The organism is Streptomyces sp. NPDC007863, assembly GCF_040633895.1.
Classification (GTDB): domain Bacteria; phylum Actinomycetota; class Actinomycetes; order Streptomycetales; family Streptomycetaceae; genus Streptomyces.
In genome coordinates this window covers 1-113,859 of sequence record NZ_JBEYEI010000001.1, presented here as the reverse complement: position 1 = coordinate 113,859, position 113,859 = coordinate 1, and the positions used below count along the sequence as shown (strand labels likewise).

Below are 113,859 nucleotides of genomic sequence, written 5' to 3'. Positions count from 1 at the left end.
AGGCCGTAGTAGTCGTCGGTGACCGTGATCAGCCGGACGAGGACGCCGCCGGGCCGCAGGTCCACGTCGGGCCCCGCCCCCTCCGGCAGCGCCCCGGCGAGCGCGTTCACGAACGCGGCACCGGCGGCGAACGACTCCGTCCGGAAGTACGCGCAGGCGCCCTCCCCGACGACCCGCCAGTCCTGCAGGCCGGGGGTCCCGTGGAACCGCAGCGGCCTGATGGGCTCCGTCTTCTCTGTCTCCGGCATGAGGAGAACCTAGAGGATCCCGGGGGTAGAGTCGGCGGCTCGGTCGGAGCGACCGGAGCGTTCCGGAGCGTCCGGAACGTGCGGAGAGGGCGGTGGGACCGGTCATGGCGGCGCGGCGGTCACTGGGGCGGCGGTTCGGGCGCCTGTGGGCCGCGTACGCGGTGAGCACGTACGGCACATGGCTCGGCTTCGGCGCCTTTCCGCTGCTCGCGGTGGTCGTGCTCGACTCGGGCCCGGCCCAGGTGGCCGCGCTGGCGGCGATGGGGCGGGCGGTCGGGGCGGTGCTCGCGGTGCCGCTCGGGCCGTGGGTGGAGTTCCGGCGGAAGCGGCCCGTCATGGTGGCGATGGACCTGGTCCGGTTCGCGGCCCTGGCCAGCGTCCCCGTGGCGTACCTCCTCGGGTGGCTGGGATTCGTCCAGCTGCTGGTGGTCTCGGTGGTCGTCGCGACGGCGGACATCGGGTTCCGGGCCGCGAGCGGCGCCTTCCTGAAGGGGCTCCTGCCGCCGGAGGACCTCCTCGTCGCCAACAGCCGCTTCGAGGCGACGAACTGGACGGCGTCCATGGCCGGTCCCCCGCTCGGCGGGGCCGCGATCGGGCTCCTCGGGCCCGTGACGACGATCCTCGCCGACGCCTGCAGCCACCTCCTCTCCGCCCTGGGCATCCGCTCCATCGGCGGCTCGGAACCGGAGCCCGCGCGGCGCCCTGAGGGGCGGCCGCGCGCGGGAGAGCTGCTGGAGGGATGGCGCTACATCCTGCGCCACCCCGTGCTGCGCCCGCTCTTCCTCAACGCGATCGCGGTCAACGGCCTGATCATGGCCTCGGAGCCGCTCCTCGCCGTCCTGCTCCTGCGCGACCTCGGCCTCTCCCCCTGGCAGTACGGTCTCGTCTTCGCCGCCCCGTGCGTCGGCGGGCTCGTCGCCTCGCGCCTCGCGCCCCGGCTGGTGGCCCGGTACGGCGACGCCCGCGTGCTCCGTACCGCCGGGGTGCTGCGCTGCTGCTGGTCGCTGGGGCTCGCGTTCGTACCGTCCGGCGCCGCCGGCATGGTGGTGGTGATGGGCGTGCAGCTCGGGCTCGTGGCGTCCTGCGGCGTCTTCAACCCCCTGCTCGCCACGCACCGCCTCCGCCACACGGACCCCACGCGCCTCGCCCGCACCCTCGCCGCATGGTCGGTCAGCGCGAGCCTCTCCATCGCGGCCATCACGGCCCTCTGGGGCCTGCTCGCCGCCGTCACCGACCCGCGTACCGCCCTCGCCGCCGCGGGCGTCCTTCTGCTCGCCACCCCTCTCCTGCTCCGGGGCGCCACCGGCGACCGGGTGACGGCGGCCGTCTAGACCGGCGCGGGCCGCTCGGTCACCACCTGTTCCTCCCGTTGCTCCCGCCACGCTGGTGGACGACGTTCCCGTTGGGGTTGCGCAACCGCCCGACGTACGCCGCGAAGTCGGCGTCCGGATGGTCGATCGCATGGACGATCTGCCCGGCGATCACCCGCAGCTCGTCCATGTTCGGCAGGGTCACGACCTTCAGGGAGCCGGCGGCCGTCTCCACGACCAGCACCGGCCGCGGCGGTCTGAACAGATCACCGAGGCCGAGGACGACGAGACCGATCACGGCGGCAAGCAGGAACGGGCCGCCCTCCGCCCCTCTCCACGCCCTTCCGCCGTCCACGACGCCGAGCAGGAGATAGGCGAGGACGGCGAACGCCAGCCACTTCAGGAACCCGACGAACGGCGTGTCCCGGTTGGGCTTGGTCCACAATGCCTCGACCCGCGTGATGTTCCGCAGCGGGAACGCCGCCGACCCCACCCAGAGCATCCGACGCCGCACCGCGATCTCCAGCCGCTCCTTCGGACGCGGCGGCGCGGGGAAGCTCGGCGGCACCACGACAGCCGGAGGCACCAACAAGGGCCACGCCGACCCGGGCGGGGGCGTGGGAGGGGGCGTGGGAGGGGGTGTGGGAGGAGATCCGACCGGGGGTGTGCCCAGCGGCGTGGGTAACGGCATGGGCAGCGGTACGGGTGGCTGCCCGGCCGGCGGTACGGGCGGTTGGGCCGGCGGGCCCGCGGGCGGCGGTCCAGGACTCCCGGTGGTGGCCATGTGCTCCCCCGTGCACTCGTCGCTCACCCCGCGCCTCGCGGGAGCCCCATTAAGCGCCTGCGCCACCGCACACGGCAGACGAGAACTGGCCAATCCCCGGCGGCCGAGTACCGCGAGCGCCCCGCGACGCGACGAGCTCGCGGTCCGCTACGACGCGGCCGTCCTCGTCGCCGCCGTCAACGAGTGGCTGTGACGATCGCACGTGGTGCGCGCCGGCAAGGGGGCCGCACGCATGGAACCGCGGTCACTCCCCAGCGGTGTCGAGAAGGATCTGCGCCAGTTCGCGCGGCTGGGAGAACATCGGCCAGTGGCCGGTGTCCATCTCGATCAGCCGCCAGTGCTCGCCGGCCAGCAGCTCGGCCACATCGTCGCTCGGATCGGGGTCACCGAGCGTGCACTTGAGGTACGTCACCGGAAGGTCATCGAGCGGCCGTTCCAGCACGGCGGGTTCGGTCAGCGTGGCACCCGGGTGCGGCGTCGCACCGTCCACGATCCGTGCGATCTGCTCATCGGAGAGGCCGTGGCCCTCGAAGTGGGCCGCGGGCGCGACCGGCCAGAATCCACCGTTCTCGGCGATCGACGCCCTCACCGTCGCCCCGCCGTCCGGCCAGGCGGAGACGAAAGATTCGCCATGGGCCGGAACACTGGAGTCGACGAACACCACGCCTGTCAGCCGGTCGCCCACCCGCCCGGCGGCCTGACCGACCGGGATGCCCGAGTAACTGTGACCCACCAGGACGACGTCGCGCAGGTCCTGGCGCTCCACCTCGTCGACGATGTCCCGGACGTGGGTCTGCTGCCCGGCCGGCACACCTCGCTTCTCGGCGAGACCGGACAGCGTCAGCGGGTGAACGCCGTGGCCGGCCGCTCGCAGATGCGGCACCACCTCGTCCCACGCCCACGATCCGAGCCGAGCACCTGCGACCAGCACGTAGTTCACCATGGCCGCACCCTAGCGAAGCGACCCGGCAACCGCTCCGGGAATGTTTTCGCTACACGCCCGAGTACCTCAACGGTCTTTGCCGGGTGCGTGGGGGGGCACCCGCCCGGAGACGGAGGCCCTGTCGAGGGTCAGAAGGCGCCGTTCAGGTCCCGCCAGTGGCCGCCGCCGAGCCAGTCGCCGGCTCCGAGGCCGCCGCGGCCCGTACCCGCGTACCGGTACAGCATGCCGTCGCCGGTCTTCGTCGCGATGAGGTCCGGTCGGCCGTCGCCCGACCAGTCGCCGTTGGCGATGATCGTCGGCATGCCGTTCCAGCCGCCGGTGCCGAGCAGCTTGCGTGCGCCCAGGGTGCCCGTGGAGGTGCCCGGGTACAGCCACAGCCTGCCGGTGGACGCCTCGCGGACGATCGCGTCCTCGCGGCCGTCCCGGCTGAAGTCGCCGTGCCGGGCCATGGCGTTGAAGGCGTTCCAGCCGCCCGTGCCGACCAGTCGGCCACTGCCGTCACCGGGCAGGAACCACAGGCGCCCGACCCGGTCGCGGACGAGGACGTCCGCCCTCCGGTCGCTGTTCATGTCGCCGAAGCCGGCGGCCTTGGGCGAGGTCTCCGTGAGCCAGTAGGGGTACGCGGGTCCCTCGCACTCCCGGATCGTGCGGACGATCTTCACCGAACTGACGGACCTGCTGGCGATGCTGGTGGCATGGCCGTCGTTCTCGTACCGCCCGGCACCGTCCTCGTAGTTGGGCTCGTCGAAGGTGCAGGCGAAACCCGGCGTGCGGTTGATGATCAGGCGGAACTTGGTGTCCCACGTGCCCAGAGTCGCCTTGCTCGACTGCGTCTTGAACATCGAGCCCGTGCTGTCGGCGTTCGCCCACGCACAGAAGTTACCCCGTGGGGCAGTCGCTCACCGCGGCCTGTGCGGGCCCGGCGCCCGCGCCGAGCAGGCCGAGCGAAGTGAGTCCCAGCGCGGCGGCCGTGACGGCCAGACGCCGGACCAGGGGTGTACGTATGAATTCCCTCCCGGATGTGACGCGTGCATGATTCAACGCGCCACAGCCAGGACCGTATCCGCAGGCCTCAGCCCGCTGCCACGTGGTTCCATCGCCCCCCAACCCGTCCACCCCGGCCTCGACGACCACTCCCGCTCCCGCGGGTCAACACACCTAGTGCTGTGACCGGGAAGGTTTGCCGGGTTGCTCGTTGTGCTGGTTGGAAGTGACGACGCTTCCAACCAGCTTGGGGAGACGGGATGGCACCACTGGTCAGGGTCCGCAGGCTGACTGAGCAGGAGGGACAGAAACTTCAGCAGATCGTGCGGCGGGGCAGTACCAGCTCTGTGCGGTTCCGGCGGGCGATGATGGTGCCGGCCTCGGCCGGCGGCAGCACGGTCCCGGTGATCGCCCGCCTTGTCCAGGCGGACGAGGACACCGTCCGCGACCTGATCCACAAGTTCAACGAGATTGGGCTCGCATGCCTCAACCCTCACTGGGCGGGAGGCCGTCCCCGCCTGCTCAGTCGTGACGACGAGGACTTCGTCATCCAGACGGCCACCACCCGCCCGACCAAGCTGGGCAAGCCCTTCACCCGATGGTCGATCCGCAAACTCGCCGACCACCTGCGACGCAACATCGCCCGGCCCGTCTGGATCGGCCGCGAGGCCCTGCGGTGCTTACTGGTCCGGCGCGGGATCTCCTTCCGGCGAACGAAGACCTGGAAGGAGTCGCCGGACCCGAATTTCGACGCCAAGCTGGACCGGATCGAGTACGCGCTCAACGAGCGGCCGGACCGCACGTTCGCCTTCGACGAGTTCGGCCCGCTCGGCATCCGCCCGACCGCCGGCTCCTGCTGGGCTGAACAGGGCCGCCCCGACCGGCTGCAGCACGAGCTGTCGCCACTGGCCAAGGCAACCCGGTGAACCTGTGCGGTCACAGCACTAGGGCGCGCCGAGGCCGACGGCCGCGGCCGTGTGGAGGGCGGTGAGCACGGGGGCGATGAGGGGGTGATCCTCGGAGCCCCGGCGTACGGCGGCGAAGACGCGGCGGGTGGGGGCGACGCCGTCGACGGGGCGGACCGCGACGTCCCCGAGGTCCATGCCGCGCAGGGCCGAGCGGGGCACGAGGGCCGCACCGGCGCCCGCGGCGGCGAGGGCGACGACGGCCCGGAAGTCGTCCGAGACGTGTTCGAAGCGGGGCGCGAAACCCGCGTACTCGCAGGCCAGGACGGTGACGTCGTGGCAGGGGTTGCCCGTGGACTGGCCGATCCAGGCGTCCTTCGCGAGATCGGCGAGCGCGACGCGTTCGGTGCCGCCGAGGGCGTGGCCGGGCGGGAGCACCACGTCGAAGGGCTCCGCGTAGAGCGGGACCCGGGTGAGCCGGTCGTCGTCCTCGCCGGGCGCTCCCCGGTACTCGACGGCCACCGCCACGTCCACCTGCCGGTCCAGCACCATCAGCAGGCTCGCGTCGCCCTCGGCGTCCCGCACCCTGACCCGGATGCCGGGTGCCGTGGTGGCGAGGTCCACGATGGCGGGGGCGACGACGAGGCCGATGCCGGTGGCGAACGCCGCGACCGTGACGGTCCCCGCCTCCCCCGAGCCGTACGCGGCGAGCTCCGCCTCCGCTCGCTCCAACTGCGCCAGCACCGCGTTGGCGTGGCTCAGGAGGATCTCGCCGGCCGGCGTGAGCCTCGCCCCCCGGGCACTGCGGTCGACGAGCCGGTGGCCGGTCTCCTGCTCCAGGGCGGCGAGCTGCTGGGAGACCGCGGAGGGGGTGAGGTAGAGCGCGGCGGCCGCCGCGGTGACCGTGCGGTGGTCGGCCACCGCACGGAGGATGTGCAACCGCCGTGCTTCGATCATGCGCCTAGTCTCCCAGGCCGGGGGCGGGGCTTGCGCCTGTGGCCTGGGATTTTGGATCCAACCTTACGGATCCAAAATGTCGGATCCGAAAGGTTAGATCCTGCAGATCGGATCCAGAGGGCCTGAATCCCGGAGATTGGATCCCGGATCCAGAAGGTTGGATCCGGGATTTGGGATCCAGGAGGTTGGATCCGGGATCCGGGATCCAGACTCAGGCGCCCAGTTCCGCCCGGGCCGCCACGAACGCGTCCACCGCGCGGTTCACGTCCTCCGTGGAGTGCGCGGCCGAGAGCTGGACGCGGATGCGGGCCTGGCCCTGGGGGACGACCGGGTAGGAGAAGCCGATCACGTAGACGCCGCGCTCCAGGAGGAGCTCGGCCATCTTCCCGGCCACGGACGCGTCGCCGATCATGACGGGGGCGATGGCGTGGTCGCCGGGGAGGATGTCGAAGCCCTCCTCGGTCATGCGGCTGCGGAAGAGCGCGGTGTTGGCGTTGAGCTTGTCGCGCAGGTCGCCGGCGGACTCCAGGAGGTCGAGGACCTTGAGGGAGGCGGCGGCGATGACCGGGGCGAGGGTGTTGGAGAAGAGGTACGGGCGGGAGCGCTGGCGCAGCAGGGCGACGATCTCGGCGCGGGCGGCGACGTAGCCGCCGGAGGCGCCGCCGAGGGCCTTGCCGAGGGTGCCGGTGATGATGTCGACGCGGTCCATGACGCCGTGGAGCTCGGGGGTGCCGCGGCCGCCGGCGCCGACGAAGCCGACGGCGTGCGAGTCGTCGACCATGACCATGGCGTCGTAGCGCTCGGCCAGGTCGCAGATGTCGGCGAGCGGGGCGACGTAGCCGTCCATGGAGAAGACGCCGTCGGTGACGATCAGCTTGCGCCGGGCGCCGCCCTCGGTGGCCTCCTTGAGCTGCCGCTCCAGGTCGGCCATGTCGCGGTTGGCGTAGCGGAAGCGGCGGGCCTTGGAGAGGCGGATGCCGTCGATGATGGAGGCGTGGTTGAGGGCGTCGGAGATGACCGCGTCCTCGGCGCCGAGGAGGGTCTCGAAGACGCCGCCGTTGGCGTCGAAGCAGGAGGAGTAGAGGATGGTGTCCTCCTGACCGAGGAAGGCCGAGAGGCGGGCCTCCAGCTCCTTGTGCACCTCCTGGGTGCCGCAGATGAAGCGGACCGAGGCCATGCCGTAGCCCCAGCGGTCGAGCGCCTCGTGGGCGGCGGCGACGACGTCGGGGTGGTCGGCGAGGCCGAGGTAGTTGTTGGCGCAGAAGTTGAGGACCTCGCCGGGGCGGCCGCCGGCCGTGACCTCGACGGTCGCGGACTGGGGGGTGCCGATGACCCGCTCGGGCTTGTGGAGGCCGGCCGCCCGGATCTCGTCGAGGGTGGCGCGGATGTCGTCGCGTACGGAATCGAACATGGGTCAGGCTCCCGCAGTCCAGTCGAGGATGATCTTGCCGCTCTTGCCGGAGGCCGCGTCGTCGAAGGCGGCCTCGAAGTCGGTGTAGTCGTACCGGCCCGTGATGACCGGGGACAGGTCGAGCCCGCCCTCCAGGAGGACCGACATGGCGTACCAGGTCTCGAACATCTCGCGGCCGTAGATGCCCTTGATGGTGATCATCGAGGTGACGATCTTCGCCCAGTCGACGGCGAAGTCCTCGCTCGGCAGGCCGAGCATCGCGATCTTTCCGCCGTGGGTCATGTTGGCGATCATGTCGCGCATGGCGTGCGGGTTGCCGGACATCTCCAGGCCGACGTCGAAGCCCTCCTTCAGCCCGAGGGTGCGCTGGCCGTCGGCGATGGTCTTCTCCGCCACGTTGAGGGCGAGCGAGACGCCGGTCTTGCGGGCCAGGTCGAGGCGCTCCTCGCTGACGTCGGTGATGACGACGTTGCGGGCGCCGGCGTGCTTGGCGACGGCGGCTGCCATGATGCCGATCGGGCCCGCGCCGGTGACGAGGACGTCCTCGCCGACCAGGGGGAAGGAGAGGGCGGTGTGGACGGCGTTGCCGAACGGGTCGAAGATCGCGGCGACGTCGAGGTCGACCGGGACGCGGTGCACCCACACGTTGGAGGCGGGCAGCGCCACGTACTCGGCGAAGGCGCCGTCGCGGCCGACGCCGAGGCCGACGGTGGCGCGGCAGAGGTGGCGGCGGCCGGCGAGACAGTTGCGGCACTTGCCGCAGACGAGGTGGCCCTCGCCGCTGACCAGGTCGCCGACGGCGATGTCCGTGACGTCACGGCCGACGGAGACGACCTCGCCGACGAACTCGTGGCCGATGGTCATCGGGGTCGCGATGGTCTTCTGCGCCCAGCCGTCCCAGGAACGGATGTGCAGGTCGGTACCGCAGATCCCGGTCCGCTTGACCTTGATCAGTACGTCCCCGGGACCGGTCTCCGGCTCGGGCACGTCCGTGAGCCAGAGTCCCGGCTCCGCCTTCAGCTTGACCAACGCCTTCAATGCCACGGCTCCCGACGTGCGTGTCCTGTGATGTACGGGTCAAGGCACGCGCGCGTGCCCAAGATCCTCGGAGACGAATCTTCCGTACCGGGGGCCCGCGGTCCATCGAGGTTTTCTTAAGCGCGCTCGCAGTTCAGCTTCACGCCGGGGCGTCGTCGCTGCTCAGGGGCGTCCGCCCGGGGCTTCGACGGTGGCGGAGGCGGTCACGAAGGAGGACGGAAGCCAACTCGAACGGACGATTCCCAGGGTTCCCTCGACCGCGACGGCCGCCGCGTGTCCGCCGGCGGTGTGCACGTCCTGGACGGCCCAGCCCTCGGGGCGGGCGGAGGGGTCGTCCTCGCCGAGGTAGTCCAGGTCGAGGGGGCGGACCACGCCGATGCCGAGGCCCTTGAGGTAGGCCTCCTTGCGGCACCAGACGCGGGCGAACGCCTCGGGCGCGTGCCCGGCCCGGGCGATCTCGGCCCGTTCCCGGGAATGGAGGGCCAAGGCGACCTCGTGGACGGTGGGGGGCTCGGGGAAGGTCTCGACGTCGACGCCGACGGGCCGGGCGGCGATGCCGATGAGGACGACGTCGCCACTGTGCGAGAGGGAGAAGTGCGGGGCGCCGGGCGGGGCTTCGACGGCCGGGCGGCCGTGCAGGGCGCCGCAGCCGGGGCACGGCTCGCGGCGGTACGCGACCGCGGCGGGGGCGAGGCCCAGGCGGGGGGCCAGGAGGCGGCGCAGGGCGATGTGGCCGACGCCGTACCGGAGCCGGTCCGCCGCCCGGAGGAGTACGGCGAGCCGGGCGCGTTCCTCGGCGTCCAGCTCGGCGGGGTCGAGGTCCTCCTCGGCGAGGTGGTCCACCCGGAGCTGCCACAGGTCGACGTCGACCCGCGCGGGGGCGGTGCCCGGGTCGAGGGCGGGCGGGCGGGGTTCGGGGGCGGGCTCGTCGCGGCGGTCGGTGATCACATGGTCATTCAAGCAGGACGGCTGCCGACTCAGGGCGTTCCGGCGGCGGTTGGGCCGCCGGAGCCGCGCCCGCCCGCCCCGGGGCCGCCGGTTCCGTGGCCGTCGGGGGTCGGTGTGCCGCCCCGGCGGACGGCGTCCGCCTCGGTGTGGCGGCCGAGGCGGTCGAGACAGTGGGTGAGGTCGGCGAGGGCGGAGAGGGTGTCCGGGTGCAGGGGGCCGAGGGTCCGGGACCGGGCCTCGGCGAGGGAACGGAGCGGGGCGAGGGCCTCGTCCCAGCGGCCGAGGCGGCCGAGGACGACGGCGGCCTCGCGGCGGCTGCGCAGGGTGTCGGGGTGGTCGGGGCCGAGGACGCGCCGGCGGGCCGCGTGGACGGCCTGGGCGGTGTCGAGCGACTCCTGCCAGCGGCCGAGGCGGGCGAGGTGGACGGCGAGGGCGTGCCGGACGCGGAGGGTCTCGGGGGCGTCGGCGCCCTGGGTGCGGGTGCGGACGGCGACCAGGTCGCGGCAGACGGCGAGCGCGTCGGCGGCCCGGCCGAGCCGGCCGAGACAGGCGCTGGTCTCGTAGCGGGCGGCGAGGGTGTCCGGGTGGTCGGGGCCGAGCGAGGAGGCCCGTCCCTCGGCGACCGCGCGGTACTGGTCGAGGGCCTCCTCGGCGCGGCCGAGGCGGCCCAGGGTGTGGGCGAGTTCATGGCGGGTGACGAGGGTGTCGGGGTGGTCGGCGCCCAGCAGCCGGGTGCGGGTGTCGGCGACCGCCAGGGCCGTACGGTACGACTCCTCCAGGCGGCCGAGCCGGGCGAGGGTGTACGCGAGGTTGTGGCGGCAGCGCAGGGTGTCGGGGTGGTCGGCGCCCGCGGTGCGCTCGCGGACGGCGAGGACGTCGGCGTACAGGGCGTACGCCTCCGCGTGGCGGCCGAGCCGGCCGAGGGTGAAGGCGCGCTCCTGGCGGGCGGCCAGGGTGTCGGGGTGGTCGGGGCCCAGGACGCGGGCGCGGGCGTCGGCGACCCTCTCGAAGGCTTCCAGGGCCTCGTTGGTGCGGCCGAGCCGGCCGAGCGCGAAGGCGACCTCGTAGGCGCTGGCGAGGGTGTCGGGGTGGTCGGGGCCGAGGACCCGGGTGCGGTCGCCGGCGACGGAGCGGTGCAGGTCCTCGGCCTCCGCCCAGCGGCCGAGCCGGCCGAGCCCGAGGCCGGCCCGGTGACGGGCGGCGAGCACGGCGAGGAGTTCGGGCGTGGCGTCCGTCGCGGGGCGGGCGGGGCCGTCGGCGCCGGCTGCGGCGGTCGTCCACTCGGTGGTGAGGACGGCGGCGGCGGGGTCGTGGCCGGCGACGCGGGGCGCCCGGGGGGCGGCGGGGCTCGGCCCTCCGGTGAGGGCCCGGGCCCACGCGGGCGTGGCGCCGGATTCCGCCACGGGGACGGCGACGGCTCCATCGGCGAGGCGGGGCGGCTCGTACGGGAGGGGCGGCATGAGGCGGGTGTCGCCGCCGATGGTGCGGCCGCTGACGATCCGGCGGCGCAGGTCGGAGGCGTCGCGCGGGCGCTGGTCGGGCACCTTGGCGAGGAGGTCGACGACGAGCCGGTCGAAGTAGTCGGGCAGCTCGGAGCGGAGGGCGCGCGGCGGGCTGGGCACGGTGTCCCGGTGGCCGACGAGCACGGCCCAGGAGTCGTCGAGGTCGAACGGCGGCGCTCCGGTGGCGAGTTCGTACAGGACGCAGCCGAGCGAGTACAGGTCGCTGCGGTGGTCGATGTCGCCGCCGCCGATCTGCTCCGGGGACATGTAGTGGGGGGTGCCCATGGCGATGCCCGTGCCGGTGAGGCGGGAGGTGAAGCCCATGTCGGCGCCGAGGCGCGCTATGCCGAAGTCGCAGATCTTCACCGTGCCGTCGCGCAGCCGCATGATGTTGGCGGGCTTGAGGTCGCGGTGCACGATGCCCATGCGGTGGGTGTATTCGAGGGCGTCGGCGACCTGGTCGGCGATGTCGACGACCTCGTGGACGGGCAGTGGGTTCCGGGCGTTGGCGGCGAGGAGCTGGCTGAGGTTCTGCCCTTCGAGGAGTTCCATGACGAGGAAGAGCACGCCTTCGTACTCACCGAAGTCGTGGACGACGGTGATGCCGCGGTGCTGGAGCGCGGCGGCGACCCGGGCCTCGCGGCGGAACCGCTCGCGGACCACGGTCTGCACGCCCGCGTCCTGGTGCGGGCCGAGCGGTTTGAGGCACTTGACCGCGACCCCGCGGCCCAGCGCCTCGTCCGTGGAACGCCACACCTCGCCCATGCCGCCACGGCCGATGACCTCGTGCAGGCGGTAGCGCCCCTGGATCAGTCTGATGTCCCCCATCGTGTGCCGTCGCCCCCGTCGTCTTCGTGCACGCTCTCCGGCCCGTCCAGTATGGCCGCAGGCACGGACAGTGTGTACGGGTCGGGTCGGGTGTCCGGCCCGAGGCGGTCCATGGCGCGCGGGATGTGGCCGGGCGGGAGCCGCCAGCGGAGGGCGGCGGGGACGCCGCGCAGCAGGCGTGCGGTGGTGACGAGGCGCCGGGTGACGTCGGCCTCGGGCGGTACCGGCCGGCCGTAGAGGGCATGGGCCCAGTCCGGCAGGGTGTCGTACGCCAGTGAGCTGATCCGCCGCCACACCAGCGCCCGTCCGGCGCGCAGCGCGGGAGGTACGGGCGGCTTGCGCAGGAAGTCGAGGACGGCCAGCGCGTCCTCCCCCGCCGCGAGTTCGCCGCGTACGGAGTCGAAGTAGGCGGCGAGGGCGGCCCGGGTGGCGGGGACGGTGGCCGGATCGAGGCCGACGAGCCGCGCGGAGGTGCGCTGCTCGTCCACGTAGCGGTCGGCGGGCGCCCCGGTGAGCGGCAGTCCGGAGCGGTGGGCGACGGAGACGTACGAGTCGATCTCGGCGCAGTGCACCCAGAGCAGCAGCGCGGGGTCGTCCACCTTGAGGAGCCGGTGGATCCGGCGGACGCGCGCACCGGCGGCCTCGGCGGAGTCCCGCGTGCCGTAACTGAGCGTGCCGACGAAACTCGCCGTCCGCATCAGCCGCCCCCAGGGGTCCTCCCGGAAGCTGCTGTTGATCATGACTCCGCGTACGGCTACGGGGTGGAGGGCCTGGAGGTAGAGGGCTCGCACGCCGGCGATCCACATGACCGGGTCGGCGTGCAGCTGCCAGGTGACGGAGCGGGGTCCGAAGAGACCGGGGTCGGCGTCCTGCCTCATGGGGTTCAGGCTACGCGGCTGGATCCAACATGGTGGATGTCGGATCCAGCCACCTCGTTGGATCCAGGAGGTTGGATCCAACCGCCTGGAGGGATCATCCGATCTCCACCACCCGCGCCCACGCCGGCGGCCGGAGCAGCAGGTCGTCCACCTCCTCGTCCTCCGGCTCCCAGGCCGGTGGGCGGGGGAAGAGGCCGACGATCGTGCGGCAGGGAGGGGCGGTTCGGGGCCATGGGGTCTGGCCGTCGGTGAAGACGACGAGGACGTCGGGGCGGGGGCTGAGGCGCAGGGCGCGGGCGAAGCCGGCGCGGAGGTCGGTGCCGCCACCGCCGACGAGGGGGATGTCGGCGCCGGCGCAGAGGCGTTGGGCGGTGTGGGCGGCGGCGTCGCAGGCGACGACGGTGACGAGGTCGCGGCGGCCGTCGACGGCACGGGTGAGGGCGGCGACCTCCAGGAGGGCGCTGCCGAGTTCGGTGTCGGAGACCGAGCCCGAGGTGTCGATGACGACGCCGATGTGCGGAGGGACGCGGCGGAGGCTGGGCAGGACGATGCCGGGGAGGGCGGCGGAGCGGCGGGAGGGGCGGCGGTAGGTGTAGTCCTCGCCGGCGCCGGCCGCGGAGACGGCGGCGGCGAGGGCCGCGCCGAGGAGTTCCCGCCAGGGCTGGGGCGGGTGGCTGACCTGTTCGGCCCAGCGCTGCCAGGCCTCGGGGGCGGTGCCGGGGCGGCCCTTGATGCCCTGGGCGACGCGGTACACGACGGCGGCGCGCTCCTGTGGGGTGAGGCCGTCGGCTCCGTCGGCGCCGAGTTCCCAGGAGCGGGCGTGGCCGTCGGCGCCGCTGCCGCAGTCGAGCCAGGCCAGTGCGGAGGTGCGCGGGGTGATGCGTACGGCGCGGACGTACTCCTCCATGAGCAGGCCGGGCGTGAGGTCGAGCATCTCGGGCCGGAGGGCGTCGGCGGGGCGCGGGAGGCCGTCGTCGGAGTCGTCGTAGATGTCGTCGTTGATCTCGAAGTCGCCGGCGATGTTGAGGCGGAGCCGTTCGGCCGGGCCGTCGAGGCCGAGGTCGCGGGCGAGGCGGTCGCCCCGGCCGTGGTGGTCGCGGAGCAGGTGCGCCACCTCGTGGACCCAGATGCCGGCGAGGTCCTTCATCGGCGTCCGGTCGACGAAGGCCGGGGACACGTACATCCGCCAGTGCCGGTCGACGGCCATGGTGGGGACGGCCCGGGTGGGCACGACGTGGAGGGCGAAGAGGGCGGTGGCGAGGTACGGGCGGACGCGGACGGCATAAAGCCGGGCGGCGTACAGCTTGTCCTGGTCCAGCGCTTCCTCGGCCGGGACCACGGCGTCGGCGGAGGCGCCCGTGGCGGTGCCCGAGGCGTTCGGGGCGGTCATCGGCGGCCCTGGGCGGTCGCGGCGCGCCGGGAGAGGTCGACGGCTCCCGCGAGGCGCTCGATGGCGGCGGGGACGTCCCAGTCGTCGCGGCGGAGGGCGGCGAGCGTGGTGGCGGGCACCACGACGAGGTCCGGCGGGCCGGTCTCGGCGGCCCGGGCGAGCAGGGCCCAGGCGGCGTCCCAGCGGTCCCGGGCGGGCCGTTCGCGGACGGCGGCCACGACGGCTTCGAGGGCGGCCTGGCGGCGGTCGCCGCGTTCGGGGAGCACGGAGCCGGCCGGGTCGGCGAGCAGGTCCTCGGGGTCGGGGAGGTCCATCCGGTCGAGCCAGGCGAGGAGTTCGAAGCCCGGGCCGTCGCCGACGGTGCCCCGGACGAGCAGGGAGAGGACGTCGCGGGAGGAGCCGGCGACGGTGGCGAACGCGAGCAGACGCAGCGTCATGTCCCAGCTGCGGGGCGAGGGCCAGGGCCCGCCCCGGCGGGTCTCCTCCGTCGGCAGCCGGTGGACGAGCGTCGGCCTGCTGCCGAGGAGTCCGCAGACGGCCCGGCGGGCGTGGTCGACGGCTTCGGTGAGCCGGCCGGGGTCGAGGCGGGGCAGGGTGGCGCGGGGCCAGGTGCCGCCGAGTCCGCGTACGACGACCTCGTGTTCGTGCGTCCACCGGAGGTGGACGAAGCGGTTGGCGAGCGGGGCGCTCAGCTCCCAGCCGTCGGCCGCCGACGCGCGCGGGTTGGCGGCGGCCACGATCCGCACCCCGGGCGGCAGGGTGAGGGCGCCGACCCTGCGCTCCAGGACGAGCCGGAGGAGGGCGGCCTGGACGGCGGGCGGGGCGGTGGACAGCTCGTCGAGGAAGAGCAGGCCCCGGCCCTCGCGGACGAGTCGGACGGCCCAGTCGGGCGGGGCCATCGCCACGCCGCGTACGGCCGGGTCGTCGCCGAGGACGGGCAGGCCGGAGAAGTCGGAGGGTTCGTGGACGCTCGCGATGACGGTGGTCAGCGGCAGGTCGAGCTCCTCGGCGAGCTGGGTGAGCGCCGCGGTCTTGCCGATGCCGGGCTCGCCCCACAGGAGGACGGGCAGATCGGCGGCGACCGCGAGCGTCAGCGCCTCCAGCTGGTCGTCGGCGCGGGGTTCGGTGCGGGTGGTGCCGAGGAGGGTGAGGAGCTCGGTGGCGACGTCGAGGCGGCGTGCGTGGCTCGGGACGGGCTCGGCGGGCGCGGCGGGCGTGCCCGGTTTGGTGGTCGCGGCCGGCTTGGCGGGCGTGCCCGGCGCCGCGGCTGCGGTGGTCGTGCCGGGCGCCGCGGCTGCGGCGGTCGTGGCGGTCGCGGTCGGCTGGGTGGGCGTAGGGGTGCGCATGGGTGACATCACCTGGTGTGGGTGCGGCGTGCCGGGGCACGGCGGCGGGCAGGAAAGTGCGGGCGGGGCGTCGGGCCGTCGGTCGACGGCCCGGCCACGAGGGGTGGGCGCGCGGGTCAGCGGGCCAGTGCGTGGCGGGGGTGGTCGCGGTGGTCGAGGGCCCGGCGGGCCTCGCGGGCGCCGAACCAGGTGCCGCGGGGGCGGTGGTCCGGGCCGCGGCCGGGGTCGGGGGCGGGGGCGGGCGGGGGTTCGGGGACGCCCTCGGGGCCGGTGGCGCGCAGCCCCGAGCGGTAGAGCCCGTGCAGGACCTTGCGTTCGGCGGCGCGTTCGAGGGCGTCGCGCAGCGGGCCGTCGCGCAGGACGGCGCCGGATCCGAGGAGTCCTTCGACGACGGCGAACGCGCCGGCCGTGTCGCCGTGGGCGAGGCGCTCGCGCACGTCCGTCAGGCTGTCGGGTCTGCGGTGGGCCGCGTCGATCACCCGCAGGCAGGGCAGGGGCGTCCCGGAGAGGGCGACGAGGAGTTCCTCGCGGCGGAGTTCGGCCGGGTCGTGGTCGAGCGGCACGAGGACGCCGTCGACGAGGCCGATGCGGTGCCGGCTCCCTCGGCAGTCCACGTACCTCGCCCCGTCCCCCGGGCCTCCGGGGTGGCCCCCCGCGCCGTCCCGGCCGCCGGGGGCCAGCGCCTCGGCGACGAGCGGGTGCAGGTCGCCGGGGGTGACGAGGCCGGCGCGGAGCAGTGCGAGGTCGGGCGGGGTCCAGGTCGCCGCGTCGGGGAGCACGGCCGGCCGCGGGCGTCCGGTCGGGTCGTCCGGGGGCCCGTACCGTCCCCGCCCCGCCGGTACGGGTTCGGTCCTGGCCCGCCCGTCCGGTTCCGGGGTGAGGAGGAGCCGCTGCCCGGATCCGAGGCGTACGAGGACGGGACCGGCGTTCCGGCCTTCGGCGGCGAGCAGGAGGCGGGCCTCGGCGGCCCAGCGGTCCACGGCCCAGCCGGGGCCCGGCGGCTCGTCGGGCGAGGCCGGGAGGGCGGGCAGCAGGTCGGCGCCGGACCGGGTGCGGAGCTCCCCGGCGCGGGTGGCGTCCCACAGATGGCGGTGGAGGTCGAGCCGGAAGCGCCGGCTGGGGTGCGGGTGGGGGTGCGCGGCGGCAGCGGGGGCGTCCGCGCTCCACCGGCGCGGTGGCGGGTCGGCGGGCGGCCCGTCCCAGAGGGCGAGGGAGATCCGCTGTCCGGCGTCGGCCCAGGCGGGCGCGGTGCGGGCCACGAGGTGGACGGGGCGGACCGGGCGCTGTGCCCGCCCGCCGGGTGCCTCGTGGTCCGCGTAGACGGCCAGCGTGACGGTCGTTCCGGGGCGGAGCAGGCCGTCGGGGGCGCTCCTGGGAAGGTGCCAGCGGAGCAGGTCGGGGGCGAGGCGCCGGAGGTCGGCACGCACGCGTGCGGCGAGTTCCGTGCCGTGGGTCCGGGCCAGGGTCCGGGGGGTCAGGTCGAGGTCGACGCGCGCGGCGGCGCAGGCACCGGCCCAGTCGCCGGCGAGGCGGCGGGCGGTGGCGGTCTCGATCATGGCGGGCGGCACGGCGTAGGCACGCACGCGCCGCCAGAGGGAAAGGCGGGTGTCCTCCCGCACGGGCGTGCCCATCAGGACGCTCCGTGCGCGGTGAGGACCCCCCATCGGTACGAGGAGTGAGTGATCATCGCGAGCACGCTAACGCGCCCGGCCCCGAGGGCGCCAGGGGTTTTCCGGGCCCCGTTCCGGAGGACTTCCGAACGCCCCCGCCGGAGGCCCGCGGGGCTCCGCACCGCGGCCTTCAGGGCTCCGCGTCATAGCCCTTCAGGGCTCCACTCCTGCGACCTTCCGGCTCCCCGCCGGAGGCCTTCTCGCCTCCTCGGCGACCCCACGGACGTTTCGCGCGATTTGACGGGCTTTTCCTGTGATGTCGGAATGGGAGGCGTCGTCCTTCGTCCCCGCCACCGCACGACGGGAGCAGTCATGACCGCTGGACCGGAGCCCATCAGCGAGGCCGCCCGCGCGGCGCTGAGCCGCGAACTGTCCGAGCTGCGCGCCGAGCGGGCGAAGGTCGCCGCCACGCTCGGCGACGCCGGCGAGCCCGGCGACCGGGCCGATCAGGCCGACGAGTTGCAGCGGGCCACGGAGGCGGACCGGCTGGACTCGCGGATCGAGGAGATCGAGGGGCGGCTGCGGGAGGCCTCGGCCGCCGGCGCGCCGTCGTCCGACACGATCGGCGTGGGCAGCACGGTGGGCTTGCGGTTCGGCGACGGCACGGAGTCGACGCTGCACATCGGCGAGCTGGCCGACGCGGACGACCCGGCCCTGGTGACCGCCGACAGTCCGCTCGGCCGGGCGCTGCTCGGGCACGCCGCCGGTGACAGCATCGCGTACGCCACCCCGATGGGCCGTACGACCGCCGTCGTCCTCTCGGTCGGCGCGCCGGGCGGCGGCTCCTGACCGGCTCGGCCGACACCCGCGCCGCCCCGGACCTGGCGGAGGAGCGCCGGACCGACCGCAAGGGCGGCCCGGGGCACACCGTGCTCCTCGCCCTGGCGCTCGCCGTGCCCGTGGCCAAGGTCGCGTACACGGTGGGCGGCGGGGACGCGGTGCGGGACGTGTTCGTCGGCATGGAGCCGAGGAACTGGCCGGACGTGCTGCTCGGCATGGTGATCACGGACCCGCTGCTCGGCTCGGTCCTCGCGGTCGTCGTCTCCCGGGTCGTCTTCGCCGTCTTCGCGGCGCGCGGCGCCGTGCCGACCGGCCGCGGCCGGCTCGCCCACCTGCGCCGGGTCGGGGTCACCGTCCTCAACCCGCTGGCGGTGGGCGTCATCGACGCCTGTCTCTTCGGCCCGTGGTGGGGCCTGGGCACGGCCCTCGCCGCGTACGCGCTCCGCAAGGGCGTGGTGGTGGAGTACCGCACGGGACGGCGGCGTACGCACCACGGACACGGCACCGCGCACGGGCCCTCGCACGACCCGGACTACCGGCCGCCCGCCTGGCTGAGCCGGGCCGCGGCGGCGGAGCAGGGCGTGTCCCTGCTCCTCACCGCCGCCGTTCTGCCGTTCCTGTTCCTGGTGTCCGCGCTCGACGGCCAGGCCTGGACCTCGATCGTCGCCTGCCGGGTGACCGACGGGACCCGCACCACCGACGCCCGCCTCATCGAGCTGAGCCGCAAGGGCAACGGCGTGGTGGGCTGGAACCTGGAGTCCGAGGAGATCTCCAACGGCCTCGGTTGTACCAGTACAGAGAGCCGTTACGTACGGGAGCCCTGGTGGCGTTCGTGACCGCGCACGCGGGCGGGGGCCGTTCCGGCTCCCCCGCCCGCGTGTCCCTCGTCGAAGCGCCTCTCAGCGCGCCGCCGCCGGGACGAACTCGGGCTGGTCGAGCACGCGCAGCCAGCTGCCGTCGGGCTGGCGCCTGACGACCTGGGCCCGGGCGCCGGTGCCGTCCTTCGGCGGGGTGGAGGTGAGGGCGACGTCGCCGTTCACCAGGGTGGGCAGCGGCTCCTCCGGCTCGAAGCGCGGACGGCGGGCCAGCACCTTCTCCCACAGGACGCGGATCGCCTCCCGCCCCACCGTCACCTCGCCCGGCGGGTAGGCCAGCACGGCGTCCTCGGCGTAGAGCGCGGCGACGCCCGCCGCGTCGCCCGCGTTGGACCGCTCGACGAAGAGACGGGTGATGTCCTCGGGGCGCATGGCCTTCTCGTACTCCGGCATGGGGTTCCTCCTGGCTGGGACCGCGTCCTCGGTTTCCGTGTCTCCAGCCTCGCGGGCCACACATCAGAAGTCCAACAGATGGTTCTGCTGCCTACTAGAATCCACAGTCATGGATCTCAGGCAGTTGGAGTACTTCGTCGCGGTCGCCGAGGAGCGGAACTTCACCCGGGCCGCCGAGCGGGTGCACATCAGCCAGTCCGGTGTCAGCGCGCAGATCCGGCGGCTCGAACAGGAGCTGGGCGCCGAGCTGTTCGACCGCTCGGCCCGCGCGGTCACCCTGACCGTCGCCGGGGAGGCCGCCCTCGCACACGCGCGTGCGGCGCTCGCGTCGGCCGAGGCGGTCGGCCGGGCGGTCGACGAGGTGACGGGACTGGTGCGCGGCCGGCTGACCCTCGGCATGGTCGTCGGCTGCACGGTCACCCCGCTCTTCGACGCCCTCGCCGCCTTCCGCACGGCGCATCCCGGGGTGGACGTCCTGCTGCGGGAGGACGACTCGGACCGGCTCGTCGAGGCCGTGCGCAACGGCTCCGTCGACCTGGCGCTCATCGGCGCCGCCGGCGCGCTCCCCGACGGCCTGGACGCCCTGACGATCATCAGCGAACGGCTCGTCGCGGCCGTCCCGCCCACGCACGCCCTGGCCCGCCGGGACCGCCTCGCCCTCCGCGACCTGACGGCCCACCCGGTCATCTGCATGCCGCGCGGCACCGGCCTGCGGGCGGTACTGGACCAGGCGTCCGCCGCGCAGGACCTCCGGCCGTCGATCGCCCTGGAGGCCGGGGCCGCCGACTCGATCGCCGACCTCGCCGCGCGGGGCCTCGGGGTCGCCGTGCTGAGCGCCTCGATGGCCGGCGCCTACGCCGACCGTCTCACCACGCTCCCCCTGGACGACGTGGACGTCCCGGCCCTCCTCGCCCTGGTCTGGAAGCCCGCGCACCACCCGGCCGTCCGCGCCTTCCTCACCCACGCGCGCCCGGCGTTCGGCCTGACCGGCACTCCCTGACGGAACACGGTGAAACGGTGGCCGCCGCGCCGCTGCGGGAGGGCCCCTGCCGGGCCGGGACGGGGCCGTGCGCGTCCGCCCACAGGCCGTCCACCCCAGGACCCCGGCACCGGACCACAGGGCCGGGAGGCGTCCGCGCAGACCTCCCACACCTCTGCCCTGACCTGGCCTTTTCCGGTAAATCCCCTAGCGTGGGCGGCAGTTGTCCGACGACCTGGGGAGGGCTTCGCCATGGGCGGGGAATTGCCGTACGACGCCGCACGGATCACCGTGTTCGAGGGGCTCGAAGCCGTGCGGAGGCGGCCCGGGATGTACACGGATCGACGGGTGTCCGGGGGCTTCATCGGATGGTCCTCGGCGTCGTCGAGCACGCCGTGAACGAGACCGTCGCCCGGCGGAGCCGCACCGTCGAGGTCACGTTCCTCGCCGGCGGAGGCGTACGGATCGCCGACGACGGGCCCGGGGTCCCGCTCGACGCGCCGGCCGATGACGGGGGGCCTTCCCTGGAGCAGCGGCTCTGCCATCTGTACGCCGGGAAGCGGGCCGTGGACCGGTCGAGGCTCTGGGCCTGGTCCGGCGGCACGGAACTCGCCGTCGTCAACGCCCTGTCGACGCGCACGACGGCCGAGGTGTGCCGGGACGGCGTCCGCCGGGTGCAGGAGTTCGCGCGCGGCACCGCCCTCGGGCCTCCGGTCGTCGCCGGGTCGGCGGACCGCACCGGTACCGCGCTCACCTTCCACCCCGACCCCGGGATCTTCGAGACGGTGGACGCCTCGGCCGCCGCCCTCGGCGAGCAGCTCCGGGAGCTGGCCTTCCTGTACCCCGGCCTCGACCTCACCCTGACCGACGAGAGACCGGCCGACGGTCCGGGCCTACAGCGGTACAGGCACCCCGGCGGTGTACGGGACCACGTCACCGCCCTGTGCGCCGCCCGGAACGGCACCCCGCCGGAGCACCTCCTCGCCTTCTCCCTGGAGGATCCGCGCATGGCCGGCGTCCTGGACGTCGCGCTCGCCTGGCGGCAGGAGGACCGGGGCCAGGTCATCGGGTACGCCAACGGCCTGGCCACCCCGCACGGCGGGACGCACCTGGAGGGCTTCCTCGACGGTCTGGCCGGCGCGGTGACCTCGTACACGCGCGCGTGCGCGCTGCTCTCCGGCGAGGCCCCGGCGATCGGGCCCGAGGCGATGGGGTCCGAGGCAGTCGGGTACGCGGTCACGGCCGTGGTGTCGGTGCGCCTCGACGAGCCCGAGTTCACGGGCTCCACCCTCACGACGCTGGGCGGCGCCCGTGTCCGCGCCTGCGTGGAGGAGGCGGTACGGGAGCACGTGCGCGGCTGGCTGGAGGCCGATCCGGAGCGGGCCGCGCGGGTCGTCGGGCCGTGGACGGGGTGACGGCCCACCGCCACGACGGTACGACGTGACGGCCTACCGCCAGGGCGGTCGGATGCCGAGGTGGCGGAGGGCGGCCGTGGCGGCGCCGGCGCCGGACATGCCGTGGGCGCCGGGGCCGGGCGGGGTGGCGGCGGAGCAGAGGTAGACGCCGGGGAGGCCGGTGGCGTAGGGGTCGAGGGCGGGGCGGGCGCCGAGGACCAGTTGGGGGACGGTCTTGGCGCCGGTGAGGATGTCACCGCCGGCGAAGTTGGGGTTGGCGGCGGCGAAGTCGGCGGGGCGGGTGACGCGCAGGCCGACGACGCGGTCGCGGACGCCGGGGGCGAACTGTTCCAGGCGGGCGAGGATCGCGTCGGTCGCGTCGCCGTCGTAGCCGTGCGGCACGTGCGCGTACGTCCACACCGGGTGGACGTCGCCGACGGAGCGGGAGGGGTCGGCGAGGTACTGCTGGCCGACGAGGACGAAGGGGCGCTCCGGCATCCGGCCGTCCGTGACGTCCCGCTCGGCGCGGACGACCTCGGCGAGCGGGCCGCCGAGGTGGACCGTCCCGGCCCGGCGGGCGGCCTCCGCCCGCCACGGCACCCCGCCCTCCACCGCCAGGTCGACCTTGAAGGCGCCGGGACCGCGCCGGAAGCGGCGGTACGCGGCTGCCGTACGGGACGGCAGGAGGTCGCCGTACACGGCCGCGGCCTGGGCCGGGTCGAGGTCGAGGAGCGTGAGGTCGGCGGGCGGCAGCTGGGAGCGGTGGGTGATCCTGACGCCCGTCTCGATCCGGCCGCCGTGGGCGCGGAGGGCGGCCGCGAGGGCGTCGGTGATGGAGCGGGACCCGCCCTCGGCGACGGCCCAGCCGGCCGCGTGCCCGGCGGTCAGGATGCCGAGGCCGATCGCGGAGCTGAGGGGGTCGGTGAGCGGGCGGTAGGCGTGGGCGGCGACGCCCGCCCACAGCGCGCGGGCGCCCGGGGTGCGGAAGAGGCGGGCGAGGGCGGCGGCGGGCAGGACGGTCGGCAGGCCGAAGCGTGCCAGGAGGAGGGGGTGGTCGGGGACGCGCAGGAGCGGGCCCATGACGTCCGCGGAGAGCGCCTCCCAGCGGCGGACCGAGGGGGCCAGCAGGGCCCGGTAGCGGGCCGCGTCGGCTCCGAGCCCGGCGGCGGTCTCGGTGACCGAGCGGTACAGGACGGCGGCGGTGCCGTCGTCGAGGGGGTGGACGCAGTCGACCTCGGGGAGCCGCCAGTTCAGCCCGTACCGGTCGAGGCGGAGGTGCCGGAGGGCGGGCGAGGCGACGGCGAGGGGGTGGACTGCCGAGCAGTGGTCGTGGAGCAGACCGGGCAGGATCGCCTCGTCGGTGCGGGTGCCGCCGCCGATCGTCGGCGCGGCCTCCAGGACCGTGACCTCGACGCCGGCCTCGGCGAGCAGGGCGCCGGCCGCGAGCCCGTTGGGGCCGGCACCGACGACGACGGCGGTCGGGGTGGAACCGGCGGGGCGGACGGGGCGGGCGGGGCGGGCGGGGCGCGGACGCGTGCTGCTCATGGGGCGAGTCTGCCGGGGCGCAGGGGGCCCGTGCACACCGGGTCGGCCCGCGCACACCGGGGCGGCCGGGGCCGGTCGCCCGGGCCCGGGGCCGGCGCGCGCCGGGTCAGCCGGCGACGATGCCGGCGACGAGGTTGATCGCGGTGGCGAGGATGCTGGCGCCGAAGACGTACGAGAGGAGGCAGTGGCGCAGGACGACCGCCCGGATCCCGGAGTCCGAGACGTTGGTGTCCGAGACCTGGTACGTCATGCCGAGGTTGTAGGAGAAGTACAGGAAGTCGGTGTAGCGGGGCCGCTCGTCGGAGTTGAAGTCGATGCCGCCTTCGGGCGGCCCGTAGTACAGGTACGCGTAGCGGGTCGCGTACATGAGGTGGAGGGCGGCCCAGGCCATGAAGACGCCCCAGAGGGCGGTCGCGGCGGCGGCCCGGTCGTCGCCGGAGTCGACGAGGAGCAGCGCGACGATGGCGACGAGCCCGCAGAGGGCCGCCGTGACGACCGCCAGCTCCTCGACGACCGGCCGGAACTCCTCGCGCCGCAGGTTGCGGCGGGTGACGGCGGCGTCCATCGGCCACAGCACGATCCAGCCGGTGACGACGAAGACGGTCTCGGCGGCGGCGATCCCGGCGAGGATGCCGAGCGCCGTCTCGGCGAGCGCGCCGGTGACCGCCCCGACGGCGGCGCCGACGACGCCCGCGCCGGCCAGCCGGGGGACCGCGTACCGCCACGACCAGGCGTGTGTTCCGGTCACGCGCCGCCGAGGACGACGACGGCCTCGTCCGTGTACGTGAAGTAGGTGAGCGTCTCGTGGAGGTACAGCTCCACGGTGTCGGCGTCGTGCCGGGTGTAGCCGATGCAGACGTCCTGGCCGAGGCGGAGCTCGAAGTCGCCGCCACGCGTGGAGAGCACGAACCCGCCGGTGACGGCGGGGGCCCAGATCGGCGGCCCGTCGAGCATCCGGCCGAGGTGGGCGGCGACCGGATAGCCGTGGTCGGAGGTCTCGCTGACGGCCCGGTACTCGTCGGCGCCGAGGAGCAGCGCGTACGGGCCGTCCACGCCGGCGAGCCGCAGGGCGGTGAGGGCGCGGCTGACGGCGTCGGGGTAGTCGCGGGGTTCGGTGGGGAGCGCGACGGCCGGGTTGGAGGAGGCGGCGCGCAGGCCGCGCACGCCGGCGGCCTCGTACCCGTCGAAGACGACGCTGTCCTCGGCGAGGGCGAGGGCGAGGGCGGCGTCCTTGACGGGCTGCCAGTCGGAGTCCTTGGCGCCGCGTTCGACGTCGTCGACGGCGGAGCGGTCGACGGTGAAGGGGACGCGGAGCTCGACCAGCGGGCGGGCCTCGCGCAGCCGGGCGCGGACGCCTTCGGCGGGCGCGGCGAGGTCGGTGAGGTGGCCGGTGCCGACGGCGGCGAGGGTGGCGCCGCCGGGGTCGGGGACGTCCACGACGCGGCGGCCCGCGACGGTGCGGCGGAAGGTGCGGCGGGCCTCCTCCTCGATCTCGGCCCAGGCGGCGGGGGTGATGGGGGCGAGTTCGCGGTGCAGGTTGCTGGTGGGGGTGGGGTTGCCGGGGAGGCTGGTCATGACGCCGGTACTCCTTTCAGGCTGCCGATGCCCAGGCCCACGGCCGCGGCGGCAACTGGGGCTACGGCTTCGGGATCAGGCTCGGGCTCGGCCACGGTCACGGCCACGGCTTCCGCTGCGGATTCCCGAGCCGCGCCCAAGGCCGTTTCCGGGGCCGGGAGGTCGTCGAGCAGGTCGGCGCTCGGGACGAAGAAGAGGCCGCCGGTGACGGCGGTGGAGAAGTCGAGGATGCGGTCGGTGTTGCCGGGCGGGTCGCCGAGGAACATGTTGCGGAGCATCTGTTCCGTGACGGCGGGAGTGCGGGCGTACCCGATGAAGTACGTGCCGAACTCGCCCGCGCCGAGCCGTCCGAACGGCATGTTCTGGCGGACGATCTGACGCTCCTCGCCGTCCTCGTCCTCGACGGTGTTGAGGGCGACGTGCGAGTCGGACGGCTTGACGTCGTCGGGGAGTTCGACGTTGTCGGCCTTGGAACGGCCGATGACCCGCTCCTGCTCCTCGGTGGAGAGCGCGTTCCAGGCGGTGAGGTCGTGGAGGTACTTCTGCACGATGACGTAGCTGCCGCCGCGGAAGCCGGGGTCCTCGTCGGCGACGAGGACGGCACCGGCGGCGGACGGTCCCGTCGGGTTCTCGCTGCCGTCGACGAAGCCGAGGAGGTCGCGGTCGTCGAAGTAGGTGAAGCCGTGGACCTCGTCGACGACGGTGACGGCGTCGCCGAAGCCGTCCAGGACGACCCGGGCCAGTTCGAAGCAGAGGTCGGCGCGGCGGGCCCGCAGGTGGAGCAGCAGGTCGCCGGGGGTGGCGGGGGCACGGTGCCGGGGGCCCTGGAGGGGGGTGAAGGGGTGCAGTTCGCGGGGGCGGGGCCCGCCGACGAGCCGGTCCCAGGCGCCGGAGGAGAGGCCGGCGACGCAGGCGAGGGCGTCGTCGCGGGCGCGGAAGGCGACGGAGCGGGCGAGCCCGGACAGGCCGCCGAGCGCTTCGCGTACGTCGGTCTCCCGGCCGGGCGCGACGGTGAGGGTGAGGAAGAGGGCGGCCTTGGTGGGCGGGCCGAGGACGAGTTGGGGGACGGGCTGGGGGGCGGCCATGCGACTCCCGTCGGGTCGGAAGGGATACGGAGGTGGCGGTAACGGAGGCTCGCAACCGAGAGACGGGGTGGATGAGGCTCGTCGTGGAGAGGTCGGGAGCGGTCTCGTCGTGGAGAGTTCGAGAGCGGACTCGTCGTGGAGAGGTCGGGAGCGGACTGTCGTCGAAAGGGCGGGAGCAGACTCGCAAAGAGGGGCAAATCGGCGTCAGCGTATCCAGGGTCGGGCGACCCCGCAGCCCGTCGCCGGCCCGTCGCCGCTCCCCCGCACGGCCGAATGGCGACGGGGTGCGGCCCGGCATAGCCTGCCGGGAGGGGGTCCTACGCGTTCCCTCGCGCCCGTGTGCGCCGGAAAGGTGGCAGGCCATGAGCCTCGACCGAAAGCAGCAGGACGGCCTGGAACCCCGGGTGGGCCCCGTCCCCGACGGGGAGCTGGAGGTCCGGCCGTACCACCATCCCGCCGCCGGCTGGGGCGCCGCCAAGAGCGTGACCCGGTTCATGGTCCGGGAGGGCGCCCTCCCCGTGGACGGGCCCCGGGCGATCATGAAGATGAACCACGAACGCACCGGGTTCGACTGTCCGGGCTGTGCCTGGCCCGACGACACCAAGGGCCTCCACCTGGACATCTGCGAGAACGGCATCAAGCACGTCACCTGGGAGATGACCCGGAAGCGGGTCGGGCGGGACTTCTTCGCCGCGCACTCGGTGACCGAGCTGGCCGGATGGACGGACTACGCGCTGGAGAACGAGGGCCGGCTCACCGAGCCGATGGTGTACGACCCCGGCACCGACCACTACGTGCCGATCGACTGGAAGGACGCCTTCGAGCTGGTCGGCAGCGCCCTGCGGGGCCTCGACGACCCGAACCAGGCGTCGTTCTACACCTCGGGCCGGCTCGGCAACGAGGCGACCTTCCTCTACCAGCTGCTCGCCCGCGAGCTCGGCACCAACAACCTCCCCGACTGCTCCAACATGTGCCACGAGGCGAGCGGCCGGGCCCTGACGGCGTCGCTCGGCACCGGCAAGGGCACGGTGGACCTCGCGGACTGGGAGACCGCCGACGCGCTGTTCATCCTCGGCGTCAACGCGGCGTCCAACGCGCCCCGGATGCTCACCGCACTCGCCGAGGCGTACCACCGGGGCGCGCGGATCGTGCACGTCAACCCGCTGGTGGAGGCCGCGGCCACGCGGACGATCATCCCGCACGACTTCAAGGACATGGCGACCTTCCACGCCACCCGGACGTCGACGCTCAACCTCCAGCCGCGGATCGGCGGCGACATGGCCTTCCTGCGGGGCATGGCGAAGGCTGTCCTCGAACAGTCGGTGTCCGATCCGAAGGCGCTCGACCGGGAGTTCATCGAGCGGCACACGGCCGGCTTCGAGGAGTACCGGGCCGTGTGCGAGGCCACGCCCTGGGAGGAGATCGAGCACCAGTCCGGGCTGCCCCGCGAGGAGATCCTGGAGGCGGCCCGGGTGTACCGGGAGGCGGACCGCTCGATCGTCAGCTGGTGCCTCGGCGTCACCCAGCACGAACACGGCGTCGACACGGTCCGCGAGATCGTCGACCTGCTGCTGCTGCGCGGCAACCTGGGCCGCGAGGGCGCCGGCCCGTCCCCCGTGCGCGGCCACAGCAACGTCCAGGGCAACCGCACCTGCGGCATCGACCACCGCCCCGCCGAGGCCTTCCTCGACCGGCTCGGCGAGGTCTGCGGGATCGATCCGCCGCGCGCCCACGGCCTCGACACCGTGCGCACCATCGAGGCGATGGGACGCGGCGACGTCAAGGTCTTCGTCGGCATGGGCGGCAACTTCGCGCTGGCCGCGCCCGACACGCCCGTCACGTACGAGGCGCTGCGGAACTGCGAGCTGACCGTCCAGGTGAGCACCAAGCTCAACCGCAGCCATGTGGTGCACGGCCGGCGGGCGCTGATCCTGCCGTGCCTGGGCCGCACCGAGAAGGACCACCAGCGCAAGGGCGAACAGGCCACCTCGGTCGAGGACTCGATGAGCATGGTCCACCTGTCGCGCGGGATGAAGAAGCCCGCGTCGCCGCACCTGCTCTCCGAGCCGGCGATCGTCGCGGGCATGGCGCGGGCCGCGCTCCCGGACAGCGCCACGCCGTGGGCCTGGTACGTGGAGGACTACGACCGGATCCGGGACACCATGGCCCGCGTCCTGGACGGCTTCGAGGACTTCAACCGGCGGGTGCGGCTGCCGCTCGGCTTCCGCATCAAGCAGCCCGCGCGCGAGCTGGTCTTCCTCACCCCCTCGGGGAAGGCGGAGTTCTCCGCCGCGCCGCTGCCGGACGTCGTCCCCGAGCCGGGCACGCTCGCGCTCGGCACGATGCGCTCGCACGACCAGTGGAACACCACGATCTACTCCGACGACGACCGCTACCGGGGCGTGAGCGGGCTGCGCACGCTGGTCTTCATGAACCGCGCCGACATGCGCGAGCGGGGCATCACGGAACTCGCCCCGGTGGACATCACCGCGACCGCCCGCGACGGCAGCCGGCGCTCGCTGCACGGCTATCTGGCCGTGCCGTACGACATCCCGCGCGGCTGCGCGGCGGGGTACATGCCGGAGATGAACGTGCTGTGCGCCCTGGGCGACTACAGCACCCAGAGCGACCAGCCGATCATGAAGCACCTCAAGGTCGTGATCGAGCCGACGGGCTGACCGGCGAACGGCGTACGGCGAACGGCTCCCGCCTCCTCGTTTGAGGCGGGGGCCGTTCCGCGCGCGGTCGGCGGCGTGCGTCAGGCCGCTACGGCGGCCGTCTCCGTGGCGGCGGGTTCGCCCTTGCGGATCGTGCAGTGGAGGGAGTCGTCGACGACGTCGGCGACGATCGTGTCGCCGGGCTCCGCCTCGCCGCCGAGGAGGAGCGAGGCGACGCGGTTGTCGAGCTCGGTCTGGATGGTGCGGCGCAGCGGCCGGGCGCCGAACTCCGGCTGGTAGCCGTGGGCGACGAGGAGTTTCGTCGCGGCCTCGGTGACCTCCAGGGTCATGCCCTGGGCGTGGACGCGGTGCTTGCTGCGGTCGAGGAGGTGTTCGACGATCTCGGTGAGGTCCTTCTGGGTGAGGCTGTGGAAGACGATGATGTCGTCGATGCGGTTGAGGAACTCGGGCAGGAAGCGGCCCCGCAGGTCCTCCATCAGCTCGTCCTTCAGCTCGGCCGCGTCGCCCTCGTGGGCGAGGATCCGGTGGGCGCCGATGTTGGACGTCATGATGACGACGCAGTGGCGGAAGTCGACGGTGCGGCCCTGGCCGTCCGTCAGGCGCCCGTCGTCGAGGACCTGGAGCAGGGTGCTGAAGACGTCCTGGTGGGCCTTCTCCACCTCGTCGAAGAGGACGACGCTGTACGGCTGGCGGCGGACCTTCTCGGTGAGCTGCCCGGCCTCCTCGTAGCCGACGTAACCGGGAGGCGCTCCGACGAGCCGGGCGACGGTGTGCTTCTCCTGGAACTCGCTCATGTCGAAGCGGATCATGCGGTCCTCGTCGCCGAAGAGCAGCTCGGCGAGGGTCTTGGCCAGTTCCGTCTTGCCGACGCCGGTGGGGCCGAGGAAGAGGAAGGAGCCGACGGGCCGGTCGGGGTCGCCCATGCCGGCGCGGTTGCGGCGGACGGCCTCGGAGACGGCGGTGACGGCCTCGTCCTGTCCGACGATCCGGTCGTGCATCTCCTGCTCCAGCCTGAGCAGGCGGTCCTTCTCGGTGGTGGTGAGCTGGCTGACGGGGATGCCGGTGCGGCGGGCGACGATGTCGGCGATGTCGGAGGCGGTGACGGAGACGACGCCCTCGCGGCGCTCCTCGATGCCGGCGAGTTCGCCCTCGACCTCGGCGATCTCCTCCTTGAGCTGCTTGGCCTTCTCGAACTCCTCGGCGGCGACGGCCTGGTCCTTCTCGCGGCGCAGCTTGGCGAGCCTGTCCTCGCGGCTGATGACCTCGGTGGAGCGGCCCGCGCTGCGGAGCCGTACGCGGGCGCCGGCCTGGTCCATGAGGTCGATGGCCTTGTCGGGGAGGAAGCGGTCGCTGATGTACCGGTCGGAGAGTTCGGCGGCCGCCGCGAGGGCTCCGTCGGCGAACCGGACCTGGTGGTGGGCCTCGTACGCGTCGCGGAGGCCTTCGAGGATCTGGACGGTCTCCTCGACGGTCGGCTCGGGGATGAGGACGGGCTGGAAGCGGCGTTCCAGGGCGGCGTCCTTCTCGATGTACTTGCGGTACTCGTCGATGGTGGTGGCGCCGACGACGTGCAGCTCGCCGCGGGCGAGGGCGGGCTTCAGCATGTTCCCGGCGTCCATGGAGCCCTCTCCGGTGGCGCCGGCGCCGACGACGGTGTGCAGTTCGTCGATGAAGAGGACGATCTCGCCCTCGGACTTCTGGACGTCCTCGATGACCTTCTTGAGGCGTTCCTCGAACTGGCCGCGGTACTGGGCGCCGGCGACCATGCCCGAGAGGTCGAGGGAGACGACCCGCTTGTCCTTGAGGGTGTCGGGGACCTCCCCGGCCACGATCCGCTGGGCGAGGCCCTCGACGATGGCGGTCTTGCCGACGCCGGGCTCGCCGATGAGGACGGGGTTGTTCTTGGAGCGGCGGGAGAGGATCTCGATGGTCTGCTCGATCTCCTCGGCGCGGCCGACGACCGGGTCGAGCCTGCCCGCCTTCGCCTCCTCGGTGAGGTCGCGGCCGAACTCGTCGAGGGTGGTGGCGGGCTGTTTGGGCGCGGCGGGCGCGGTGGCCTCGCCGCCGCGGGCGGCCTGGTCGGTCATCCCGCGCAGCTTGGTGACGTCGAGGTCCTCGGCGCGCAGGAAGCGGGAGGCACCCGAGTCGGCGTCGCCGAGGAGGGCGCCGAGGATGTGCTCGGGGCCGATGTACGAGACGCCGGCGGCCTGTGAGGTGGCGTGGGCGAGCGCGAGGGTCCGCTTGGCGGCGGGGGTGAGGCCCGGCTCGGCGGAGGGCTCCGCGGCCTCGCGCGGCAGCACCTTGGCGATCCTGTCGGCGAGTTCGTCGGGGTCGACGCCGGAGCGGGCGAGCAGACGGCGGGTGGGTTCGACCTGGGTGGTGGCCCACAGGAGGTGCTCGGTGTCGAGGTCGGTGGTGCCGTCGGCGACCGCCTTGGCGGTGGCCGTGTTGAGGAGTTCGTGGGACGACTCGGTGAGGAGACGGCCGATGGGGACCCGCTGCACGGCCGGTGGCGAGGACGCCGGGGACATTCCGAAGAAGCGGTTCAGCAGGTCGCCGAACGGATCGGAGGGGCCGAAGGAGGAACCGAACGCCATCGACATGTCTGTGCTCCTGAAAGGGCGTGGGGGGTCATCCACACTCAAACCCGGCTCCTCCGGCTCCGCAAACGGAAGGAGCGCGCGGGGGGAGGGCCCCGTTCAGCCACGCGTCATGAGCGCGCGCAGCCGGGCGAGGTCCGGCTCGGTGACGCCCTCGGGGCGCAGGACGGCGTTCCAGCCGTCGACGTACTCCGCGCGATAGGTGTGGCCGTGCCCGTCGGGCACCCCGGTGGCGAACGGGAGGTCGGCCGTGACCTGCCAGAACGTCACGAACGGCACCCAGATCATCGACTCCAGCACGTCGTCGCCGGGGGCCTCGCCGATCCAGTCCGGCTCGTCGTAGATGAGCTGCGGGCCCCACCAGACGATCGGGTCCGAGGCGTGCAGGAGGTACAGCACGCGGGACCCCTCCCACGGCGTGTCCTGCGGCGGGATGCCGGCGCCGGCGTCGTTGGCGAAGCGTACGGTGCGCCCGCCGCGGTAGACCGGCTGGATCTCGGGGCTGCCGGGCTCCCGGTGGTCGCTGAAGCGCCGGAAGAGCGCGTTGAAGTTGGGCGGGCCCGCGAAGAGGGTCCCGGCCGTGCGGTTGCGCAGGTCGTACTCGCCGCTGAAGGCGGTCTCCCCGCCGAACGAACCGAGGCTCTCCCCCGCCACGTACAGCCGGGGGCGCGCGTCCGGCGGCAGCTGCGACCAGGCGTCGTAGACGGCGTCGAACAGCTCGCGGCCCGCCTCGCGCGCCTTCGACTGGTCGACGAGGTACGACAGCCAGGAGGGCAGGTACGAGTACTGGAGGGCGACCGTCGCGGCGTCGCCGCCGGTGAGGTACTCGAAGCTGTCCACCGCGGCGGGGTCCACCCAGCCGCTGCCCGTCGTCGTCACGACGAGGAGGTTGCCGCGTCCGAGTCCGCCGGCCCGGCGCAGATCGGCCACCGCGCGGGCGGCGCGCGCCTCCGTGTCCTGCGCGGTGTCGAGCCCCGCGTACGCCCGGACGGGCTCCCGCGCGGCACGGCCGGTGAAGTCCTCGATCTCGGCGGCCGACGGCCCGCCGGCCACGAAGGTGCGCCCCGTCCTGCCGAGCGAGTCCCAGGGCACGTACGACTCGGGGCCGCCCGAGCGCAGGGTGCTGGTGGGCCGCTCGACGCCTTCCTCGGTCTCGGTGTCCCGCAGGGAGAACGCCTGGTTCGCCGCCTCGACCAGGCCGTCGACGAGCAGACCGCTGAGGAGCAGCACCCCGGTGACGGCCACGAGGATGCCGCCGACGGCCTTCGCGGCCCGCGCGCCGATCCAGCGCCGCAGCCACGCGGCGACCCGGCGGTGGACCCACCGGACCCCTCGGGCGCCCGCGAGGACCAGCGCGAACAGCAGGAACGCGACGAGCGGCGACAGGATCCAGTGGAGGAGGTCGTACTCCGTCACCTCAAGGAGCGCGCGGATCCGGTGCTGGCCGTACTGCCCGAGCCCGAACGCGAACGCGAAGAGCACCACGGCGGTGACGAGCAGGACGTGCCAGGCCCGGCGGCTCGCGGGCCGGGCCTCGCGGTCGGCGAAGGCCCGCCAGATCCAGGCGCCGACCGTGCCGAGCCCGTAGCCGATCGCGGCGAGGATCCCCGTGATGACGCCCTGCAGGATCCCGCCGCGCGGCAGCAGGGAGGGCGTGAAGGAAAGGCAGGCGAGCACGAGCGCGCCCCAGGCGCCCGGGAGGCCGACGTACGGCAGCCGGTGGCGGCGCGCGGCGGGGCGGGTGGCCGGGCCGGTGGCTCCGTCGTCGGCCGGGACGGCGGGGCCGTCGGCTCCCTGCCCGGCGGCTGCCTGCCCGCCGGGGCCGTCCCCGTCCCGGTCCCCGGCGTCGGGTGCGGTCACCGGGTCGGGGGGTGCTCGCTGCGGCCGAGGGCGAGGTCGCGGATGCGGCGCCAGTCGAGGGCGGGCGGGGGCGGGACGACGCCCGGGCGGTCGCGGGGGACCTGGACGCGGAGGGCGCCGGGGCGGAGGGTGCAGACGACGGGGGTGGGCATGCGGAGGGCCTCGCCGTCGACCGCCACGGGGAGCTCCGCCGCGTCGGCGGCGGTCACCTCCACGCGGTGGGCGCTCAGGACGGTGAGGCCGGTGGACTGGGAGCCGCGTACGGCCAGGTCGGCGGCCTGGGCGGCGTCCTCCACCCGGATCCCGAGCACGCCCAGCTCGCCGTCGTCGAGCCGGGGGCGGCGGCCGGCGCCGCTGACCTCGTCGGGCGAGAAGTACGGGTTGTTGCTGACGAGCAGCGCCTGCTGGTCGTCGAGCCGGTCGCCGTCGACGAGGGAGTCGAGCCGGCGTACGCCGTCGCCGACCAGCAGGTCCGGCATGAGGCTGAGCGCCGTACCGGCCTTGTCGTCGCGGTACTCGGGCCGCTGCACGACGTCGGCGTAGACGCCGAACGAGACGGTGTTGACGAAGGCCCGCCCCGAGACGTCGCCGAGGTCGATCCGGAGCTCCTCGCCTTCGGTGAGGGCGTCGAGGCAGCGCGCGGGGTCGTTCCGGTCGAGCCCGAGGTCCATGGCGAAGTGGTTGCGGGTCCCGGCGGAGATCACCAGGAACGGCAGGTCGTGCTCGGCGGCGACCGCCGCGACCAGCGCCTGGGTGCCGTCGCCGCCCGCGACGCCGAGGAGGTCGGCGCCGTCGGCGACGGCCTGCCGGGCCAGCGCGGCGACGTCGGCCGGGGCGGACGGGTCGAGGAGGATCACCCGCGCGCCCAGCTCCTCCGCCCGTTCGACGAGCCCGAAGCGTCCGACCTTTCCGCCGCCCGACTTCGGGTTCATGATCAGCACGGCGCTGCGCGGCCGGGCCGCCGGGGTCGCCCGTTGCGGCTCCTCCGGCCGGGAGCGGCGCAGCGCGGCCCGCGCGCAGAACACGGCGAGCCCCCAGCACAGGCACAGGACGAGCGCGGTCAGCCACAGCCCGTCCCAGGCGAAGAGCGCCACCACCCCGACCGGGGCGAGGACGACGAGGAGCGCGCCGAGCAGCCGCAGCGGGCCCCGGTGGGCGACGAACCACCAGATGCCGACGGCGCAGAGGATCAGCCCGAGGAGCCCGGCCCCGACCACGAGGAGACCGCCCTCGCCGAGGGCGAGCACGAGCACGACGAGCGAGCCGACCGCCGCGAGCAGGGCGAGGCGTGCGAAGAACCGCGCGACCCCGAGGTCCGTCCCGCCGGCCCTCGCGCCGCCGGCCTTGCCGCCGCTGTGCGCACCACCCATGGCTTCCTCACCCGACCCTCTCGCCCGCGAGCCACGCCGAAGCACCAGCCTGCCCGCGCCGTCGCCGGCGGGCATCCCGGGCGGGGCCGGTCGGGGCGGGGCTCAGCGGCGGACGCGGGGCATGCCGAGGCCGATCCAGGAGATGATCTCGCGCTGGATCTCGTTGTTGCCGCCGCCGAAGGTGAAGATGACGGCCGAGCGGTAGCCGCGTTCGAGTTCGCCGTGGAGGACGGCGCCCGGGGAGCCCTCCTTGAGGGCACCGGCCGCGCCGACGACCTCCATGAGGGCGGCGTACGCGTCGCGGCGGGCCTCGGAGCCGTACACCTTCACGGCGGAGGCGTCCTGGGGGGTGAGGGTGCCGTGGTGGACGGCGTTGACCATCTGCCAGTTGAGCAGGCGCATGGCGTCGAGGCGGGTGTGGGTGCGGGCGAGGGCGCGGCGGACCCAGGGCAGGTCGAGGACGCGGCGGCCGTCGGACAGGAGGGTGTCGGCGGCCCAGCGGCGGACGTCGTGGAGGGCGCGCAGGGCCATGGTGCCGTGGGCGGCGAGGGTGACGCGTTCGTGGTTGAGCTGGTTGGTGATGAGCCGCCAGCCCTTGTTCTCCTCGCCGACCCGGCGCGAGACGGGGACGCGGACGCCGTCGTAGTAGCTGGCGGTGGTGTCGTGCGAGGCGAGGGTGTTGATGACGGTGCACGAGTAGCCGGGGTCGGTGGTGGGGACGAGGAGCATGGTGATGCCCTTGTGGGGGGCGGCGTCCGGGTCGGTGCGGACGGCGAGCCAGACCCAGTCGGCGGTGTCGCCGTTGGTCGTCCAGATCTTCTGTCCGTCGACGACGTACGTGTCCCCCTCGCGCACCGCGCGGGTCTTCAGGGCGGCGAGGTCGGTGCCGGCGTCGGGTTCGCTGTAGCCGATGGCGAAGTCGAGTTCGCCGGAGAGGATCCGGGGCAGGAAGTACGCCTTCTGCTCCTCCGTGCCGAACCGCATGAGCGTCGGGCCGACGGTGTTCAGGGCCATGAGCGGCAGCGGTACGCCCGCCTGGGCGGCCTCGTCGAAGAAGATGAACTGCTCCATCGGGGTGAGGCCGCGGCCGCCGTACTCGACGGGCCAGCCGACGCCGAGCCAGCCGTCCGCACCGAGGCGGCGGATCGTCTCGCGGTAGAAGCGCTTCTGGGCGGCCGGGTCCCCGTACCGACCGTGCACGTCCTCGGGGACGAGCTCCGCGAAGTAGGCGCGCAGTTCGGCGCGCAGGCGGTTCTGTTCCGGCGTGTACTGCAGGTGCATCCCGGCCTCCCGTGACGGCTGTCGGCCGCCGGTGTCGGAGTCCGGCGCGACGGCGGTCACGGTAGAACGTGTTCCACAAATGCGGAAGGCCCGGGGCCCGGTGCGTACCGGCCCGGGCCCCGGGTGTGCGTCCTCGTGCGGCTAGGGAAGGAGTTCGTCCAGGGAGGCGCGGCCCTTCTCCGCCATCCGGCGTTCGGCCCACGCCAGGGTCTCCGGCGTCACGTCGCGGCCGGAGGCGAGCACCAGGTCCTCCGCCGTGAACTCGCCCTCCGAACCGGAGTGCAGCAGCCGGTCGGGCGTCGGTACGTCCCCCCGGGACATCTCGTCGGGCTCAGCGTTCATGCCGTCTCCTCCATGCTTCTGCGGGTGGGTCCCGGCACTGGCCATTCTGGTGCCCCCTCCCCCGCCCCGCATCCGGGCGCCACGCCGTGTCACAGCCATGGCGTCGGCGGGGCGCGGGTTCGACAATGGGGGGGATGACCGAAGACGATCCGCGGGCGCACGAGGGCGGGATCGGTCCCGCCGAGTGGCTCGCCATGAACCGGACCGGCAGTTTCGACTGGGATCTCGACACGGGCACCATCGATGTCGACGCGTCCGGGCTGCTGGTCTTCGGCGTGTCCCCGGACGGCTTCGACGGCCTGCCCACGACCCTGGTGGCGCGGCTCGAACCGGCGGAGCGGATGCGCCTCGACCACGTCGTGCGGGCGGCGGTGACCGGCGGGGAGTCCTCGTACAGCACCCACTTCCCGATCCCGCAGGACGACGGGACACCCCATTGGACGCACGTGCTCGCGCGGATCCTGCGGGACGGGGACGGGCGGGCGCACCGGATCGTCGGGGCGGTGCGGGACACCACGGCCGAGGTGTCGCACGCGGCCTTCGTACAGCAGCTGGAGAAGCGCCGCGAGATGCAGACGAGCATCGTCGAGCGGACCACGCACGCGCTGTCGCGGGCGGTGACCGTGGACGACGTGACGGCCGCGTTGACCGGCCCCGGCGGGCTCGCGCGGCTCGGCGCGGACGGGCTCGCGCTCGGTCTCGTCGAGAACGGCTCGCTGAACGTGATCGCGCTGAGCGGCGACTCCCTGGAGGTCCTCGACGGGCTGCGGATGCGGCGGCTCGACCCGGGGCTGCCGCTGGCCGAGGCCGTGCTGAGCGGCCGGCCGCGGTTCGCGTCCTCGTTCGCCGCGCTCGGCCGGGACTTCCCGGAGCTGGCGCCGTACCTGGACCGGCTGCCGTTCCGCGCGGCCTGCTATCTGCCGCTGGTGGCGCAGGCGCGTTCGCTGGGCGGGATGGCGCTCTTCTACCGCGGCCGGACGGCCTTCACGGCGGACGAGCGGAACCTGGCGCTCGGCCTGGCGGCGATCGTCGCCCAGTCGCTCCAGCGGGCCACCCTCTTCGACGAGGAGCGGGAGCTGGCCACCGGGCTGCAGGAGACGATGCTGCCCCGCCGGATCCCGGAGATCACCGGCGGGGAGATCGCGGTCCGGTACCACGCCGCCTGGAGCGGCCGGCAGGTCGGCGGGGACTGGTACGACGTGATCGCGCTGCCGCGCGGCCGGGTCGGGATCGTCGTCGGCGACGTCCAGGGCCACGACACCCACGCGGCGGCGATCATGGGGCAGCTGCGGATCGCGCTGCGGGCGTACGCGGGCGAGGGCCACGCCCCGTCGACGGTGCTGGCCCGGGCCTCCCGCTTCCTCGCCGAGCTCGACACCAACCGCTTCGCGACCTGCACCTACGCACAGGTGGACCTGGCGAGCGGCACGGTGCGGGCGGTGCGCGCCGGGCACCTGGGGCCGCTCATCCGGCACACCGACGGGCGGGTGGGGCAGCCGAAGCTGCGCGGCGGGCTGCCGCTGGGCCTCGCCACCGTGTTCGGCGAGGAGGAGTTCCCGGAGACCCGGCTCGACCTGGTGCCGGGCGAGACGCTGGTGCTGTGCACGGACGGGCTGGTCGAGCAGCCGGGCACCGACATCGAGGCGGGACTGGCCGCCCTGTCGGAGGCGGTGAGCAGCGGGCCGCCGCAGGCGGAGGCGCTGGCCGACCACCTGTCGGAGCGGCTGTGGGAGCGGTGGGGCTCGGGCGACGACGTGGCCCTGCTCGTGCTGCGGCGGAGCCCCGACCCCGGTACGCAGCGGGCGCCGCGCATCCACCAGTACATCCACCAGGCCGATCCGCAGGGCCTCTCCGACGCGCGGGCGGCGGTGGGGCAGGCGCTGCGGGACTGGGGCATGCCGGAACTCTCCGACGACGCCGAGCTGTTGACCGGCGAGCTGCTCGTGAACGTGCTCCTGCACACGGAGGGCGGCGCGGTGCTCACCCTGGAGGTGCTGCCCGAGCCGGTGCGGCGGGTGCGGCTCTCGGTGCAGGACCGGTCGAGCGCCTGGCCCCGGCGGCGCACCCCGGGCGAGGCGGCGACCTCGGGCCGGGGGCTGCTCCTGATGGACGCGCTGGCCTCGCGCTGGGGCGTGGAGCCGCGCGGCGAGGGCAAGGCGGTGTGGTGCGAGATCGGGCCGGCGCGGGTGGGCGCGGACGCCGCGCGGCCGGGCGGCTGAGGAGGCCGGCGTGGACCCCGTGGCGGCGCTGAACCGGATCGCCTTCCTCCTGGAGCGCGGCGGCGCCCCGGCGTACCGGGCGCGGGCCTTCCGTACGGCCGCGACGGCGGTTCAGGCGCTGCCCGAGGGCGAGGCGGAGCGCCGGGCGGCGGCCGGCACCCTGGAGTCCCTGAAGGGCGTGGGGCCGAAGACGGCCGGAGTGGTGCGGGAGGCGCTGGAGGGCCGCGTGCCGGACTATCTCGCCGACCTGGAGCGGGAGTTGACGGACTCCCTGGACGTGGAGCCGGAGCGGCCGGAGTTCGGGCGCGAGCTGCGGGCGGCGCTGCGCGGCGACTGCCACCTCCACTCGGACTGGTCGGACGGCGGGGCGTCGATCGAGGCGATGGGCCGGGCGGCGATCGAACTCGGCCACGACTGGGCGGTCCTGACGGACCATTCGCCGCGCCTGACGGTGGCCCGCGGGCTGTCTCCGGAGCGGCTGCGGGAGCAACTGGACGTGGTGGCGGAGCTGAACGAGCGGTGGGCGCCCTTCCGGCTCCTCACCGGCATCGAGTGCGACATCCTCGACGACGGCTCCCTCGACCAGGAACCCGGACTCCTCGACCGGCTCGACCTGGTGGTCGGCTCGGTCCACTCGAAGCTGCGGATGGACGCGCGGGCGATGACCCGGCGGATGGAGACCGCGGTGCGCGACCCGCGGATGGACGTCCTCGGCCACTGCACCGGCCGGCTGGTCGCGGGCGGCCGGCTGCGGCCCGAGTCGGAGTTCGACGCGGAGCGGGTCTTCGCGGCGTGCGCGGAGTCGGGCACGGCCGTCGAGATCAACAGCCGCCCGGAGCGGCTCGACCCGCCGCGCCGGCTGCTCCGGCGGGCGGTGGAGGCGGGCGCGTACCTCGCCGTCGACACGGACGCCCACGCCCCCGGTCAGCTGGCCTGGCAGATCCTCGGCTGCGCCCGGGCCGAGGAGTGCGGCGTACCGGCCGGACGGGTGATCAACACCTGGGACGCGGACCGGCTGCTGGCGTGGACGCGGCGCTGACGTGCTTACCGATCCCGGTGGGGCTGGTTCAGGCACGCTGCCAGACGGTCGTCGCGTTGCAGAACTCCTTGATGCCGTGGCCGGCGAGCTCGCGCCCGTAGCCGGAGCGCTTGACGCCGCCGAAGGGAAGCGCGGGGTGGGAGGCGGTCATGCCGTTGACGAAGACGCCGCCGGCCTGGAGGTCGCGGACGAAGAGGTCGACCTCCTCGTCGCGGCGCGTCCACACGTTGGAACTCAGCCCGAACGGCGAGTCGTTGGCGACGGCCACCGCCTCCTCCGCGTCCCGGACCCGGTAGACGGTGGCGACGGGGCCGAAGGTCTCCTCCTGGTGGATCCGCATGGCGGGGGTGATGCCGGTGAGGACGGTGGGGCGGTAGTACCAGCCGCGGGCGAGCGCCGGTGCGTCGGGCCGGGCGCCGCCGCACAGGACGTGGGCGCCCTCGCGTACGGCGTCGTCGACGAGCTCCTCCAGGTCGGCGCGGCCCTTCTCGGTGGCGAGCGGGCCGACGTCGGTGGACTCGTCGAGGGGGTCGCCGACGGTGAGGGCGTTCATGGCGGCGGTGAAGCGCTCGGTGAAGTCCTCGTACACGTCCTGGTGGACGAGGAAGCGCTTGGCGGCGATGCAGGACTGGCCGTTGTTCTGCACGCGCGCGGTGACGGCCGTCTTCACGGCCCGGACGATGTCGGCGGAGGGCATCACGATGTACGGGTCGCTGCCGCCCAGCTCCAGGACGGTCTTCTTGACGACGTCGCCGGCGACGGAGGCGACGGCCCGGCCGGCCGGCTCGCTGCCGGTGAGGGTGGCGGCGGCCACGCGCGGGTCGCGGAGCACCGCCTCGACCTCGGCGGAACCGATGAGGAGGGTCTGGAAGCAGCCGTCGGGGTAGCCGGCGCGGCGGAAGAGGTCGCCGAGGTAGAGCGCGGTCCTGGGCACGTTGGAGGCGTGCTTGAGGAGGCCGGTGTTCCCGGCCATGAGCGCGGGGGCGGCGAAGCGGATCACCTGCCACAGGGGGAAGTTCCAGGGCATGACGGCGAGGACGGGGCCGAGCGGCCGGTAGTGCACGCGGGCGCGGTCGGCGCCCGCGTCGCGGACGTCGCTCTCGGCCGGATGCTCGTCGGCGAGCAGTTCCGCGGCGTGCTTGGCGTACCAGCGCATGGCCTTGGCGCACTTGCCGGCCTCGGCGCGGGAGGCGGTGAGGGGCTTGCCCATCTCCAGGGTCATGGTGCGGGCGATGTCCTCGGTGTCCTCGTCGAGGAGGGTGGCGGCGGCGCGCAGCAGCCGGGCCCGCTCGGCGAAGGGGGTCGTACGCCACTGGCGGAAGGCCTCGTGGGCGGCGGCGATCCGCCGCTCGACCTCCTCCGGTCCGTGCGCGTCGTAGGTGCGCAGCGTCTCGCCGGTGGCGGGGTTCACGGTGGCGATGGCCATGGCCTTCTCCTCCTGCGTCGGCCCCCACGGGAAACCTCCCGCTTCCGGGGCGCGCGCGCAAGGGGGGCGGGTGCGGTGGGGTGACGCACGCGCGCGTGGGTCAGCCGAGCAGCCAGGAGAGGGCGCCGTCGAGGTGGGCGCGGAAGGCGGGGTCGCGGTACGCCTCCGGGGCGTGCCCGAGGGCGCTGAAGAGGAAGCGGCCCCGGTCGACGGTCCGGCACCAGGCGAGCGGGTGGTCGGCGCCGAGCGTGCCGCCCTCGTACGTGGTCTCGTCGGCGCGCAGCAGGACACGGGTGCCCGGCACGCGCGGGTGGGAGGTGTACTCGTACCACTCGTCGGTCCACTCCCAGCGGGGCGGCAGCGGGGCGCAGGCCGGGTGCGCGGGGTCCTCGACGAGGACGGCGCCGGGCTGGAGCGGGGGGTGGCCGGCGAAGCGGGTGCCGAGGAGCTCGCCGTAGAAGGGCCAGTCGGGTTCGGCGTTGGCGGCGGCGTGCACGGCGAGGAGGGCGCCGCCGCCGCGCAGGTACGTCTCCAGGGCGGTGCCGCCAATGGGGGTGAGGACGGTGCCGGTGGTGGAGAGCAGCACGACGAGCGCGCGCCCTGCGAGCCCCTCGGAGGAGAAGGCGGCGGGGTCCTCGGTGGTCTCGGCGGTGCGGCCGCGGGCGGCGGCGAGCCCCGTGAGGGCGGCGGCGCCGTCGGGGATGGAGTCGTGCCGGTAGCCGGCGGTACGGGTGTAGACGAGGACGTCGGGGGCGGGCGGCACGCGGGGCTCCTGGGGTGGGCGGACGGCTGCGGGGACGGGTCACGCCGACAGCCGGCGGGGCAAGCGCTTTCCGGCTGGTCGCGCGGCGACCGTAGCCAGCGAAATCCGCGCGCCGCAAGCCCGTCGCCTCGGGCACACTCCTGCCATGACGACGACTTCCACGCCCCGCCCCGCCCCTTCGCCGGTCCACGAATCGGGACGGCGGGCGCTGGCGCACGTGGCGGCCCGCTCGTCCGGCGGACCGGTCGACCCGGCCCTGCGGGTCACGCTCAACTTCCACCCGCACTTCCTGGACCGGCTGGCCGACGAGGGCGTCTACCGCTCGCAGTTCGTGACCGGCACCGGCAACGGCGGGCTCACGGCCCGGCCCGGCGGCGACCGCTGGAACTGGGAGAGCCGGATCTTCGGCGGTGCCTACGACGAGGCGCCGGCGCACGAACGCCCCGTGTACGGCGCCCTGGACTTCCGCCGGCGGCCCTACGGCGCCGCGCCCCGCTTCGGCTCCGCCCACCTGCGGCTCGCGCCGGAGGCCACCGCCCGGACGAGCTTCTGCTACCCCGACAGCTTCCTGGAACCGACGGACTTCGGCGTGGCCTCCCGGATGGCGCTGGTGGCGCTGGCGGAGGCCGACGAGCGGGACCCGCTGGACGACTACGTCGAGGCGCAGGTCCACGGCCCGGTGGAACTCGCCCGGGACGTGGAGGCCCTGGTCCTGGACCCGAGCCACCGGGGCACCGCGGTGGAGGAGGCCGCCCGACGCCTCCCCTGCCCCGTCGAATGGCACCCCGGCTTCCGCCTCACCGTCCCCGAACTCCGCCGCCACTCCTCCTTCCGCGGCCCCGAGTACGTCGACCTCGGCACCCGCATCGCCGAGGACGGCCTCCTCACCCCCCGCGTCGTCCAGGACGCCTCCCTGTCGGGTGCGTACGACCCCCAGGACGTCAAGAGGGTCTGGCACTACCTGGCCCGGTTCGGGGCTCCCGCGTCCTGAACCGGAGCCTTCCGCGGCGCGGGAGTCAGGGGCGGGGTGCGGGAAGTCGGGGGCGGGTGCGGGAAGTCGGGGGCGGGGTGCGGGAAGTCGGGGGCGGGGAGGCCGTCCGATGCATTGATGCATCGGATACTCGCCGGTATCTTTCCGGGCGTCGCGCACCCTCCGCCGCATCCCTCTGGAGTCGCCATGAGCACCGTGCCGCCCGCCCTCGCCGCCGCCGTGGGGCCGCTGCCCGACGGGGTGGAGCTGCCGCTGCCGCCGACGTTCGGGAGCGTCGAGGAGGAGCGCCGGTACCGGAAGGAGCAGCTGGCCGCCGGGTTCAGGATCTTCGGGCGGTTCGGGTTCTCCGAGGGGGTCGCCGGGCACATCACCGTGCGGGATCCCGGTGACCCCGACGCCTTCTGGGTCAACCCCTTCGGCATGAGTTTCAGCCAGATCAAGGCCTCCGACCTGATCCTCGTCGACCACGAAGGACGGGTCCTGGAGGGGCGCAGGCCGGTGAACCGGGCCGCTTTCGTCATCCACTCGCGCGTGCACGCGGCCCGCCCCGACGCGATCGCCGCCGCGCACTCGCACTCGCTGCACGGCAAGGCGTTCTCCAGCCTGGGCATCCCGCTCGACCCGATCACCCAGGACGCCTGCGCGTTCTTCGAGGACCACGGCGTCTACGACGACTACCGGGGCGTCGTGAACGAGACCGAGGAGGGCGAGCGGGTCGCCAAGGCGCTCGGCGAGCACAAGGCGGTCATCCTGAAGAACCACGGGCTGCTGACCGTGGGCCACTCCGTCGCCGAGGCCGTCTGGTGGTTCGTCACCATGGAGCGCTCCTGCCAGGCGCAGCTGCTCGCCATGGCCGCCGGCACCCCGCACCTCATCGACCGGGAGACCGCGCTGCTCACCCGCGGCCAGATCGGCGGCCACCTGGCGGGCTGGTTCCAGGCACGGCCGCTGTGGGATCAGATCGAGGCGTCGGACCCGGACCTGTTCGACTGAGACGGCCGCGCGGGCCGGGTCGAGGCCTCCAGGAGCGGGGGCAGGAACTCCCGCTCCAGGTCGCCCGGCGGCAGCGCCGCCGGCTCCACGTAGCTCTGCGCGAGTCCCCCTTCGCGCAGAGCGATCAGCAGCCGGGCGAACCGGTCGGCGTCCACGGTCAGTTCGCGGCCGGCCCGGCGCAGCACGAGGGTCAGCCCGCGCGCGATCTCCGCCCGCAGCCGCTCGTCGTGGCGCGCCAGCACCCAGGCCGCCTGCGGGTCACGGATCGCGTGCAGCGTGAACTCGGTCGTCACCAGGTACCAGTCGCGCTCGTCCGGCTCGATCGTGGCGGCCAGCTCGGCGAGCCGCGCGAGCGTGTACTCCTCCGCCGTGAGCGCGTCGATCGACGCCGCGAGCCGGCTCACCGTGCGCTCGCTGTGCTCGTCGAAGAGCGCGAGGAAGAGCTCTTCCTTGCTGGCGAAGTTCGAGTAGTACGCGCCCCGCGTGTACCCGGCGCGCTCGCAGATCTGCTCGATGGTGGTGGCGTGGAAACCGTGCTCCGCGAAGGCCTCCAGGGCGGCCTTCAGGAGCGCCGCCCGGGTGCGCGGCCGCCGCCTCGTGACGCCCTTCGGCACGTCCGCCTCCCCGTCGTCCGTCCGGCGCCGCTCCCCGCGGCGCCCGGTCCCACCCTACCCGCGCCCGGCACCCCCGCCCCAGGCTCCGGCGCCGGGCGGGCCGGGGCCCCGGCGGATAGGATGCACGCATGGGAGAGCGGCCGGTTGCGCCCGCCGCACCCGGCCTGGTCCTGCTCGTCGACGGGGTCACGACGCGGATGGACCCGGGCCGCGTCTACCGCGTCGGGCGTGACCCCACCAGCGACATCGTGCTGACGGACGCCCGGGCGTCCTGGCACCACGCGGTGCTCCGCGCCGCCGGCGGCCAGTGGACGCTCGCGGACGAGGACAGCACCAACGGCACGTACGCGAACGGCGTGCGGGTCCGGCTCCCCCGGGTCGTCGGCCCGGGCTCCGTCCTCCGCTTCGGCCACCCCCAGGACGGCCCCCGCGCGGTCCTCACCACGCCCCCGGGCGAGGCCGCGGCCCCTCCGCCGCCCGCGCCCGCACCGCCCTCGGAGCGACGGCCCGCGGAGCGACGGCCCGCGGCCGACGGGGATCGGGCCGCCCCACCCGGCTCGTCCGCGATCGCCGGCGACGCGGAGCTCGTACGAGGACATGACCTGGCGCGGCCCGCGGGGGTGTCCCGGCCGGGGGCGACGGGGACCTTCCGGCGGCCCACGGCGGTGCGGCCGCTGCCGGAGCACCGGGTACGGATCGGGCGGGCGCCGGACAACGACGTCGTGGTCGCGGATCTCGTGGTGTCCCGGCATCACGCGGAACTCCTCGCCCGACCGGACGGCACCTATTGGATCCATGATCTCGGCAGCCACAACGGCACCTTCCTCAACGGGCGGGCCGTCGTCGGGCCGGAACGGGTCACGGCGGACGACATCGTCGGCATCGGGCGCAGCGCGTTCTGCCTGGCCGGCGGGCAGCTCGTCGAGTTCGCGGACACCGGCGAGATCTCGCTCGACGTACAGCGTCTCGCCGTCACCGTCGACCACGGGCGCAAGACGCTGCTCGACGAGGTCTCCTTCCCCGTCGGCGAGAAGACGCTGCTCGCGGTGGTCGGGCCGTCCGGGGCCGGGAAGTCGACGCTGCTCGGGGCGCTCACCGGCCAGCGGCCCGCCGACCGGGGCACCGTCCTCTACGACGGCCGCGACCTGTACCGGGACTACGCCGAGCTGCGGCAGCGCATCGGGCTCGTCCCGCAGGACGACATCCTGCACCTCCAGCTGACCGTCCGGCGCGCCCTCTCGTACGCCGCCGAGCTGCGCTTCCCCGGGGACACCGCGCCCGCCGAACGGCACGCGCGCGTGGAGGAGGTCATCGGCGAACTGGGGCTCGCCGAACGCGCCGACCAGCACATCCACAGCCTCTCCGGCGGCCAGCGCAAACGCGTCAGCGTCGCCCTGGAACTGCTGACCAAACCCTCGCTGCTCTTCCTCGACGAGCCGACCTCCGGGCTCGACCCCGGCATGGACCGCTCCGTGATGCACATGCTGCGCGGGCTCGCGGACGACGGCCGCACCGTCGTCGTCGTCACCCACAGCGTGCTCAGCCTGGACGTCTGCGACCGGCTCCTGGTGCTCGCCCCGGGCGGCCGGGTCGCCTACTACGGGCCGCCCGACGACACCCTGTCCTTCTTCGGCTTCGCGCAGTGGCCGGAGGCCTTCGAGGCGTTCGAGACCGAGCGGGACCGCGACTGGGCCGGGCAGTACCGGGGCTCGCGCTTCCACCGGCGGTACATCGAGGACGCCACGGTCCGGTCGTACGCGCCGGTGGCGGGCGGGGCGGGCGGCGACGCCCAGGGGTCGCCGGTGCCCGCGCCGCCGCCCAAGGCGCAGAGCTGGGGCGGACAGTTGCGGACGCTGGTGCGGCGCTACACGTCCGCGCTCGCCGCCGACCGGACCTTCCTCGTCATCATGATCGCGCTGCCGTTCGTGATGGGGGCCATGGCCCGGGCCCTCTCGGAAGGGAGCCTCAACGCCGAGTCGACCCTGAACGTGCTGCTGATCCTGTGCGTCGGCGGCGTCCTCACCGGCGCGGCCAACGCCGTCCGCGAACTGGTGAAGGAGCGGTCGATCTACCGCCGGGAGAGAGCCGTCGGCCTGTCCCGTTCCGCCTATCTCGCCTCCAAGGTCGTCGTCCTCGGCACCGTGACCGTCGTGCAGGCCGTGGTGCTGACCCTGGTCGCCCTGATCGGCGTGCCGCTCAACGTGCCCGACGGCAAGGGCGTGCTGATGCCCGCGCTCGTCGAGATCACGCTCGCCGTCGCCCTCCTCGCCTTCACCGCGATGATGCTCGGCCTGCTGGTGTCGGCGCTGGTACGCAAGGAGGAGGTGACGATGCCGCTGCTCGTCCTCCTCGCGATCGTCCAGGTGGTGTTCTGCGGAGCCCTGCTGAACGTCCGCGGCACTCCGGTCCTCGAACAGCTGGCATGGCTGGTGCCCTCCCGGTGGGCGTTCGCCGCGATGGGAGCGACCATCGACATCGGGGCCGTGTCGCCGAGCGAGAAGACGGCGGATCCCCTGATGGACCACACGGCGGCGGCCTGGCTCTTCGACATGGGCATGATGGTCGTGCTCTGCGTGGTGCTCGCGGTCGCCGTGTCCCGGCTGCTGCGGCGGCACGAACCGGTCGTGATGCGTCGCTGAGCGTGGGGCGCGTGTGGTGGTGCGTGCTCGTGCGCGTGGGCGGTGTGATCTGGAGGTGAGGCTGTGAGCGTCCCCGACCCCTCATCGGATCTTGGATCCAACATGCAGAATCCGGGATCTCGTGTGCCGGATTCTGGATCCAACATGTCGGATATTGGATCCGACGCTCCGTACGCGGCCGACTTCCGCCCCACCCACGTCGTCCCCCGCGACGGCCTCGACGCCTGGCAGACGCCCGACCTGGCGCTCCCGACGGCGCCCCTGGACGCCTTCCTGCCGGTGCGGCTCATGGAGCGGACCGGCGACTGGGGGCGGGTGCTCTGCTCCAACGGCTGGTCGGCGTGGGTGGACGCGCGGCTCCTGGTCACGGTCCCCGACGACCCTCCGGCGGCCGGCTCGGGGCTGTCCCGGTCCGCCGACCCCCGCCCCCTCATCGCACGCGCCGAGGACGCCCTCGGACGCTACCGGCGGGCGGTGGAGGAGCTGGTGGCCGGGCGGGCCGACAGGGAGACCTTCCGGTGGCGCACGCGGGGGCTGCGGGTCGGGATGGTCGTCGACGGCGAGTCCGTCTGGCTGTACGACGCGGAGCACGAGCGCTGGGTGTACTGCGACGGGGCGGGGCTGACGACGTACGCGGCCTCCTCCGGTCCCTCCCGCACCGGCGAGCCGCGCCCCGAGCCGATGCCGCCTCCGACGTCCGCCGAGCGCGCGTCGGAGGCGCGGCCGGAGGAAGAGGAGGCGGAGCCCGTCGCGTACGAGCCGACGCAGGTCGTGCCGCAGGTGGATCCGGCGAGGGTCGCCGGTCCGCCGCGCACGCGGATCGTGAACCGGCCGCGCGACGAGGAGGATGAGGACTGATGGCGGGCGGGGCGCGGGACACCGGGTTCCCGGCGGGGCGGCCTTCGGGGCTGGTCGGCAGGGAGATCGCGGGGTACCGGGTGGAGGCGGAGATCGGGCGCGGCGGGATGGCCGTCGTGTACCGGGCGCGGGACCTGCGGCTCGACCGGACGGTGGCGCTGAAGCTGCTGGCACCGGAGCTGGCCCGCAACGACACCTTCCGGAAGCGGTTCGCGCACGAGTCGCGGGTGGCGGCGGCGATCGACCACCCGCACATCGTGCCGGTCTTCGAGGCGGGCGAGACGGAGGGCGTCCTGTACATCGCGATGCGGTACGTGGCGGGCCAGGACCTGGTGGCGCTGCTGGCCCGGGAGGGGCCCCTGTCGCCCGCGACGGCGGGCCGGATCGCGGCCCAGGTCGCCTCGGCGCTGGACGCGGCGCACGCGCACGACCTGGTGCACCGGGACGTGAAGCCGGGCAACATCCTCGTCGCGGAGGGGACGGACCGCGACCACCCCGAGCACGTCTATCTGACCGACTTCGGACTGACGAAGAAGTCGCTGTCGCTGACCGGGTTCACGACGGTCGGCGAGTTCGTCGGCACGCTGGACTACGTGGCGCCGGAGCAGATCTCAGGGAAGCCGGTGGACGGGCGCTGCGACGTGTACAGCCTCGCGTGCGTGGTCTACGAGACGCTCGCCGGGGTGCCGCCGTTCCGCCGGGAGACCGACTGGGCGGTGCTGTGGGCCCAGCAGTACGACCCGCCGCCCCCGCTGGCCGAGCACCGGGCCGGGCTGCCGGAGGCGGCGGACGCGGTGTTCGCGCGGGCGCTGGCGAAGACGCCCGAGGAGCGGTACGGGACGTGCCTGGAGTTCGTCGCGGAGCTGCGCAGGGCCCTCGCGCGCGTGCCGGGCGATATCGGGGTCACGGGGCAGGGGACGGGGCGCGGGCCCGGGGCCGGCGGTTCGGACGACGACGCGCCCGGGACGCCCGGTCCCCCGCGGGAACCCCCGGCCTGGGCGCGGCCGGTCTTCCGGCGCCTCTGACACCGGGCGAGTCCGACACCAGGCGAGGCGCACCTGACGCCGGGCGAGGCGCACCTGACGCCGACCGGCCCCTTTTCCGGCCCTACTCCCCCGGCTGCCGCTCCTCCGGACGCTGCTCCTCCGGCCGCTGCTCCTCCGATGGCACCTGCCCACGGCGTCGCACTCCGAGGGAGAGCACGCCGGCCAGGAAGCCCGTGACGAGGCCCCACAGGAGGGCGAAGCCCACGTTGCGCCAGAGGTCGGGGCGGAGCACGACCTCGCCGCCGAGGCCCGCCAGGTCGCCGATGCCGAGGATGGAGAGGCCGAAGCGGGCCTCGACGAGGGTGAGGGGCGCGACGGCGAGCATGGTGAGGGCGAAGGCGAGGCCAAGGTGCATGGCGTGATGCCACGGCCGGACGTGGGCCGGGGAGCGGACGGCGGCGACGAAGGCCGCGCCGAGGACGAGGACGGCGGCGATGGGCAGCAGCCACCAGGCACGCCCGTCCACGGCGGCGAGCGAGGAGAGGTCCACGGTGGACAGGTCGGGGCTCTCGCCGCCGCCGCGCAGGACGGCGTCGAGGAGCTGGGGCATGGGAAGGCCGAAGGGGCCTTCGACGCGGCCCTCCCAGGAACCGCCGATGCCGACGCCGAGGGCGAGCCAGCTCACGTTGGGCAGGCCGAGGAGGAGCACGGCGAAGGTCTCGGCGGCGTGTCCCTTGGTGGCGGCGACGACCAGGCCGATGACGAGGCCGACGGCCACGTACGCGAGGAGCAGCAGGAGCATCGCCGACGCGGCGGGCCTGACGGCCTCCTGATGGCGGAGCACGCGCGCGGGGAGGGGGCTTCGGCGGGAGACGAGGAGGGCGACCAGGAGGACGCCGAGGATCCACAGGAGGCCGTAGCCGAGCGTGGGTCCGACGAGGGTGCGGAAGCCGACGGTGGGGTCGGCCGCTTCCAGGAGTTCACCGAAGAGGTCGCTGAGGGGTTCCTGGGGGTCGCCGACGTCGAGGGCCAGGGGGAAGTCGTGGCGGGCGACGGCGCAGAGTCCGGCGAGGGCGGCGAGCCAGAGGGCGGTCACGGCGGCGGCGCGGGCCGCGAGGTCGCCGGGCCGGGCCACGGCGTGGTGGCGGAGCGGGCGGAGGAAGACCGCGCCGGTGACGAGCGCCCCGACGAGGGTGACGGTGAGGGGCATCGCGGTGAGTTCGCCCTGGGTGCCGGCGAAGGAGCCGGCCGAGCCGGCGATCTCGACCTGGCCGCCGACGGCCATGACCACGACGGCGGCGAGGACGGCCGTGAAGCCGCCGGGGAGGTCGGCCGCGCCGGCGGCCCAGAGGCCGAGGCCGGCGGTGACTCCCATGGCGACGTAGCCGGCGACGACGGCGGCGAGGGCCTGGACGGCGATGCGGAGCGCCGCGGGGGCGGTGTCGCCGCCTGGGGCGCCCCGGCCGGTGGCGGGGGGCGGGGTGTGGGGGAGCCGACTGCTCACTCTGCCCACGCTAGTCCGGCCCGGGCGGCTCCGCCTGCGGGTGCGGTCCGTCCGGACCACCGTCGGGGTGGCGCCACCGCCGTGGTGACGCTCCGTGAACACGGGCCCATACGAGGCATCCCTAACCGGATACGGCGCCGCCAAACGGGCTTCCGCCGGACGATGCGGTAACGCTCCGGTGACGGCACGAGACCACCCGAAGGTGTTACATCGTCGTTATAAAGCGAGTTTTTGCCCCAGTTTTTTATGCTTTCGCACCCCCGAATCCGTCAGGTGGTCGTCCGGTCTTCGACGCTTCGCCGTCGCGCCATAACACGGATCACCTCCTCTCCGTAACCCCACAGGGCGAGGAAGTTCGCGGCTGCGCTGGGTAACTTCGGCGCCCATGACCACAGCTCACACAGCACCGGAACACGTCCGGGACGCGGCGCCGGTCTCCGCCCGGGGTTGGACCGTCGGACGGCCACGGGCCGGCGACGGCGCCCAACTCTGGCGGCTCGCGCGGGAGTCCGAGACGCTGGACGTCAACTCCTCCTACAGCTACCTCCTGTGGTGCCGCGACTTCGCCGACACGTCCGCCGTCGCCCGCGACGCGGACGGCCGCCCGGTCGGTTTCGTGACCGGCTACCTCCGGCCGGACGCGCCGGGGACGCTGCTGGTCTGGCAGATCGCCGTCGACGCGGCGTACCGGGGTCTCGGGATCGCCGGGGCGCTCCTCGACCACCTCTCGGAGCGGGTCGCGGGATCACATCCGCTCGACGCCGTCGAGACGACCATCACCCCGGACAACCAGGCCTCGGAGCGTCTGTTCGGCGCCTATGCCCGGCGGCACGGGGCCCGGGTCAGCCGCACGGTCCTCTTCCCGGCCGCCGCGTTCCCGGCCCCCGGCCACGAGGCAGAAGTGCTGCACCGCATCGCACCGCTGGACCTCTGACCCGCCGGCTCTTCCGCGCCACCGGCCCTGCAAGCCACCGGCCCTGCGAGTCACCGGCCCTCCGGGCCGCAGAACCTTCGAGCCGCTGAGCCTTCGGGCCGCAGCTCGCGGAGCGACCCGGCCGGCCGCTTCACCACCCCACGTACTGGAGTCCCGCATGACGCTCATCGCCGAGACCGAGCCCACCGTCTTCGAGACCGTCGAGTCGGAGGTACGCAGCTACTGCCGCGCCTGGCCCACGGTCTTCGAACGGGCCACGGGCAGCCGCCTGTTCGACGAGCACGGCCGCCCCTTCCTCGACTTCTTCGCCGGCGCGGGCTCGCTCAACTACGGCCACAACAACCCGGCCCTCAAGCGCCCGCTCCTCGACTACCTGGGCAGTGACGGCATCACCCACGGCCTCGACATGTCGACGACGGCGAAGCGCAGCTTCCTGGAGACCTTTCGCTCCACCGTCCTCGAACCGCGCGCCCTCCCCTACAAGGTGATGTTCCCGGGCCCGACCGGCACCAACGCCGTCGAGGCGGCCCTGAAGCTCGCCCGCAAGGTCACGGGCCGGAAGACGGTCGTCTCCTTCACCAACGCCTTCCACGGCATGTCCCTCGGCTCCCTCGCCCTCACGGGCAACGCCGGGAAACGCGCCGGCGCGGGCGTGCCGCTGACCCACACCACCCAGATGCCGTTCGACCACTATCTCGGCGGCAGGACCCCGGACTTCCTCTGGTTCGAGCGGCTCCTGGAGGACTCCGGATCCGGCCTCGACCATCCGGCCGCCGTGATCGTCGAGACCGTGCAGGGCGAGGGCGGGGTCAACGTCGCCCGCGCCGAGTGGCTGCGCGGCCTCGCGGACCTGTGCCGCCGCCGGGACATGCTCCTGATCGTCGACGACATCCAGATGGGCTGCGGCCGCACCGGCGACTTCTTCTCCTTCGAGGAGGCCGGCATCACCCCGGACGTCGTCACCCTGTCCAAGTCCATCAGCGGCTACGGACTGCCCATGTCCCTCTGCCTGTTCCGCGACGAACTCGACGTGTGGCAGCCCGGCGAGCACAACGGCACCTTCCGCGGCAACAACCCCGCCTTCGTCACCGCCACCGCCGCCCTCGACACGTACTGGCGGGACGGCACGCTCCGCGACCGCACCCTGCGGCGGGCCGCCACCGTCGAGGCGGCGCTAGGCGAGCTCGGGACGGGTGCCGTACCGCGCGGCCGGGGGCTCGTGTGGGGCCTGGAGTTCGAGGACGGGGAGCGGGCCCGCGCGGTGTGCCGGCGCGCCTTCGAACTGGGGCTGCTCGTCGAGACGTCGGGGCCGCGCGACGAGGTCGTCAAGCTGCTGCCGCCGCTGACCGTCACCGACGACGAACTCGACGAGGGCCTCGGCATCCTCGCCCGCGCCGTCCGCCACACCGCCTGAGACCCCCGCGAGGAAAGGCCACCGTCATGATCGTCCGCACCTTCGCCGAGCTGGAGAACACCGAGCGGCACGTGAGGTCCGCCTCCGGCACCTGGGAGAGCAAGCGCATCGTCCTCGCCCGCGAGCGCGTCGGCTTCTCCCTCCACGAGACCGTCCTGTACGCCGGGACCGAGACCGCCATGTGGTACGCGAACCACGTCGAGGCGGTCGTCTGCACCGCCGGCGAGGCCGAACTGACCGACCACGAGACCGGGACGACGTACACGATCACCCCCGGCACGATGTACCTCCTCGACGGCCACGAGCGGCACACCCTCCGGGTCAAGGAGGACTTCCGCTGCCTGTGCGTCTTCAACCCGCCGGTGACCGGCCGCGAGGACCACGACGAGAACGGCGTCTACCCGCTGCTGACCGAGCCGGACGACGCCTGACCCCCACGCCCGCCCTCCCCGTACGTACGAGAAAGGCCCGCACCGCGATGACCACCGCCCCCGCCCGCCCCGTCGACCCGTACCCCACGCGCGGCACCGAGGAGGCCCTCGTCTACCGCAAGGAACCCGTCGTCTGGTCCGATGAGGGCACGCCCGGCCCGTTCTGGCCGCGCGAGCTGGAGGAGTACGAGCGCAACGGCTTCTCCGCCGTCGACGCCCTCGTCACCCCGGACGAGGTGACCGAACTCCGCGCGGAACTCGACCGGTTGATCAGCGACCCCCGGATCCGCGACGACGAGCGGGCGATCGTCGAGCCGCGCTCCCAGGAGATCCGCTCGGTCTTCGAGGTGCACCGGATCAGCGAGGTGTTCGCCCGGCTCGCCGCCGACCCCCGGCTCGTGGACCGCGCCCGGCAGATCCTCGGCTCCGACGTGTACGTCCACCAGTCCCGCGTCAACGTCAAGCCCGGCTTCGGCGCCAGCGGCTTCTACTGGCACTCCGACTTCGAGACCTGGCACGCGGAGGACGGGCTGCCGCTGATGCGGGCGGTGTCGGTGTCGATCGCGCTGACCCCGAACTTCACCACCAACGGCAGCCTCATGATCATGCCGGGCTCGCACCGCACCTTCCTCGGCTGCGCCGGCGAGACCCCGAAGGACAACTACAAGCGGTCGCTGCGGATGCAGGACGCCGGCATCCCCTCGCGCAAGGCGCTCACGACCTTCGCCGAGGCCTGCGGAATCGAGCACTTCACCGGCGACGCCGGGTCCGCCGTGTGGTTCGACTGCAACGCGATGCACGGCTCCGGCGACAACATCACGCCCTTCCCCCGGAGCAACGTCTTCCTGGTCTTCAACAGCGTCGAGAACGCACCGGAGTTGCCGTTCGCCGCTCCGGTCCGGCGGCCCTCGTTCATCGCTTCCAGGGACACCACCCCGATCGGCACCACGACGACCGGCACCGCCCCGATCGGCTGACCTCCTTCCCCCGCCCTCCCCCTGTGAAAGGACGTCCATGACCCCGCACCTCACCCGCAGACACCTCCTCCGCGGGGGCGCGCTCCTCGGCGGCGCGCTCGCCGTGCCCGGGCTGCTGACCGCCTGTTCCCGCACGGAGGCCGGTACGGGCGCGCCGGGCGGGGACGCGGACCTGCTGGCGAGGCTGCGGAAGCAGGGCCACGTCCGGGTGGGATTCGCCGGCGAGGCACCGTACGGCTTCCAGGACGGCGACACGCTCGCCGGCGAGGCGCCCACCCTCCACCGGGAGGTCTTCACCGCCCTCGGCGTGCCCGAACTCAAGCCCACGCTCACCGAGTTCGGCGCCCTCATCCCCGGTCTGCTCGCCGGCCGGTTCGACGTGGTGAGCGCGGGCATGGCCATCACGCCCGAGCGCTGCGCCAAAGTCGCCTTCTCGGAGCCGGAGTTCGTCTCCCCCACCGCGCTCATGGTCCGCGCGGGCAACCCGAAGGGCCTGAGCGACCTCGCCTCCTGCGCGGCGGAGAAGGCCCGCGTCGGCGTCCTGACGGCCGCCGTGGAGGGCGGGTACGCGAAGGCGGCGGGCGTCGCGGACGGGGACCTGGTGTCGCTCGCCAAGCAGCAGGACGGCCTCGACGCCCTGCTCGCCGGCCGGATCGACGCCTTCGCCCTCACCGGCATCTCGCTGCGCTGGCTGGCGCGCACCAACGAGGGCAAGGCCGTGGAGGTCCTGGAGCCGTTCGTGCCGGTCGTCGACGGGGTGAAGCGGTACAGCCCGGGCGGGGCGGTCTTCCGGCAGGGCGCGGTCTCGCTGCGGGAGGCGTTCGACCGCGAGCTGGCCCGGATCACGGGCGACCCGGCCCGCTACGTACGGCTGATCGGGAAGTACGGCTTCACCGAGAGCGAGGTGCCGCCGCGCACCCTGCGCACCGCGGAGCTGTGCGCGGGATGACGGACTCCGGCACGGCCGTCTTCCTGTCCGAGCTGGGCCGGGCCCTCCCGGCGATCGGCGAGGGGCTCCTCGTCACCCTGGAGGCCACGGCGCTCGGCGCGGCCCTCGCGCTGCTCGTCGCCTTCGCCCTGGGCCTGGCCTCCCGCTCCCGCCTCCTCGTCGTGCGCGGCCCCGCCCGGGTCACCGTCGAGTTCCTGCGCGGCACCTCGCTGTACGTCCAGCTGTTCTGGCTCTTCTTCGCGCTGCCGATGCTCGGCTTCCGGCTCGAACCGATGGCCTGCGGGGTGCTCGCCTTCGGCCTCAACTACGGGGCCTACGGGGCGGAGGTGGTGCGCGGCGCGATCGCGGCCGTGCCCGCCGCGCAGACCGAGGCGGCGATCGCGCTCGGCATGGGGCCGGGACTGCGGCTGCGGCGGATCGTGCTGCCGCAGGCGTACGCGCTGATGGTGCCGCCCTTCAAGAACCTCCTGATCCAGCTGCTGAAGGCGACCCCGCTGCTGTCCCTGGTGACGGTCGCCGACCTGACCTTCCGCATCGACCAGCTGCGGTCGGCGACGGGCGGCACGGCCGCCGCGTATCTGCTGCTGCTCCTGCTGTACTTCGCGCTCGCCGCGCTCCTGGGGGCCGGCATGGACGCCCTGGAGCGGCGGGCGAAGGCACGGCTGGGCGTGGGGGGCCACGCGAACGCCACGGGCAGCCCGCCTGCCGTGCGTGGTGCGATGCGCGTCGGCGGTGGTGCGTGATGGGCGGCGCGGGAGCCATGTGGGACATGGAGGCGGCGCGTGCCGCGCTGCCGGTCGTGCTGTCCGGTTTCGGGGTCACCCTGCTGGCGACGGTGCTCGGCTTCGCCGTCGCGGCCGTCGCCGGGCTCGCCATCGCGCTGCTCCAGCGCTCGGGCGGCCGGTGGCTCGCCCTCGCCGTGGGCGCGCCCGCCGCGTTCGTGCGCTCGACGCCGGTGATGGTGCAGCTCTTCGCGGCCTGGGTGCTGGTGCCGGGCCTGGACCCGCTGGCGCTGGGCGTCCTGGTCCTGGGCCTGCACTACGCCACGTACCTGTCCGAGGTGTACCGCGCCGGCATCGACGCCGTACCGAAGGGGCAGTGGGAGGCCTGCACGGCGCTGTCGCTGCCCCGCCGGCGGGTGTGGCGGGCGGTGGTGCTGCCGCAGGCCGTACGGAAGGTGCTTCCGGCGCTCGGCAACTACGCGGTCTCCATGTTCAAGGAGACGCCGTTCCTGTCGGTCATCACGGTGAACGAGATGGTGCACGAGGCGAGCACCTTCGGCAGCACCCACTTCGCCTACCTGGAGAGCTTCACCCTGGCCGCCGCCGTCTTCCTGCTGGCGAGCTGGCCGACGTCCCTTCTCGTGCGCCGCCTGGAGGCCCGCCTTGCCCAGTGAACACGCCCCCGGGGCGGAGAAGGTCCGCTTCGACCGGGTGACGAAACGATTCGGGGACCAGACGGTCCTCGACGGTCTCGACCTGACGGTCGCGGCGGGCGAGCGCGTGACCCTGATCGGCCCGAGCGGCTCGGGCAAGACGACCATCCTGCGGCTGCTGATGACGCTGGAGCGGGTCACGGACGGCGTCGTCCACGTCGACGGCGAACCGTTCTCCCACATGCCGTCCGGCCGCGGCGGCGAGCTCGTCCCGGCGGACGAGCGCCACCTCGCCCCGCGCCGCCGGCGCATCGGCATGGTGTTCCAGCAGTTCAACCTCTTCCCGCACATGAGCGTCCTGGCGAACGTCATGGAGGCGCCCCGGCACGTCCTGGGCCTCGACGGCGACGAGGCCGCCGCCCGCGCCCGGGACCTCCTCGGCCTGGTCGGCCTCGCCGACAAGGAGGACGCCCACCCCACGCGGCTCTCCGGCGGCCAGCAGCAGCGCGTCGCCATCGCCCGCGCCCTCGCGATGCGCCCCGAGCTGCTCCTCCTCGACGAGGTCACCTCGGCCCTCGATCCCGAGCTGGTGGCGGAGGTCCTGGACGTCCTGCGGAGCGTCGCCGACAGCACCGACATCACCATGCTCTGCGTCACGCACGAGATGGGCTTCGCCCGCGACATCTCGGACCGCGTCCTGATGTTCGACGGCGGGCACGTCCTCGAATCGGGCCCGCCGGAGAGCCTCCTCGACGCACCGGAACACGAGCGGACGCGGGCCTTCCTGCGGTCGATCACGTGACGGACGATCGCGTGACGGGTGGTGGCGTGACGGGTGGTGGCGTGACGGGTGGTGGCGTGACGGGTGGTGGCGTGACGCGGCCGGCCCCCGGCGCCGGCCGCTCCGTCAGCGGCCGAGCGCGGCCATCGCCGCGTTGTGGCCCGGGATGCCGCTCACCCCGCCGCCGCGCACCGCGCCCGCGCCGCACAGCAGCACGTTCGCGTGGGCGGTCTCCACTCCCCAGCGTCCCGTCGCGCCGTCCGCGTACGGGAAGGACAGGTCGCGGTGGAAGATGTGACCACCCGGGAGGCGGAGGTCGCGCTCCAGGTCCCGGGGGGTCTTGGCCTCGATGCAGGGCCGCCCGTCCTCGTCGAAGGCGAGGCAGTCGGCGATCGGCTCGTCCAGGTGGGCGTCGAGCTCGGCGAGGGTGGCCTTGAGGAGGGCGTCGCGGGTCGCGTCGTGGGCGCCGTCGGCGGGGAAGAGCCGGGCCGGGGTGTGGAGCCCGAACAGGGTCAGGGTCTGGTAGCCGCGACCGGCGAGCTCGGGGCTCAGGATCGACGGGTCGGTCAGCGAGTGGCAGTAGATCTCCGACGGCGGCGCCACGGGCAGCCGGCCGGCCGCCGCCTGGGCGTAGGCGGTCTCCAACTGGGCGTACCCCTCGGCGACATGGAAGGTCCCGGCGAACGCGCTCCGCGGGTCGACCGTGCGGTCGCGGAGCCGCGGCAGGCGGCGCAGCAGCATGTTGACCTTGAGCTGCGCGCCTTCCGCCGGGGCGGGCGGCGTCGCGCCGAGGAGGCCGGCGAGGGCCTGCGGCGAGGCGTTCACGAGCACCTGGCGGGCGGCGACCGTCCCCTCGCCGTCCCGGGTGCGGAAGGCGACCTCCGCGGTCCGGCCGTCCGTGTCGATCCGGATCGCCTCATGGCCGGTGACGAGCTCCGCGCCCGCGCCGCGGGCCGCGTCGGCGAGCGCGTCGGTCAGGGCGCCCATGCCGCCCACGGGCACGTCCCAGTCGCCGGTGCCGCCGCCGACGACGTGGTAGAGGAAGCAGCGGTTCTGCGCCAGCGACGGATCGTGGGCGGAGGCGAAGGTGCCGATGAGGGCGTCGGTCAGGACGACCCCGCGGACCAGGTCGTCGGCGAAGTGCTCCTCGATCGCGGTGCCGATCGGCTCCTCGAACAGCATCCGCCAGGTGGCGTCGTCGTCCACCGCGGCCCGCAGTTCGGCCCGGGTCGGCAGCGGTCCGGTCAGCGTGGGGAAGATCCGCCCGGCCGCCCGCCGGATCCGGCCGTAGAACGCCTCCCACGCCTCGTACTCGCGGTCCGAACCGGTCAGGGCCGAGAAGGAGTCACGGGTACGGTCCCCGCCGACCAGCAGCCCGGTGGGCCGGCCGTCGCGCACCGCGGGCGTGTACGAGGAGACGGTCCGCTTCCGTACGGCGAAGCGCAGCCCCAGCTCGCGCACGATGGTGTCGGGCAGCAGGGACACCAGGTAGGAGTAGCGGGAGAGACGGGCGTCGACCCCGGCGAACGGGCGGGTGGAGATCGCCGCCCCGCCCGTGCGCCCGAGCCGCTCCAGGACGAGGACGTAGCGGCCGGCGCGGGCGAGATAGGCCGCGGCGACGAGGCCGTTGTGGCCACCGCCGACGACCACGGCGTCGTACACGTCCCGGGAGAACTCCTGAGCTGCGCGCATGCCCCTTCGTAGCACGGGCCCGGGGCCGGGACCAGAGGCCGTACCCGCCGACTCGCACCACACCCCACATCGCCCGATACTTCCAAAAACGGACAGAATCGCACGCGTGAAAGGCCGTCACCTTGGGGAAAGTCGACACGGCGGCCGCCCGGCGGATGGCCGACTCCCTGTTCATCGAACGCGACTGGCGCAGCCCCAGCTCCTCCCGCTTCTGGGTGCTGCTGGTGCTGGCCTCGGTCATCGCGGGCGCCGGAGTGGTCGGCGACTCGACGGCCACCGTCATCGGGGCGATGATCGTGGCGCCGCTGATGACGCCGATCCTCGGGACGGCCCTGGCGCTGGTCCTCGCGGACCGCCCCCATGTCGCACGCAGCGCGCTGCTGGTCCTCGGCGGAGCGGTGGCGGTGGTGTGCATCGGCATGCTGCTGGGCTGGATCGTCTCGCCCCCGGACGCCTTCGCCACCAACAGCCAGGTGTCGTCCCGGATCAGCCCGCGCCTGATCGACCTGTTCGCGGCGCTGGCGACCGGGACCGTCGGCGCGTTCGCCCTCGTCCGCACCGACATCTCCGACGCCCTGCCGGGCGTCGCCATCGCCATCTCGCTGGTCCCGCCGCTGGCCGTGACGGGACTGCTGATCGCGGTGGGCCGCTACCACGACGCCGGGGAGTCCGCGCTGCTCTTCGCGACCAACGTCGCCGCGATCGTCGCCACCGGCACCCTCGTCTTCCTCGGCTACCGGGTCCGCGACGCGGCCCGCGAGGCCGGGCTGGCCGTCGGGGCGTTCCACGGCCGGACCCTCGCCGCGGTCGCCGCGGTGGTCCTCCTCGTCGCCGTCCCCCTCACCACCGGGTCGATCGCCGTCGCCCGCGACCACGCGCTGGCCGCCGACGCCGCCCCCGTCGCCGAACGCTGGGCCGCGGCGGGCGCCTGGCAGATCGCCTCCGTCGACGCGCGCAACGGCGTCATCCTCGTCGACGTCCTCGGCCTGCCGCCCCAGCCCGCGCCCACCGCGCTCCGCGTCGCCCTGGACCGGGCCGGCATGGCCGACGCCGACCTCCAGCTCCGTCTCGTCGGCGGCCGCACCCACTGGTGCACCGCGCACTCCACCACCTGCACGGTGGAACACGCGCGTACCGACTGAGCCACCGGTGGGGGTCCGGGGAGGGGGTGCGGGGACGGCGTGCGGGGACGGCTCCCGGTGCGGGTACGGGTCCGGGTCCCGGTACGGCTCCCGGTCCGGGTCCGGGTGCGGGTCCGGGTGCGGAGGTTCCGTTCGGCGCTCAGAATGTCGCCGAACGGAAGAAAGGGAAAAAAAGTGACTTCCCACCCGCCCTCCTCCGGTCCTCCCACGGGCCCTCCCTCCGGACCGCTCTCCGGCGCGGCCACCCGACCCGGCGTCTCCGGCCCCCCGACCCCGCCCACGCCGCCGGACGACGGCTCCGGAGGGGGCGGGGGCGGTGGCGGGGGCGGATCCGGTGGCGATGGTGGCGGCGAGCAGGGTGGCTGGCACGGCGGGGGCGGGCCGTGGTGGCGGTCCGTACCGAAGATCGCCGCGCTGACCGCCGTCGTCATCGCGGCCCTCACGCTGAGCGTGGTGCTCGTCAACCGGTCGGACGACAAGGGCGACACGGCCGGATCCGGCGGCGGGGAGGTCTTCCTGCAGAACAAGGCCGTCCCCGGCCCCGACCCGTTCACGGCCTCGACCGCCCGCAAGAACGGCTCCTCCGAGTCGGCCTCGCTGCCCCCGCGTACCGGTACGGCGCAGAGCGCCACCCCGCAGGTCTCGGGCTCCACGGCCGGTCTGTACGGGGGTACGCAGGAGGTGGCGAGCTGCAACGTGGAGCAGCAGGTGCGCTACCTGACCGCGGAACCCGAGAAGAACGCGGCCTTCGCCTCGGTCCTCGGGATCCAGGCGAACCAGGTCCCCGCCTACCTGCGCTCCCTGACGCCCCTCCAGCTCCGGGTGGACACCCGGGTGACGAACCACGGCTACAAGAACGGCGCCGCCACCGCCTACCAGGCGGTCCTCCAGGCGGGGACCGCGGTCCTCGTCGACAAGCAGGGCGTGCCCCGGGTGCGCTGTGCCTGCGGGAATCCGCTGAAGGAGCCGGTGGCCCAGCAGAAGCCGAAGACGACGGGGACCCCGTGGCAGGGGTACAACGCCTCGCAGGTCGTGGTCGTGGTGCCGTCGGTGACGGTGGTGAACGTGTTCGTGGTGTACGACCCCGAGCGGGACTCCTGGTTCGCGCGGCAGCACGGCGACACGGGGCGGCACGACAAGCCGACCCCGCCGCCGCCCCGGCCCACGCCGACGACCACCTCCGCGTCGCCGTCGACGTCGTCCACGTCGCCGTCGGTGACGCCGACCTCGCCGGTGCCGTGCGTGACGGTGACCGGCGACGAGACGCCGACGCCGCAGGACGGCGTGACGCCGTCGCCGTGCCCCTCCACGCTCTCGCCGACGCAGACGACACCCACGCCGTCGACGGACACCCCGTCCACGGACACCACGTCGCCGTCGTCCGAGACGCCGTCGGACTCTCCCTCGGACTCGCCGTCGGACAGTCCCGACGCCTCTCCCGACGGCGGTACGACGGACGACACGGCCACCGCGACCACCGACGACACCACCACCACGACGAGCGGTACGACGGACTCGACCACGGACTCGACCACGGGCTCGACCACGGGCTCGACGACGGACGGGACCGACGGGCCGGCGTCGTCCTCGGTCTCCTCCGGGCTTCAGCCGGTGACCTGAGGCTCCGGCGGGGCGGCCGGCCGGCGGACGTGGGAGCGGAACGGGGCGGCCCGCAGGGCGCGCAGGCCGCGGAGCCAGGCGCCGACGGGCAGCGGCCGGGTGGGGCGCTCCTCGGCGTACCGCTGCCACTGGCGCTCGTCGCGGTCGGTGAAGGACGTGGTCATCGTCGGGCTCCTCTCGGTGCCGGGGCGGGGGGCCGCGGTCTTCCGGGCCACTGAGGGGAGTCTGTAGCCTGATTGGCCTGGACAGCAGAGCCAATGAGGAGTGATTGGCATGGCAGAGGGCCGTGTGGTCCACACCGCGGACCGGACCTTGTCGGGCCGCCAGCTGGCCTCGCTGCTCACCCCGCCGCCGGAGGGCCGGTTCGGCTACCGCGAGCTGGCGCGGGCGGTACGGGAGGCCCTGCTGGACGGCCGCGTGGCGCTGCGGCTGCGGCTGCCCGCCGAACGGGAGCTGGCGCAGGTCCTGGAGGTGAGCCGGACGACGGTCACGGGGGCGTACGACCTGCTGCGGGAGAGCGGGTACGCGCACAGCCGGCGGGGCGCGGGGACGTGGACCGCGCTGCCGGACGGGCAGGCGCCGATCTCGCTGGGCGCCTTCCTGGAGGGGGCCGGCGAGCTGATCGACCTCGCGCTGGCCGCGCCGCACGGGCCGCGGGCCGAGCTGGCGGAGGCCTTGGCTGAGGCGGCGGCGGAGCTACCGCGCTACGCCGCCGCGCCGGGCTACCACCCGTACGGCCTGCCGGAGCTGCGGGCTGCGGTCGCGGAGCGGTACACGGCGCGGGGGCTGCCGACGCGGCCCGAGCAGATCCTGGTGACGACGGGCGCGCAGCAGGCGCTGTCGCTGGTGCTCGCGCAGTTCGGGCGGCCGGGCGACCGCGTGCTGGCGGAGAACCCCTCGTACACCAACGCCCTGGACGCGATGCGGGGCCGGGGGATGCGGGTCACGCCGGTGCCGGTCACGGAGAACGGCTGGGACACCGGTCTCATGGACGCGGCGCTGCGGCAGACGGCGCCCCGGCTGGCGTATCTGATCCCGGACTTCCACAACCCGACGGGGCGGCTGATGCCGCGCGAGCAGTGCCGGGAGGTGGCACGGGCGGCGCGGGCCACGGGAACGTGGCTGGTGGTGGACGAGACGCTGACGGACATGGCGCTCGACGTGCCGGCCCCGCCGCCGTTCGCGGCGGCCGCCGGGGGCGGCGGCGGGGACCAGATCGTGTCGGTGGGTTCGCTGAGCAAGAGCTGCTGGGGCGGGATGCGGGTGGGCTGGGTGCGGGCCTCGGCGCGGGTGGTGACGGAGCTGGCGCGAACCCGCGTGACGGCCGACCTGTCGGGTTCGGTCCTCGACCAGCTGGTGGCGGTGTCGCTGATGCGGAGGTTGGATCCGATCGTGCACGCGCGCGTGGCGGAGCTGCGGATACGTCGGGAGGCACTCGGCGCGGCGCTGGCCCGGCACCTGCCGGAGTGGCGGTGGACGGTTCCGCCGGGCGGCATGTGCCTCTGGATCGACCTGGGCCGGCCGGTGGCGACGCAGCTGGCGGCACGGGCGCTGCGGCACGGGGTGCGCGTGGAAGGCGGGGCCCGGTTCGGGGTGGATCCGGGGACGCACGAACATCGGCTGCGGCTCCCGTACACACTGCCGGAGGACGTGTACGAGACGGCGGCGGAGCGGCTGGCGGCGGCGCTGGAGGGCGCGCCGGGGCGGTTCTTGGATCCGGGGCTGCCGGAGTGGGTGGCCTGAGCGTTGGATCCAATATTCGGATCCAATATGCAGTGTCCGGGATCCACCCACCGGGATCCACTCACCGGGATGCGGTATCCAGGATCCGATATCCAAGATCCAGAGCCCAATATCCAGATGCTGAGCCGACGGGCATCCGTGTACGGTCCAACGAGTGGAACCGTTGACTGAGAAAGAGATCCGTTCGTCGTTCGTGAACGCGACGAAGGGTGACGCCGCGCGGCTGAAGCTGCCCCTGGACTTCGCCGAGACGCCCTGGGAGCACCTGGACTTCCTGGGGTGGGTGGACCCGGGCGCGCCGCTCCGGGCGCACCTGGTGGTGCGCCGCGAGGACGGACCGCTCGGGGTGTCCCTGCGGGTGCCGGCGACGGGCCGGACGAGCGCGGTGAAGACGAGCATGTGCCAGATCTGTCTGACCGGGCACGCCTCTTCGGGCGTGACGCTGCTGGCGGCCCCGCTGGCCGGGGCGCGCGGCCGGGAGGGGAACACGGTCGGCCTCTACGTCTGCGCCGATCTCGCGTGCTCCCTCTACCTGCGCGGCAAGCGCGTCCCCAAGCTGCGCGGGCTGCGCCACGAGGAGACCCTCTCGGTGCCGGAGCGGGTGGCCCGTGCCATGGAGAACCTGGACGGGTTCCTCGCGCGCGTGACCGCGGGCTGAGCCCCGGGGGCGGCCCGGCCGGGCCGCCCCTGCCGAACCCTCACAGGGTTCAGCGGAAGGCCTGCTCGCCGGTGAGGGCCTTGCCGATGACGAGGGAGTGGACCTCGCTGGTGCCCTCGTAGGTGAGGACGGACTCCAGGTTGTTGGCGTGGCGCAGCACCGGGTATTCGAGGGTGATGCCGTTGGCGCCGAGGATGGTCCGGCACTCGCGGGCGATCGCGATGGCCTCGCGCACGTTGTTGAGCTTGCCCACGCTGATCTGCTCGGGGGTCAGCTCGCCCGCGTCCTTGAGCCGGCCGAGGTGGAGCGCGAGCAGCATGCCCTTGCCGAGCTCGACGGCCATGTCGGCGAGCTTCTGCTGGGTGAGCTGGTAGGACGCCAGGGAGCGGGCGAAGACGGTCCGCTCCTGCGCGTAGGAGATCGCGGTCTCCAGGCAGTCGCGGGCGGCGCCGAGGGCGCCGAACACGATGCCGAAACGGGCCTCGTTGAGGCAGCCGAGCGGGCCGGACAGACCGCGGGCCTCGGGCAGCATCGCGTCGGCGGGGAGCCGGACGTCCTCCAGGACGAGCTCCGCGGTGACGCTGGCCCGCAGCGACAGCTTCATCTTGATCTCGGGGGCGCTGAACCCGGGGGTCCCGGCGGGGACGAGGAAGCCGCGGACGCCTTCCTCGGTGCGGGCCCAGACGACGGCGACGTCGGCGACGGAGCCGTTGGTGATCCACATCTTGGTGCCGTTGAGGATCCAGTCGGAACCGTCCCGCTTGGCGTTGGTCCGCATGGCTCCCGGGTCGGAGCCCGCGTCGGGCTCGGTGAGACCGAAGCAGCCGATGTACTCCCCCGCCGCCATCTTCGGCAGCCACCGCTGCTTCTGCTCCTCGGAGCCGTGCTTCCAGATCGCGTACATCGCCAGCGAGCCCTGCACGGAGACGAGCGAGCGCAGCCCGGAGTCGACCGCCTCCAGCTCCATACAGGCCAGGCCGTACGCGACGGAGTTCGTGCCGGCGCAGCCGTAACCGTCCAGGTGCATGCCGAGCACGCCCAACCCGCCGAGCGTACGGGCCAGTTCACGCGCCGGGATCTCGCCCTTCTCGAACCAGCCGGCGATGTGCGGGCGCAGCTCGCGGTCGGCCGCGGCGCGGACGGTGGCGCGGATCTCGCGCTCCTCCGCGCTGAGCAGGCCGTCGACGGCGAGGAGGGCGAGGGGGTGGGTGGCGGTGGACGGCGAGGACTTCACGGGCGGCCTCCTGGCGGCTGTGACGAGGGTCGTGCTCGGCGTGGCGAGCCGAGCGTAGCGGCAGATTGGATTTTGGATCCAGTATTGAAAATCCGATCTCCGGACCCTACGGTCCCGATTGGATCCAATCTCCAATGCCCTGGATCCAGGATCCGAGGTACGGGATCCAACCCACAGGATCCGACGCAGTGGATCCAGCTGACTGGATCCAAACGACTGGACCCGATGTCGCCACGGAGGGAGCGCGGAATGCACCTGGACCATCCCGCCGGAGGCGAGCCCGAGCCCGAGGACAGCGCCCCACCCGGCGCCCCACCCGGCACCCTGTCCGGCGCCCTGTCCGGCATCGTCGTCGCCGACTTCGGGCGGGTGCTCGCGGGGCCGTACATGACGATGCTCCTCGCGGACCTGGGTGCCGATGTGATCAAGATCGAGCGGCCGGGGAGCGGTGACGACACGCGGGCCTGGGGTCCGCCGTTCGCGGACGGCCAGGCGACCTACTTCCTGGGGGTCAACCGCAACAAGCGGTCCGTCGCCCTCGACCTCGCCGACCCGGACGGACGGGCGGCGGCGCGGGCGATCGTGGACCGGGCCGACGTGCTGGTGGAGAACTTCCGGCCGGGGACGATGGAGAAGCTGGGCCTGGGCTTCGAGGAGGTGCGCCGGACCAATCCGGGCCTGGTGTACTGCTCGGTGACCGGGTTCGGGACCGACGGCGGTGCCGCGCTGCCGGGCTACGACCTGCTCGTGCAGGCCATGGGCGGTCTGATGAGCATCACCGGCGAGCCGGGCGGGCAGGGGACGAAGACGGGGGTCGCGCTCGTCGACGTCATCACCGGGCTGCACGCCGGGTTCGGGATCCTCGCGGCGCTCCGGCACCGGGAGCGGACCGGGGAGGGCCAGCGCGTCGAGGTGTCGCTGCTCGGTTCGCTGCTCTCCGCCCTCACCAACCAGGCCGCCGCGCACCTCGGCGCCGGTGTCGTGCCGCGCGCGATGGGCAACCGGCACCCGAGCATCACCCCGTACGAGGTCTTCGAGGCACAGGACCGTCCGCTGGTCCTGGCGGTGGGCAACGACCGTCAGTTCCGGGCCCTCTGCGAACGGCTCGGGCGTCAGGAACTGGCCGTGGACGACCGCTTCGCGACGAACACGGCGCGCGTCGCCCACCGCGAGGAACTGACGGCGGAGCTCTCCGCGGCGCTCGCCTCGCGCACGGCGGACGCGTGGTTCGAGGAGCTGACCGCCGCCGGCGTGCCCTGCGGCCCGATCAACGACCTGGCCGGGGCCTTCGCCCTCGCCGACCGGCTGGGACTCGGCGCCCGCGTCCCCGCGGGGGCCGCCGGCCCCGGGCAGGTGGCGCACCCGGTCCGGTTCGGCGCCACCCCTCCCTCGTACCGCTCCGCTCCCCCGCGGCTCGGCGAACACACCGACGACGTCCTGGCCGAAATCTGGCCTGTGGACAACTCGAACGCGGGTCGGTGATCCGTAGGAAGATGACGACGGTCACACGAGCAACGGCAGGGAAGGTCGGATCGATGAGCGGAGCGGTGGAGAGGCGACGGCCCCAGACGGCCCAGCAGTTCGTCCTGGAGGAGCTGCGGGGCGCCATCACCAGCGGTGAGCTCCGCCCCGGCGCGCCGATACGACAGGACGCCCTCGCCGCCCGCCTGCAGGTCAGCCGTGTCCCGCTGCGGGAGGCGCTCAAGGCCCTGGAGGCCGAGGGCCTGGTCGTCCACCACGTCCACCGCGGCTACTTCGTCGCCCAGCTGTCCCTCGCGGACCTGGAGGAGATCTACCGGATCCGCGCCCTCCTGGAGACGGAGGCGGTCAGCCGGGCACTGACGCTCCGCCCGGACGGCTTCTACGAGGCCCTCGCCGGCATCCAGCGCGAGGTCGAACGCGCGGCGAAGGCCGGGGACGTGACGGCGATGGCGGAGGCCAACCGCCGCTTCCACTTCACCCTCATCGAGGCCTGCGGGATGCCCCGCCTGGTCCGCATGATCACCACCCTGTGGGACTCCACGGACGCCTACCGCTCCCTCTACTACACCGACACCTCCCACCGCGCCCAGGCCGTCCACGAGCACCGGGCCGTCCTCGACAGCATCCTCCAGGACGACCGGGCCAACGCCCTCCGCTGGCTCGACGACCACCGCGCCCATGCTGTGTCGGCCCTCCGCGAGGTCCTGAGCTGAGGCTCGTCCCCTCGTGAGCGGCCGTGAAAGCGGGGGTGAAGGAGACCGAACAGACCCTCAGGCCACCGGCGCCGTCGTCGCCCCTCAGGGCCGCTTGGTGGTGCCGGCGCTCCGCCCCGGTGTCGACGCGACCGCGGTCCCCGGCACGGTCGGTCCGCCCGGCCGGGGGCGTCCCGAAGAGGCCAAGGTCACAGATGATCACCATGCCGCTCCCCACGTCACCTCCCCTAGGCTCGTCGCATGACTGTGCTGCCTGACGACGGCCTCTCGCTGGCCGCTGAGTTCCCCGCAGCGACCCGTGCGCAGTGGCAACGCCTCGTGACAGGCGTGCTGAGCCGGTCGGGCAAGGACGTTCCCGACGCCGAGGCCGAGGAGACGCTGTCCACCGCGCTGGAGGACGGCCTGCGGACCCGCCCGCTGTACACGGCCGACGACGCCGCGCCCGACCCCGGCCTGCCCGGCTTCCCGCCGTTCGTCCGGTCCGGACGAGCCGAGGGCAACACCGTGGGCGGCTGGGACGTGCGCCAGCGGCATGCCTCCTCCGATCCCGAGGCGGTGCTGACCGACCTGGAGAACGGCGTCACGTCGCTGTGGCTGACCGTGGGACCGGACGGCATCCCGGTGGACGGCCTGGACCGCGTACTGCGCGACGTGTACCTCGACCTGGCTCCGCTCGTCCTGGACGCAGGGGCCGAGACCTCGGCCGCGGCGCGGGAGCTGCTCGCCCTGTACGAACGGCGCGGAGTGGCCCCCGAAGCGGCCCTCGGCAACCTCGGGGCCGACCCGCTCGGCACCGAGGCCCGCACCGGTTCCGCCTACGACGGGGACGGGTTCGCCGCCACGGCCGCGCTCGCGCGGCTCTGCGCCGAGTCGTACCCGGGGCTGCGGGCGCTGACCGTGGACGCCCTGCCCTACCACGAGGCGGGCGGCTCGGCGGCCCAGGAACTGGGCGCCTCGCTGGCCACCGGTGTCGCCTATCTCCGGGCCCTCACCGACGGCGGCCTGAGCGTCGAACGTGCCCTGGGACAGCTGGAGTTCCGTTACGCGGCGACGGCCGACCAGTTCCTCACCATCGCCAAGCTGCGCGCGGCGCGGCGCCTGTGGGCGCGGGTCGCGGAGGCGTGCGGAGCCCCTGCCGCCGGGGCGCAGCTCCAGCACGCGGTCACGTCGTCGGTGATGACGACGGCGCGGGACCCGTGGGTGAACATGCTGCGGGCGACGGTCGCCACGCTCGCGGCCGGCGTCGGCGGCGCCGAGTCGGTGACCGTGCACCCCTTCGACCACGCGCTCGGCCTGCCGGACGCCTTCGCGCGCCGGATCGCCCGGAACACCTCCACCGTCCTCATCGAGGAATCGCACCTGGCGCGGGTCATCGACCCGGCCGGCGGCTCCTGGTACGTGGAGTCGCTCACCGACGAACTCGCGCGTGCCGCGTGGGCGTTCTTCCAGGAGATCGAGCGGTCCGGCGGCCTGGCGGCCGGTCTGCGCTCCGGCCGGATCGAGGAGCGGCTGTCCGCGACCTGGGCCGAGCGGTCCCGGTCGCTCGCCAAGCGCCGCGAACCGGTCACCGGCGTCAGCGAGTTCCCGCACCTCGCGGAGAAGCCCGTGGTCCGCGAGCCCGCGCCCGCCCGGCCCTCGGGCGGGCTGCCGCGGGTCCGCCGCGACGAGGCGTTCGAGGCGCTGCGCGCCCGCTCCGACGCGCACCTGGCCGCCACCGGTGCCCGGCCGCGGGTCTTCCTGGCCGCGCTCGGTCCGGCCGCCTCGCACACCGCCCGGCTGACCTTCGCGGTGAACCTGTTCCAGGCGGGCGGCATCGAGCCCGTCACCGAAGGCTCCTTCGCCGACAGCGGGGCCGACGAGGTCTGCCTGTGCTCCAGCGACGCCGTGTACGAGGAGCGCGCCGCCGAAGAGGCGGACGCGTTCCGCTCCGCCGGGGCCGGGCACGTGGTGCTCGCCGGGCGCCCGGCCTCGTATCCGGGCGTCGACTCGTACGTCTTCGCGGGGTGCGACGCGGTCGCCGTCCTCTCCGCCACCCTCGACCGCATGGGAGTGTCCTGATGGGAATCCCCGACTTCACCGGGATCGATCTCGGATCCCCGTCCCCGGCCGGCGGCCCCGAGGAGTGGCGCGCCGCCGTCAAGCGGGCCTCCGGCGGGGACGAGCTGCTCTGGGAGACGCCCGAGGGCATCACGGTCAAGCCGCTGTACACCGGCAGCGACCTGGAGGACGTCGACTTCCTGGGGACGTACCCGGGCATCGCGCCGTTCCTGCGCGGCCCGTACCCGACGATGTACGTCAACCAGCCCTGGACCATCCGCCAGTACGCGGGCTTCTCGACCGCCGAGGAGTCCAACGCCTTCTACCGCCGCAATCTCGCGGCCGGTCAGAAGGGCCTGTCGGTCGCCTTCGACCTGCCGACGCACCGCGGGTACGACAGCGACCACCCGCGGGTCACCGGTGACGTCGGCATGGCGGGCGTGGCGATCGACTCGATCTACGACATGCGACAGCTGTTCGACGGGATCCCGCTGGACCGGATGTCGGTGTCGATGACGATGAACGGCGCGGTGCTGCCCGTCCTCGCCCTGTACATCGTGGCGGCGGAGGAACAGGGCGTGTCCGCCGACAAGCTCGCCGGGACCATCCAGAACGACATCCTCAAGGAGTTCATGGTCCGCAACACCTACATCTACCCGCCGAAGCCGTCGATGCGGATCATCTCCGACATCTTCGCCTTCACCTCGCGGCACATGCCCCGCTACAACTCGATCTCCATCTCCGGCTACCACATCCAGGAGGCGGGCGCGACGGCCGACCTGGAGCTGGCCTACACGCTCGCGGACGGCGTCGAGTACCTCCGCGCGGGCCGCGAAGCGGGCCTGGACGTCGACGCGTTCGCGCCGCGCCTCTCCTTCTTCTGGGCGATCGGCATGAACTTCTTCATGGAGATCGCCAAGCTGCGCGCGGCGCGCCTCCTGTGGGCCAAGCTGGTCAAGGAGTTCGACCCGAAGAACGCCAAGTCGCTGTCGCTTCGCACCCATTCGCAGACCTCCGGATGGTCGCTGACCGCCCAGGACGTCTTCAACAACGTGACGCGCACCTGCGTGGAGGCGATGGCCGCGACGCAGGGGCACACCCAGTCGCTGCACACCAACGCGCTCGACGAGGCGCTCGCCCTGCCCACCGACTTCTCGGCCCGCATCGCCCGCAACACCCAGCTGCTCATCCAGCAGGAGTCGGGCACCACCCGGACCATCGATCCGTGGGGCGGCAGCGCCTACGTGGAGCGGCTGACGTACGACCTGGCGCGCCGGGCCTGGCAGCACATCCAGGAGGTCGAGGCGGCCGGCGGCATGGCGCAGGCCATCGACGCGGGCATCCCGAAGCTCCGCGTCGAGGAGGCCGCGGCCCGCACCCAGGCGCGCATCGACTCCGGCCGTCAGCCGGTCATCGGCGTGAACAAGTACCGCGTCGACGGCGACGAGCAGATCGAGGTCCTGAAGGTCGACAACTCGTCCGTGCGCGCGCAGCAGATCGAGAAGCTCCGGCGCCTGCGCGCCGAGCGCGACGAACGCGCCTGCCGGGACGCGCTCGACGACCTCACCCGGGCCGCGGGCGGCGAGGGCAACCTCCTGGAGCTGGCCGTGCGCGCGGCCCGCGCGAAGGCCACGGTCGGCGAGATCTCGGACGCCCTGGAGAAGGTGTACGGCCGGCACTCCGGGCAGATCCGTACGATCGCCGGCGTGTACCGCAACGAAGCGGGTGAGTCCCCGAACGTGGAGTCCACCCGTGCCCTCGTCGGCTCGTTCGAGGAGGCCGAGGGCCGCCGTCCGCGCATCCTGGTCGCCAAGATGGGGCAGGACGGCCACGACCGCGGCCAGAAGGTGATCGCGACCGCCTTCGCCGACCTGGGCTTCGACGTCGACGTCGGCCCGCTGTTCCAGACCCCGGCCGAGGTGGCCCGGCAGGCCGTCGAGGCGGACGTCCACATCGTGGGCGTCTCGTCCCTCGCGGCCGGTCACCTCACGCTCGTCCCGGCGCTGCGGGAGGAGCTGGCCGCGGAGGGCCGGGAGGACATCATGATCGTGGTCGGCGGGGTCATCCCGCCGCAGGACGTGCCGACGCTCCTGGAGATGGGCGCCGCCGCGGTCTTCCCGCCCGGCACGGTCATCCCGGACGCCGCCGCGGACCTGGTCCGGCGGCTCGCGGCCGATCTGGGGCACGACCTCTAGCCCATGGCCATCGACCTCGACACGTACGAGAAGGGTGTACGGGACGGGAAGCGCGCCCTCGTGGCGCGCGCCATCACCCTCGTGGAGTCCACCCGCCCCGACCACCGGGCGCTCGCCCAGGAGCTGCTGACCCGGCTGCTTCCGCACAGCGGCCGGGCCCGGCGGATCGGCATCAGCGGCGTGCCCGGCGTGGGGAAGTCCACCTTCATCGACGCCTTCGGCACGATGCTGACCGCCCTCGGGCACCGGGTGGCCGTGCTGGCCGTCGACCCCTCCTCGACCCGCACCGGGGGCTCCATCCTCGGCGACAAGACGCGGATGGAGCGGCTGGCCGTCGATCCGGCGGCGTTCGTGCGGCCGTCGCCGAGCGCGGGCACGCTCGGCGGGGTCGCCAAGGCGACCCGCGAGTCGATGGTGGTGATGGAGGCCGCCGGATACGACGTCGTGCTGGTGGAGACGGTCGGCGTCGGCCAGTCGGAGACGGCCGTCGCGAACATGGTCGACTCCTTCCTGCTGCTGACCCTGGCCCGTACCGGCGATCAGCTGCAGGGCATCAAGAAGGGCGTCCTGGAGCTGGCGGACGTCGTGGCGGTGAACAAGGCGGACGGCCCGCACACGGCCGACGCCCGCGCCGCCGCGCGCGAACTCGCGGGCGCGCTGCGGCTGATGCACGGCCGCGAGGCGGCGTGGACGCCACCGGTGCTCAGTTGCAGCGCCCGGGAGGCGACCGGCCTCGACGAGGTGTGGGAACGCCTGGAGAACCACCGCTCGCTGCTCCGCGCCACGGGCCGCCTCGACGCCAGGCGCCGCGACCAGCAGGTCGACTGGACCTGGACGATGGTCCGCGACGAGCTCCTCACCCGGCTCCACGCGGCCCCCGCCGTCCGCGCCCTCACGCCGGACGTCGAACGCCGGGTCCGCGACGGGGAACTGACCGCGACCCTCGCGGCGGAGCGCATCCTCGCCGCCTTCGAGGGACGCACGGAGGATGTGCCCCGGGCGTGAGGGCCGAACGGCTCGGTGGTGAGCCGGCGGAGTCCGTCGCGCCGGTGCTCACCTCAGGGCCGCGGCCCCATCCCGGCGAAGAGGGCGTCGAGGACGCGGTCGACGTATGCCGGGGTCGTGCTGGGCCTCGCCGACCAGGGCCTTGAAGAGCGGGCTGAGCGGTGCCTCCGCCAGCAGCCCGACGGCCTCGTGGATCTGCCGGCGCAGATCGGGGCCGCTACGACGGACGGGGGTCATGCTTGGAACGGCACGGCACGTGCCGTGTCCTAGGAAGGGAGTTCACCGTGTACGTCCCCGCCGACCCCACCGTCCTCCACCCGATGCCCGACCAGCCGCGCGTGGTCCTGCTCAAGCCGCTGGTCACGTCTCCGCTGATCGAGGTCGGGGAGTACTCGTACTACGACGACCCGGACGACGCGACCGCGTTCGAGACGCGCAACGTGCTCTACCACTACGGTCCGGAACGGCTCGTCATCGGCAAGTTCTGCGCCCTCGGCACGGGCGTGCGGTTCCTCATGAACGGCGCCAACCACCGCATGGACGGCCCGTCGACCTTCCCCTTCCCCACCATGGGCGGCTCCTGGGCCGACCACTTCGACCTGCTCACCGGCCTGCCGAACCGCGGGGACACCGTCGTCGGCAACGACGTCTGGTTCGGCCACGGCACGACCGTCATGCCCGGCGTACGCATCGGCCACGGCGCGATCGTCGCCGCCGGCTCGGTGGTCACCCAGGACGTCCCCGACTACGGCATCGTCGGCGGCAACCCCGCCCGCCTCGTCCGCACCCGCCACAGCGACGAGGACGTCGCGCGGCTGCTCGCCCTCGCCTGGTGGGACTGGCCCGTGGACCACCTCACCCGGCACGTGCGCACCCTCATGTCCGGCAGCGTCGACGAGCTGGAGAAGGCGGCGCCGACCGGCCTTCGCGGGTGAGCCGCCCAAGCGCCTCGTGCCCCGGTCGTCGACGCGGTCCGCGCGCGCCAGACACCGCCGACGATCGTGTTCATAAGGGTCCCCGAGAGCAAGGCCGGCAAGAACCGCCTCCACCTCGACGTCAGCCCCGTCGACACCACCACCGAGGCCGGGGCGGCCCGTCTGATGGCCCTCGGCACCACCACCGTGGACATCGGCCAGGGCCCCGGCCGCGGCTGGATCGTCATGGCCGACCCCGAAGGCAACGAGTTCGACGTCGTCAGATCCCTGGCACCCGCCGTGGAGTAGAACGGGGTTGCGTGGCGAGGAGCGCCCAGACCGTCTTCCCGCCGGGCGGGTACGGGGTGACTCCCCAGCCGTCGGTGAGGGCGGCGACCAGGGGGAGGCCCCGGCCGCCGTCGTTCCCGTCCGGGCTCGTCACGACCGGCTGCCGGTCGCCGCGCGCGTCGGTGACCTCGACCCGGAGCGTGCCGGCCCGCTCGTCCAGGGCCAGTCCCAGGCGGAAGTCCCGGCCGGGGACACCGCCGTGGAGTACGGCGTTCGCGGCGAGTTCCGCGACGACCTGCTCGGCACGCTCCGTGACGTCCGGCGGGGCGCCCCAGAAGTGCAGCTCCGTGAGTGTGAGGAGGCGGGCCAGCCGGGCGCCGCGGCGGGTCGACGAGATCTGCTGGCTGAACATGCGTACGGATGGGAGCAGTTGGGGCGTCTGTCGGTCCATGGGGACACAGTGGCGGTCGCGCGACGCGTCCCGCGAGGGCCGCGGCCCGTACGCGTCGTCAGCGTACGGGCACCCAGGGTGGACAGTACGCGCCGGGGGCCGTCACGCTGAGTAGGCCGACCGCGGGAGCTGCCGCGGGTGCACGTGGAGGTGGCGGCTGATGAGCATCGTCGAGATCGAGGGCGAGGACGGGGAGCAGGCCGACGACGGGGAGCGGGAACCCGATCCGTCGGACAGTCTGCGGACGTTCGGCGCCGTCGTCCAGGCCCTGCGCGAACACGCCGGACTCAGCCGGGCCGAGTTCGCCGAGCTGGTCCGGTTCTCCAAACACACGGTGGAGTCCGTGGAGTTGGGGCGGCGGATGCCGGACGAGGTCTTCGTCGACCGTGGGGACTCCGCCTTGGGGAACACCGGCGCGCTGCGGCGGGCCGCTCCGTTCCTCACCCGGGCCGAGGCCGGTCTCGCGGTGTGGTTCCGGCGCTGGGCCCGGCTGGAGAAGACCGCGGTGAGCCTGAACACGTACGAGTGCCGGCTGGTGCCGGGGCTCCTGCAGTCGGAGGCGTACGCCCGTGCCGTGTTCGAGGGCGTGGTCCCGCTGCTGACGGACCGGAAGCTGGAGACGCAGCTCCTCGCCCGTCAGAAGCGGCAGAGGATGCTCACGGAGCGGCCGACCGTTCCCTTCAGTTTCATCGTGGAGGAGCACGTCTTCCGGCGCCGGTTCGGCAGTACGGAGGAGATGCGGGAGCTCCTGGACCACGTCCTGGAGGCCACTGCCGCTCGTAACGTCACGCTGCAGGTCGTACCGCTGGACGCGGGGTTGCACGCCTGTCTGGACGGGGCGGTACGGCTCCTCGAAACCCCGGACGGAAGGCGGTTCGGCTACTCCGAGGGGCAGCAGAACGGACGCCTCATCACGGACCCGAAAGAGGTACGACTCCTCCACCAGCGCTATGACACACTGCGCTCGCAGGCCCTCAACCCCAAGGAATCCCGGGGCCTGCTGGAGCGACTGCGAGGAGAGCTATGACCGCCACGAAGGAACTCGCCTGGTTCAAGTCCAGCTACAGCGGCAGCCAGGGCGACGACTGCGTCGAGGTCGCCGTCGCCGGCCACGCCGTGCACGTCCGGGACTCCAAGGACGTGAGCCGTCCTGCCCTCGCGGTCGGTCGCGAGGGGTGGGGACGGTTCGTGTCCTTCGCTTCGGAGAAGTAGCGGCCCCTGCCTGCTGCTCGTGGGCAGGTGGAGGCCGGGCACGGCCTCCACCTGCCCATGCGGGTCAGTGATGCGGGGTGACGGCCTCCGGCAGCGGCACGCCCTCGACGGCCCGCCGGCGCAGGCCCTCCGGTGCCGCCCGCGCGAAACCGGGACGACACGGCCTCAGCCCGCGCCGGTCTCAGGCCGGGCTCCGTGACCTGCGTGAGCTCCGCGAGCCCCGCGAGCCCCGCGACCCGACGCCGCACCGGACCGCGGCCCCGGGATCGCGGCCGGCGCTCAGGGGAGGGTTCGACCGAGATCGTCTGGCTCCTCGGCGGGGTGTTCCCGCTCCGCTTCCTCCGCGACGCCGCCCAGGTACGCCTCCCGCACCGCCGGGTTCGCGCGGACCTCGGCCGGGGTGCCTTCGGCGAGGACCCGGCCCAGGTCGAGGACGACGACGCGGGAGCACAGGTCCATCACGAACGAGACGTTGTGCTCGACGAGGAGGATCGCGCAGTTCTGCTCCTCGGCCGTCCGGCGGATGACGTCCGCCAGGCGGTGGCGTTCCCCGGCGGTGGTGCCGGAGGCGGGTTCGTCCAGGAGGAGGAGCCTGGGCGGGTCGGCGAGGGCGCGGGCCAGTTCGACCATGCGGGCCTGGCCGACCGGGAGGCCGCCCGCGTACGTGTCGGCGAGGTCGTCGAGCCCGCAGGCGTGGAGGACGGTGGCGGCGCGCTCGCGGTGGCGGGGCGTGGGGCGGGGTCCGCCGCGCCAGTCGCGGGCGACGACGAGGTTGTCCGCGACGGTCAGCTGGCCGAAGAGCTGCTGGCGCTGGAAGGTGCGGCGGATGCCGTGGCGGGCGCGCCAGACCGGGGAGCGGCGGGTGACGTCGGTGCCGTCGTACGTGATCGTTCCGGAGTCGGGTCGTCGCATGCCCGACAGGACGTCGAAGAGCGTCGTCTTGCCGGCGCCGTTGGGGCCGATGAGGCCGCAGATCTCGCCGGGGCGTACCGAGACCGTGACGCCGCGCAGGGCGTGGACGCCGCCGAAACGGACGTCGATGGCGTCCGCGTGGAGCAGTGGGGGGTTCATCGGCGGGCTCCCGTTCCCAGGTAGGCCTCGGCGAGCCGGTCTCCGTCCACGTCGGAGCGCGGGCCCGACCAGACGATGGTGCCCTGCGCGAGGTACGCGACGGTGTCGGCGATGCCGAGCACTTCGGCGGCCTTCTCCTCCACGAGGAGGAGCGCGGTGCCGTGGTCGCGGAGTTCGGCGAGCAGGGCGAAGACCTCGTCCACGACGCGCGGGGCCAGGCCGAGGGAGGGTTCGTCGGCGACGAGGACGGCCGGGGGACGCTGGAGGAGCGGGGCGAGGGCGAGGAGTTGCTGTTCGCCGCCGGAGAGGGAGCCGGCGAGGACGGTGCGGCGGGCGGCGAGTGCGGGGAAGCGTGCGTAGACGGCGTCGCGGTCGTCGGCCTCGGGGAGTTGCAGGGTCAGGTTCTCGGCGATCGAGAGCCCCGCGAAGACGCCGCGTCCCTCGGGGGCCAGGCGGACGCCCCTGCGGGCCCGAGCGGCCGGGGTGTCGCGCGTGGCGACCTCGCCCCGTACGCGTACGAGTCCGTCGGCGGGCCGCAGGAGCCCCGCCGCCACCCGGCAGAGCGTGGACTTCCCGGCGCCGTTGGGTCCGAGGAGCACCAGCGCCCCGCCGGCCCCGACACCGAGGTCCACACCGTGAAGGACGGCGGCACCGCCGCCGTATCCGACGCACACGCCGCTCAGTTCGAGCGCGGGTGGGGGTGCGGGAGTGAGAGCGGGTGCGGGTGCGGCCGGCCGGCCGGGCTCCGACGGGCGGGGCTCCCCCGGCAGGGGAACCGGAGCCGGTGCCGACTCTGGGACCGGGGCCGAGGCCGGCGCCGGCCTCGCGGCCGCTCCCCGTCCCCGCCCCGGATTCTCCGCCATCACCCGGCCCGGCCCCGCCCGCCGTCTCGCGCGCCGCGACGGGAGGGCCGCGCAGTAGCCGTCCGGGTCGTTGGCCAGGGCGAGGCCCGCCAGGCCGAAGAGGATGACCGGGAGGTGGGCGGAGTCCGTGACGTACCGCGTCATCAGGTGGGGGGCGACGGCGAAGACGAGGCCGGCGACGACCGCGAACTGGGGTCTGCGGACGCCGGCCGCCACCACCACGGCGAGCCAGACCAGGCCGGTCATGGCGGTGAAGTCCGTTGCCGTGATGCGGGTGTTGTACGAGGCGTAGAGGATGCCGCCGAAGCCGGCGAGGCCCGCCGAGAGCGTGAAGAGGAGGAGTTTGGTGCGGACGACGGAGACGCCGGACGCGGCGGCGGCCTCGGGGGCCGAGCGGACGGCGAGCATGGCGCGGCCCCAGCGGGAGGCGCGCAGCCGGGTGAGGGCGGCGACGGCGGCCGCGCCGAGGAGGACGAGGGTGAGGCCGAAGGCGCGGTCGTCGCTCAGGTCCACGGGTCCCACGACCGGGCGGGGGATCTCCCAGCCGGTGTCGCCGTTGCGCAGCGGGCCGAGCTGGAAGAGGACCTGGTCGGCGAGGAAGGCGAGGGCGAGGGTGGCGAGGGCGAGGGCTCTGCCGCCGAGGCGGAGCGCGGGGAGCGCGACGACGGCCCCGAGGAGGGCGGCCGCGACGGTGCCGGCGGCCGTGGCGGCGGCGAAGGGCCAGCCGTGGCTCATCAGGAGGCCGGCGACCAGCGCGGCGCCGGTCACGAAGGTGGCCTGGGCGAGGGACACCATCGCGCCGAGGCCGGTGACGACGGTGAACGACATGAACACGAGCCCGATGGCGAGTCCTTGGGCGAGGATGCCGCTCCAGAAGGGGGTGGTGACGGTGTAGAAGGCGGTGCCGAGGAGGACGGCGGCCGCCATCCAGACGCCCCAGCGGCGGGCCGGGCTCCTGCCCGCGAGGTAGTCGACCGGGGGCGGGTCCGCGGCGGCCGTGCCGGCGGCGCGGCCGCGTCGGGTGAGGACGACGAGGCCGGCGAAGAGGATGAGGAAGGGCACGGCGGTGCGGAAGCCGGTGATGTCGTCGGTGAAGGAGGCGTAGCCGGCGACGAGGTTCTGGAGGACGCCGAGGGCGAGGCCGCCGGCGAAGGCGAGGGGGACGGAGAGGAAGCGGCCGAGGACGGCGGCGGTCGCGGAGACGAAGAGGAAGAGGGTGTAGTCGTGCGCGGAGAGGCCGAGGAGCGGGGTGGCGAGGACGCCGGCGAGGCCCGCGAGGGCGGACGACAGCATCCAGGCGATCGAGGAGAGCCGGTCGGCGTCGATGCCGCGCAGTTCGGTGAGGGTGCGGTCGTCGACGGCGGCGCGCAGCCGCAGGCCGAGCCGGGTGTGGCGCATGAGGATCCACAGGGCGGTGGCGGCGAGGGCGGTGGCGATCCAGGTGATCAGCTGGTCGGAGTCGACGCCCACGCCGTCGAGCGGCTGCCAGGAGACGGCCGGGCTGGGGCCGACGCCGGGCAGGCCGAACTGGTTGTCGGCGGGGAGGACGGGCGCGCCGGCCCGTTCGAGGAGTTCGACCGCCCACCGTCCGGCGGCGGGCAGGGCGACGAGCAGGCCGATGGTGGCGACGATCTGCGCGGCCTCGCCGACCTTGGCGAGCTTGCGGAACATCAGCCGGTCGAGGGCCCAGCCGAGGCCGGGTGCCACGACGGCGACGAGGAGGAGGGCGGTGGGGACGGCGGGCCAGCCGAGGCCGGAGTGGAGCTCGTAGAAGGCGAGGGCGGTGAGGTAGGCGGTGGCGCCGTGCGCGAAGTTGAAGAGGCCGGAGGCGGAGTAGGAGAGGACGAGACCGGTCGCGAGCAGGGCGTAGAGCGCGCCCGAGACCAGTCCGCTGAGGACGAAGCCGAGGAGGTCACCCACGTGCCGCGTCCTCTCAGGCGAAGGGGATCGGCGGGTAGCACCTGAAGGGGACGGCCACTTCGTACCGGCCGTCCTTGAGGCGGACGAGCGCGCCGCAGCCGAAGCTCTCCTTCCTGCCCTTGGGGAAGGCGCGGTCGCCGACGAGGGTGCCGGTGTCGGAGAAGCCGTCGGCGGCCTTCTGGAAGGAGTCGACGGTGAGGTCCTTGCCGGCCTTGGCGGCGACGGCGAGGAAGAGGTCGGCGCTCATGTAGCCGGTGAGCATGTGCATGTTGAGGGGGACGTCCTTGCCTCCCGCCGTCTTCCTGACGTCCTCCTTGAACTGCCGCATCGCGGGGGTGTCCGACTCGAAGGGCTGGAACTGGAGCAGGACGTGCACTCCGTCGAGGGCCTGCCTGGTGGCGTCCTTGGCGAGGAGGCCGGGGTCGTAGTCGGTGGGGTCGGAGAGGACGCCGCGGTAGCCGGAGCGTTTGAGCGCGGTGAAGAGGCCGATGTTGTACGGGGTCTGCATGACGGAGATCACGGCGTCGGGGGCGCCGCCGCCGGGGCCCGAGCGGAGGATCTCCTTGGTGTACGCCGACCAGTCGCTCGGCATCGAGGTGGCGGGGACGACGGCCTTGGCGTACGGGACCTGGAAGCCGGCCGCCTTGAAGCCCTGGGTGAAGGTGCGGATGCCGAACTTCCCGGCGTCGTTGTCGCCGGCGATGAGCGCGACGGACTTGCCGCGGGCGCCGCCGAGGACGGCGGCGAGGCTCTCGGGCCAGGTCTGGTTGAGGGTGCCGCCCGGGGTCGGGACGAGGCAGCCGTTGAAGCCGTAGACGTGGGCCGGGCCGCAGAAGGAGGGGAGGGTGCCCCAGCCGACGGTGGGGACCTTGCGGGCATCGAGGAAGTCGGCGCCCGCGAAGGTGACCGAGCTCATGGGCGAGACGGCGAAGACCTGGTCCTGCTGGACGAGTTTGCGGGCGGCGGCGAGGTTCCTGGCGGGGTCCTGGCCGTCGTCCTCGGCGCCGAGGTACTCGATTCTCCGGCCGTTGATCCCGCCTTCGGCGTTGGCCCGGTCGTAGCGGGCGCGGGCGCCGAGGTCGGTGTCCTTCTTCGAGTAGCCGCTGGCGGTCGTCATGGAGACGATGCCGCCGACCCTGATCGTGTCGACGGTCACTCCGCGTACGGAGGAAGAGGGGGTTCCGCCGCTGGAGGCGGAGTTGCAGGCGGTGGCCAGGAGCAGGGCGGACGCGGCGGCGACGACGCGCAACGGTCGAAACACGGGCGATCCCTCCGTCGAGTGCCCGCATTCTGGAAGCGATCTGATGAACCGTCAATAACCGTCGCGGTCCCTTTCTGACGATCCGTCACTTCACGGTGGCGTTACCCTGACGCCCGGACCCGAGGAGGAAGCATGGCGCGGATGCCGTCGGCGGAGCGACGCCGGCAGCTGGTCGAGGCGGCGATCAGGGCGATGAGCAGGGACGGGGTGGCCAGGACCACCACGCGCTCCATCGCCGCCGAGGCCGGAGTCTCGCTGAGCGTCTTCCACTACTGCTTCGACTCCAAGCAGGCGCTCCTGGAGGCGGCCATCGAGACGATCATCGGCGACTACGTGGCGCGGGTGATGCGGGCGGTCGAGCCCCGGGCGACGCTGCGCGAGACGGTACGGGCGGCGCTGCGGACGTACTGGGAGGACGTCACCGCCCATCCGGAGCACCACCTCCTGACGTACGACCTCACGCAGTACGCGCTGCGCGAGCCGGGGTTCGAGCACCTGGCGCGGGCGCAGTACGAGCAGTACGTGCGGTCGGCGACGGCGCTGGTGGAGCAGGTGGGGGCCGTACGCGGGTCCGAGCCGAAGGTCCCGGTGCCGACGCTGGCCCGGCACCTCGCGGCGGCGGTGGACGGGATGACGCTCCAGTACCTCGTCCTGCGGGACGAACAAGCCGCCGAGGAGCAACTGGAGTTGACGGCCGATCAGCTGGTGCTGCTGATCGAGGACTGAGTCCGCGGAGTTCCAGGGAGGACACCTGCGACCCGTCGGTAGGAAAAACCGAACCCGCCAGTAGGTCATTTGACCCGGACTCTTGACTCAGTCCTTCATCACCGCGATTCTCGGGGCGCCCGGTACACCCCCACCGACCGGAGGCTTCCCGACCATGTCCCCACGCACGACCCGGACGACCCACCGCACCACCCGGACGCGCCGCCTCGGCCTCGTGTCCCTCTTCCTCGCGCTCGCGGCCGTGCTCTTCGGCGCCGCGCCGGTCCCCGCCGCCGGTTCGTCGTGGTGGGAGCCGCCGGCGCGGCCGGCGCCCGACTCGCAGATCAACGCCACGGGCACGCCGTTCACCGGCACCGACGCCCAGGGGCGGGTGCGCGGCTTCGTCGACGCGCACAACCACGTGATGTCCAACGAGGGCTTCGGCGGCCGGCTGATCTGCGGCAAGCCCTTCTCCACCGCCGGGGCGGCCGACGCCCTGAAGGACTGTCCCGAGCACTATCCGGACGGTTCGGGCGCCCTCTTCGAGAACCTGACGGGCGGGGCGAACGGCAAGCACGACCCGGACGGGTGGCCGACCTTCGCCGACTGGCCGGCGCACAACTCGCTGACGCACCAGCAGAATTACTACGCATGGCTGGAGCGGGCCTGGCGGGGCGGTCAGCGTGTGCTCGTCAACGACCTGGTCTCCAACGGGCTGTTGTGCTCGATCATGCCCCGGGACCGCGGCTGCGACGAGATGGAGGCCATCCGCCTGGAGGCCCGCAAGACCTACGAGATGCAGGACTACGTCGACTCGATGTTCGGCGGCCCGGGCAAGGGCTGGTTCCGCATCGTCACCAGCGCCGACCAGGCGCGCTCGGTGATCGAGCAGGGCAAGCTCGCCGTCGTCCTCGGCGTGGAGACCTCGGAGCCGTTCGGCTGCAAGCAGATCCTCGACGTCGCCCAGTGCGACAAGGCCGACATCGACCGCGGCCTGGACGAGCTGTACCAGCTCGGCGTCCGCAGCATGTTCCTGTGCCACAAGTTCGACAACGCGCTCTGCGGCGTCCGCTTCGACAGCGGGACGACCGGCGTGGCGGTCAACATCGGCCAGTTCCTGTCCACCGGCACCTTCTGGGCGACCGAGCGGTGCGCCGGTCCGCAGCAGGACAACCCGATCGGGCTCGTCGCGCCCGCCGCGATGGCGGAGAAGCTGCCCGCCGGGGTGAGCGTGCCGGGTTACGCCTCCGACGCCCGCTGCAACACCCGCGGGCTGACCCGGCTCGGCGAGTACGCGCTCCGGGGCATGATGGACCGGGGCATGATGCTGGAGCTCGACCACATGAGCGTGAAGGCGGCCGGCCGGGCCCTCGACATGCTGGAGGCCGAGGAGTACCCGGGCGTGCTGTCCACGCACAGCTGGATGGACCTCGACTGGACCGAACGGCTCTACAGGCTGGGCGGGTTCACGGCACCGTACATGCACGCCGCCCAGGGCTTCATCGGCGAGGCGAACGGCAAGGCCGAGCTGCGCGAGAAGTACGGCGTCGGCCTCGGCTACGGCACCGACATGAACGGCGTCGGCGGCTGGCCCGGCCCGGTCGGCACGGACGCGCCGAACGCGGTCACGTACCCGTACCGCAGCTTCGACGGCGGCACGGTCCTCGACCGTCAGGTGACCGGCGAGCGGACCTGGGACCTCAACACGGACGGCGCCGCGCACGCCGGTCTCGTCCCGGACTGGATCGAGCAGATCCGGCTCACCCCGGGCGGCCCGGCCGTCATCGAGGACCTGGCGCTCGGCGCCGAGTCCTACCTGCGGACCTGGCGGTCGACCGAGCGCCACGAGCCGGGCGTCAACCTCGCGGCCGGCGTGCCCACTTCGGCGAGCAGCACCGAGTGGAACCCCTTCACCAGCTACGCCTCCGGGCGCGCCTTCGACGGCGACACCGGCACCCGCTGGGCGAGTGACTGGTCGGACGACCAGTGGCTGCGGGTGGACCTGGGCGAGGTCCGGCGGGTGGGCCGGGTGACCCTGGACTGGGAGCGGGCCTACGCCCGCCAGTACCGGATCGAGGTCTCCGAGGACGGTGAGAACTGGCGCACGGTCTGGTCGACGACCGCCGGGGACGGCGGCTTCGACACGGCCGAGTTCGCGTCCACGCCGGCCCGGTACGTGCGGATCCACGGGGAGCGGCGGGCCACGCAGTGGGGCTACTCGCTGTACGAGGTGACGGTCACCCGCTCCTGAGCGGGCGCGGGTGACGAGGAGGGGCCGGCCGGATCGACGACGATCCGGCCGGCCCCTCGGTCCGTTCCCAGACGGTTCGTCAGTCGGTCGTCGTGCCGGTCCAGTCGGCGGGTACGCGGGCGAGGCGGACGCGCTGGGGGTGGTCGCCGACCGGGACGCTCGCGACGCGCTCGCCGGTGGCGAAGTCGATGGCGCTGACGCGGTCGGCGCCGCTCTCGGAGACGACGCAGGCCTTGCCGTCGCCGCTCACGGTGGCCCAGTAGGGCTTGCTGGCGGGGACGAGCGGGCCCTGGGCGAGGGTGGCGCGGTCGACGACGGTCGCGTAGTCGTCCATGGTGCCGGCGACGCAGAGCTTGCCGCCGTCCGGGCTGATCGAAAGGCCGTGGTGGCGCGAGTCGTTGACCCAGGTGGTGCGGTCCGGGTCGGTGCCGGGGTTGCCCGGCAGGGCCTTGAGGCGGGTGACGCGGTCGCTCTCGACGTCGTACTCCAGGAAGCCGTTGAGGAAGGAGACCTGGAAGTAGAGCTTCTTCTCGTCGGGGGTGAAGACGAGGGGGCGGACGGCGTCGGAGAGGTCGTCGCGGCCGAAGGCGTCGAGGCGGGAGCGCATGTCGATCACGCGGACCGTCTCGAAGGTCGTCGCGTCCACCACGGTGATCTTCCGGTCGCCCTTGGTCCAGTCGAGCCAGGGCGCGTCGAGGGCGGTGGTCACCTCGCCGATCGACATGTTCCACAGGCGGCCGTCGGAGGTGAAGACGTTCTCGTGGGGCTTGTCGCCGGTCTTGAAGCTGCCGAGCTCGCGGCCGGTGGCGATGTCGAGGACGTGGACGGTGTTCGCCGTGGAGGCGGAGACGGCGACGCGGGTGCCGTCCGGCGAGACCGCCATGTGGTCGGAGCGGTAACCCGCCACGGGGAAGCGCCAGTTGATGCGGCCGGTGCGGAGGTCGAGGGAGACGACGTCCGCGAAGCTGGGACGCGAGACGACCATCGCTCCGCCGTCCGGGGTGGCGTACATGTCGTCGACGAACTGGTCGTGGCCCTCGCCCGGTCCGCTGCGGACGCCGAGGAAGAAGGCGAGCTTGACGGGGTTGAGGTAGATCTCCCGCAGGCGCTCCTCCTTGTCGGGGATGACGTCCACCCGGCCGATCCGGTGGAAGTCGCCGCGGGCGGCGATGACATCGGCGGTGCCGTCCCAGTTGTTGCCGACGAACATGACCTCGCGCAGGGGCGCGTCGGAGGCGTTCGCGGAGACGGCGGACGAAGGGGCGGGGGCGGCGACGGCGGGGGCGAGGAGGGTGAGGGAGGCCGCGAGGGAGGCCGCCGCGGCGAGCGCGAGACGGCGGCCCTTGGGGGCACCGGGGGCAGCGGGGGCGTCGGGAGTCCTGGAGGTCCGGGCCGTACGAGCCGAGGGCATGGGGGAGCCTTCTTCCGTGGGGGACTTCGGTGCGGGAGTCCTGGCTGGTATTTCCGTCCGGAGACAGCTACTTACCGGAGGTAACTCGCAGGTAACCACGGACCCGCGCCACCCACAAGACGTCTCCCGCACCCCTGTTCCCCCGCCCTTCCGCCACCCCGGCCGCACCCCGCCCCCGGCCCGTGCGGGATCATGGAACCATCACCCGCAGAAGGGACGGAACGGACGATGAGGAACCGCAGTGTCGCGGACCTGATGACCCCGACGGCGGTCGCGGTCCAGCGCGGGACGCCGTTCAAGGAGATCGCGCGACTCCTCGACGAGTACGGCATCACGGCGGTCCCGGTCGTCGACGACGAGAACCGGCCCGTGGGCGTGGTCTCGGAGGCGGACCTGCTGCGCCGGCACACCGCCAAGGACGGCCCCAGCACCGCCGAGGCGATGATGTCGAGCCCCGTGCACACCGCCCGCCCCTCCTGGACGGCCGTCGAGGCGGCCCGGCTCATGGAACGGCACCGCGTCAAGCGGCTGCCGGTCGTGGACGCGGACGGACGGCTCATCGGCGTCCTCAGCCGCAGCGACCTGCTCCAGCTCTTCCTGCGCCGCGACCGGTCGATCCAGGAGGAGATCCGCGAGGACGTGGTGGTGCGCATCCTCGGCCTCTCCCCCGCCGCCGTCCACATCGACGTCGACGAGGGCCGGGTCACGCTCAGCGGCACCCTGGGACGCAAGGACCTCGGGCCGATGCTCGTGCGGCTCTGCGAGTCCGTGGACGGGGTGGTCGAGGTCGTCGACCACCTGGTGATCGAGACGCCCGAAGCGTAGGGGCCCGGACGCCCGGAGGCTGCCCGGAAACCCGAGACCGGCAGACCCGAGACCGGAGACCGGAGACCGGAGACGTACAAGACGGACCACGGCCCGGCGGGAGCAGTGCGGCTCACGCGCCGGGCCGTGGCCCGCCTGGCGGCGGGCTCCTCAGGGCGCCACGCTCTTCAGGAGACCGCCTCCGGCCAGCCGTATCCGGGACCCGTGCGCGACGGTACGGTCCCGGCGCCGATCGCCTCCATCTCGCGATTGGCCTCCCGCATCAGCTTGCCCGCCAGGTCCTTCATGGCCCGGCTCGCGGCCAGCTCGTCGCCGATCACGGGCACGTCGGTGTCCGTGGGGTTGCAGCGGGCCGATCCGTGCCCCGTGAACGTCGTCGTCCCGGTGTCGAGCCGGGCCTCGGCCTCGGTGCGGCCCGACTCCTCGCTCAGCTCCAGGCCGACCCTCCATTCCAGGTTCCGCGTCATGGTCTTCCTCCTCGCACGCCGGTCGGCACCGCCGGGCCCGCCCTGCGGTGCCCGGGGCGCTTCTCCCCCGCTCCTTCCAGGATCCGCCCGCCGGGGCCGGGGCGCACGGGGAGCGACAGCGTGTGGAGGCGCGTGTTCCGCACGTGCCGCGCGGGAACCACCCCCGCACGGGGCACATCGCACGGAGCACGGACACGTCACGGCGAAGGGGTACCGCTATGGCCGGCCGGTTAGGCGCCCGGAAACGGCTGGAGGTGCTCCAGGTCGTCGTGGCCGGACTCGGGGTCCCCGCGAGCCTGGGCATCGGCGTGATCCTGAACGCGAGCGGACTGCACACTGGCGTCGGCCTCGCGGCCACCGCCGTCGTCCTCATGGCCACGGCCACCGCCCTGGCGAAGATCGACGCCCTGCTGGCCCGCTACCCCGCGCCCCCGTCCCAGCGGGGCCGCCGCACGGACCGGGACCCGGACGACGGCCGGGACGGCGGCTACCTCTGACCGCCAGATCGACTGCACGCGCCTCGCCGGGGCCAAGACCGACACCTGGTGGCTGCGCCGGCACCGCTCGTACGGGGACTGGACTTCCGCCCGGAGGTCCGGCGGCAGGACCGCGTCAACGGGCCCGGCGAGCCGGCCCCCGGCACGGGGTCACCACGATCGCCGAGCCGGGCGGCTCGGTGCGCTCGGGCGAGGTCGAGGACGCCTGCCGGGAGCTCGGCGTCACCCTCGCCCGGACCGGGCTGCGCCTCTTCCACCACTGAGGCCCCGCTCGCGGCCCGGGCCGGCGGCTACTCCTGACCCCCGTCCGGAAGGGCGTGCGCGAGCAGGAACTCGGTCGCTCCGGCGATCGCCTCCGCGTAGGTGCCGTGGACCGGCTGGGACTCCTCCTCGGCCTGGTCCGCGGCGGTGGCCGCGTACCACCAGGCGTCCGCGTCGGGATCGTGGTGGACGACGGCGGTGCCGCCCGCGTAGTGGAGCGGGATGGACTCGGCGGAGGACTTCCTGACCACGGCGTGGGGCCACTTGACGCGGGCGGACTGGCGCTTGATCCCGCCCCAGGCGGCGCCGAGCTGGGCGTAGTTGGCGCCGCTGCGGCCCGCCACGGTGGCGGCCGACTCCGCCAGCCGGTCGACGGACAGCTTGGCCTCGTACAGGGACCGCAGGACGGCCAGCTGCACGTCGGGCGAGGCCATGAGGACCGGATCGTGCTCCTTGCCCGCGGCGCGGTAGGCGAGCAGGCGGGTCGAGATCCGCTCGGCCAGGGCGCGGACCGCCTCGTGGATCCGCTCGTCCATGGTGAAGGCGTCGTCCTGGGCGGGCTCGTTCCAGGGAGGCTCGACCAGGTTCGCGAAGGCGGCCCAGAAGTCGTCGTCGGTCTTGTCGGGGGTCGGGATACCCGCCCCTGTCGCATCACTCATGCGACAATCATAACTGTCACGTGTCGATAGCGACAGATAATTCTGTCACTTTGAAGATCGCCGTATTTTCCTCCAGGGCACATCTCATTCGCCATGGAGGGTCTTACGAGTTTGTTGCAGATAAGAGGACCACGGACCTACGGTGTCGCATATGCAGTCCTACACCATCGGGCAGGCCGCACGGCTCCTCGGCGTCAGCCCCGACACCGCGCGGCGCTGGGCCGACGCGGGACGGGTCGCCACCCACCGGGACGAGAGCGGCCGGCGCGTCATCGACGGGAAGTCGCTGGCCGCGTTCTCCGTGGAGCTCGCGCAGTCGGAGGACGACGACGACGTGTCGTACACCTCCGCCCGCAACGCGTTCCCCGGGATCGTCACGGCGATCAAGCTCGGCGACGTCGCGGCCCAGGTCACCATCCAGGCCGGGCCGCACCGCCTGGTCTCCCTCCTGACCCGGGAGGCCGTGGAGGAGCTGGGACTGGAAGTCGGCATGCAGGCCACCGCCCGCGTGAAGTCGACCAGCGTGCACATCGACCGCACCTGACACCCCTCACGCAGCACGGAGCCGCCGCGGCCGTCCCCGCCACCGGCACGGGCGTCCGCGTTCCGCATCTTCCGTCCCCCGTCAAGGAGTTCACTCCCCCATGGCCCTCGCTCTCACCCCCGGCAGACGCCGGGCCACCGCCGCCGTGCTCACCGCCGCCCTGCTCGTCCCGCTCGCGGCCTGTTCCGGCGGCGACGACGCGAACGCGCCCGCGGCGAAGGCCGAGCTGACCGTGCTCGCCGCCGCCTCGCTGACGGACGTCTTCAAGACGGCGGGAGCCGCGTACGAGAAGGCGCACCCGGACACGAAGGTCACGTTCTCCTTCGCCGGTTCGCAGGAGCTCGTCGCCCAGGTCTCCCAGGGTTCGCCCGCCGACGTCCTGGTCACCGCCGACACCAAGAGCATGGACAAGGTGGCGGCCGACACCGGCACGCCCGTGGTCATCGCGACGAACCGGCTGGTCATCGCCAACGGCGAGGGCAACCCGCACAAGGTCGACGACCTGAAGGACCTCGCCGACCCGAAGCTGAAGGTCGTCCTCGCCGCGCCCGAGGTCCCGGCGGGCAAGTACAGCGCGCAGATCCTGGAGAAGCAGGGTGTCACGGTGAAGCCGGTCTCCCAGGAGGCCAACGTCCGGGCCGTGCTCAGCAAGGTCGAGCTCGGCGAGGCCGACGCCGGGCTCGTCTACGAGACGGACGCCGCGAGCGCCGCGGACAAGGTCGACGCCGTGGAGATCCCCGACGACCGGAACGCCGTCGCGACGTATCCGGCCGCCACCCTGAAGGACTCGGAGAACGCCGAGGCCGCCGCGGCCTTCGTCGCCTGGCTGTCCTCGGCCGAGGGTCAGAGGATCCTCCAGGACGCGGGCTTCCAGAAGCCGTGAGGGAGCCTGCGGGGAAACCGTGAGGGAACCTCGCAGGGAGCAAGAGGGACGCCGCAGGGAAACCGCAGGGACTTGTCATGAGACGCGCAGGCACACGTACGACCCCCGGGGCCCGTCCGCCCCTCGCCCTGGCGCTGCCCGCGCTGCTCGGCGTCGCCTTCCTGGCGCTCCCCCTGGCCGGCATCCTCGTCCGGACCGAATGGGGGGAGCTCGCCGGCCACCTGGGCTCCCCCGGCACGGTCGAGGCGCTGAAGCTGTCGCTCGTGGTGTCCTTCTGGGCGCTCGGCCTCTCGCTGCTGCTCGGCGTCCCGCTCGCCTGGCTCCTGGCGCGCGTGCCGTTCCCCGGCAAGGCGTTCGTCCGCTCGCTCGTGCTGCTGCCGATGGTGCTGCCGCCGACCGTGGGCGGCGTGGCGCTGCTGCTCGCCTTCGGGCGGCGCGGGCTCCTCGGGCCGTGGCTGGAGTCCACCTTCGGGATCACGTTCCCGTTCCACACCTCCGGCGCCGTCCTGGCGGCGACGTTCGTCGCCATGCCGTTCCTCGTCATCAGCCTGGAGGGCGCGCTCGGCGGGCTGCGGCCCCGGTACGAGGAGACGGCCGCCTCGCTGGGGGCCTCACCGGTCCGGGTCTTCTTCACCGTCACGCTGCCGATGGTGGCGCCGGGCGTCCTCGCCGGGGCGGCGCTCACCTGGGCGCGGGCGCTGGGCGAGTTCGGCGCGACGATCACCTTCGCGGGGAACCTGCCGGGGACGACGCAGACCCTGCCGCTCCAGGTCTACCTGCTCCTCCAGGAGGAGCCCGAGGCCGCCACCTCGGTCTCGCTGCTGCTCCTCGCCATCGCGATGGGCGTGCTCATCGCCCTGCGCGGACGCTGGACGGGGAGCCCGGCGGCCGAGCGGCGGAGCGGCGCGCCCGTGGAGGAGCCGGCCGCCGCGGAGCCGCCGTCCCGCGTCGAGCCCGCCGCGCCGTCCGGCGGACGCTGGGCGCTGCACGCCGACCTCACCGGCTTCACCACGCTCGCCCTCGACGCCGAGCCCGGCACCACCATCGCCGTCGTCGGCCCCAACGGCGCCGGGAAGACCACCCTGCTGCGCGCCCTGCTCGGCCTCACCCCCCGTGCCCACGCCGACCTCACGCTCGGCGGCGAGGACGTCACCGCCCTGCCGCCGCACCGGCGCCGGGTCGCCTGGGTCCCCCAGGACGGCGCGCTCTTCCCGCACCTGTCGGCGCTCGCCAACACCGCGTACGGGCTCCGCGCCCAGGGCGTCCCGCGCGCCGAGGCCCGCCGCGAGGCGCAGGCATGGCTCGACCGGCTCGGTGTCGGCCACCTCGCCCACCGGCGCCCCGGCCAGCTCTCCGGCGGCCAGGCCCAGCGCGTGGCCCTCGCCCGGGCGCTCGCCGCCCGCCCCCGGCTGCTCGTCCTCGACGAACCGCTCGCCGCACTCGACCAGACCACTCGCGCGCACGTCCGGCACACCCTGCGCACCCACCTCGCCGGCTTCGGCGGCGTCTGCCTCATCGTCACGCACGACCCGGTGGAGGCGGTCTCCCTCGCCGACCGCGTCCTCGTCCTGGACGGGGGCCGGGCCCTCCAGGACGCCACGCCCACCGAGGTCACCCGCCACCCCCGCTCCCCCTGGGTGGCCCGCATGCTCGGCCGCAACGCCTGGCCGGGCACGGCCGACGCGGAGGGGATCGCCCTCGACGGCGGCGGCGTCCTCGTCGCGGCCGAGCCGCCGCCGCCCGGGACTCCGGCGCTCGCGATCGTCGCCCCCGAGGCGGTGTCCGTGCACCGCGAGAAGCCCGCGGGCAGCCCCCGTAACGTCTGGCCCGGCACCGTACGCGAGATCACGGGCAGCGGCAGCCGCCTCCGGGTCCTGGTCACCTCGGCCGAGGCGCCGGACCTCGTCGCCGAGATCACCCCGCAGGCGGCCGCCGAACTCGGCCTCGCGGACGGGGTGTCGGTGTGGACGAGCGTGAAGGCCACGGAGACGACGGTCGTACCGCTCTGAGGGGCGGGCGCTGTGCCCTATCCCTCGGGGAGTTCGGCGCGGACGCGGCGGGAGGGGCTGAAGGCGTAGAGGTCGAGGACGCCCGGGGGGTCGGCGAGGCCGGGGCCGCCGGCCTCTATCCAGTCGGCGATGTCCTGGGCGGCGTCCGGGTCGTTGACGAGGCCGAGCCAGACCGGGCGGCCGCCCGCCGCCCGTCCGGCGGCGGACGGCTGGACGACGACGACGTTGGCCTGCTCGCACGCGTCCAGGCAGCCGGTGACCCGGACCCGGGCGCCGTCGGGCACGGCGCGGCGCAGGGCCGCGAGCTGGCCGGCGTGGTCGACGCCCGGGATCTTGGGCGTGCCGCAGCAGCAGCCGCGGCACACGGTGACCGTGCAGGTGGCGGGCGCGCCCGCGCCCGCCGTCTTGCGCTTGTCGGTGCGACGGCTCATCACGTCTCCTGGTGAGGGGTCGGGCGGGAACGGCGCCAGGCTCCGTCGGCGAGCAGCCGCAGGCCGTTGAGGCCGACGAGGACGGTGGACCCTTCGTGGCCGGCGACGCCGAGGGGCAGGGGCAGCGTACCGACGAGGTCCCAGACCGCCAGCACGGCGATGAACGTGCCCGCGATGACGAGGTTCTGGATCACCAGCGCGCGGGCCCTGCGGGACAGGTTCACCACGGTGGGGATGGTCGCGAGTTCGTCACGTACGACGACGGCGTCGGCGGTCTCCAGGGCGAGGTCGGAGCCCGCCCGGCCCATGGCGATGCCGACGTGGGCGGCGGCGAGGGCGGGGGCGTCGTTGACGCCGTCCCCGACGACCAGGACCTTGGCGCCGGCGTTCCGGAGCTCCTGGACGGTGGCGACCTTGTCCTGGGGCAGGAGCCCGGCCCGTACGTCGGTGATGCCGACGTCGGCGGCGAGGCGGGCGGCGGCGCGCGGGTTGTCGCCGGTGACCAGGACCGGCGCGCCGCCGGTCAGTTCGGCGAGGGCGCGGGTCGCGTGGGCGGCCTCGGGGCGGAGCCGGTCGGCGATCCCGAGGACACCGGCCGGGCGGCCGTCGACGGTGACGACGACGGCGGTGCGCCCCTGCTCCTCCAGTGCGGCGGCGAGGACGGCGGCCGGGTGCGCGGGGTCGTCGAGGAGGCGCGCGGGGCCGCCGACGGCGACGGCACGGCCGTCCACGGTGGCGCTGACGCCCGTGCCGGGGGTGGAGGCGAAGTCCTCGGCCGGGGGCAGCTCCAGTCCCCGCGCGCGGGCCGCTTCCACGACGGCGCGGGCGAGAGGGTGCTCACTGGGGTACTCGGCCGCCGCGGCGGCCCGCAGGAGCGCGTCGGCGTCGAGGGCGTCGGCACCGGGGGCGTCGGGGGCGGAGACGGTGAGGGGGTGCAGGTCCGTGAGGTACGGGGTGCCCTCGGTCAGGGTGCCGGTCTTGTCCAGGGCCACCGCGTCGATCTGGCCGAGGCGTTCCATGACCACGGCGGACTTCACCAGGACGCCGTGGCGGCCGGCGTTGGCCATGGCGGAGAGGAGCGGGGGCATGGTGGCGAGGACGACGGCGCACGGGGAGGCGACGATCATGAAGGTCATCGCCCGGAGCAGGGTGGACCGGAGGTCGGAGCCCAGGAGCAGCGGGATCGTGAAGATCAGCAGGGTGACGGCGACCATGGCGAGGCTGTAGCGCTGCTCGACCTTCTCGATGAAGAGCTGGGTCGGCGCCTTGGTCTCGGCGGCTTCCTCGACCATCGCCACGATCCGGGCGATCACCGAATCGGAGGGGTCGCGCCCGACCCGCACGCGCAGGGCGCCGGAGCCGTTCAGGGTGCCGGCGAAGACCTCGTCGCCCGGCTGCTTGGCCACGGGCAGCGGTTCGCCGGTGATGGTGGCCTGGTCGACGTCGCTCGCGCCGGCGAGCACGCCGCCGTCGGCGCCGATCCGCTCGCCGGGCCGGACGAGGACGACGTCGCCGACGGCGAGGGAGCCTGCCGGGACGACCTCCTCCGTGCCGTCGTCCGCGAGCCGTGTCGCCGTCTCCGGCGCCAGGTCGAGCAGGCCGCGTACGGAGTCGGCGGTCCGGGCGGTGGCGACGGCCTCCAGCGCGCCGGAGGTCGCGAAGATGACGATGAGCAGCGCGCCGTCGAGGACCTGTCCGATGGCGGCGGCGCCCAGCGCGGCGACCACCATCAGGAGGTCCACGTCCAGGGTCCGTTCCCGGAGGGCCTTCAGGCCCTCCCAGCCCGGCTCCCAGCCGCCGGTGGCGTACGTGGCCGCGAACAGCGGGCCCCACAGCCAGGCCGGCGCGCCGAGCAGGTACAGCGGGAGGGCGGCCAGGAAGAGCAGCAGGGCCGCGAGCGCCCAGCGGGCTTCGGGCAGCGCCAGGACGCGGGTGCGCCGGCGGGGCGGTACGCGGTCGGGGCGGGGCGTCGGGGCGGCGGGGGTCTGCGGCCCGGAGCTCTGCAGGACGGAGGACATGACGAAGCAACCCTTCACGGGGCCGGCGGACGATGCGCCCACCATACAGGAACACATGAATAGGTCTTCAGGTGTCGTCCGTATCATGGTCCCATGGGCCACGGACCGATTGCCACCAGCACCACGCGCGAACGCCTCGACGCGGTCGGCGCCACCGACGTCGCCGCGACGCTCCAGGCCCTCGCCACGCCCTCGCGGCTGTACATCCTGGCGCGCCTGCGCGAAGGGCCGTCCTCGGTCGGGGAGTTGGCGACGGCCGTCGGCATGGAGCCTTCCGCCTGCTCCCACCAGCTCCGGCTGCTGCGCAACCTCGGTCTGGTGACCGGCGAGCGCCACGGCCGCTCGATCGTCTACGCCCTCTACGACAACCACGTCGCCGAACTCCTCGACCAGGCGCTGCACCACGTCGAGCACCTGCGCCTCGGCGTCCGCGACCTGCCCGCCGAGCTCGACGCGCCGGCGGCCCGCGCGGGCGCCGCCGCAGGCGAGTAGCCCCGCCGGGGAGCAAGATCCGGTTGTGGTAATTTGCCGGGGCCAGTCGCACCCCTGCACGGATCCACGCGGTCCGTGCGGAGGTCAGGGAATCCGGTGGGAATCCGGAACTGACGCGCAGCGGTGAGGGTGACGGGCGGGACATCGGCCACTGGGCCCCGAGGGGGCCTGGGAAGGCGTTCCGTCCGGACGACCCCGAGTCCGAAGACCTGCTGGCGGCCCGGGCGGCGGTCGTACGGCGTCCGGGGAGCACCGTACATCAGGCTCCGCGCATGAGCCGTGACGCAGAGGATCCTTCCCCGTGCCGTTCCCCGTGCCCTTCGCACACACCGCTCGTTCCGTCCGTCCCTCCCGTTCCGCCGGTTCTTCTCGCTCCGCCCGTTCCGCCGTGCTGCTGGTGGCCGGTGCCGTGCTCGTGGCCGGCTGCGGCGCCGGCGGGGCGGCGTCGCCCGGCCCGTCCGGGGCGAAGGCGGCGGACGGCGCCGGGTACCCCGTCCGCCTCGACAACTGCGGACAGCGCGTCGAGGTCGCCGCCGCACCCCGCCGGGCCGTCGCCCTCGACCAGGGGTCGGCCGAGATCCTGCTCTCCCTCGGCCTCGCCGACCGGATGGCGGGCACCGCCACCTGGACGGACCCGGTGCTCAAGGGCCTGGAGAAGGCGAACGCGTCCGTGCCCCGGCTCGCCGAGCGCTACCCGTCGTTCGAGAAGGTCCTCGACGCCGAACCCGACTTCGTCAGCGCCTCCTTCCTCTACACCCTGGGCAAGGGCGGCGTGGCACCGCGCGAGCGGTTCACGAAGCTCGGCGTCCCCACGTACCTCTCCCCCGCCGACTGCGTCGGCAAGGACAACGGCGGCGACGGCGACGGCGTGCGCACCGAGCCGCTCACGATGGACGCCGTGTACGGCGAAGTCCGCGACCTGGCACGGATCTTCGGGGTTCCGGAGCGCGGCGAGAAGCTCGTCGGGGAGCTCCGCGCCCGGGTCGAGAAGGCCAAGGCCGGGGCCGACTTCGGCGACGCGTCCGTCCTGTACTGGTTCTCCGACTCCCAGGGGCCGTACATGGCCGGCTGCTGCGGCGCGCCGGGGATCATCAGCGGGACGCTCGGCGTGCGGAACGTCTTCGACGACACGAAGGAGGAGTGGCCGCAGATCAACTGGGAGACGGTCGTGGACCGCGACCCCGACGTGCTGGTGATCGCCGACCTGACCCGCAAGGCGCAGTCGGCCGAGAGCGCCGCGAAGAAGATCGAGTTCCTGGAGTCGCACCCGGTCACCCGGAACATGACGGCGGTCCGGAAGAAGCGGTACGTGATCCTCAGCGGCCAGGCCATGAACCCCACCATCCGCACCGTGGAAGGCATCGAGCAGCTGGCGGCCGCCCTGCGCACGCACGGGCTCACGAAGTGACCCCCGCCTCCTCCCCCGCCTCCACTTCCGCTGCCTCCGGCGCCTCCGGCTCCGCCTCCGCGCGGTCCTCCCGGGCGCTCACGCCGCTCGCGGGGGCGGCCGGGGTCGCTCTCCTCTGCGTCTCGGTCGCGCTCGCCGTCACCCTCGGTCCGGCCGACATCCGGGTCGCCGACGCCTGGTCCGTCGTCGCCGCGCGCCTCGGCGGAGAGCCGTCCGGCCTGAGCGCGATCCGCGAGGGCATCGTCTGGGACCTGCGGCTGCCCCGCACCCTCCTCGCCGCCGTGTGCGGGGCCGGGCTCGCCGTCTGCGGCGCCGTGATGCAGTCGCTGCTGCGCAATCCGCTCGCCGACCCCTTCGTCCTCGGCGTCTCCTCCGGCGCGTCGACCGGCGCGGTCGCGGTCGTCGTCCTCGGTGCCGGCGGCGGCCTGGTGTCCGTCACCGGCGGCGCCTTCCTGGGCGCGGTCTGCTCCTTCGCCCTGGTCCTGCTGCTGAGCCACACCCTGGGCGGGTCGACGGACCGCGTCGTCCTCGCGGGGGTCGCGGCGATGCAGCTCTTCTCCGCCCTGACCTCCTTCGTCGTGATGACCGCCGCCGACGCCGAGACCACCCGGGGCGTCCTCTTCTGGCTGCTCGGCTCGCTCGGCGGGGCGGACTGGACCGACGTCGGGGCGTGCGCGGCCGTCCTCGCCGGCGCGCTCCTCGTGTGCGGCGGACACGCCCGTACGCTCGACGCCTTCGCGTTCGGCGAGGACGCGGCGGCGGCGCTCGGCGTGTCCGTGGCGCGGACCCGCCTGGTCCTGCTCTCCGTGACCGCCCTGCTGACCGCCGTCCTGGTGTCCTCCGCGGGCGCGATCGGCTTCGTCGGCCTGGTGCTGCCGCACGCGGTGCGCGCCCTCACCGGACCGGGGCACGCGCGGCTGCTGCCGCTGACCGCGCTCGCCGGGGCCGTCTTCCTCGTCTGGGCCGACACCCTCGCCCGGACGGTCCTCGACCCGCAGGAGGTGCCGGTCGGCGTGGTGACGTCGCTGATCGGCGTCCCCGCCTTCGTCCTCGTCCTGTACCGCACCCGGAGCGGCCGATGAACGGCACACCGACGACCCGTACGCCTCCCGTCGACACCGGTACGGGGCTCCGCGCCGAGCGGGTGTCGCGGACGGCCGGGGGAGCCCTCGTCCTGGACGGCGTGACGCTGGCACCGCGCCCGGGCACGCTCACCGGGCTGCTCGGCCCGAACGGCTCGGGGAAGTCCACCTTCCTGCGCGTCCTGGCGGGCGTCCTGGCGCCGGACGCCGGGGTCGTGACCCTGGACGGCGCGCCGCTCGCCGCCGTGCCGCGCCGCGCGCTCGCCCGGCGCGTCGCGGTCGTCGAGCAGCACGCCGACACGCAGGTGGACCTCACGGTGGCCGACGCCGTGCGCCTCGGCCGCGTCCCGCACCGGCGGGCCTGGTCGCCCGCGACGGCCGCCGACGAGGAGGCCGTACGGTCCGCGCTGGCCCGCACCGGACTCACCGACCGGGCGCACCGCACCTGGCGCACCCTCTCCGGCGGCGAGCGGCAGCGGGTCCAGATCGCCCGCGCCCTCGCGCAGGAACCGCGCGAACTGCTGCTCGACGAGCCGACGAACCACCTCGACATCCAGCACCAGCTGGACCTCCTGGCCCTGGTCTCGGCCCTGCCGCTGACCTGCGTCGTGGCGCTGCACGACCTCAACCTCGCCGCGATGCACTGCGACCACCTGGTGGTGCTGCGCGAGGGGCGCGTGGTGGCGGCCGGGCCGGTGCGCGAGGTCCTCACCGAGCGGCTCGTCGCGGACGTCTACGGCGTCCGCGCCACCGTCACCCACCCCGGCCCGGACGGCCGCCCCCACATCCGGTTCCTCGGCACGGCGCACCGGGACGCCTGACGGGCGGTGGCCTGTTCGCGCCCTGTCGGGGCGGGCCGCCGGATGGTCGACTGGTCGGCGTGTCGGGCATCATCGCGGCGGCCATCGCCGTCATCGGAACCTTGCTGGGCGCCGTCGTCGCCCACCGCTACCAGGAGAAGACCGCGCTCAGGTCGGCGGCCCGCGCCGGCCAGGAGCGCGGCCACCAGCGCCTCCTCGACGCCTGCGCCGGGTTCGTCGCCTCGGCGGAGGACTACCGGCGCGCCCAGTACGACCGGTGGACGAGCCACCACGCGACGCCGGACACGGACGTGGCCCGCGCGGCGCGGGCGGAGTCGCACCGCCTCTACGTCGAGGTCCGCAGCGGTGTCCTCCGGCTGCGGCTCGTCGCCTCGGGACCGGCCGCGCGACGACTCGCCGAGCAGGCCGCCGAGATCCTGACGCGGACCCGGGAGATCTTCTTCGCCGCCGACCGGGCCGACATGCTGGCCCGGGGCGAGGCCGTGGAGCGCGCCTGCGAGACCTTCACGGCCGAGGCGGCGGAGGCACTGGCCGCGGAGGAATGACGGACGGCGCCCGGGAGCGGGTCTCTCAGACAGCCGTGTCCGGGCCCGGAGCCGTATCCCTGCCCGGGGCCGGAGCCGTGACCCTGTCCGCGGCCGGAGCCGGATCCGGCGGCGTGCCGGTCCGCTGTACGGCGACGAGCGCCGCGTCGTCGCCGAGGTGGCCGCCCGCGTACGTCTGGAGGTCGGCCCGCAGCCGGTCGAGGAGCGCCGGAGGGTCGTCCCCGGCGCCGGCCCAGGCCGCGAGCCGTTCCGTGAGGGGGTAGAAGGCACGGTTGTCGTCGCGGGCCTCCGTCACCCCGTCCGTGTGGAGGAGCAGCACGTCCCCGGCCGCGAAGGGGAAGGTCTCGACGGTCACGTCCGCCGCGAGGACGTCCGAGAGCCCGAGCGGGGGGCTCGATCCGGCCGACGCGAGGGGGGTCACCCGGCCCCCGCTGAGGAGCAGCGGGGGCGGGTGGCCGCAGTTCACGAGGCGTACGACCGGCTCGCGGTCGGGGATGTCGAGGACGAGGGCGGTGACGAAGGCCTCGTCGGTGCCGTCGGCGTCGAACGCCCGGTCGTTGCGCTCGTCCGAGCCGACGCCCGCCTCCAGCTGCCCGACCAGCTCGGGCAGGCCCCGCTCCCGGCGGGCCGTGACCCGGAAGGCGCCGAGGACGAGTGAGGCCTCGCTGATGGCGTCGAGGCCCTTGCCCCGGGCGTCGCCGATGAGCAGCCGGGTCCCGGAGGCCGTGCGGGCGGCCGCGTACAGGTCGCCGCCCATCTGCGCCTCCTCCTCGGCGGCGAGGTAGACCGAGGCGATCCGGAGGGGTCCCGACCGCTCGGGGAGGGGCGGCAGGACGACGCTCTGGGCGGCGTGGGCGATGGAGCGGAGGCGCGCCATCCGGCTCTCGTCGCGTTCGCGGAGGTGGGCGAAGAAGGTGGCGATGACGGAGATCAGGACGAGGGCGACGATCTGGTAGGTGTGGTTGAGGTCCGTGACGCTGGTGCGGAGGACCGCCACCACCGTCTGCGCGAGGACCGCGACGGCGCCGACGAAGGCCGTCATCCGGGCCCCGGCGAAGGAGGCCGTCACGGCGGGCGCGGCGATCAGGAACGGACCCAGGTGCACCTCGGGCGGGACCAGCAGGTCCACGATCGTGACCACGGCGATCAGCGCGAACGAGACGGCCGGCAGGAACCGCCGCCCGCCGCGCCGTGGCGGCCGGGGAACGGGGTCTCGCCGGTGGGGGCACACGTACAAGGCATACCCCAGGCGCCGGGACCTGTCCTGTCCTGTCGTGTCCTGTCGCGGTCCGGCCCGTTCCGCCGGGTCAGTAGAGTGGGCGCGGGCGCGGTGAGATCACGAGGAGTCGAGTTGACCGCGGTCAGCCTTGAGCACGCCACCGTCCCCGCCGACACCGGCGAGGTGACCCTGCTGATAGCCCGCCGGGTGGAGCCCGGCCACGAGGCCTCGTTCGAGCGGTGGGCGCAGGGGATCCTGGACACCGCCGCGACCTTCCCCGGCCACCTCGGGTACGGGCTCTTCCGCTCCTCCGGCGGTGACGCCCCCTGGTTCCTGGTGCACCGGTTCCGGAACGCGGAGGCCTGCCGGACCTGGCAGGAGTCGCCGGAGCGGGCGGCCTGGTTCGCCGACTGCGAGGGGCACCACCACACCGAGATCGCCCGGCGGAGGCTGACGGGCATGGAGACGTGGTTCGCCAAGCCGGGCTCCACCCGTCCGGCGCCGCCGCGCTGGAAGATGGCGGTGAGCGCGACCCTGGCGATCTACCCGATCTCCGTCCTCGGGAGTCTCTTCCTGGCGCCCCGCCTCACCGGTCTCCCCCTCCTCCTCGGCAGCCTGGTCACGGCCTGCGTCTTCAACGTGCTCATGACGTACGTGTCGATGCCGGCCGTCAGCAGACTGCTGCGCCGCTGGCTCACCCCGTAGCGGACGCCGGGGCGGGCGCCCGCGCGGCCTCCTCGCCGCGCCCCGCCCGCCTCGATGTCACTCCGGATCGTTCCGGATGCCGTGGCGTCCGCGCCTCCTCCTACCGTGACGGCGGAGTCCGCCAGACCGAGCAGTACGGAGCCGGAGGAGCATGTTGCCGACGACCGCCACCGGCCGGCCCACCGCCGTCGCGCTCGGGCCGCTGGAGCGCCGGGTGCTCACCGCGGTCGGCTGCGGTCTGCGGGACGACGAGATCGCCGCCTCGCTCGCCCTCCCCGAGGAGAGGGTGGCCGAGCACCTCGCGCGGATCCTCGTGAAGCTGGGGCTGCGCGACCGGGCGGCGGCGATCGTCCACGCCTTCGACGCGGGCCTGGTCTCGCCGGGGCACGGCCCCCGCGCGCGGACCGCGGACCGGTCGGCGCAGCGGTCCCGTACCGGCCGGGAAGGCGCTCCGGAGATACGGATCTCCGTGCTCGGACCGCTGCGGGCGTGGCGCGACGGGCGGCCGCTGGCCCTGGGGCATCCGCGCCAGCAGGCCGTCCTGGCGGCGCTCGCGATGGAGGCGGGGCGGACGCTGAGCCGGCGGGAACTCCTCGACGGCATCTGGGGGATGGAGCCGCCGGCCGCCAACGTGGTGCCGGTGTACGTCTACCGCCTGCGCGGGACCCTGCGCACCGACGAGGGACCGGACACCGTCATCGAGCACGACCGGCGCCGCGGCTACCGTCTCGTTCCGGGCAGGGTCGACGTGGACCTCACCCGGCTGGAGAAGCTGGTGGCCGCCATCGGGGCGGCGGACCGGGCGGACGATCCGGCCGAGGCGGTCCGCCTCTGCTCCCGGGCGCTCGGGCTGTTCCGGGGCGAGCCCCTGGAGGGGCTGCCCGGGCCGCTCGCCGAGCTGGAGCGGGTGCGGCTCGGGGAGCGGAGGGTCGCCCTCGCGCGGTGGAAGGCGGAGTGCCGGCTGCGGCTCGGGCAGTGCGCGGACGCCGTGGCCGAGCTGTTCGCCCTGGCCGCGGAGCAGCCGTGGAACGAACCGGTCGCGGCCCTGCTGATGCGTGCCCTGTACCGGACCGGCCGTCAGGCCGAGGCGCTCGCTGTGTTCGACCGCACGTGCCGGCGGCTCGCCGACGACCTCGGGGTCACGCCGAGCATGCTGCTGCGCCGGACCCGCCGGATGATCCTGTGCGGGGACGAGGCCGGTCTCGGCCGGCCGGTGGCCGCGGACGCGTCGAGGCCGTTCGCCTGACCCCGCGCGCGGCGCCGTCCTCGGCGGCGGCCCCGGGAACCCCACGGCCCCCGGCATTCCATCCGTATTTCATCACCCGCTCCTAGTGTCGGCCGCCGACGACCTGGGAGGTCCGAGTGAAGCAGTTACGTTCATGGTGGGGCGGGTTCCTCCTTCCCCTGCTGGCCGGCGCGCTCCTGCTGGCCGCCGTCGCGCCGCCCGCCGCGGCGCGCGGCACGGCCGCGGCGTCCTCCGACCGCGGCGGCCCGATCACCCGGAGCGAGGTGCTCCAGCGCGCGCAGGCCTGGGTGGACCAGCGGCCGCCGTACAGCCAGGGCGCCTACTGGCCGGGCCCCGGGGGCGACTTCGACTACCGCACCGACTGCTCCGGCTTCGTGGCGATGGCCTGGCACCTGGACGCCAACCCCAACACGCAGGGCCTGCCGAACTTCTCGTACGAGATCGCGCGGAGCGAGCTGCGGGCCGGGGACATCCTCAACTCGTTCTACAACCACGTGATCATCTTCCACGAGTGGGTGGACGACCAGGGCGGCTTCTCCTACTACAGCTTCGGCGGCGGCTCCAGCGGCGTCGAGCCGCCGGGGCACTTCTACGGGAACATCCACGGCGCCACGATCGACGGCCACCCGAACGGCGACTACCAGGCCCTGCGGTACCACGGCATCGTCGACGAGGCCGAGAAGCGCAGGGCGCACCCCAACGGCTCGGGCCGTGTGGTGTCCGCGCGGTCCTCCGACGGACGCCTCGAAGCCTTCGCCGCCGGCGCCGACGGCGTGTACCACTCCTGGCAGACCGAGGTGAACGGCGGCTGGTCGCCGTGGCAGTTCAAGGGCGGCCCGCGCGGCGCGCAGCTGACCCTCGCGGCCAACGCGGACGGCCGGCTCGAACTGTTCGCGCTCTCGGACGCCACCTTCGACCACATGTGGCAGACCGCGCCCAGCGCGGGCTGGTCCGGCTGGGCGAACTTCGGCACCGGCGGATACCGGCTGGCCGCGGGCGCCAACGCCGACGGCCGCGTCGAGGTGTTCGCGTCCAACGCCGACGGCGTCTTCCACCGCTGGCAGACGGCGCCCGGCGGCGGCTGGTCGTCCTGGGAGGGCGTGGGGGGCGGCCCGGCGCTCTCCCGGCTCGCCATGGAGACCGCGCCCGACGGGCGCCTGGAGGTCTTCGCCCTGTCGGACTCGGCCTTCGGCCACCTCTACCAGACCTCCGTCAACGGCGGCTGGTCCGGCTGGGAGGACTTCGGCGGCGGCGGGCACGACCTCGCCGTCAGCCACAACCAGGACGGCCGTCTGGAGGTGTTCGCCTCGAACGGGGACGGCGTCTTCCACAAGTGGCAGACCAGCCCCACCTCGTGGTCGGAGTGGACGGGCACCGGCGGGATCCCCGACGCCGAGCTGACCACCGCGCGGACGGTCGACGACCGCGTCGAGGTGTTCGCGATCAACGCGACCACGGCGAGCCACTCGTGGCAGACGGGGCGGAACGCGCCGTTCTCGGCGTGGGAGACCTTCGGCGGCGGCGGCACCGAGATCGCCGCGGCCGGCAACGCCGACGGACGCATCGAGGTCTTCGGCACCAGCCACGCCGGCGTCTACCACCGCTGGCAGACGGGCTTCGCCGACTGGTCGGAATGGGCCTGGCTGAACGGCCCCGGCCCCGCGATGCCCTGACCGGTCCCACCGGTGCCACCGGTCGGCCGCGGCGGGCGGGACGCCGTCGCCGCCCCGCCCGCCGCGGCTGCGGTGAGCGGGGCGGCGACCGGGCGCCCGTACCGTGCGGTCAGGAGGCGAAGGCCCGCTCCAGCCTCGGGACCAGGTCGAGGAGCGACTGCGTCCAGCAGCCGGAGTTGTGGCCGCCGTCGCACTGGGTGCCCCAGCCGGCACCGTCTCCGTAGTTCACGAAGTAGTACGGCATGCCCAGGGCGTCCAGGCGGGCCTTGACGTTCTTGGACGCGCCCGAGACCCAGAACTCCGGGTTCAGGGGCGAACCGCCGCCGTCGCCCGTGTAGATCGAGATCCCGGTGTCCCGGAGCCGGTCCATGTGCTGCGACGGGTCGACCTGGTTCCACCGCCAGTCGACGTTGAACACCGGGTAGGGCGAGCCGAACAGGGCGTCGCTGTCCACTCCGGGCTTGTACGCCGAGTTCTCCGGGTCGCAGTAGCCGGACGAGGAGGCGCACACCGCGCCCATCGCGTCCGTGACGGAGGCGACGACGGCCATGCGCAGGTCCATGGAGTTGGCCGACAGGTCGATGTCGCCGGAGAGCGACGCGGTCTGGCCGAAGAGGTCGGGGCGCGCCTGGGCGTAGTGGAAGGCCCCGAAGCCGCCCATGGAGATGCCGGCGACCGCCCGGGACTTCCTGGCCGGGAGGGTCCGCAGGTTCGCGTCGACGAAGGGGACGACCTGCTCCAGGTGGAAGGTCTCCCAGTTCTGCGCGCCGAGTACGGTCTTCTGGTTCAGCCAGTTCGCGTACCAGCTCCGCGCGCCGCCGTCGGGGATGACGGTGATCATCCGGTCGGACATCGACAGGGCCGGGTAGGTCTGGTTGACGGGATCGTCGGGCGAGCCGTGCAGGAAGTACAGGACCGGGTAGCGGCGGTCCGGGTCGTCGTAGTAGCCGCGCGGCAGAATGATCTTGATGTGCTGTTCGCCCGACACCTGCGGCGTGGTGACGGTGAGGTGGAAGGCGTGGGCGTCGCCCACGGCGGGTGCGACCTGGGTCAGGCCGAAGCCGTCCGGCAGGGCCGGCGGGGTGCCGCCGCCGTCGGCCCGGGCCGAGCCGGCCGGCGCGATGACGGCCACGGCGGCGACCGCCCACGCCACCACCGATCTCCACCAGAGCGTCGTCCTCTTCATCGTGTCGTTCCCTTCGTGTCCAGGACCACGACCCGCAGGTCCGGGGTGGCCGCGATCTGTTCCTCGGTGAACCGTTCGGTCACCCATCCGCCGGCCGCGAACAGCTTCGTCTGGTCGGCGTGGTGCGGCGAGTTCGGGTTCGCCGACTGGGAGTAGGCCAGGACGGAGTACGTCTCCGGCGGCCCCTCGGCGGTGAAACGCACCTGCTGGACGAAGCTGGACCCGAAGACGATGTCGAGCCCGCCGTCCACCTGGCCGGGCTCGATCACGTTCAGCACCCCGAGGACGCCGTACGAGCCGTGGACCGGGATCCGCTCGCCGGCGCGGGTGATCGTCTGCACGTCCGAGAGCGCCGCGTTCAGCGGGATGCCGGCCCTGCGCATCGCGAGCACGGCCCGCGCGAGGGAGTCACGCACGGCGGAACTGCCGCCGTCCAGCGAGTTGGGCGTGTGCACCGGGTCCTTGGGGTCGAACGGAACCCGCCACGGCAGCTTCTCCAGGCGCTGCGCACCCTGCAGGTGGTGCCAGTAGGTGGCGAACAGCCAGGAGCCCCGGCTGTCCGACGTGTAGTCGTGGCTCTTCCAGCCGGCCAGGACCGGGCAGGCCTCCCTGATGTCGACGAGGGTGCCGTCCACCAGGACGAGCCCGAACGCGACCCCCTGGCACGCCGCCACCGTGGTGTCGAGCGTGAGGTCCGCCGCCCTGCTGTTGTCCGAGAAGAGCAGCTTCCCCATGGTCTCCGGCGTGAAGCCCCGGCCGGGCAGGCCGTCGGTCCCGTCGATCCGCCGCCGCGCGGTCAGGAGCAGCTCCTGGGTGCGCAGCGACCGGGGCGCCGCCGTGTCCCCCATGATCCGGGGGAAGGAAAGCGGCTGCTCCGGGTTGGCCAGCCAGGGGCTGTCGTTGGCGTTGCCGACGAAGTCGGAGCGGATCAGGCGGGGTTGCTTCGCCGGATCGAGGAGGCCCGGCGCGGCCGCGTTCGGGTCGTCGGGCCAGTCGCAGGCGCTGCGTTTGCCGTCGAGGACGGAGACCGGCGGCACGTTCGGCAGCGGCAGCGACTGGTGGAACAGCAGCTTGCCGGTCTCGGTGAGGCAGGACTGCGCGTGGGCGTCGGTGATGTTGGGGACCGCCTGGATGTCGGCGTACAGCGCGTTGCCCTCGCGGTCGGTGGCGACCGTGTTGAAGAAGGGGACGCCCTGGGTCTTCTCCAGGACGTCCACGACGTCGTGGACGTCCTTCGCCCGGTCGAGGCCGAACCAGGTGTTCAGGGCGCGCAGGTTGTCCCTGTTCACGTCGCGTACCGCGTGGGCGCTGACCACCCAGGGCAGCGGGTAGCCGAAGATCGAGGTGGTGATCGGTCCGTAGCGGGTGGACCACAGCGTCCGGGTGACCGTGCCGGTCGTGCCGTCCGCGTTGCGGACCGCGACGGACACCTGCTGGGACTTCATCCGCTCCCAGGCGCCGTCGACCAGGTACATGGTCGGGTTCAGCGGGTCGACCTGCACGTCGAAGAGCCCGAACGGGGCGACGGTGGCGACGGTGTGGCTCCAGGCGACGTCGTCGTTGTGCCCGATGTTCACCGCGGGCAGGCCGAGCAGGCTGGCCCCGGAGACGTTCACCTCGCCCGGGATCGTCAGGTGGCTCTGCCACATGCGGTTCTTGCCGTGCCACGGGAAGTGCGGGTTGGCGAGGAGCATGCCGGTGCCGCCGGAGACGCCCTGCGAGCCGACCGCCAGCGCGTTGCTGCCCATGCCCTGCCGGCGGTTCTCCGCCAGCGCTTCGCCGATCGCCTTCGCCGTCTTCCGCGCGGTCCGCGCGCGTTCCTCCGCCGAGGGCGCGGGCACCGCCTTCGCGGACGCCCCCGGGGGCGCGGCGGTGACCTGGCCGTCGAGGAGCGGGTCGGCGGTGCCCATGGAGATCTCGGCGTGCGCGTGCCGGTAGACGTCCAGTTCCGTGATCGGCCGCACCCAGGCCGCGCCGCGGCAGGCCGGATCGGAGAGGTTCGCCACGCCGGTCTCCGCCAGGTACCGGTTGTATCCCTGGACGTAGCCTCGGATGGCCTCCTTGACCTGCGGTTCCGGTCCGTCGGGCGCGGGCCGGGCCAGCAGCCGCTCCACGACGCCGTCGTCCTTGAGCCGCTGGAAGTACAGATCGCTGTGGAGGTTGGTGGTGGTGTTCTGGTTCTGGCCGGGACTCGCCCGGCCGTCGGGCCCCAGGTGGCGGGACCGCTCGGCGTCGACCATCAGATAGGTGTCGGCCAGCGTGCAGATGTTGTCCCGGGCCGCCGCGTATCCGTATCCCGTGCCCAGCCCCTCCCAGTCGGAGGCGATGATGTGCGGGATCCCGTACTCGGTGTAGCGGATCGTCGGCCACTCCGGCGCCGTCGCGGCGGCACCGGCGGGTGCCCCGCCGACCGCCGTGGCGGCCACCACCGCCACCAGGGCCGCGACCGCCACCGGCCGTCGCGCCCCGCGTCTTCTCCGTGCCATCGGTACGCCCCTCCGTGAGGTCCGGGCCTTCGTCCGGACGCGGTCACGCTAGGGAGGGGCGATGAAATACCGATGATGCACCGGCCGCTGGCGTTCAGCGGGCGGCGGGCGGGCGGCAGGTCGGCAGGGCGGGGCTGTCCCTGGTGCGGACGGCGGGGAGCCAGGCCTCGGGCGGCACGGAGGCGTGGGAGAGGCGGACGCGGAACCAGCGGGTGGACCGGAGGTCCTCCTCGTCGACGATGGGCTGTCCGTCGTCGACCCGGCAGTCGGCGGTGAGGAGGTCTCCGTGCCAGACCCGGGTCCGTACGACGTTCTCCGCCGTGTAGGGGCGGTGGGGGTCGATCGCCAGGCCCAGACTGCAGTGCCGGTCGTGGTCGGTCCGTTCCTGGCAGCCCCGTTCCGCGTTGAAGACCCGGACGGTGTCGGCCGGCGCGCCGGGACCGGGCCCGGTCGTGTCGGCGCTCAGGGCGGCTCCGGTGCCGCAGAGCGCGGCGGCGAGGAGCGCCGCGCGGGTCCCTCGGCGGAGCGTGCGCCGGGGGGCGGCGGGGCCGTCGCCCCGGGCGGCGATGCGGGCGAGGAGGCTCTCGGCCGTGTGCGGGGCGCGGGAGGCGTGGGTGGGGGAAAGGCAGTCGGCGACGATCGCGCGCCAGAACGGCGGCACGGCGGGGTCCAGGCGGAGGGGCGCGCGGCCCGCCCCGTACTCCTGGGCGGCGGCGCTGCGGGCGATCGGCGTGGCGCCGGGGAAGGGGGCGGCGCCGGAGGCGAAGAGCTCGTGGAGGACGATGCCGAGGGCCCAGATGTCGGCGCTGGCGCGGACCTGGATCCCGAGTTCTCCCAGGGGGGCCCGCCGGCGTTCCGGCGGCAGGTAGTCGAGCGTCCCCAGCGGCGGCGCGTAGCCGTGGGTGCCGGTCAGTTCGGTGGCGAGGCCGAAGTCGGAGAGCTTCACGGAGCCGTCCCCGCCCAGCAGGACGTTCTCCGGCTTGAGGTCGGCGTGGACCCAGCCCGCGCGGTGGAGGTGGGCGAGCCCCTCGCAGATGCCCGCGGCGATGCGGTCGCGGTCGGCCTCGGCGGCGCCCGCGTCGAGGAGTTCGCGCAGGCTGCCGGCGGCCCGCTCCATGACCAGCACCAGGGCGCCGTCCAGCGGGGGGTGGTCCGGTGCCGAGAGCGCGAAGGAGTCCAGGAGGCCGATCAGGCGGGGGTGTCCGGCCCTGCGGCCGAGTTCGACCTCGCGGTGCGCCGACTCCGCGATCCTGCGTGCCTGGAGGGGGGCGAGCCCGGCGGTCGGCATGATCTTGAGGGCGACCTCGGCGGCGGCCGGTGACCGGGCCGCCGAGCCGGACCGTCCGTGCCCGGGGGCCGGGCGCGCCGCGTAGACGGTGGACCAGCCTCCGGTGCCGATCTGCTCGACGACCTCCCACTCCCCCACCCGGCGGCCGGGCGGGAGCCGTTCCGGGAGGCCGTCCGGCCCCGGGGTGCCGCCGCGTGTGTGGAGGGGCGTCATCGCCCGGCGTTCCGCTCGTGTCCGGCCGCCCGGGGCGCGGGCGGCAGCAGGGCGAGGTGTTCCTCCCGTACGAGGCCGAAGCGGAGTGCGAGCCCGACGATCTCCTCCCGCTTGCCGTTGCGGCGGTCGCCGTGGCCCTGCGCGCGGCCGTCGATGCGCAGTTTCTCCTCGGCGAGGTAGTCGATGTGCGAGCTGACGGCCCGGGCGGTGAGCGGGGCGCGGTCGGCGTGGGCGCGGAGCCGGTCGACGATCTGGGGCGTGGTGGGGACGGCGACGCGGGACTGGTCGCGCAGGCGCGGTTCGCAGAGCGCGACGAGGACGAGGAAGTAGGTGGCGGTCTCGTCGAGGGAGTACGCGGTGACGGTGCGGCTCTCCCAGGGGCCGCCGACGGCCCCGGGGTCGAGGTACACGTGGTCGGGGGCGAACACCTGGAAGGCGACGGGGAGTTCGCCCCGGGTGGGCAGCACGACCCGGGCGAACTCGAAGGGGACCGGCGCCCCGACCCGGCGCGGCGGGACCCTGAGGTACTCGCCCGCCCCCTCCGGGTTCTCCACGAGGTACGTGTGGGTGCCGCTGTGGTTGGTCAGCTGCCAGTGGTCGTCGGTCACGCGGATCTCCCCGGCGAGCCGGGAGACCGCGGCGTCGGCGAGGCGGAGTTCGACCGGGGTGCCCGGAGACCCGCGGCCGAAGCGCGCGGCCTCGCCGGGACCGAGCCTCAACGTCACAGCCTCGGCCCGCCGTTCGCCGTCGTCGGCGCCTCCGCCACCCCGTGGCAGATGTACGACCACGCCGCTCATCGCGCCCCCTTCCGCATCGCCCGCCAGCCGGACGAGCGGAACGATACCCACCCCTTACCGGGGTGTACCGGCACGCTTCGGCCACCCGGCGACGGTCTCGAATCCGGCCGCTTCCGGGGGCAGTCCGAGACGGGATCGGATAGGCGGCGAGGCCGTCCCGCAGGGCGCCGGACAGCGGTCGGGGGCGCCGGCGCCGGCTGTGACGGGGGACACCTCCCTGCTCCGCCACGGACGGCTTTTAGAATGCTTTTCCAGTTTTCCGGGCGATGGAATCAGACGTTCCGGCCGGGGTCGCGGCGCGCGTGGCGTCGGTGGAACCACCGGGACGCGGCACGGCGTCGCGTCCGTGACCGGGACCGCCGAACGGTCCCGGTCACGGACGCAAGGTGGGAAAGGTCACGGCCCGGGGCGGTCGGACGCGCCACCCCTCCCGGCCATCCGGCCGGTTCGGGGGCCTCCCGCCGTCCGTCGCGTGGCGCGATCCGTACGCCGGGACCGGCGGCGCCCCGGGCTCAGGGAACGGGGGCTCCCGTGACGACGGGTGCGATCGGCCGGTCGCCGAACGCCGTCCACGGCTGCCACTCGCCGCTGGGCCGCGCCTGGACGCGGGTCCGCACCCCGCCCTCCGGAGTGACGGCGAAGACGTGGATCCGTCCGGTGACGTCCACCGCGGCGGTGGGCGTGGCGGCGAGGCGGAGGCCCGGTTCGCCGAACTCGCGCCCGGGGTCCCACGCTCCGCCCGGGGCGAGCTGCCAGCGGTGGGCGAGCCGGGCACCGCCGGGCGTCAGCGAGAAGGCTTCGAGACGGCCGTCGGCGTTGACGGCGAGCGCGGGGGCGCCGGCGCTCCAGCCGAACAGCGGCTGCCACGCGTCCCAGCCGCCGCTGGGCACGGACTGCCGCCGGGTGAAGGTGCCCACTCCGGAGGGCCCGACGGCGGCGACGGTCAGCCGCCCGCTGCCGTCCCGGGCGGCGCGCGGCGCGGAGCCGGCCGGGCCGCCGAACGCGTGCCACTCCGGTGTCCACGCTCCCCCGGGCGCCTCCTGCCACCGGTGGAGGACGCCGGCGCCTCCCGGACTCGGCGCGAACACCTCCAGGCGGCCGTCGGCGTTCACGCCGACCACCGGCGGAGCCCCGGCGGCACCGCCGAAGCCGGGCTCCCACGGATCCCAGGCGAGGGATCCCGGCGCCCCCTGCCGGCGCCGCGCGAAGGAGACGCCGCCGGGCGCCAGGGCGAAGACCTCCAGACGGCCGGAGGCGTCACGGGCGACGGCGGGCGCGGCACCGGCGGGGCCGCCGAACTCCTCCCAGTCGTACCAGCCTCCGTCCGGCCGCTGGACCCGGTGGTGCAGGTTCACGCCGCCGGGAGCGAGCGAGAACACCTCCAGCCTGCCGTCCGTACCGCGCCCGAGGGCCGGGACCGCGCCGGCCGGGCCGCCGAACCGCTCCCACTCCGACCAGAGGCCGGCGGCCGGGTCGAGCTGGACGCGCCGCAGCATCGAGCGGTCGGCGGCGTCGAGCGCGAAGACGGTGAGGCGGCCGCCGGTGTCGAGAGCGGCCACCGGATTGTCCGGGCTCTGCCAGGTCGGCGGCGCGTCGCGCCACTCCAGCGGCGCCACGTACAGGCCCTGCCGGAACCAGCCCGCGGCCGTGGCGTACCACGCGTCGCCGTCGGCGACCGCCTCGACGGCGTGTCCGGGCACATGCCCCGCCCAGCCGGCGAGGTCGAAGCGGAAGGGGTCCCGGGACGCCAGGACGTCGGTCCCCTCGTAGCCGCCCCTCGGGCCGATGAACAGGTAGTACCAGCCGTCCCGTTCCACCACGAACGGCGACTCGGTGACCGAGACGGTGGCGTCCGTGCTCGCGTCGGCGAAGGCCGTGCCCGGGGCGCTCCAGTGGACGAGGTCGTCGGAGCGCCGGTACGCCACGACGTGCCGGCCGCCCGGGCCCGAGAGCTCCGTGTAGTACATGACCCACGCGTCGCCGATCCGCAGCACCATCGGATCGCGGGCGGCGAGCCCCCGGAACAGCGGTCCCGAGGGTTCGCGCGTCCAGGTGGACAGGTCGGTGGAGGTGGCGAGGTTGATCGCCGCGCCGCCCTGCCCGCCCGCCGCGTAGAACATCCAGTACCTGCCGCCCGCCTCGACGACGTGCGGCGCCCACAGGTGTTCCTCGCCGTGGTAGGCGGGGTCGACGGTGAGGGCGTCGGCGTGGGTGGTCCACGGCCCGTGCACGGTGGGCGCGGAGGCGTGCGCGAAGGCGGTCTCGGCGCCGCTGTCCGGGGACTCCCCGCGCGGTGCGCTGTTCCCCACGATGCTGAACAGGTGCCAGCGGTCCCGCGCCCTGATCAGCGTGTGGTCGTTGAGGTAGCGCGGCGCCGTGGCGGTGAAGGGGTCGTACACGTGGGTGAAGGGACCCGAGCCGATCCACCGCGCGGACGGGACGGGCCCGTCGGAGGCGCGGGCGGCGGGGCCCGCGCCGAGGAGCGGGAGGGCCGCCGCTCCGGCGGCGCCCCGCAGCAGGTTCCGTCTGCCGACCGGTCGCATGTCAGTCGAGTCCCGGGCCCGCGGAGTCGTTGACCCAGCCCCAGGCGGACCAGGTGGAGAAGCCGGTCTGCCAGCGGTGGAAGGTGCCGGTGGGGTTGGTCCCGAAGACCTCGATCCGGCCGTCGGCGTTCGTGGCGGCCGCGACCTCCGTGCCTCCGGTGCCGAAGGTCTCCCAGGCGCTGTACGGGGCGTCGACCCCCGTCTGCCAGGAGTGCGCGGCGGTGCTGCCGTTGATGGCGAAGACCTCGACCCGCCCGTCAGGACCGCGCTCGCTGGTGAGCCGCGCGTCCGCGGGGCCTCCCGTCGGCTCCCACTCGGACCAGCTCGCGGGACCCGTCTGGTACTTGTGGAAGATGCCGACCGGGCCGGAGGCGAAGACCTCCAGGCGCCCGTCGGCGTTGTGGTCCACCGTCAGGTCGTGCCCGCCGCCGCCGAAGGCGTCCCATCCGGACCAGCCGCCGCTGGGGGACGTCTGGTACTGGTGCTGGAAGACGTCGCCGTTGAGGGCGAAGACCTCAAGGCGGCCGTCGCGGGACTTCTCCATCTCCACCCGGGCGTCCGCCGGCCCGCCCCCGGTGGGCTCCCAGTCCGACCAGCCGCCGTTCGGCGCCGTCTGGTACTTGTGGAACAGACCGGCGGGCCCGGACGCGAACACCTCGATCCGGCCGTCGGCGTTCACCCCGGCGGCCGCGTCCTTGCCGCCCCCGCCGAAGGGCTCCCAGCCCGACCAGCCGCCGGACGGGGACAGCTGGTAGCGGTGGAGGAAGGTGTCGCCGTCGATCGCGAAGAGCTCCAGACGGCCGTCCGCGTTGGGCGCGACGGCCAGCTCCGCGCCGGCCGGGCCGCCGAGCGGCTCCCAGGCCGACCAGGCGCCGTTCACCTCGACCTGCCAGGCGTGGTGCACGCCGTCGGCGCCCGCGGCGAACACCTCCAGACGGCCGTCCGCCGACCGGGCCGAGACGACCCGGCCCGACTCGGCCGGGTACACGAGCGGAGCGGGCCCGGGCTCCCCCGGATGCCCGAGACGGTCGACCGCCGCCCGCGCCTCCTCCATGTGCCGCAGGTGCAGGTTCTGGTTGTAGGTGGACCAGGGCTGCCAGTCCGTCCCGCCGGAGGAGATGGCGAAGGCCGCGTTCGCGTTGCACTGCGCGTCGTAGGCGCAGGCGTCGTCGACCTCGGGATGCCAGTAGTCGTTGATCTGCCACAGGCCGCGGTCGGTGGAGGCCGGCGAGTTGTTCTGCGTGTTGGACGCCAGGGGGTCACAGCTGGACTCGGCGAGGGCCACGGCCACCGCGGTCACCAGCGCCTCGCCCCGGAAACCGGCCTGGTAGCCGACCTGGGCGCACAGGTCGCTCCCGGCCGCGTGCGCCGGCGACGCCCCGGCGAGCGCGCCGGCGGCGAGGAGCAGCGACGTGAGGGCCGACGCGGCGATCCGGTGCGGAGCCCGGCGTCGTGAGGGCTGGGGGCCGCCCGCTGCGGGGCGTCGGACGCTCGTCACCTGCGGTCTCCTTGGGATGGGGTGGTACGCCGGCCCGTCGGGTGGAGGGGTGCGCGGCCCGCCGCACGGGGGCGCGCCGCGCACCGGGGCTCACGCCTTGCGGAGCCGGTCGATGATGCCGTCGATGTCGCGCTGCATCATGTCGTGGCGGATGAAGTGGCCGCCCGGCAGCTCGTGCCACTCGTGCGGGATGCCCGCGTTGCCGAGGAGGGAGCGGAACTCCCTCTGCCCGGCGAGGACATGGGACTCGTTGGCGGTGTCGAACCAGTTGACCGGGTCCGGGCTGGTGCCGGCGACGAGGAAGACCCGCTTGTGGCGGTAGCTCTCGATCCGCTGGACCGGGTTGTCGGCGTTCACGCGCGCCTCGTCCCAGAACGGCGCGCCGTAGACCGTGCCGCCGCCCAGTTCGAGCGCCGCGGAGGTGGCGTTGGCCCAGTGGACCACCATGCCGTTGTCACGGCGGAGGCTGGCCGGGCCCGAGTGGGAGCTGACGGAGGCGAAGTGGCCGTAGTACTTGGCCGCGTACTTCAGCGCGCCGAAGCCGCCCATGGAGAAGCCGGACACGGCACGGCCGTCGTACTCGGCGTAGGTGCGGAAGTTGGCGTCGATCCACGGGATCAGCTGCGCGATGTGGAAGTGCTCCCAGTTGCGCGGGCCGACGTTGGAGCTGACCGGGTTGGAGTACCAGCCGGTCCGCCCGCCGTCGGGCATGACGACGATGATCGGCTTGCCCGCGGTCCAGGCGCGGATGCCCTCGCGGTCGAAGGTGATGAAGTCCTGCTCGCCGCCGTGGAGCAGGTACAGCACGGGATAGCGGCGGCCGCTCCAGTGGTAGTCGTCGGGCAGGAGCACGTTCACGGCGGGGTTCCAGCCGATGGCGCTGGTGGAGAACCGGTAGTACCACATGCGGTGGTCGGCCTCGCCGCGCTCCACGATCCGCAGCCCGAAACCGTCGCCGACGGCGGCGGCCGGCCCGGCCGCGGCGACGACGCCCGCGCCGCCGAGGGCCAGGGCGGCCGACAGGCCGCCGGCGGACTTGAGGATGTTCCTGCGCGAGGGATGCTGCGCGCTCAACGTGACCTCCGGGTCGAGAACATGGGGAGGTCCGGAGGGCGGCGGCGGGACTCCCGTGCCGGTCCGGACCGTACGGTCGAACGGTCCGGAAGCTAGCAACGGGACGGGCGGGGCGGGACCCGGAACGTTACGGACTGACGCCCGGGAGCGCGGACGCTAGAAAGGGAGGGCCGAGCCCTCCACGGACGGCGGGCCGCCCCCGGGAAGGATTCCGGAACGTTCCGACCGGGATGTCCTGCTGGAACATCCGCCCACGACCTCCCAGACATACGACAGCGGCCCGACCCCTCTTGCGAGGCCGGGCCGCTGCGTCGTACACGCATCAGAAG

General features: G+C 74.0%; 95 protein-coding genes, 2 pseudogenes and 1 riboswitch (1 of these 98 only partly in view). Of the genes and pseudogenes, 50 read left to right on the top strand and 47 right to left on the bottom strand.

Features of this window, described 5'->3' with window-relative positions; translation table 11 throughout:
* A protein-coding gene (locus tag ABZ621_RS00485) for a VOC family protein (protein ID WP_360599130.1) crosses the window boundary here: on the bottom strand, positions 1-248 show its beginning. The gene continues 430 nt to the left of window position 1, outside the view; the window shows 248 of its 678 coding nt (coding positions 1-248); the start codon lies at positions 246-248; its stop codon lies beyond the left edge, outside the window.
* A 104-nt stretch (positions 249-352) separates the two neighbouring features.
* On the opposite strand from ABZ621_RS00485, the gene ABZ621_RS00480 reads away from it, so the two are divergent.
* Entirely contained in the window at positions 353-1,579 is a 1,227-nt protein-coding gene (locus tag ABZ621_RS00480) for an MFS transporter (protein ID WP_360599877.1), read from the top strand.
* Positions 1,580-1,598: 19 nt separating this feature from the next.
* On the opposite strand, the gene ABZ621_RS00475 is transcribed toward ABZ621_RS00480, so the two are convergent.
* From ABZ621_RS00475 to ABZ621_RS00465, 3 genes are all read right to left on the bottom strand, one after another.
* A complete protein-coding gene (locus tag ABZ621_RS00475) occupies positions 1,599-2,129 on the bottom strand; it encodes a DUF6232 family protein (protein ID WP_360599128.1) in 531 nt (176 codons plus the stop codon).
* Between the two features lie 457 nt (positions 2,130-2,586).
* On the bottom strand, positions 2,587-3,285 hold the full coding sequence (locus tag ABZ621_RS00470; protein WP_360599126.1) for an alpha/beta hydrolase: 699 nt from the start codon (positions 3,283-3,285) through the stop codon (positions 2,587-2,589).
* A gap of 128 nt (positions 3,286-3,413) precedes the next feature.
* The gene (locus ABZ621_RS00465) at positions 3,414-4,127 is read right to left on the bottom strand and encodes an FG-GAP-like repeat-containing protein (protein ID WP_360599125.1); all 714 of its coding nucleotides are present in this window, start codon (positions 4,125-4,127) and stop codon (positions 3,414-3,416) included.
* 402 nt (positions 4,128-4,529) lie between these two features.
* On the opposite strand from ABZ621_RS00465, the pseudogene ABZ621_RS00460 reads away from it, so the two are divergent.
* Positions 4,530-5,153, top strand: a pseudogene (locus ABZ621_RS00460) (helix-turn-helix domain-containing protein); the annotation flags it as partial.
* Between the two features lie 60 nt (positions 5,154-5,213).
* On the opposite strand, the gene ABZ621_RS00455 reads toward ABZ621_RS00460, so the two are convergent.
* The 9 genes from ABZ621_RS00455 to ABZ621_RS00415 form a co-directional block, all read right to left on the bottom strand.
* Entirely contained in the window at positions 5,214-6,131 is a 918-nt protein-coding gene (locus ABZ621_RS00455; protein ID WP_360599123.1) for a LysR family transcriptional regulator, read from the bottom strand.
* A 211-nt stretch (positions 6,132-6,342) separates the two neighbouring features.
* Positions 6,343-7,542 carry a glycine C-acetyltransferase gene (locus ABZ621_RS00450; protein ID WP_360599121.1) on the bottom strand — a complete coding sequence of 400 codons (1,200 nt, stop codon included), beginning with the start codon at positions 7,540-7,542 and terminating at the stop codon, positions 6,343-6,345.
* A gap of 3 nt (positions 7,543-7,545) precedes the next feature.
* Positions 7,546-8,580 carry an L-threonine 3-dehydrogenase gene (gene tdh / locus ABZ621_RS00445; protein ID WP_360599119.1) on the bottom strand — a complete coding sequence of 345 codons (1,035 nt, stop codon included), beginning with the start codon at positions 8,578-8,580 and terminating at the stop codon, positions 7,546-7,548.
* 162 nt (positions 8,581-8,742) lie between these two features.
* On the bottom strand, positions 8,743-9,528 hold the full coding sequence (locus ABZ621_RS00440; protein ID WP_360599118.1) for a 4'-phosphopantetheinyl transferase superfamily protein: 786 nt from the start codon (positions 9,526-9,528) through the stop codon (positions 8,743-8,745).
* A 29-nt stretch (positions 9,529-9,557) separates the two neighbouring features.
* Entirely contained in the window at positions 9,558-11,858 is a 2,301-nt protein-coding gene (locus ABZ621_RS00435) for a tetratricopeptide repeat protein (protein ID WP_360599116.1), read from the bottom strand.
* Positions 11,840-12,736, bottom strand: coding sequence for an oxygenase MpaB family protein (locus ABZ621_RS00430; RefSeq protein ID WP_360599114.1), 897 nt, complete (start codon positions 12,734-12,736; stop codon positions 11,840-11,842). Before ABZ621_RS00430 ends, ABZ621_RS00435 begins: the two co-directional genes overlap by 19 nt.
* A gap of 94 nt (positions 12,737-12,830) precedes the next feature.
* Positions 12,831-14,126 carry a VWA-like domain-containing protein gene (locus tag ABZ621_RS00425; RefSeq protein WP_360599112.1) on the bottom strand — a complete coding sequence of 432 codons (1,296 nt, stop codon included), beginning with the start codon at positions 14,124-14,126 and terminating at the stop codon, positions 12,831-12,833.
* Positions 14,123-15,472 (bottom strand): MoxR family ATPase, encoded by a 1,350-nt coding sequence (locus tag ABZ621_RS00420; RefSeq protein ID WP_360599110.1) that lies wholly within the window; start codon positions 15,470-15,472, stop codon positions 14,123-14,125. The genes ABZ621_RS00425 and ABZ621_RS00420 overlap by 4 nt, the downstream gene beginning before the upstream one ends.
* Before the next feature lie 116 nt (positions 15,473-15,588).
* Entirely contained in the window at positions 15,589-17,103 is a 1,515-nt protein-coding gene (locus ABZ621_RS00415) for a hypothetical protein (protein ID WP_360599108.1), read from the bottom strand.
* Between the two features lie 351 nt (positions 17,104-17,454).
* On the opposite strand from ABZ621_RS00415, the gene ABZ621_RS00410 reads away from it, so the two are divergent.
* The gene (locus tag ABZ621_RS00410) at positions 17,455-17,931 is read left to right on the top strand and encodes a GreA/GreB family elongation factor (protein ID WP_360599106.1); all 477 of its coding nucleotides are present in this window, start codon (positions 17,455-17,457) and stop codon (positions 17,929-17,931) included.
* Between the two features lie 32 nt (positions 17,932-17,963).
* Complete coding sequence (locus ABZ621_RS00405; RefSeq protein ID WP_360599875.1) at positions 17,964-18,758, top strand: hypothetical protein; 795 nt, start codon at positions 17,964-17,966, stop codon at positions 18,756-18,758.
* A 63-nt stretch (positions 18,759-18,821) separates the two neighbouring features.
* On the opposite strand, the gene ABZ621_RS00400 is transcribed toward ABZ621_RS00405, so the two are convergent.
* The gene (locus ABZ621_RS00400) at positions 18,822-19,190 is read right to left on the bottom strand and encodes a nuclear transport factor 2 family protein (protein WP_360599104.1); all 369 of its coding nucleotides are present in this window, start codon (positions 19,188-19,190) and stop codon (positions 18,822-18,824) included.
* Positions 19,191-19,299: 109 nt separating this feature from the next.
* On the opposite strand from ABZ621_RS00400, the gene ABZ621_RS00395 reads away from it, so the two are divergent.
* Both ABZ621_RS00395 and ABZ621_RS00390 read left to right on the top strand, forming a co-directional pair.
* A complete protein-coding gene (locus ABZ621_RS00395) occupies positions 19,300-20,190 on the top strand; it encodes a LysR substrate-binding domain-containing protein (RefSeq protein ID WP_360599102.1) in 891 nt (296 codons plus the stop codon).
* Between the two features lie 347 nt (positions 20,191-20,537).
* Positions 20,538-21,584 carry a DNA gyrase subunit B gene (locus tag ABZ621_RS00390; protein ID WP_360599101.1) on the top strand — a complete coding sequence of 349 codons (1,047 nt, stop codon included), beginning with the start codon at positions 20,538-20,540 and terminating at the stop codon, positions 21,582-21,584.
* A 33-nt stretch (positions 21,585-21,617) separates the two neighbouring features.
* On the opposite strand, the gene ABZ621_RS00385 is transcribed toward ABZ621_RS00390, so the two are convergent.
* The 4 genes from ABZ621_RS00385 to ABZ621_RS00370 all read right to left on the bottom strand — a co-directional run bounded on the left by ABZ621_RS00385 (position 21,618) and on the right by ABZ621_RS00370 (position 25,768).
* On the bottom strand, positions 21,618-23,108 hold the full coding sequence (locus tag ABZ621_RS00385; RefSeq protein WP_360599099.1) for an NAD(P)/FAD-dependent oxidoreductase: 1,491 nt from the start codon (positions 23,106-23,108) through the stop codon (positions 21,618-21,620).
* 106 nt (positions 23,109-23,214) lie between these two features.
* Positions 23,215-23,856 (bottom strand): DUF1345 domain-containing protein, encoded by a 642-nt coding sequence (locus tag ABZ621_RS00380; protein WP_360599098.1) that lies wholly within the window; start codon positions 23,854-23,856, stop codon positions 23,215-23,217.
* Positions 23,853-24,683 carry a family 1 encapsulin nanocompartment shell protein gene (locus ABZ621_RS00375; RefSeq protein ID WP_360599096.1) on the bottom strand — a complete coding sequence of 277 codons (831 nt, stop codon included), beginning with the start codon at positions 24,681-24,683 and terminating at the stop codon, positions 23,853-23,855. Before ABZ621_RS00375 ends, ABZ621_RS00380 begins: the two co-directional genes overlap by 4 nt.
* Positions 24,680-25,768, bottom strand: a complete 1,089-nt coding sequence (locus ABZ621_RS00370) for a Dyp-type peroxidase (protein ID WP_360599094.1) — start codon at positions 25,766-25,768, stop codon at positions 24,680-24,682. The genes ABZ621_RS00375 and ABZ621_RS00370 overlap by 4 nt, the downstream gene beginning before the upstream one ends.
* A gap of 362 nt (positions 25,769-26,130) precedes the next feature.
* Between ABZ621_RS00370 and ABZ621_RS00365 the strand changes: the two genes are divergently transcribed.
* On the top strand, positions 26,131-28,446 hold the full coding sequence (locus tag ABZ621_RS00365; protein ID WP_360599092.1) for an FdhF/YdeP family oxidoreductase: 2,316 nt from the start codon (positions 26,131-26,133) through the stop codon (positions 28,444-28,446).
* Positions 28,447-28,526: 80 nt separating this feature from the next.
* On the opposite strand, the gene ABZ621_RS00360 is transcribed toward ABZ621_RS00365, so the two are convergent.
* The 5 genes from ABZ621_RS00360 to ABZ621_RS00340 form a co-directional block, all read right to left on the bottom strand.
* Entirely contained in the window at positions 28,527-31,049 is a 2,523-nt protein-coding gene (locus ABZ621_RS00360) for an AAA family ATPase (protein ID WP_360599090.1), read from the bottom strand.
* A 96-nt stretch (positions 31,050-31,145) separates the two neighbouring features.
* The gene (locus ABZ621_RS00355) at positions 31,146-32,906 is read right to left on the bottom strand and encodes an alpha/beta-hydrolase family protein (RefSeq protein WP_360599088.1); all 1,761 of its coding nucleotides are present in this window, start codon (positions 32,904-32,906) and stop codon (positions 31,146-31,148) included.
* On the bottom strand, positions 32,903-34,276 hold the full coding sequence (locus ABZ621_RS00350; RefSeq protein WP_360599086.1) for a diacylglycerol kinase family protein: 1,374 nt from the start codon (positions 34,274-34,276) through the stop codon (positions 32,903-32,905). The genes ABZ621_RS00355 and ABZ621_RS00350 overlap by 4 nt, the downstream gene beginning before the upstream one ends.
* 102 nt (positions 34,277-34,378) lie before the next feature.
* Positions 34,379-35,557 carry an acyl-CoA dehydrogenase family protein gene (locus ABZ621_RS00345; RefSeq protein WP_360599873.1) on the bottom strand — a complete coding sequence of 393 codons (1,179 nt, stop codon included), beginning with the start codon at positions 35,555-35,557 and terminating at the stop codon, positions 34,379-34,381.
* 141 nt (positions 35,558-35,698) lie between these two features.
* Entirely contained in the window at positions 35,699-35,899 is a 201-nt protein-coding gene (locus ABZ621_RS00340; protein ID WP_360599084.1) for a hypothetical protein, read from the bottom strand.
* 134 nt (positions 35,900-36,033) lie between these two features.
* Here ABZ621_RS00340 and ABZ621_RS00335 point away from each other — a divergent pair, with 134 nt between their 5' ends.
* Entirely contained in the window at positions 36,034-38,118 is a 2,085-nt protein-coding gene (locus tag ABZ621_RS00335) for a SpoIIE family protein phosphatase (protein WP_360599082.1), read from the top strand.
* Between the two features lie 10 nt (positions 38,119-38,128).
* Entirely contained in the window at positions 38,129-39,157 is a 1,029-nt protein-coding gene (locus ABZ621_RS00330; RefSeq protein ID WP_360599080.1) for a PHP domain-containing protein, read from the top strand.
* Between the two features lie 28 nt (positions 39,158-39,185).
* On the opposite strand, the gene ABZ621_RS00325 is transcribed toward ABZ621_RS00330, so the two are convergent.
* Together ABZ621_RS00325 and ABZ621_RS00320 are read right to left on the bottom strand one after the other, a co-directional pair.
* Complete coding sequence (locus ABZ621_RS00325; RefSeq protein ID WP_360599078.1) at positions 39,186-40,583, bottom strand: NADP-dependent succinic semialdehyde dehydrogenase; 1,398 nt, start codon at positions 40,581-40,583, stop codon at positions 39,186-39,188.
* Between the two features lie 100 nt (positions 40,584-40,683).
* Positions 40,684-41,346, bottom strand: a complete 663-nt coding sequence (locus ABZ621_RS00320) for a ThuA domain-containing protein (protein ID WP_360599076.1) — start codon at positions 41,344-41,346, stop codon at positions 40,684-40,686.
* Between the two features lie 145 nt (positions 41,347-41,491).
* Between ABZ621_RS00320 and ABZ621_RS00315 the strand changes: the two genes are divergently transcribed.
* Positions 41,492-42,337, top strand: coding sequence for a DUF3626 domain-containing protein (locus ABZ621_RS00315; RefSeq protein ID WP_360599074.1), 846 nt, complete (start codon positions 41,492-41,494; stop codon positions 42,335-42,337).
* A gap of 186 nt (positions 42,338-42,523) precedes the next feature.
* Positions 42,524-43,330, top strand: a complete 807-nt coding sequence (locus tag ABZ621_RS00310) for a class II aldolase/adducin family protein (RefSeq protein WP_360599072.1) — start codon at positions 42,524-42,526, stop codon at positions 43,328-43,330.
* Here ABZ621_RS00310 and ABZ621_RS00305 read toward each other — a convergent pair.
* Positions 43,294-43,944, bottom strand: coding sequence for a TetR/AcrR family transcriptional regulator (locus ABZ621_RS00305; protein ID WP_360599070.1), 651 nt, complete (start codon positions 43,942-43,944; stop codon positions 43,294-43,296). The two genes, ABZ621_RS00310 and ABZ621_RS00305, sit on opposite strands and share 37 nt — an antisense overlap.
* A gap of 128 nt (positions 43,945-44,072) precedes the next feature.
* On the opposite strand from ABZ621_RS00305, the gene ABZ621_RS00300 reads away from it, so the two are divergent.
* The 3 genes from ABZ621_RS00300 to ABZ621_RS00290 all read left to right on the top strand — a co-directional run bounded on the left by ABZ621_RS00300 (position 44,073) and on the right by ABZ621_RS00290 (position 48,466).
* Positions 44,073-46,583, top strand: coding sequence for an FHA domain-containing protein (locus ABZ621_RS00300; RefSeq protein WP_360599068.1), 2,511 nt, complete (start codon positions 44,073-44,075; stop codon positions 46,581-46,583).
* 144 nt (positions 46,584-46,727) lie between these two features.
* Positions 46,728-47,441 carry a hypothetical protein gene (locus ABZ621_RS00295; RefSeq protein WP_360599871.1) on the top strand — a complete coding sequence of 238 codons (714 nt, stop codon included), beginning with the start codon at positions 46,728-46,730 and terminating at the stop codon, positions 47,439-47,441.
* Positions 47,441-48,466 carry a serine/threonine-protein kinase gene (locus tag ABZ621_RS00290; protein ID WP_360599066.1) on the top strand — a complete coding sequence of 342 codons (1,026 nt, stop codon included), beginning with the start codon at positions 47,441-47,443 and terminating at the stop codon, positions 48,464-48,466. Before ABZ621_RS00295 ends, ABZ621_RS00290 begins: the two co-directional genes overlap by 1 nt.
* A gap of 82 nt (positions 48,467-48,548) precedes the next feature.
* Here ABZ621_RS00290 and ABZ621_RS00285 read toward each other — a convergent pair whose 3' ends face one another.
* Positions 48,549-49,847, bottom strand: coding sequence for a streptophobe family protein (locus ABZ621_RS00285; protein WP_360599869.1), 1,299 nt, complete (start codon positions 49,845-49,847; stop codon positions 48,549-48,551).
* Positions 49,848-50,316: 469 nt separating this feature from the next.
* Between ABZ621_RS00285 and ectA the strand changes: the two genes are divergently transcribed.
* The 8 genes from ectA (at position 50,317) to ehuA (ending at position 56,813) form a co-directional block, all read left to right on the top strand.
* Complete coding sequence (ectA, locus tag ABZ621_RS00280; RefSeq protein WP_360599064.1) at positions 50,317-50,865, top strand: diaminobutyrate acetyltransferase; 549 nt, start codon at positions 50,317-50,319, stop codon at positions 50,863-50,865.
* Positions 50,866-51,022: 157 nt separating this feature from the next.
* The gene (gene ectB / locus ABZ621_RS00275; RefSeq protein ID WP_360599062.1) at positions 51,023-52,279 is read left to right on the top strand and encodes a diaminobutyrate--2-oxoglutarate transaminase; all 1,257 of its coding nucleotides are present in this window, start codon (positions 51,023-51,025) and stop codon (positions 52,277-52,279) included.
* Between the two features lie 26 nt (positions 52,280-52,305).
* Complete coding sequence (locus ABZ621_RS00270; protein ID WP_360599060.1) at positions 52,306-52,710, top strand: ectoine synthase; 405 nt, start codon at positions 52,306-52,308, stop codon at positions 52,708-52,710.
* A 47-nt stretch (positions 52,711-52,757) separates the two neighbouring features.
* Positions 52,758-53,687 carry an ectoine hydroxylase gene (gene thpD, locus ABZ621_RS00265; RefSeq protein WP_360599058.1) on the top strand — a complete coding sequence of 310 codons (930 nt, stop codon included), beginning with the start codon at positions 52,758-52,760 and terminating at the stop codon, positions 53,685-53,687.
* A 37-nt stretch (positions 53,688-53,724) separates the two neighbouring features.
* The gene (gene ehuB / locus ABZ621_RS00260) at positions 53,725-54,636 is read left to right on the top strand and encodes an ectoine/hydroxyectoine ABC transporter substrate-binding protein EhuB (protein ID WP_360599057.1); all 912 of its coding nucleotides are present in this window, start codon (positions 53,725-53,727) and stop codon (positions 54,634-54,636) included.
* Positions 54,633-55,379 (top strand): ectoine/hydroxyectoine ABC transporter permease subunit EhuC, encoded by a 747-nt coding sequence (ehuC, locus tag ABZ621_RS00255; RefSeq protein WP_360599055.1) that lies wholly within the window; start codon positions 54,633-54,635, stop codon positions 55,377-55,379. The genes ehuB and ehuC overlap by 4 nt, the downstream gene beginning before the upstream one ends.
* Positions 55,379-56,032: an ectoine/hydroxyectoine ABC transporter permease subunit EhuD gene (ehuD, locus tag ABZ621_RS00250; RefSeq protein ID WP_360599053.1), complete on the top strand. Its 654-nt coding sequence runs from the start codon at positions 55,379-55,381 to the stop codon at positions 56,030-56,032. The genes ehuC and ehuD overlap by 1 nt, the downstream gene beginning before the upstream one ends.
* Entirely contained in the window at positions 56,022-56,813 is a 792-nt protein-coding gene (gene ehuA / locus ABZ621_RS00245; protein ID WP_360599051.1) for an ectoine/hydroxyectoine ABC transporter ATP-binding protein EhuA, read from the top strand. Before ehuD ends, ehuA begins: the two co-directional genes overlap by 11 nt.
* Positions 56,814-56,918: 105 nt before the next feature.
* On the opposite strand, the gene ABZ621_RS00240 is transcribed toward ehuA, so the two are convergent.
* Positions 56,919-58,484, bottom strand: a complete 1,566-nt coding sequence (locus ABZ621_RS00240; protein WP_360599049.1) for an NAD(P)/FAD-dependent oxidoreductase — start codon at positions 58,482-58,484, stop codon at positions 56,919-56,921.
* A 122-nt stretch (positions 58,485-58,606) separates the two neighbouring features.
* Here ABZ621_RS00240 and ABZ621_RS00235 point away from each other — a divergent pair, with 122 nt between their 5' ends.
* Both ABZ621_RS00235 and ABZ621_RS00230 read left to right on the top strand, forming a co-directional pair.
* The gene (locus tag ABZ621_RS00235) at positions 58,607-59,626 is read left to right on the top strand and encodes a DUF389 domain-containing protein (protein WP_360599047.1); all 1,020 of its coding nucleotides are present in this window, start codon (positions 58,607-58,609) and stop codon (positions 59,624-59,626) included.
* 174 nt (positions 59,627-59,800) lie between these two features.
* Positions 59,801-61,246, top strand: coding sequence for a DUF6777 domain-containing protein (locus ABZ621_RS00230; protein WP_360599045.1), 1,446 nt, complete (start codon positions 59,801-59,803; stop codon positions 61,244-61,246).
* Here the strand turns inward: ABZ621_RS00230 and ABZ621_RS00225 are convergent.
* Positions 61,231-61,410 carry a hypothetical protein gene (locus tag ABZ621_RS00225; protein WP_360599043.1) on the bottom strand — a complete coding sequence of 60 codons (180 nt, stop codon included), beginning with the start codon at positions 61,408-61,410 and terminating at the stop codon, positions 61,231-61,233. The genes ABZ621_RS00230 and ABZ621_RS00225 overlap by 16 nt on opposite strands.
* A gap of 109 nt (positions 61,411-61,519) precedes the next feature.
* Here ABZ621_RS00225 and ABZ621_RS00220 point away from each other — a divergent pair, with 109 nt between their 5' ends.
* Positions 61,520-62,989 carry a PLP-dependent aminotransferase family protein gene (locus ABZ621_RS00220; RefSeq protein ID WP_360599041.1) on the top strand — a complete coding sequence of 490 codons (1,470 nt, stop codon included), beginning with the start codon at positions 61,520-61,522 and terminating at the stop codon, positions 62,987-62,989.
* A gap of 154 nt (positions 62,990-63,143) precedes the next feature.
* Entirely contained in the window at positions 63,144-63,647 is a 504-nt protein-coding gene (locus ABZ621_RS00215) for an FBP domain-containing protein (RefSeq protein WP_360599039.1), read from the top strand.
* 49 nt (positions 63,648-63,696) lie between these two features.
* Here the strand turns inward: ABZ621_RS00215 and ABZ621_RS00210 are convergent, their stop codons facing one another.
* On the bottom strand, positions 63,697-64,881 hold the full coding sequence (locus ABZ621_RS00210) for an acyl-CoA dehydrogenase family protein (RefSeq protein ID WP_360599037.1): 1,185 nt from the start codon (positions 64,879-64,881) through the stop codon (positions 63,697-63,699).
* Between the two features lie 249 nt (positions 64,882-65,130).
* On the opposite strand from ABZ621_RS00210, the gene ABZ621_RS00205 reads away from it, so the two are divergent.
* From ABZ621_RS00205 to ABZ621_RS00175, 7 genes and pseudogenes are all read left to right on the top strand, one after another.
* Positions 65,131-66,363 carry a CoA transferase gene (locus ABZ621_RS00205; protein WP_360599035.1) on the top strand — a complete coding sequence of 411 codons (1,233 nt, stop codon included), beginning with the start codon at positions 65,131-65,133 and terminating at the stop codon, positions 66,361-66,363.
* Positions 66,364-66,416: 53 nt separating this feature from the next.
* A complete protein-coding gene (locus ABZ621_RS00200) occupies positions 66,417-67,076 on the top strand; it encodes a GntR family transcriptional regulator (RefSeq protein ID WP_360599033.1) in 660 nt (219 codons plus the stop codon).
* 240 nt (positions 67,077-67,316) lie between these two features.
* Entirely contained in the window at positions 67,317-69,134 is a 1,818-nt protein-coding gene (locus tag ABZ621_RS00195) for a methylmalonyl-CoA mutase family protein (RefSeq protein ID WP_360599031.1), read from the top strand.
* The gene (gene scpA, locus ABZ621_RS00190) at positions 69,134-71,308 is read left to right on the top strand and encodes a methylmalonyl-CoA mutase (RefSeq protein WP_360599029.1); all 2,175 of its coding nucleotides are present in this window, start codon (positions 69,134-69,136) and stop codon (positions 71,306-71,308) included. The genes ABZ621_RS00195 and scpA overlap by 1 nt, the downstream gene beginning before the upstream one ends.
* 3 nt (positions 71,309-71,311) lie before the next feature.
* Entirely contained in the window at positions 71,312-72,313 is a 1,002-nt protein-coding gene (meaB, locus tag ABZ621_RS00185; RefSeq protein WP_360599027.1) for a methylmalonyl Co-A mutase-associated GTPase MeaB, read from the top strand.
* Positions 72,314-72,597: 284 nt separating this feature from the next.
* Positions 72,598-73,248 (top strand): CatB-related O-acetyltransferase, encoded by a 651-nt coding sequence (locus ABZ621_RS00180; protein WP_360599025.1) that lies wholly within the window; start codon positions 72,598-72,600, stop codon positions 73,246-73,248.
* Between the two features lie 21 nt (positions 73,249-73,269).
* Positions 73,270-73,536: pseudogene (locus tag ABZ621_RS00175) on the top strand (VOC family protein); the annotation flags it as partial.
* Here the strand turns inward: ABZ621_RS00175 and ABZ621_RS00170 are convergent.
* Positions 73,508-73,927: an ATP-binding protein gene (locus tag ABZ621_RS00170; RefSeq protein WP_360599023.1), complete on the bottom strand. Its 420-nt coding sequence runs from the start codon at positions 73,925-73,927 to the stop codon at positions 73,508-73,510. The pseudogene ABZ621_RS00175 and the gene ABZ621_RS00170 overlap by 29 nt on opposite strands.
* A gap of 199 nt (positions 73,928-74,126) precedes the next feature.
* On the opposite strand from ABZ621_RS00170, the gene ABZ621_RS00165 reads away from it, so the two are divergent.
* Positions 74,127-74,993, top strand: coding sequence for a helix-turn-helix transcriptional regulator (locus tag ABZ621_RS00165; protein ID WP_360599021.1), 867 nt, complete (start codon positions 74,127-74,129; stop codon positions 74,991-74,993).
* The gene (locus tag ABZ621_RS00160; RefSeq protein ID WP_360599019.1) at positions 74,990-75,178 is read left to right on the top strand and encodes a DUF397 domain-containing protein; all 189 of its coding nucleotides are present in this window, start codon (positions 74,990-74,992) and stop codon (positions 75,176-75,178) included. The genes ABZ621_RS00165 and ABZ621_RS00160 overlap by 4 nt, the downstream gene beginning before the upstream one ends.
* A 279-nt stretch (positions 75,179-75,457) precedes the next feature.
* Here the strand turns inward: ABZ621_RS00160 and ABZ621_RS00155 are convergent, their stop codons facing one another.
* From ABZ621_RS00155 to ABZ621_RS00145, 3 genes are read right to left on the bottom strand one after another with little or no spacing between them, the layout of a single operon-like run.
* Positions 75,458-76,249 (bottom strand): ABC transporter ATP-binding protein, encoded by a 792-nt coding sequence (locus tag ABZ621_RS00155; RefSeq protein ID WP_360599017.1) that lies wholly within the window; start codon positions 76,247-76,249, stop codon positions 75,458-75,460.
* Positions 76,246-79,032, bottom strand: a complete 2,787-nt coding sequence (locus ABZ621_RS00150) for an ATP-binding cassette domain-containing protein (RefSeq protein WP_360599015.1) — start codon at positions 79,030-79,032, stop codon at positions 76,246-76,248. Before ABZ621_RS00150 ends, ABZ621_RS00155 begins: the two co-directional genes overlap by 4 nt.
* Before the next feature lie 13 nt (positions 79,033-79,045).
* A complete protein-coding gene (locus ABZ621_RS00145; protein ID WP_360599013.1) occupies positions 79,046-80,293 on the bottom strand; it encodes an ABC transporter substrate-binding protein in 1,248 nt (415 codons plus the stop codon).
* Positions 80,294-80,425: 132 nt separating this feature from the next.
* On the opposite strand from ABZ621_RS00145, the gene ABZ621_RS00140 reads away from it, so the two are divergent.
* Positions 80,426-81,019: a TetR family transcriptional regulator gene (locus tag ABZ621_RS00140; protein ID WP_360599011.1), complete on the top strand. Its 594-nt coding sequence runs from the start codon at positions 80,426-80,428 to the stop codon at positions 81,017-81,019.
* A gap of 154 nt (positions 81,020-81,173) precedes the next feature.
* Entirely contained in the window at positions 81,174-83,249 is a 2,076-nt protein-coding gene (locus ABZ621_RS00135; RefSeq protein WP_360599009.1) for a discoidin domain-containing protein, read from the top strand.
* A 79-nt stretch (positions 83,250-83,328) separates the two neighbouring features.
* Here ABZ621_RS00135 and ABZ621_RS00130 read toward each other — a convergent pair whose 3' ends face one another.
* Positions 83,329-84,660, bottom strand: a complete 1,332-nt coding sequence (locus ABZ621_RS00130) for a YncE family protein (protein ID WP_360599007.1) — start codon at positions 84,658-84,660, stop codon at positions 83,329-83,331.
* Between the two features lie 228 nt (positions 84,661-84,888).
* On the opposite strand from ABZ621_RS00130, the gene ABZ621_RS00125 reads away from it, so the two are divergent.
* Entirely contained in the window at positions 84,889-85,485 is a 597-nt protein-coding gene (locus ABZ621_RS00125; RefSeq protein WP_360599005.1) for a CBS domain-containing protein, read from the top strand.
* Between the two features lie 167 nt (positions 85,486-85,652).
* Here ABZ621_RS00125 and ABZ621_RS00120 read toward each other — a convergent pair whose 3' ends face one another.
* Positions 85,653-85,952, bottom strand: coding sequence for a dsRBD fold-containing protein (locus ABZ621_RS00120; protein ID WP_360599004.1), 300 nt, complete (start codon positions 85,950-85,952; stop codon positions 85,653-85,655).
* A 218-nt stretch (positions 85,953-86,170) separates the two neighbouring features.
* Here ABZ621_RS00120 and ABZ621_RS00115 point away from each other — a divergent pair, with 218 nt between their 5' ends.
* A complete protein-coding gene (locus ABZ621_RS00115; RefSeq protein ID WP_360599002.1) occupies positions 86,171-86,449 on the top strand; it encodes a hypothetical protein in 279 nt (92 codons plus the stop codon).
* A gap of 290 nt (positions 86,450-86,739) precedes the next feature.
* Here the strand turns inward: ABZ621_RS00115 and ABZ621_RS00110 are convergent, their stop codons facing one another.
* Positions 86,740-87,369 (bottom strand): hypothetical protein, encoded by a 630-nt coding sequence (locus ABZ621_RS00110; RefSeq protein WP_360599000.1) that lies wholly within the window; start codon positions 87,367-87,369, stop codon positions 86,740-86,742.
* A gap of 151 nt (positions 87,370-87,520) precedes the next feature.
* On the opposite strand from ABZ621_RS00110, the gene ABZ621_RS00105 reads away from it, so the two are divergent.
* The 3 genes from ABZ621_RS00105 (at position 87,521) to ABZ621_RS00095 (ending at position 90,805) form a co-directional block, all read left to right on the top strand.
* A complete protein-coding gene (locus ABZ621_RS00105; RefSeq protein ID WP_360598998.1) occupies positions 87,521-87,913 on the top strand; it encodes a helix-turn-helix transcriptional regulator in 393 nt (130 codons plus the stop codon).
* A 100-nt stretch (positions 87,914-88,013) separates the two neighbouring features.
* Positions 88,014-88,796 (top strand): molybdate ABC transporter substrate-binding protein, encoded by a 783-nt coding sequence (modA, locus tag ABZ621_RS00100; RefSeq protein ID WP_360598996.1) that lies wholly within the window; start codon positions 88,014-88,016, stop codon positions 88,794-88,796.
* Positions 88,797-88,873: 77 nt separating this feature from the next.
* Positions 88,874-90,805, top strand: coding sequence for an ABC transporter permease (locus ABZ621_RS00095; RefSeq protein ID WP_360598994.1), 1,932 nt, complete (start codon positions 88,874-88,876; stop codon positions 90,803-90,805).
* Between the two features lie 17 nt (positions 90,806-90,822).
* Here the strand turns inward: ABZ621_RS00095 and ABZ621_RS00090 are convergent, their stop codons facing one another.
* Both ABZ621_RS00090 and ABZ621_RS00085 read right to left on the bottom strand, forming a co-directional pair.
* The gene (locus ABZ621_RS00090; RefSeq protein WP_360598992.1) at positions 90,823-91,236 is read right to left on the bottom strand and encodes a (2Fe-2S) ferredoxin domain-containing protein; all 414 of its coding nucleotides are present in this window, start codon (positions 91,234-91,236) and stop codon (positions 90,823-90,825) included.
* Complete coding sequence (locus ABZ621_RS00085) at positions 91,236-93,254, bottom strand: heavy metal translocating P-type ATPase (RefSeq protein ID WP_360598990.1); 2,019 nt, start codon at positions 93,252-93,254, stop codon at positions 91,236-91,238. Before ABZ621_RS00085 ends, ABZ621_RS00090 begins: the two co-directional genes overlap by 1 nt.
* A 93-nt stretch (positions 93,255-93,347) precedes the next feature.
* On the opposite strand from ABZ621_RS00085, the gene ABZ621_RS00080 reads away from it, so the two are divergent.
* From ABZ621_RS00080 to ABZ621_RS00060, 5 genes are all read left to right on the top strand, one after another.
* The gene (locus ABZ621_RS00080) at positions 93,348-93,746 is read left to right on the top strand and encodes a metalloregulator ArsR/SmtB family transcription factor (RefSeq protein ID WP_360598988.1); all 399 of its coding nucleotides are present in this window, start codon (positions 93,348-93,350) and stop codon (positions 93,744-93,746) included.
* Positions 93,747-93,832: 86 nt separating this feature from the next.
* Positions 93,833-93,957, top strand: a riboswitch (cobalamin riboswitch).
* Positions 93,958-94,134: 177 nt separating this feature from the next.
* On the top strand, positions 94,135-95,154 hold the full coding sequence (locus tag ABZ621_RS00075; protein ID WP_360598986.1) for an ABC transporter substrate-binding protein: 1,020 nt from the start codon (positions 94,135-94,137) through the stop codon (positions 95,152-95,154).
* Positions 95,151-96,236, top strand: coding sequence for an iron chelate uptake ABC transporter family permease subunit (locus tag ABZ621_RS00070; protein ID WP_360598984.1), 1,086 nt, complete (start codon positions 95,151-95,153; stop codon positions 96,234-96,236). The genes ABZ621_RS00075 and ABZ621_RS00070 overlap by 4 nt, the downstream gene beginning before the upstream one ends.
* Complete coding sequence (locus ABZ621_RS00065) at positions 96,233-97,057, top strand: ABC transporter ATP-binding protein (protein WP_360598982.1); 825 nt, start codon at positions 96,233-96,235, stop codon at positions 97,055-97,057. Before ABZ621_RS00070 ends, ABZ621_RS00065 begins: the two co-directional genes overlap by 4 nt.
* A 59-nt stretch (positions 97,058-97,116) precedes the next feature.
* Positions 97,117-97,602, top strand: a complete 486-nt coding sequence (locus ABZ621_RS00060; RefSeq protein WP_360598980.1) for a hypothetical protein — start codon at positions 97,117-97,119, stop codon at positions 97,600-97,602.
* Positions 97,603-97,627: 25 nt separating this feature from the next.
* Here ABZ621_RS00060 and ABZ621_RS00055 read toward each other — a convergent pair whose 3' ends face one another.
* Positions 97,628-98,743: a PP2C family protein-serine/threonine phosphatase gene (locus ABZ621_RS00055; RefSeq protein ID WP_360598978.1), complete on the bottom strand. Its 1,116-nt coding sequence runs from the start codon at positions 98,741-98,743 to the stop codon at positions 97,628-97,630.
* 210 nt (positions 98,744-98,953) lie between these two features.
* Here ABZ621_RS00055 and ABZ621_RS00050 point away from each other — a divergent pair, with 210 nt between their 5' ends.
* The 3 genes from ABZ621_RS00050 (at position 98,954) to ABZ621_RS00040 (ending at position 102,445) form a co-directional block, all read left to right on the top strand.
* A complete protein-coding gene (locus ABZ621_RS00050; RefSeq protein ID WP_360598976.1) occupies positions 98,954-99,526 on the top strand; it encodes an antibiotic biosynthesis monooxygenase in 573 nt (190 codons plus the stop codon).
* 151 nt (positions 99,527-99,677) lie between these two features.
* A complete protein-coding gene (locus ABZ621_RS00045; protein ID WP_360598974.1) occupies positions 99,678-100,772 on the top strand; it encodes a BTAD domain-containing putative transcriptional regulator in 1,095 nt (364 codons plus the stop codon).
* A 116-nt stretch (positions 100,773-100,888) separates the two neighbouring features.
* The gene (locus tag ABZ621_RS00040; protein ID WP_360598972.1) at positions 100,889-102,445 is read left to right on the top strand and encodes a hypothetical protein; all 1,557 of its coding nucleotides are present in this window, start codon (positions 100,889-100,891) and stop codon (positions 102,443-102,445) included.
* A gap of 109 nt (positions 102,446-102,554) precedes the next feature.
* On the opposite strand, the gene ABZ621_RS00035 is transcribed toward ABZ621_RS00040, so the two are convergent.
* The 7 genes from ABZ621_RS00035 to ABZ621_RS00005 all read right to left on the bottom strand — a co-directional run bounded on the left by ABZ621_RS00035 (position 102,555) and on the right by ABZ621_RS00005 (position 113,530).
* Entirely contained in the window at positions 102,555-103,631 is a 1,077-nt protein-coding gene (locus tag ABZ621_RS00035) for an alpha/beta hydrolase-fold protein (protein WP_360598970.1), read from the bottom strand.
* A complete protein-coding gene (locus ABZ621_RS00030) occupies positions 103,628-106,117 on the bottom strand; it encodes a penicillin acylase family protein (RefSeq protein WP_360598968.1) in 2,490 nt (829 codons plus the stop codon). The genes ABZ621_RS00035 and ABZ621_RS00030 overlap by 4 nt, the downstream gene beginning before the upstream one ends.
* A gap of 94 nt (positions 106,118-106,211) precedes the next feature.
* Positions 106,212-107,618, bottom strand: coding sequence for a serine/threonine-protein kinase (locus ABZ621_RS00025; RefSeq protein ID WP_360598966.1), 1,407 nt, complete (start codon positions 107,616-107,618; stop codon positions 106,212-106,214).
* A complete protein-coding gene (locus ABZ621_RS00020; protein WP_360598964.1) occupies positions 107,615-108,415 on the bottom strand; it encodes a serine/threonine protein kinase in 801 nt (266 codons plus the stop codon). Before ABZ621_RS00020 ends, ABZ621_RS00025 begins: the two co-directional genes overlap by 4 nt.
* Positions 108,416-108,927: 512 nt before the next feature.
* On the bottom strand, positions 108,928-110,958 hold the full coding sequence (locus tag ABZ621_RS00015) for a family 43 glycosylhydrolase (protein ID WP_360598962.1): 2,031 nt from the start codon (positions 110,956-110,958) through the stop codon (positions 108,928-108,930).
* 1 nt (position 110,959) lies between these two features.
* Entirely contained in the window at positions 110,960-112,456 is a 1,497-nt protein-coding gene (locus ABZ621_RS00010; protein ID WP_360598960.1) for a hypothetical protein, read from the bottom strand.
* Between the two features lie 90 nt (positions 112,457-112,546).
* The gene (locus ABZ621_RS00005; protein ID WP_360598958.1) at positions 112,547-113,530 is read right to left on the bottom strand and encodes an esterase family protein; all 984 of its coding nucleotides are present in this window, start codon (positions 113,528-113,530) and stop codon (positions 112,547-112,549) included.
* Positions 113,531-113,859: the final 329 nt, after the last annotated feature.

Bases quoted from the DNA above. Each gene is read 5' to 3' on its own strand.
- ABZ621_RS00325 (WP_360599078.1), bottom strand. From the start codon at position 40,583: ATGGCCATCGCCACCGTGAACCCCGCCACCGGCGAGACGCTGCGCACC.
- ABZ621_RS00045 (WP_360598974.1), top strand. From the start codon at position 99,678: ATGTTGCCGACGACCGCCACCGGCCGGCCCACCGCCGTCGCGCTCGGG.
- ABZ621_RS00270 (WP_360599060.1), top strand. From the start codon at position 52,306: ATGATCGTCCGCACCTTCGCCGAGCTGGAGAACACCGAGCGGCACGTG.
- meaB (WP_360599027.1), top strand. From the start codon at position 71,312: ATGGCCATCGACCTCGACACGTACGAGAAGGGTGTACGGGACGGGAAG.
- ABZ621_RS00470 (WP_360599126.1), bottom strand. From the start codon at position 3,285: ATGGTGAACTACGTGCTGGTCGCAGGTGCTCGGCTCGGATCGTGGGCG.
- ABZ621_RS00350 (WP_360599086.1), bottom strand. From the start codon at position 34,276: ATGGGTGGTGCGCACAGCGGCGGCAAGGCCGGCGGCGCGAGGGCCGGC.
- ABZ621_RS00480 (WP_360599877.1), top strand. From the start codon at position 353: ATGGCGGCGCGGCGGTCACTGGGGCGGCGGTTCGGGCGCCTGTGGGCC.
- ABZ621_RS00115 (WP_360599002.1), top strand. From the start codon at position 86,171: ATGGCCGGCCGGTTAGGCGCCCGGAAACGGCTGGAGGTGCTCCAGGTC.
- ABZ621_RS00120 (WP_360599004.1), bottom strand. From the start codon at position 85,952: ATGACGCGGAACCTGGAATGGAGGGTCGGCCTGGAGCTGAGCGAGGAG.
- ABZ621_RS00425 (WP_360599112.1), bottom strand. From the start codon at position 14,126: ATGACCGCCCCGAACGCCTCGGGCACCGCCACGGGCGCCTCCGCCGAC.
- ABZ621_RS00375 (WP_360599096.1), bottom strand. From the start codon at position 24,683: ATGACCAGCCTCCCCGGCAACCCCACCCCCACCAGCAACCTGCACCGC.
- ABZ621_RS00170 (WP_360599023.1), bottom strand. From the start codon at position 73,927: ATGTTCAGCCAGCAGATCTCGTCGACCCGCCGCGGCGCCCGGCTGGCC.
- ABZ621_RS00310 (WP_360599072.1), top strand. From the start codon at position 42,524: ATGAGCACCGTGCCGCCCGCCCTCGCCGCCGCCGTGGGGCCGCTGCCC.
- ABZ621_RS00035 (WP_360598970.1), bottom strand. From the start codon at position 103,631: ATGAAGAGGACGACGCTCTGGTGGAGATCGGTGGTGGCGTGGGCGGTC.
- ABZ621_RS00420 (WP_360599110.1), bottom strand. From the start codon at position 15,472: ATGCGCACCCCTACGCCCACCCAGCCGACCGCGACCGCCACGACCGCC.
- ABZ621_RS00030 (WP_360598968.1), bottom strand. From the start codon at position 106,117: ATGGCACGGAGAAGACGCGGGGCGCGACGGCCGGTGGCGGTCGCGGCC.
- ABZ621_RS00410 (WP_360599106.1), top strand. From the start codon at position 17,455: ATGACCGCTGGACCGGAGCCCATCAGCGAGGCCGCCCGCGCGGCGCTG.
- ABZ621_RS00200 (WP_360599033.1), top strand. From the start codon at position 66,417: ATGAGCGGAGCGGTGGAGAGGCGACGGCCCCAGACGGCCCAGCAGTTC.
- ABZ621_RS00130 (WP_360599007.1), bottom strand. From the start codon at position 84,660: ATGCCCTCGGCTCGTACGGCCCGGACCTCCAGGACTCCCGACGCCCCC.
- ABZ621_RS00155 (WP_360599017.1), bottom strand. From the start codon at position 76,249: ATGAACCCCCCACTGCTCCACGCGGACGCCATCGACGTCCGTTTCGGC.
- ABZ621_RS00370 (WP_360599094.1), bottom strand. From the start codon at position 25,768: ATGGCCGCCCCCCAGCCCGTCCCCCAACTCGTCCTCGGCCCGCCCACC.
- ABZ621_RS00135 (WP_360599009.1), top strand. From the start codon at position 81,174: ATGTCCCCACGCACGACCCGGACGACCCACCGCACCACCCGGACGCGC.
- ABZ621_RS00225 (WP_360599043.1), bottom strand. From the start codon at position 61,410: ATGACCACGTCCTTCACCGACCGCGACGAGCGCCAGTGGCAGCGGTAC.
- ABZ621_RS00300 (WP_360599068.1), top strand. From the start codon at position 44,073: ATGGGAGAGCGGCCGGTTGCGCCCGCCGCACCCGGCCTGGTCCTGCTC.
- ABZ621_RS00080 (WP_360598988.1), top strand. From the start codon at position 93,348: ATGGGCCACGGACCGATTGCCACCAGCACCACGCGCGAACGCCTCGAC.
- ehuC (WP_360599055.1), top strand. From the start codon at position 54,633: ATGACGGACTCCGGCACGGCCGTCTTCCTGTCCGAGCTGGGCCGGGCC.
- ehuB (WP_360599057.1), top strand. From the start codon at position 53,725: ATGACCCCGCACCTCACCCGCAGACACCTCCTCCGCGGGGGCGCGCTC.
- ABZ621_RS00195 (WP_360599031.1), top strand. From the start codon at position 67,317: ATGACTGTGCTGCCTGACGACGGCCTCTCGCTGGCCGCTGAGTTCCCC.
- ABZ621_RS00065 (WP_360598982.1), top strand. From the start codon at position 96,233: ATGAACGGCACACCGACGACCCGTACGCCTCCCGTCGACACCGGTACG.
- ABZ621_RS00105 (WP_360598998.1), top strand. From the start codon at position 87,521: ATGCAGTCCTACACCATCGGGCAGGCCGCACGGCTCCTCGGCGTCAGC.
- ABZ621_RS00455 (WP_360599123.1), bottom strand. From the start codon at position 6,131: ATGATCGAAGCACGGCGGTTGCACATCCTCCGTGCGGTGGCCGACCAC.
- ABZ621_RS00125 (WP_360599005.1), top strand. From the start codon at position 84,889: ATGAGGAACCGCAGTGTCGCGGACCTGATGACCCCGACGGCGGTCGCG.
- ABZ621_RS00160 (WP_360599019.1), top strand. From the start codon at position 74,990: ATGACCGCCACGAAGGAACTCGCCTGGTTCAAGTCCAGCTACAGCGGC.
- ectA (WP_360599064.1), top strand. From the start codon at position 50,317: ATGACCACAGCTCACACAGCACCGGAACACGTCCGGGACGCGGCGCCG.
- ABZ621_RS00415 (WP_360599108.1), bottom strand. From the start codon at position 17,103: ATGGGCACGCCCGTGCGGGAGGACACCCGCCTTTCCCTCTGGCGGCGC.
- scpA (WP_360599029.1), top strand. From the start codon at position 69,134: ATGGGAATCCCCGACTTCACCGGGATCGATCTCGGATCCCCGTCCCCG.
- ABZ621_RS00085 (WP_360598990.1), bottom strand. From the start codon at position 93,254: ATGTCCTCCGTCCTGCAGAGCTCCGGGCCGCAGACCCCCGCCGCCCCG.
- ABZ621_RS00335 (WP_360599082.1), top strand. From the start codon at position 36,034: ATGACCGAAGACGATCCGCGGGCGCACGAGGGCGGGATCGGTCCCGCC.
- ABZ621_RS00360 (WP_360599090.1), bottom strand. From the start codon at position 31,049: ATGTCGATGGCGTTCGGTTCCTCCTTCGGCCCCTCCGATCCGTTCGGC.
- ABZ621_RS00205 (WP_360599035.1), top strand. From the start codon at position 65,131: ATGCACCTGGACCATCCCGCCGGAGGCGAGCCCGAGCCCGAGGACAGC.
- modA (WP_360598996.1), top strand. From the start codon at position 88,014: ATGGCCCTCGCTCTCACCCCCGGCAGACGCCGGGCCACCGCCGCCGTG.
- ABZ621_RS00345 (WP_360599873.1), bottom strand. From the start codon at position 35,557: ATGCACCTGCAGTACACGCCGGAACAGAACCGCCTGCGCGCCGAACTG.
- ehuD (WP_360599053.1), top strand. From the start codon at position 55,379: ATGGGCGGCGCGGGAGCCATGTGGGACATGGAGGCGGCGCGTGCCGCG.
- ABZ621_RS00110 (WP_360599000.1), bottom strand. From the start codon at position 87,369: ATGAGTGATGCGACAGGGGCGGGTATCCCGACCCCCGACAAGACCGAC.
- ABZ621_RS00365 (WP_360599092.1), top strand. From the start codon at position 26,131: ATGAGCCTCGACCGAAAGCAGCAGGACGGCCTGGAACCCCGGGTGGGC.
- ABZ621_RS00220 (WP_360599041.1), top strand. From the start codon at position 61,520: ATGGCAGAGGGCCGTGTGGTCCACACCGCGGACCGGACCTTGTCGGGC.
- ABZ621_RS00400 (WP_360599104.1), bottom strand. From the start codon at position 19,190: ATGCCGGAGTACGAGAAGGCCATGCGCCCCGAGGACATCACCCGTCTC.
- ABZ621_RS00390 (WP_360599101.1), top strand. From the start codon at position 20,538: ATGGTCCTCGGCGTCGTCGAGCACGCCGTGAACGAGACCGTCGCCCGG.
- ABZ621_RS00465 (WP_360599125.1), bottom strand. From the start codon at position 4,127: ATGTTCAAGACGCAGTCGAGCAAGGCGACTCTGGGCACGTGGGACACC.
- ABZ621_RS00090 (WP_360598992.1), bottom strand. From the start codon at position 91,236: ATGAGCCGTCGCACCGACAAGCGCAAGACGGCGGGCGCGGGCGCGCCC.
- ABZ621_RS00015 (WP_360598962.1), bottom strand. From the start codon at position 110,958: ATGCGACCGGTCGGCAGACGGAACCTGCTGCGGGGCGCCGCCGGAGCG.
- ABZ621_RS00165 (WP_360599021.1), top strand. From the start codon at position 74,127: ATGAGCATCGTCGAGATCGAGGGCGAGGACGGGGAGCAGGCCGACGAC.
- ABZ621_RS00315 (WP_360599074.1), top strand. From the start codon at position 41,492: ATGACGACGACTTCCACGCCCCGCCCCGCCCCTTCGCCGGTCCACGAA.
- ABZ621_RS00140 (WP_360599011.1), top strand. From the start codon at position 80,426: ATGGCGCGGATGCCGTCGGCGGAGCGACGCCGGCAGCTGGTCGAGGCG.
- ABZ621_RS00450 (WP_360599121.1), bottom strand. From the start codon at position 7,542: ATGTTCGATTCCGTACGCGACGACATCCGCGCCACCCTCGACGAGATC.
- ABZ621_RS00095 (WP_360598994.1), top strand. From the start codon at position 88,874: ATGAGACGCGCAGGCACACGTACGACCCCCGGGGCCCGTCCGCCCCTC.
- ABZ621_RS00240 (WP_360599049.1), bottom strand. From the start codon at position 58,484: ATGCGCGCAGCTCAGGAGTTCTCCCGGGACGTGTACGACGCCGTGGTC.
- ABZ621_RS00340 (WP_360599084.1), bottom strand. From the start codon at position 35,899: ATGAACGCTGAGCCCGACGAGATGTCCCGGGGGGACGTACCGACGCCC.
- ABZ621_RS00295 (WP_360599871.1), top strand. From the start codon at position 46,728: ATGTCGGATATTGGATCCGACGCTCCGTACGCGGCCGACTTCCGCCCC.
- ABZ621_RS00025 (WP_360598966.1), bottom strand. From the start codon at position 107,618: ATGACGCCCCTCCACACACGCGGCGGCACCCCGGGGCCGGACGGCCTC.
- ABZ621_RS00385 (WP_360599099.1), bottom strand. From the start codon at position 23,108: ATGAGCAGCACGCGTCCGCGCCCCGCCCGCCCCGCCCGCCCCGTCCGC.
- thpD (WP_360599058.1), top strand. From the start codon at position 52,758: ATGACCACCGCCCCCGCCCGCCCCGTCGACCCGTACCCCACGCGCGGC.
- ABZ621_RS00430 (WP_360599114.1), bottom strand. From the start codon at position 12,736: ATGAGGCAGGACGCCGACCCCGGTCTCTTCGGACCCCGCTCCGTCACC.
- ABZ621_RS00395 (WP_360599102.1), top strand. From the start codon at position 19,300: ATGGATCTCAGGCAGTTGGAGTACTTCGTCGCGGTCGCCGAGGAGCGG.
- ABZ621_RS00435 (WP_360599116.1), bottom strand. From the start codon at position 11,858: ATGGGGGACATCAGACTGATCCAGGGGCGCTACCGCCTGCACGAGGTC.
- ABZ621_RS00020 (WP_360598964.1), bottom strand. From the start codon at position 108,415: ATGAGCGGCGTGGTCGTACATCTGCCACGGGGTGGCGGAGGCGCCGAC.
- ectB (WP_360599062.1), top strand. From the start codon at position 51,023: ATGACGCTCATCGCCGAGACCGAGCCCACCGTCTTCGAGACCGTCGAG.
- ABZ621_RS00290 (WP_360599066.1), top strand. From the start codon at position 47,441: ATGGCGGGCGGGGCGCGGGACACCGGGTTCCCGGCGGGGCGGCCTTCG.